This window comes from Bacteroidota bacterium (assembly GCA_020161395.1).
In the GTDB taxonomy this organism is placed as follows: Bacteria; Bacteroidota; Ignavibacteria; order Ignavibacteriales; family Ignavibacteriaceae; genus UTCHB3.
The window spans coordinates 403,701-519,043 of the sequence record JAIUOE010000001.1; the positions used below are offsets into that span (position 1 = coordinate 403,701).

The 115,343-nt window shown below is 43.8% G+C and carries 83 protein-coding genes (1 of these 83 only partly in view); 42 read left to right on the forward strand and 41 right to left on the reverse strand.

Features of this window, described 5'->3' with window-relative positions; all coding sequences use genetic code 11:
- On the reverse strand, window positions 1–2,935 hold the 5' portion of the coding sequence (locus tag LCH52_01635) for a PAS domain S-box protein (GenBank protein ID MCA0387175.1). 32 nt of this gene lie to the left of the window's left edge; 2,935 of the gene's 2,967 nt are visible here — the first part of the coding sequence; it begins with the start codon at window positions 2,933–2,935; its stop codon lies beyond the left edge, outside the window.
- A gap of 237 nt (window positions 2,936–3,172) precedes the next feature.
- A complete protein-coding gene (locus tag LCH52_01640) occupies window positions 3,173–5,035 on the reverse strand; it encodes a carboxypeptidase regulatory-like domain-containing protein (GenBank protein ID MCA0387176.1) in 1,863 nt (620 codons plus the stop codon).
- A gap of 338 nt (window positions 5,036–5,373) precedes the next feature.
- Here LCH52_01640 and LCH52_01645 point away from each other — a divergent pair, with 338 nt between their 5' ends.
- Genes LCH52_01645 through aat form a run of 3 tightly spaced genes read left to right on the forward strand, consistent with a single transcriptional unit; the run spans window position 5,374 to window position 7,244 of the window.
- Window positions 5,374–6,168: a YIP1 family protein gene (locus LCH52_01645; GenBank protein MCA0387177.1), complete on the forward strand. Its 795-nt coding sequence runs from the start codon at window positions 5,374–5,376 to the stop codon at window positions 6,166–6,168.
- Between the two features lie 10 nt (window positions 6,169–6,178).
- Window positions 6,179–6,649, forward strand: a complete 471-nt coding sequence (locus LCH52_01650; protein MCA0387178.1) for a DUF2721 domain-containing protein — start codon at window positions 6,179–6,181, stop codon at window positions 6,647–6,649.
- A 37-nt stretch (window positions 6,650–6,686) separates the two neighbouring features.
- A complete protein-coding gene (gene aat, locus LCH52_01655) occupies window positions 6,687–7,244 on the forward strand; it encodes a leucyl/phenylalanyl-tRNA--protein transferase (GenBank protein MCA0387179.1) in 558 nt (185 codons plus the stop codon).
- On the opposite strand, the gene LCH52_01660 is transcribed toward aat, so the two are convergent.
- Genes LCH52_01660 through LCH52_01670 form a run of 3 tightly spaced genes read right to left on the reverse strand, consistent with a single transcriptional unit; the run spans window position 7,241 to window position 8,680 of the window.
- A complete protein-coding gene (locus LCH52_01660; protein MCA0387180.1) occupies window positions 7,241–7,459 on the reverse strand; it encodes a hypothetical protein in 219 nt (72 codons plus the stop codon). The two genes, aat and LCH52_01660, sit on opposite strands and share 4 nt — an antisense overlap.
- Entirely contained in the window at window positions 7,456–7,782 is a 327-nt protein-coding gene (locus tag LCH52_01665; GenBank protein ID MCA0387181.1) for a hypothetical protein, read from the reverse strand. Before LCH52_01665 ends, LCH52_01660 begins: the two co-directional genes overlap by 4 nt.
- 52 nt (window positions 7,783–7,834) lie before the next feature.
- Window positions 7,835–8,680 carry a hypothetical protein gene (locus LCH52_01670; GenBank protein ID MCA0387182.1) on the reverse strand — a complete coding sequence of 282 codons (846 nt, stop codon included), beginning with the start codon at window positions 8,678–8,680 and terminating at the stop codon, window positions 7,835–7,837.
- A gap of 136 nt (window positions 8,681–8,816) precedes the next feature.
- Between LCH52_01670 and LCH52_01675 the strand changes: the two genes are divergently transcribed.
- Window positions 8,817–9,626 carry a hypothetical protein gene (locus tag LCH52_01675; protein ID MCA0387183.1) on the forward strand — a complete coding sequence of 270 codons (810 nt, stop codon included), beginning with the start codon at window positions 8,817–8,819 and terminating at the stop codon, window positions 9,624–9,626.
- A gap of 97 nt (window positions 9,627–9,723) precedes the next feature.
- Here LCH52_01675 and LCH52_01680 read toward each other — a convergent pair whose 3' ends face one another.
- The gene (locus LCH52_01680; protein ID MCA0387184.1) at window positions 9,724–10,557 is read right to left on the reverse strand and encodes a hypothetical protein; all 834 of its coding nucleotides are present in this window, start codon (window positions 10,555–10,557) and stop codon (window positions 9,724–9,726) included.
- 228 nt (window positions 10,558–10,785) lie between these two features.
- On the opposite strand from LCH52_01680, the gene LCH52_01685 reads away from it, so the two are divergent.
- Window positions 10,786–12,273, forward strand: a complete 1,488-nt coding sequence (locus tag LCH52_01685; GenBank protein MCA0387185.1) for an SLC13 family permease — start codon at window positions 10,786–10,788, stop codon at window positions 12,271–12,273.
- Between the two features lie 12 nt (window positions 12,274–12,285).
- Here LCH52_01685 and LCH52_01690 read toward each other — a convergent pair whose 3' ends face one another.
- The 4 genes from LCH52_01690 to ftcD are packed head-to-tail and all read right to left on the reverse strand — an operon-like array spanning window position 12,286 to window position 16,558.
- Complete coding sequence (locus LCH52_01690) at window positions 12,286–12,444, reverse strand: DUF5989 family protein (protein MCA0387186.1); 159 nt, start codon at window positions 12,442–12,444, stop codon at window positions 12,286–12,288.
- A gap of 8 nt (window positions 12,445–12,452) precedes the next feature.
- A complete protein-coding gene (locus LCH52_01695; protein MCA0387187.1) occupies window positions 12,453–12,881 on the reverse strand; it encodes an SxtJ family membrane protein in 429 nt (142 codons plus the stop codon).
- Window positions 12,868–14,685 carry a carbamoyltransferase gene (locus LCH52_01700; protein ID MCA0387188.1) on the reverse strand — a complete coding sequence of 606 codons (1,818 nt, stop codon included), beginning with the start codon at window positions 14,683–14,685 and terminating at the stop codon, window positions 12,868–12,870. The genes LCH52_01695 and LCH52_01700 overlap by 14 nt, the downstream gene beginning before the upstream one ends.
- A gap of 40 nt (window positions 14,686–14,725) precedes the next feature.
- Window positions 14,726–16,558 (reverse strand): glutamate formimidoyltransferase, encoded by a 1,833-nt coding sequence (gene ftcD / locus LCH52_01705; GenBank protein ID MCA0387189.1) that lies wholly within the window; start codon window positions 16,556–16,558, stop codon window positions 14,726–14,728.
- A 200-nt stretch (window positions 16,559–16,758) separates the two neighbouring features.
- Between ftcD and LCH52_01710 the strand changes: the two genes are divergently transcribed.
- Window positions 16,759–18,234 (forward strand): calcineurin-like phosphoesterase family protein, encoded by a 1,476-nt coding sequence (locus tag LCH52_01710; protein MCA0387190.1) that lies wholly within the window; start codon window positions 16,759–16,761, stop codon window positions 18,232–18,234.
- 112 nt (window positions 18,235–18,346) lie between these two features.
- Here the strand turns inward: LCH52_01710 and glnA are convergent, their stop codons facing one another.
- Window positions 18,347–19,729, reverse strand: coding sequence for a type I glutamate--ammonia ligase (gene glnA / locus LCH52_01715; protein MCA0387191.1), 1,383 nt, complete (start codon window positions 19,727–19,729; stop codon window positions 18,347–18,349).
- A 477-nt stretch (window positions 19,730–20,206) separates the two neighbouring features.
- Between glnA and msrB the strand changes: the two genes are divergently transcribed.
- The gene (gene msrB, locus LCH52_01720) at window positions 20,207–20,602 is read left to right on the forward strand and encodes a peptide-methionine (R)-S-oxide reductase MsrB (GenBank protein MCA0387192.1); all 396 of its coding nucleotides are present in this window, start codon (window positions 20,207–20,209) and stop codon (window positions 20,600–20,602) included.
- Window positions 20,603–20,666: 64 nt separating this feature from the next.
- Here msrB and LCH52_01725 read toward each other — a convergent pair whose 3' ends face one another.
- Window positions 20,667–21,836, reverse strand: a complete 1,170-nt coding sequence (locus LCH52_01725) for an acetylornithine/succinylornithine family transaminase (GenBank protein MCA0387193.1) — start codon at window positions 21,834–21,836, stop codon at window positions 20,667–20,669.
- A gap of 114 nt (window positions 21,837–21,950) precedes the next feature.
- On the opposite strand from LCH52_01725, the gene dapA reads away from it, so the two are divergent.
- The 7 genes from dapA to LCH52_01760 all read left to right on the forward strand — a co-directional run bounded on the left by dapA (window position 21,951) and on the right by LCH52_01760 (window position 30,842).
- Window positions 21,951–22,826 carry a 4-hydroxy-tetrahydrodipicolinate synthase gene (dapA, locus tag LCH52_01730; GenBank protein MCA0387194.1) on the forward strand — a complete coding sequence of 292 codons (876 nt, stop codon included), beginning with the start codon at window positions 21,951–21,953 and terminating at the stop codon, window positions 22,824–22,826.
- A gap of 2 nt (window positions 22,827–22,828) precedes the next feature.
- Window positions 22,829–23,479 (forward strand): 4-hydroxy-tetrahydrodipicolinate reductase, encoded by a 651-nt coding sequence (locus LCH52_01735; protein ID MCA0387195.1) that lies wholly within the window; start codon window positions 22,829–22,831, stop codon window positions 23,477–23,479.
- An 8-nt stretch (window positions 23,480–23,487) separates the two neighbouring features.
- Window positions 23,488–24,186 carry a 2,3,4,5-tetrahydropyridine-2,6-dicarboxylate N-acetyltransferase gene (gene dapD, locus LCH52_01740; GenBank protein ID MCA0387196.1) on the forward strand — a complete coding sequence of 233 codons (699 nt, stop codon included), beginning with the start codon at window positions 23,488–23,490 and terminating at the stop codon, window positions 24,184–24,186.
- A 2-nt stretch (window positions 24,187–24,188) separates the two neighbouring features.
- Complete coding sequence (locus LCH52_01745) at window positions 24,189–25,391, forward strand: aspartate kinase (GenBank protein ID MCA0387197.1); 1,203 nt, start codon at window positions 24,189–24,191, stop codon at window positions 25,389–25,391.
- A 6-nt stretch (window positions 25,392–25,397) separates the two neighbouring features.
- Window positions 25,398–26,492 (forward strand): amidohydrolase, encoded by a 1,095-nt coding sequence (locus LCH52_01750; GenBank protein MCA0387198.1) that lies wholly within the window; start codon window positions 25,398–25,400, stop codon window positions 26,490–26,492.
- A gap of 188 nt (window positions 26,493–26,680) precedes the next feature.
- Window positions 26,681–29,041 carry a T9SS type A sorting domain-containing protein gene (locus LCH52_01755; protein MCA0387199.1) on the forward strand — a complete coding sequence of 787 codons (2,361 nt, stop codon included), beginning with the start codon at window positions 26,681–26,683 and terminating at the stop codon, window positions 29,039–29,041.
- Window positions 29,042–29,123: 82 nt separating this feature from the next.
- Window positions 29,124–30,842, forward strand: coding sequence for an ATP-binding protein (locus LCH52_01760; GenBank protein ID MCA0387200.1), 1,719 nt, complete (start codon window positions 29,124–29,126; stop codon window positions 30,840–30,842).
- 149 nt (window positions 30,843–30,991) lie between these two features.
- On the opposite strand, the gene LCH52_01765 is transcribed toward LCH52_01760, so the two are convergent.
- The 3 genes from LCH52_01765 to LCH52_01775 all read right to left on the reverse strand — a co-directional run bounded on the left by LCH52_01765 (window position 30,992) and on the right by LCH52_01775 (window position 34,457).
- Entirely contained in the window at window positions 30,992–32,659 is a 1,668-nt protein-coding gene (locus LCH52_01765) for a hypothetical protein (protein ID MCA0387201.1), read from the reverse strand.
- Window positions 32,660–32,750: 91 nt separating this feature from the next.
- On the reverse strand, window positions 32,751–33,896 hold the full coding sequence (locus LCH52_01770; protein MCA0387202.1) for a hypothetical protein: 1,146 nt from the start codon (window positions 33,894–33,896) through the stop codon (window positions 32,751–32,753).
- Between the two features lie 3 nt (window positions 33,897–33,899).
- A complete protein-coding gene (locus LCH52_01775; GenBank protein MCA0387203.1) occupies window positions 33,900–34,457 on the reverse strand; it encodes a DUF4365 domain-containing protein in 558 nt (185 codons plus the stop codon).
- A 156-nt stretch (window positions 34,458–34,613) separates the two neighbouring features.
- On the opposite strand from LCH52_01775, the gene asd reads away from it, so the two are divergent.
- Window positions 34,614–35,651: an aspartate-semialdehyde dehydrogenase gene (gene asd / locus LCH52_01780; protein MCA0387204.1), complete on the forward strand. Its 1,038-nt coding sequence runs from the start codon at window positions 34,614–34,616 to the stop codon at window positions 35,649–35,651.
- A gap of 85 nt (window positions 35,652–35,736) precedes the next feature.
- Here asd and LCH52_01785 read toward each other — a convergent pair whose 3' ends face one another.
- Window positions 35,737–36,513, reverse strand: a complete 777-nt coding sequence (locus tag LCH52_01785) for a 3'-5' exonuclease (protein MCA0387205.1) — start codon at window positions 36,511–36,513, stop codon at window positions 35,737–35,739.
- A 124-nt stretch (window positions 36,514–36,637) separates the two neighbouring features.
- Here LCH52_01785 and LCH52_01790 point away from each other — a divergent pair, with 124 nt between their 5' ends.
- The 6 genes from LCH52_01790 to LCH52_01815 all read left to right on the forward strand — a co-directional run bounded on the left by LCH52_01790 (window position 36,638) and on the right by LCH52_01815 (window position 45,104).
- Window positions 36,638–37,069, forward strand: a complete 432-nt coding sequence (locus LCH52_01790) for a MarR family transcriptional regulator (protein MCA0387206.1) — start codon at window positions 36,638–36,640, stop codon at window positions 37,067–37,069.
- Between the two features lie 58 nt (window positions 37,070–37,127).
- Window positions 37,128–38,012 (forward strand): NmrA family NAD(P)-binding protein, encoded by an 885-nt coding sequence (locus LCH52_01795; GenBank protein ID MCA0387207.1) that lies wholly within the window; start codon window positions 37,128–37,130, stop codon window positions 38,010–38,012.
- A 226-nt stretch (window positions 38,013–38,238) separates the two neighbouring features.
- The gene (locus tag LCH52_01800) at window positions 38,239–40,470 is read left to right on the forward strand and encodes a T9SS type A sorting domain-containing protein (protein ID MCA0387208.1); all 2,232 of its coding nucleotides are present in this window, start codon (window positions 38,239–38,241) and stop codon (window positions 40,468–40,470) included.
- Window positions 40,471–40,779: 309 nt separating this feature from the next.
- On the forward strand, window positions 40,780–41,625 hold the full coding sequence (locus LCH52_01805; GenBank protein ID MCA0387209.1) for a T9SS type A sorting domain-containing protein: 846 nt from the start codon (window positions 40,780–40,782) through the stop codon (window positions 41,623–41,625).
- 219 nt (window positions 41,626–41,844) lie between these two features.
- A complete protein-coding gene (locus LCH52_01810; GenBank protein MCA0387210.1) occupies window positions 41,845–43,902 on the forward strand; it encodes a pullulanase in 2,058 nt (685 codons plus the stop codon).
- Window positions 43,903–44,105: 203 nt separating this feature from the next.
- On the forward strand, window positions 44,106–45,104 hold the full coding sequence (locus LCH52_01815; GenBank protein ID MCA0387211.1) for a site-specific DNA-methyltransferase: 999 nt from the start codon (window positions 44,106–44,108) through the stop codon (window positions 45,102–45,104).
- Window positions 45,105–45,151: 47 nt separating this feature from the next.
- Here the strand turns inward: LCH52_01815 and LCH52_01820 are convergent, their stop codons facing one another.
- From LCH52_01820 to LCH52_01830, 3 genes are all read right to left on the reverse strand, one after another.
- The gene (locus LCH52_01820) at window positions 45,152–47,725 is read right to left on the reverse strand and encodes an outer membrane protein assembly factor (GenBank protein MCA0387212.1); all 2,574 of its coding nucleotides are present in this window, start codon (window positions 47,723–47,725) and stop codon (window positions 45,152–45,154) included.
- A 103-nt stretch (window positions 47,726–47,828) separates the two neighbouring features.
- Window positions 47,829–50,447 carry an ATP-dependent chaperone ClpB gene (gene clpB, locus LCH52_01825; GenBank protein MCA0387213.1) on the reverse strand — a complete coding sequence of 873 codons (2,619 nt, stop codon included), beginning with the start codon at window positions 50,445–50,447 and terminating at the stop codon, window positions 47,829–47,831.
- Between the two features lie 160 nt (window positions 50,448–50,607).
- Window positions 50,608–52,860, reverse strand: coding sequence for a tetratricopeptide repeat protein (locus LCH52_01830; protein MCA0387214.1), 2,253 nt, complete (start codon window positions 52,858–52,860; stop codon window positions 50,608–50,610).
- A 378-nt stretch (window positions 52,861–53,238) separates the two neighbouring features.
- On the opposite strand from LCH52_01830, the gene LCH52_01835 reads away from it, so the two are divergent.
- Entirely contained in the window at window positions 53,239–53,397 is a 159-nt protein-coding gene (locus tag LCH52_01835) for a hypothetical protein (protein MCA0387215.1), read from the forward strand.
- 87 nt (window positions 53,398–53,484) lie between these two features.
- On the opposite strand, the gene LCH52_01840 is transcribed toward LCH52_01835, so the two are convergent.
- From LCH52_01840 to LCH52_01880, 9 genes are read right to left on the reverse strand one after another with little or no spacing between them, the layout of a single operon-like run.
- Window positions 53,485–55,500, reverse strand: a complete 2,016-nt coding sequence (locus tag LCH52_01840) for an agmatine deiminase family protein (GenBank protein MCA0387216.1) — start codon at window positions 55,498–55,500, stop codon at window positions 53,485–53,487.
- A gap of 7 nt (window positions 55,501–55,507) precedes the next feature.
- Window positions 55,508–56,689: a SpoIIE family protein phosphatase gene (locus tag LCH52_01845; protein MCA0387217.1), complete on the reverse strand. Its 1,182-nt coding sequence runs from the start codon at window positions 56,687–56,689 to the stop codon at window positions 55,508–55,510.
- On the reverse strand, window positions 56,689–57,705 hold the full coding sequence (locus tag LCH52_01850; protein ID MCA0387218.1) for a chemotaxis response regulator protein-glutamate methylesterase: 1,017 nt from the start codon (window positions 57,703–57,705) through the stop codon (window positions 56,689–56,691). The genes LCH52_01845 and LCH52_01850 overlap by 1 nt, the downstream gene beginning before the upstream one ends.
- The gene (locus LCH52_01855; protein MCA0387219.1) at window positions 57,702–60,401 is read right to left on the reverse strand and encodes a response regulator; all 2,700 of its coding nucleotides are present in this window, start codon (window positions 60,399–60,401) and stop codon (window positions 57,702–57,704) included. The genes LCH52_01850 and LCH52_01855 overlap by 4 nt, the downstream gene beginning before the upstream one ends.
- 2 nt (window positions 60,402–60,403) lie before the next feature.
- Window positions 60,404–61,075 carry a chemotaxis protein CheW gene (locus tag LCH52_01860; protein MCA0387220.1) on the reverse strand — a complete coding sequence of 224 codons (672 nt, stop codon included), beginning with the start codon at window positions 61,073–61,075 and terminating at the stop codon, window positions 60,404–60,406.
- Entirely contained in the window at window positions 61,072–62,337 is a 1,266-nt protein-coding gene (locus tag LCH52_01865) for a hypothetical protein (protein ID MCA0387221.1), read from the reverse strand. Before LCH52_01865 ends, LCH52_01860 begins: the two co-directional genes overlap by 4 nt.
- Window positions 62,330–62,788 carry a chemotaxis protein CheW gene (locus tag LCH52_01870; GenBank protein MCA0387222.1) on the reverse strand — a complete coding sequence of 153 codons (459 nt, stop codon included), beginning with the start codon at window positions 62,786–62,788 and terminating at the stop codon, window positions 62,330–62,332. The genes LCH52_01865 and LCH52_01870 overlap by 8 nt, the downstream gene beginning before the upstream one ends.
- A gap of 3 nt (window positions 62,789–62,791) precedes the next feature.
- Window positions 62,792–64,921: a methyl-accepting chemotaxis protein gene (locus LCH52_01875; protein ID MCA0387223.1), complete on the reverse strand. Its 2,130-nt coding sequence runs from the start codon at window positions 64,919–64,921 to the stop codon at window positions 62,792–62,794.
- A gap of 3 nt (window positions 64,922–64,924) precedes the next feature.
- A complete protein-coding gene (locus LCH52_01880; GenBank protein ID MCA0387224.1) occupies window positions 64,925–67,147 on the reverse strand; it encodes a methyl-accepting chemotaxis protein in 2,223 nt (740 codons plus the stop codon).
- A gap of 214 nt (window positions 67,148–67,361) precedes the next feature.
- Between LCH52_01880 and mutS the strand changes: the two genes are divergently transcribed.
- The gene (gene mutS, locus LCH52_01885) at window positions 67,362–69,974 is read left to right on the forward strand and encodes a DNA mismatch repair protein MutS (GenBank protein MCA0387225.1); all 2,613 of its coding nucleotides are present in this window, start codon (window positions 67,362–67,364) and stop codon (window positions 69,972–69,974) included.
- 9 nt (window positions 69,975–69,983) lie between these two features.
- On the opposite strand, the gene LCH52_01890 is transcribed toward mutS, so the two are convergent.
- Entirely contained in the window at window positions 69,984–70,781 is a 798-nt protein-coding gene (locus LCH52_01890; GenBank protein MCA0387226.1) for a formylglycine-generating enzyme family protein, read from the reverse strand.
- A 15-nt stretch (window positions 70,782–70,796) separates the two neighbouring features.
- Window positions 70,797–72,959: a PEGA domain-containing protein gene (locus tag LCH52_01895; protein ID MCA0387227.1), complete on the reverse strand. Its 2,163-nt coding sequence runs from the start codon at window positions 72,957–72,959 to the stop codon at window positions 70,797–70,799.
- A gap of 231 nt (window positions 72,960–73,190) precedes the next feature.
- Between LCH52_01895 and LCH52_01900 the strand changes: the two genes are divergently transcribed.
- From LCH52_01900 to tkt, 3 genes are all read left to right on the forward strand, one after another.
- Entirely contained in the window at window positions 73,191–73,463 is a 273-nt protein-coding gene (locus LCH52_01900) for a hypothetical protein (protein MCA0387228.1), read from the forward strand.
- Window positions 73,453–73,908 carry a hypothetical protein gene (locus tag LCH52_01905; GenBank protein ID MCA0387229.1) on the forward strand — a complete coding sequence of 152 codons (456 nt, stop codon included), beginning with the start codon at window positions 73,453–73,455 and terminating at the stop codon, window positions 73,906–73,908. Before LCH52_01900 ends, LCH52_01905 begins: the two co-directional genes overlap by 11 nt.
- A gap of 110 nt (window positions 73,909–74,018) precedes the next feature.
- Entirely contained in the window at window positions 74,019–75,998 is a 1,980-nt protein-coding gene (tkt, locus tag LCH52_01910) for a transketolase (GenBank protein MCA0387230.1), read from the forward strand.
- Between the two features lie 70 nt (window positions 75,999–76,068).
- Here tkt and LCH52_01915 read toward each other — a convergent pair whose 3' ends face one another.
- Window positions 76,069–77,007: a DUF4922 domain-containing protein gene (locus LCH52_01915; GenBank protein ID MCA0387231.1), complete on the reverse strand. Its 939-nt coding sequence runs from the start codon at window positions 77,005–77,007 to the stop codon at window positions 76,069–76,071.
- Between the two features lie 76 nt (window positions 77,008–77,083).
- Between LCH52_01915 and LCH52_01920 the strand changes: the two genes are divergently transcribed.
- A complete protein-coding gene (locus tag LCH52_01920; GenBank protein ID MCA0387232.1) occupies window positions 77,084–77,701 on the forward strand; it encodes an HAD family phosphatase in 618 nt (205 codons plus the stop codon).
- Window positions 77,702–77,786: 85 nt separating this feature from the next.
- Here the strand turns inward: LCH52_01920 and LCH52_01925 are convergent, their stop codons facing one another.
- The 3 genes from LCH52_01925 to LCH52_01935 are packed head-to-tail and all read right to left on the reverse strand — an operon-like array spanning window position 77,787 to window position 82,003.
- A complete protein-coding gene (locus LCH52_01925; GenBank protein ID MCA0387233.1) occupies window positions 77,787–78,749 on the reverse strand; it encodes a GDP-L-fucose synthase in 963 nt (320 codons plus the stop codon).
- 51 nt (window positions 78,750–78,800) lie between these two features.
- The gene (pdeM, locus tag LCH52_01930) at window positions 78,801–79,460 is read right to left on the reverse strand and encodes a ligase-associated DNA damage response endonuclease PdeM (GenBank protein MCA0387234.1); all 660 of its coding nucleotides are present in this window, start codon (window positions 79,458–79,460) and stop codon (window positions 78,801–78,803) included.
- Window positions 79,461–79,483: 23 nt separating this feature from the next.
- Window positions 79,484–82,003, reverse strand: coding sequence for a ligase-associated DNA damage response DEXH box helicase (locus tag LCH52_01935; protein ID MCA0387235.1), 2,520 nt, complete (start codon window positions 82,001–82,003; stop codon window positions 79,484–79,486).
- Between the two features lie 198 nt (window positions 82,004–82,201).
- Between LCH52_01935 and LCH52_01940 the strand changes: the two genes are divergently transcribed.
- The 6 genes from LCH52_01940 to LCH52_01965 all read left to right on the forward strand — a co-directional run bounded on the left by LCH52_01940 (window position 82,202) and on the right by LCH52_01965 (window position 90,962).
- Window positions 82,202–82,447 carry a DUF433 domain-containing protein gene (locus LCH52_01940; GenBank protein ID MCA0387236.1) on the forward strand — a complete coding sequence of 82 codons (246 nt, stop codon included), beginning with the start codon at window positions 82,202–82,204 and terminating at the stop codon, window positions 82,445–82,447.
- Complete coding sequence (locus LCH52_01945) at window positions 82,444–82,794, forward strand: DUF5615 family PIN-like protein (protein MCA0387237.1); 351 nt, start codon at window positions 82,444–82,446, stop codon at window positions 82,792–82,794. The genes LCH52_01940 and LCH52_01945 overlap by 4 nt, the downstream gene beginning before the upstream one ends.
- Window positions 82,795–82,938: 144 nt before the next feature.
- On the forward strand, window positions 82,939–84,045 hold the full coding sequence (locus tag LCH52_01950) for an alkene reductase (protein MCA0387238.1): 1,107 nt from the start codon (window positions 82,939–82,941) through the stop codon (window positions 84,043–84,045).
- Between the two features lie 222 nt (window positions 84,046–84,267).
- Window positions 84,268–87,648, forward strand: a complete 3,381-nt coding sequence (locus LCH52_01955) for a S8 family serine peptidase (GenBank protein MCA0387239.1) — start codon at window positions 84,268–84,270, stop codon at window positions 87,646–87,648.
- 378 nt (window positions 87,649–88,026) lie between these two features.
- A complete protein-coding gene (locus tag LCH52_01960) occupies window positions 88,027–89,205 on the forward strand; it encodes a hypothetical protein (GenBank protein MCA0387240.1) in 1,179 nt (392 codons plus the stop codon).
- Complete coding sequence (locus tag LCH52_01965; protein ID MCA0387241.1) at window positions 89,205–90,962, forward strand: hypothetical protein; 1,758 nt, start codon at window positions 89,205–89,207, stop codon at window positions 90,960–90,962. The genes LCH52_01960 and LCH52_01965 overlap by 1 nt, the downstream gene beginning before the upstream one ends.
- A 114-nt stretch (window positions 90,963–91,076) precedes the next feature.
- Here the strand turns inward: LCH52_01965 and LCH52_01970 are convergent, their stop codons facing one another.
- Together LCH52_01970 and LCH52_01975 are read right to left on the reverse strand one after the other, a co-directional pair.
- Complete coding sequence (locus tag LCH52_01970) at window positions 91,077–95,006, reverse strand: alpha-amylase (protein ID MCA0387242.1); 3,930 nt, start codon at window positions 95,004–95,006, stop codon at window positions 91,077–91,079.
- Window positions 95,007–95,111: 105 nt separating this feature from the next.
- Window positions 95,112–96,416, reverse strand: a complete 1,305-nt coding sequence (locus tag LCH52_01975; GenBank protein ID MCA0387243.1) for a thymidine phosphorylase — start codon at window positions 96,414–96,416, stop codon at window positions 95,112–95,114.
- 210 nt (window positions 96,417–96,626) lie between these two features.
- Between LCH52_01975 and LCH52_01980 the strand changes: the two genes are divergently transcribed.
- From LCH52_01980 to mfd, 8 genes are all read left to right on the forward strand, one after another.
- Window positions 96,627–97,607, forward strand: a complete 981-nt coding sequence (locus LCH52_01980; GenBank protein ID MCA0387244.1) for an acyl-ACP desaturase — start codon at window positions 96,627–96,629, stop codon at window positions 97,605–97,607.
- Between the two features lie 76 nt (window positions 97,608–97,683).
- Entirely contained in the window at window positions 97,684–99,039 is a 1,356-nt protein-coding gene (gene mnmE / locus LCH52_01985; protein ID MCA0387245.1) for a tRNA uridine-5-carboxymethylaminomethyl(34) synthesis GTPase MnmE, read from the forward strand.
- Complete coding sequence (locus tag LCH52_01990) at window positions 99,036–99,395, forward strand: endonuclease domain-containing protein (GenBank protein MCA0387246.1); 360 nt, start codon at window positions 99,036–99,038, stop codon at window positions 99,393–99,395. The genes mnmE and LCH52_01990 overlap by 4 nt, the downstream gene beginning before the upstream one ends.
- A gap of 818 nt (window positions 99,396–100,213) precedes the next feature.
- Window positions 100,214–102,091, forward strand: coding sequence for a tRNA uridine-5-carboxymethylaminomethyl(34) synthesis enzyme MnmG (gene mnmG, locus LCH52_01995; GenBank protein ID MCA0387247.1), 1,878 nt, complete (start codon window positions 100,214–100,216; stop codon window positions 102,089–102,091).
- A 23-nt stretch (window positions 102,092–102,114) separates the two neighbouring features.
- Complete coding sequence (gene rsmG, locus LCH52_02000) at window positions 102,115–102,795, forward strand: 16S rRNA (guanine(527)-N(7))-methyltransferase RsmG (GenBank protein ID MCA0387248.1); 681 nt, start codon at window positions 102,115–102,117, stop codon at window positions 102,793–102,795.
- Window positions 102,792–103,727 carry an N-acetylmuramic acid 6-phosphate etherase gene (murQ, locus tag LCH52_02005; GenBank protein MCA0387249.1) on the forward strand — a complete coding sequence of 312 codons (936 nt, stop codon included), beginning with the start codon at window positions 102,792–102,794 and terminating at the stop codon, window positions 103,725–103,727. The genes rsmG and murQ overlap by 4 nt, the downstream gene beginning before the upstream one ends.
- Window positions 103,720–104,475, forward strand: coding sequence for a phosphatase PAP2 family protein (locus LCH52_02010; GenBank protein MCA0387250.1), 756 nt, complete (start codon window positions 103,720–103,722; stop codon window positions 104,473–104,475). The genes murQ and LCH52_02010 overlap by 8 nt, the downstream gene beginning before the upstream one ends.
- Window positions 104,476–104,479: 4 nt before the next feature.
- Window positions 104,480–107,875: a transcription-repair coupling factor gene (gene mfd / locus LCH52_02015; GenBank protein MCA0387251.1), complete on the forward strand. Its 3,396-nt coding sequence runs from the start codon at window positions 104,480–104,482 to the stop codon at window positions 107,873–107,875.
- Between the two features lie 8 nt (window positions 107,876–107,883).
- On the opposite strand, the gene LCH52_02020 is transcribed toward mfd, so the two are convergent.
- On the reverse strand, window positions 107,884–108,093 hold the full coding sequence (locus LCH52_02020; protein MCA0387252.1) for a hypothetical protein: 210 nt from the start codon (window positions 108,091–108,093) through the stop codon (window positions 107,884–107,886).
- Between the two features lie 115 nt (window positions 108,094–108,208).
- On the opposite strand from LCH52_02020, the gene mscL reads away from it, so the two are divergent.
- Window positions 108,209–108,622, forward strand: coding sequence for a large-conductance mechanosensitive channel protein MscL (mscL, locus tag LCH52_02025; protein MCA0387253.1), 414 nt, complete (start codon window positions 108,209–108,211; stop codon window positions 108,620–108,622).
- A gap of 43 nt (window positions 108,623–108,665) precedes the next feature.
- On the opposite strand, the gene hslU is transcribed toward mscL, so the two are convergent.
- From hslU to yidC, 4 genes are all read right to left on the reverse strand, one after another.
- Window positions 108,666–110,033, reverse strand: coding sequence for an ATP-dependent protease ATPase subunit HslU (hslU, locus tag LCH52_02030; GenBank protein MCA0387254.1), 1,368 nt, complete (start codon window positions 110,031–110,033; stop codon window positions 108,666–108,668).
- A complete protein-coding gene (gene hslV, locus LCH52_02035) occupies window positions 110,030–110,587 on the reverse strand; it encodes an ATP-dependent protease subunit HslV (protein MCA0387255.1) in 558 nt (185 codons plus the stop codon). The genes hslU and hslV overlap by 4 nt, the downstream gene beginning before the upstream one ends.
- A 111-nt stretch (window positions 110,588–110,698) precedes the next feature.
- Window positions 110,699–113,431 (reverse strand): patatin-like phospholipase family protein, encoded by a 2,733-nt coding sequence (locus LCH52_02040; GenBank protein MCA0387256.1) that lies wholly within the window; start codon window positions 113,429–113,431, stop codon window positions 110,699–110,701.
- A 28-nt stretch (window positions 113,432–113,459) separates the two neighbouring features.
- Complete coding sequence (gene yidC, locus LCH52_02045; GenBank protein ID MCA0387257.1) at window positions 113,460–115,322, reverse strand: membrane protein insertase YidC; 1,863 nt, start codon at window positions 115,320–115,322, stop codon at window positions 113,460–113,462.
- Between the last annotated feature and the right edge of the window lie 21 nt (window positions 115,323–115,343).

Below are 115,343 nucleotides of genomic sequence, written 5' to 3' on the forward strand. Positions count from 1 at the left end.
CCGAATCGACAAACTCCTTTAGTTCTGCCTTGGAGAATGGCTTCGCGAGATAATGGGAAAACCCGTGTTTGATAAAGATGTCTTCCTGCCCCGACATGGCATAAGCAGTAATTGCCACTTTGGGGATTTTTGAATATTTGGGGTCGTCTTTTATTTTCTGAACGAAGTCGATCCCTGAGATTCCCCGTCCGAGATTGATATCCAGCAAAAACGCATCAAAATCCTTGTCTCCAAGCTGTTTAAGTGCCTTTTCAGCTGATCTATAAGTTTCGATATCATAGTCAGATTCGAGTACCTTGGTGGTAAACCAGATGGAGGCATCATCATCTTCAACGAAAAGAATTCTTTTCCTCCCTTCTGTGGTTGTTTTATTTTCGTTCTTGCCGGTATTTATTTCATCCACCTGCATAGTCTTTGATCTATTCTCAATCTCACACCATGGAAGGGTAATGGTGAAAACCGTTCCGAATCCAAGCCGGCTTTGTAATTCAATATTACCCCCAAGGAGATCAATATATTTTTTTACAATTGAGAGTCCTAAACCTGTCCCTTCAAACTGCCGGCCGTATCCTTCGCTCGCCTGACGAAACTCATCAAAAATCAGACTTTGTGCATCTTCCGGAATTCCGATACCGGTATCCGAAACTTTTATCAATGCCTTTTTGTCTCCATCAATCTCGAGAACCCCGGTTTCTATCTTCACTTCTCCCCGGTGAGTAAACTTGATTGCATTATTTACGAGGTTGTTTACTATACTGTCGAGCAGTCTTCTGTCCGCAATCACTCCGGCTTCCGGGTCTGAGTGTACAATCCTGAAAGCAAGCCCCTTCCCCTCCGCAAAAGCCCGGAAGGATTCGAAATCCTCTTCAACGACAGATGCGAGGCGCAATTTTTCCTCCTCGACCTCCTCCTTGCCTGATTCCACTCTAGCGAGGTCAAGAATAAGATTAAGGGTGCCCATCAATCTGACTCCGGATCGAAGTATCGACTCAACAACACTTAGAATTTCCTCATCCGTCACCATATCTTTGAGAACCTCTGTAAATCCCATCACCCCGTGGAGAGGAGTACGAAGTTCATGACTCATGTTCGCGAAGAAGCTCGATTTAGCCCTGTTTGCCTCTTCTGCCCTGTCTTTTGCTTCCATGAGTTCTTTTTCCAGATGGACACGGTCGGTGATGTCTCTTGTGATACTGATGAAATACTTCATTCCATTGAGTTCGATAACACTTGCCGACATCAAACCGTACTTTGTCCTACCATCTTTGTGCTTAAATTCAATCTGGATGTTCGTCGCACTGCCCTTCTGCATGATGTGCTCTGCGAGCCTGTTCCTGTATTCCGGTGTCGGTAGAAGCCTCAGATTTAACGCTGTATTACCCGTCACTTCCTCCTCAGCATGCCCGGTTATTTCAAGAAGACCCTGATTGTAGTCAACAATCCTGCTGGAGACCAGCTCTGTAATCATGATGGCATCTGGAGAGGTATAAAATGCCTTTGAAAATTTCTCTTCAGAAAGAGCGAGTTGTTTTTCCCGGTTTCTTATCTCGGTTCGGTCTTTGAAAACCAGAACCACACCTGTAACTTCGCCGGTTTCCAAATTATGAATTGGTGACGCACTGTGAGAGATGGGGATTTCCTCACCCGTTTTGGTGTTGAGCAGTGTATACTCAACCGATTTAACCACATCTCCTGTTTTTATTACTTCTTCAACGGGATTTTTGGCGTGATGACGGGTTGCATCATCCAAAATGTGAAAAACTGTTTCAATATTTTCTCCCCTGACTGAATCAAGACTCCACCCCGTCAACTGCTCTGCGTTTTGATTCATCTGTCTGATTTTACCGTCAGGGTCTGTCGTTATTACTCCATCTCCGATACTGTAAAAGATGGTTTTATACTCCTGACCAATTTTGTTAAGTTCCTGTTCCTTCTTTAGAATTGTGCTCAGGTACCGGCTGTTTTTTGATGAAAAATAGTAGCCAAGACTGATAAAAAGTGTCATCAGTGATAAACCAATTGTCGCAGAAAGGAGGATGGTGTCTTTTTCAATATTTGAAACAACTTCTTCTACATCCACTTTCGCTGTAAATATCCAGTTTGTCTCCCTGATTATTTTTATAACCGAAAGCACCTCTTTGCCCCGGTAATCTACCCCTTTAAAGCTGCCTTCAAAGCCTTTACTTCCTTTTACAACCGGACGATCCTCAATTTGATTACTGACTTTTAAATTTAATGGTGCATCCTCCATAAATTTTAAGGGACTTAGATAGGTCACTGAATCACCATGTGTGGTCGAAATTATGGATTCCCCGGTCGGAGAACTTACAGGCCATTTTGTGAGGATGGGGAAAAGGTGAATTGCCGGATTTGTCCTGAACACTAAAAACAATCTTTTGCTGTTCCCTCTTTTATCGAGAGGAACAATAAAATCAAAACGGTAATTTGAGTCCGAGCGGGATTTATAGATAGCTGTGAAGGAAATTATTTTGGAAGTATCAATATCCTTAATTTCATGTTGCAGTTCTGCTTCGCTGCTCCGGGATAAATCAGTCTTAACCATTATTTGACCGGATTCTTCAATTACAATAATGTCCTGATAACCAAAATTTGTTTTTACCCTGCCAAACCTCTCAACCAGTTTCGCCCTGATGGAGGAGTCCCCCGGAGTTTGCTGTAACTGATAGAGTTCGCTACCCATCAGAGGACTGCTCCTGAAGAACTTCGCATTATTCGTCCTCTCCTTCAACCAGGTCAAGATCATATCCATTTTGTAGTCGGTAATAGCCTGCAACTCTGAATATTTTCTCTTTATTACATCCTTTTTTTCATTGTTGTAGTGAAGAAACCCAAAAACAATGGAGATGCAAACAGCCACAGTTCCAAGGATAATTGCTATACGGTACTTCAACAATTTTTCTTTGAGAATATTCATATTAATGGTGTTCCGGTTTGGATGATTCAGCTTAAATCAGGTTTTGCATCCATCACAGCCGTCACGAAACAAATCACCGGTTGCGGATTGCAAATTTTACAAATGAAATATATGTAAAACTGTTCCAATTCGATTGCAATTTAGACGAAATACAGCTCCTGCACGATGAAACAGATAAAAAAAGGGCTGCTCTGAAAAACAAAGCAGCCCGGATAAGAGTTTTATTCCTGCAGATTTTTATTTGAGCAGGGTGAATTTCTTTGTTGCCTTAAAGCTGCCGGCTTCGATCTTGTAGAGATAAACACCGCTGGCGAGTTTTGAAGCATCGAATGAAACATTGTATGTTCCGCTCTGATGGAATCCGTTAACAATCGTTCCAACTTCTTTACCAAGTATGTTGTATACTTTTATCGAAACAACACCTGCTTCAGGAATTGTATAGCGAATGGTAGTTGTCGGGTTGAACGGGTTCGGGAAGTTTTGTGCAAGGTGGTAGCCAGTAACTGCAGAACCGTCGGTGACATCAGACGGAGTATCATTCATCAGTCTGACATTTACAAACGGATTGTAATTATTTGCACCAACTGTTGCAACTGCAGTAACAGCATTCATGAAATCAGGTCTGTCCGGTACGACAGTGTACTGACCCGGTAAAACGCCGTCGAGAACGAAGTTGCCGTTTTTATCGGTCATGGCGAAAGCCACAACTTCATTGTCGGAATCGATTGCATAAACAAACGATTCTGAAGCAGCTTCGGTCAATCCTGCCATCACCTTACCCGATATCCAAGCAAAACCACTGTCGGGTCTTGCACGAACCGTAAAGTTGATATTCGAAATGAGAGTTGTTTCGTCAACAACTACCGAATCAGCCTGACTTCTTCTGTAAGCCTGAGCTCCGTCATATCTGAAGTAGGTTGGTTTATAGTTGCCTTGTGGTTTTACAAAAAGAATATACTCACCGGGGACGAGATTTGCGAATGCATAACTACCGAGTGAATCGGTATGCACTGCATAATGCTTCTGTCCGAAGAGATTCCCTTCAACTCTGTAAGCGGAAACATATCCCGGTACAGGAGTACCGACTGTATCCACAACGGTTCCGCTGATGCCATTTGCATAGACAGGAAGAGGATCCATTACGAAATCGATGCCGGTAACATTTCCGCTGATTCCGATTTTATCCGCTTCAGTTATGACTCTTTTATTGTTGTAGAACTCGGGGAAATAGGCAAATCCGGGAGCCTTTGCATAAACAATAACGGTGTCATTTTCTTTAACAGGCACGGAGTAGTTGCCAAGACTGTCGGTGTGGGTTCTTTTCACCATGTAATGATAGTTGTTCAACCTCACTTTGTAAACATAAATCTCAGCCCTCTGAGCAGCACCCTGATCGTTGGTAACTGTACCGGTGAGGGTATATGTTGCCGGCGGAACGAAGGTTGCAAGATCAATGGCGAGATTAACGGAATCGCCCTCTGCCAGTACCACAGGTGTTGCATTTGCAAAAGAGGTAACATTGTCATAATATTCAGAGATATAGCCCGGCTTCGTGGTCTGTACAAAATATGTGCCGGTTAAGACGGTTAATGAGAATGTTCCATCTGTTTTGGTTTTTGCTGAACGCATGTAATTGGATGTTTGTGAAAACACCTTTACAAATGCATCTTTCAAAGGAGCACCTGTTGCATTAAGAACAGTTCCTGTGATTTTAGCATAAGCCGGTGGAGGTGGCGGTGGTGCCAGAGTGATTTCTACTGTGTTTGAAGGATCACTTGTTGCTGCATTTGTATAAGCCACAACGAAATACTGATATGTAGCTCCGGGGAGTACCCGTGTGTCACTAAACCTTTTATCCCAAAGGTTGGAAGCGATAACTACAAAATTAGTACTGTCCGCATGTTTCTTGAATACTTTAAAACGGACATAGTTGCCGGGTGTTGGGGGTGCATATTTCCAGACAAGACTTACGAACTTGCCATGATGACTTGCGCCACCCTCGGTTGCCTTTAAACTATCCGGTGGTGCCAGTTGCGAGAACACCGGAATTGTCGCGAACACAAATACTGCAAGCATGAAAGTTGCAAGTTTTTGACGCATAAGACTCCTTATAAGTTGGTTAAAAAAAATAAACTGCCAATCCTTAAACTTGGACATCTTAAACCGGACAAGGGTTTAAAAAATTATCAAACTTTTTTGGGGAGGTAAAATTACACATTTATTTCTTTTTTTGCCGTGATTCAGCAGAAAAACCTTTCTTAAATCTGCTTCAATCTCCCCTTTTTTCGATAAAATGCCCTTTTTTGTCGGTGAATTTACCATTATTATATTCACTTTTCCCGATCATACTGAAAATGCTGACTTCTAAAGGTTAATTTCATATTTTTGCCATTGGCTTTAGCCTTATTTTTTCTTTTTTTAATCAATCAGAGACTGAAATGGAAAACGAATTTGAACGGGAAGACGAATTTCAACCCGAAGAACTTTCTTTTGGCGACAAAATAACAGGCGTAATAACAAGCCCTGCTTCAACTTTTGAGTCGATCGCAAAATTTGAAATAAAAACATCCGACTGGCTTGTCCCCTTGTTAATCCTGCTCGCAGGAGCCGTACTCTTCACCATACTGAAATTTACTGATCCTCAGGTAAAGGCTGATCTGTGGGCGAAGCAGAAGGCACAAACTCTTGAACAACTTAAAAAAGAAAACAAGAGTGCGGATGAAATAAGGAAAATGGATGAACTCATGGAACAGCAAAAGAACATGATGAGCGGACCGCTTGGTTATGTCTTCATGGGAATACCGATTTTTATCGGTGGTTTCATTATGTTTTTTATTGCTGCCGCGATCTACCTGGCACTCGCAAAACTGATCCTTCATTCACCCATTAATTACAAAGGGATGATGGTGGCATACTCTCTGCCGGCTTTAATACCTCTTGCGGGAATGGTGATCACGACAATTCTTACACTCCTTCTCTCGACCATGTATGCAGATACCTCCCTTGCTACATTTCTCGGTATTGAGAAAGGACCCGAAAAAAGCTTCCTGGCGATACTCGATCCATTCAAGCTTTTCAGTTGCTATCTCACGGGAATTGGAATGGCAAAGCTCTCCAATTCGCAAGAGACAAACAAATATGTGATTTTTTCAATCGGGGTACTTGTTGCTTTCTATCTGATTCTTGGTTCATTAAGCATGGCTTTCCCAGGATTGCAAAGTTTCGGGTTGTGACATGGAACAGGTGGCTTCACTTATCCAGGCGATGCTGGCACCGGGAATCATGATTTCCGCCTGCGGTTTGCTTATCCTCGGTATGAACAACAAATATTCGCTCGTGGTCAACAGGATCAGAGCGCTAAATGAAGAAAAGAGGAGATACGCAAAAGCGGCAGACACGAAGGAATTCGAGTATTTTGATGAGATTCGACTGAAAAGCATTTCGGTGCAACTCAACTCACTCATTATCCGGCTATCACTCGTAAAAAATGCCGTGGTATGCTATTCAGTCGGAGTGGGTTGCTTTGTAATCACTTCGATCTGGATCGGAATCGGTATGGTTGTCACCAAAACAGAACTGCTGAATTTCGGTATTATCTCGATAGTTTTCTTTGTTCTCGGGATGACCATTGTGCTTGCTGGAATTACCTTCGCTGCCAGAGAATCGATTAAAGGATATGAAATAGTCAGTTTTGAATTGAAGGCGGACGAATAAACGGATGACAGAGGAAGAATACCTTTCCCCGGAGAATATGATCAGGCTTTATTCGATGGGGGCTTTTCCCATGGCAGAAAGCAAGGACTCTCCGGAGGTAAACTGGTATATTCCGAAATCGAGAGCGATAATTCCTCTGGATAACTTCAACATACCAAGATCGCTGAAAAAAACAGTTAGAACGGGAACATTTGAGATCAGGATCAACGATGATTTCGACCGGGTTATCGACGGCTGTGCCGACAGGGAAGAAACCTGGATAAACGCTCCGTTAAAAGACGCATACAGAAATCTTTTCGAGATGGGCTATCTCTATACTTACGAGGTGTTTCAGTCTGATGACCTGCTCGGAGGCCTTTACGGCATCTGCCTTGGGGGTGCTTTTTTTGGTGAGTCGATGTTTACAAAGAAAAGTCAGGGCTCGAAAATAGCCCTGACTTTTCTAATAAACCGTTTGATCAAAAGGGGTTTTGTTCTGCTGGATGTGCAACTGATGAATCCGCATCTGAAAATGTTCGGGGCTGTAGAGGTACCTGAAGATGACTATAACCACCTCCTTCACAAGGCACTCGCGACCCGTACCGGATTTCTTTAGTCTGCGGTTATCCTGCCGTGTTTTTTCATAATCCTTTCCCACTCCTCCACTTCAAGCACTTCCGACTCGTCAATCAGCATAACGGGGATGTCGTTCTCTATTCTGTACCTGCGACGGGTATTTTTATCGGTTGAAACCAGAAAGTCACCCTCGAGAACGAGGTCGGCTTTTGTTTCGGGACAGCACATAATACTTAACAGTTCTTCTGAAATCATTTTATTTCCTTGTATTCCTTTAATCTGCCTAACGATTCCGCCCAGTAAAAGAGTTCCGTTGCGGCTTCCCGTTCAAGTTTTGTAACTTCCGGATTTGTAAGAGCGGTTACAAGCTTCTCAATCATGAGTTTGTAATGCTCTCTGAAATTCTCCTTTAAAAACAGGCCGTCTTCAATTTTGTTTTGTGAATATGCAAAAGCAAAAGCTTCCGTGAAGGAATTGTAGTCCTTCACATCACCCGGACGGGTCTGTGGAACTGAAGCACATCCAGCTAAAAAGAGAATGAGTAAAACTGATATGACGGTTTGGTGTCGGCGGTTCATAACCTTAAATAATTAATATTCAAAATTAGAGAACCGCCGTCAATTATAAAAATCAGAAAATCCAGGTGAGAGTTACTCTGTATGCATCAGAGAAGAAGGGGGCTTCTGTATCGAAGGGCCAGTTCATCTTCTCTTGTCTGAGCTCATATGCACCGTATGAGAGTGCATTTTTCAAAAGAAAATAAACTATTGGGGTGGCTCCGGGAGAAGACTTGTGTATTCTTGCCACAAATTCATCAATCAAACCGTGTCCTATCTCTTCGATAATGGAACTGCCTGCCCAGTACCAGAACATGGTTCTCGGATAAACAATCGATCTCTGCCAGCCGGCTCCAAGCTCCAAAGTCTCGTTGACTCTAAACTTTAGACCGCCTTCAAATCTGTTCCCAAATCTTATAGCTTCATTATAGAGGTCCATTGTTTCCCGGGCTTTCCCGGTAATATTAAAAGTGTCGACTGTCATATACGACCACTGCATGCCGCGGGAGTTATATGGAATTATCTTAAGACTTCCCGCATCGTATGCAATTCCCGATGATGCATCAAATCCGAACTTCCAGGCGGTAGTCTGTATTTTGCTTCCATCTGTCGAGCTACCGATATTGTAGGCATGTTTTCCGAAAAATAATCCGGATTGTTTTTCAAAAGGGGCTCTCCATGGATTGGATGTAGTGCTTGAATAACCGAGCTTTGCCTCTATCGAGCCGGTATTTGCAATCGACCCGGGTAATCCGAAGTATGTGTTCTCTGCCATTCCGTATGACAGGGAGATGTATGGCTTTTTATGACTCCAGCCAAAATCAAATGTCCAGTCGTCAAATTCCCACCAGTCGTCATTTTGGGCAAAAGCCATGGAACTTGTTAAAACTGTAAAAAGAAGTACTAATCTGTATTTCATTGTTGTTATTCTCCAAATTTAAAATCTGCACTGCAAAATTATCAATATTAAGTGGTTAATTCGAAATATTGTGATGCCCGATTTTATTTTTTGACAAGCGGTAGTTATTATTGCCTGACATTTTTTGAGGAGTTTTATGAAGCATGTAAGTTTTCTTCTTTTGGCTGTTTTGGTGTTGCCGGCATACCCCCAGTCTGTTTTTCACCAGGTGATGAAAACAGAACTCGCCTTTTCCGCACTTAGTGTGAAATCCGGTATAAAAACATCATTTCTTGCATTTCTTTCCGATTCGTGCAAGATGTATGACGAAGATACGCTCGTTGATGGTAAACCCCTCTATGAAAAGAGAAGCGGTGAGGAGAAGAACACTCTGGTTTGGTATCCGGATCATATAATTGCCCCAGAAGACGGGGAGATTGCTTTTTCGACGGGTGTATATAACCTGAAAAGGAGAAGTGACAGTTCAGTCATTTCCAGCGGAAGGTTTTACACCGTCTGGAAAAAAGAAGGAACTGATTACAAGGCAATATTTGACGGAGGCAATGAGACCGATGATAAATTTCAACCGTTCGATGAAAAAAATGTAAGGCACATTGCAGTTTCGCAAAAGGAAAAATCAACTCCCGGTTTCGACGGCTTTTACAAAGACTTTATAAACCGCCTCTACGGAGGAAAACTCGATGGAAAAGATATTTCAGATGGTTTCGTTGGAATAATTAACGGGAAAAGTCATAAGGAAGCAGAAGGGCTGCTAAATGCACTTAAAGAGTTTCGAAATGTCTCCAAAGTCAAGGAATTGAAAGATTTTTCTTCAAAATCAGGAAATCTTGCCGTCAAAGTGGGGAGCTTTGTATCGGTCAAATTTGCCAGACCGGTAATGTTTCTTGCGGTTTTTACGCTTCAAAAAAACGAATGGAAGCTTGATACAATTTCAATATCTCTCTGATTTTTCCGTTTTTGAAACCCGCAATTTAATTGAAGGATGACAGGGCGGTATTCCCGTCATCCTTCAACCTTCTATTCAAACTGATTACCATGAAAGACTACAAAGTTTTTGAGGTTCCGAGTTTATTGTTTTTATAGTCAAATTCCGAACCCATGGCACTGTGAGGAATGTAATACATCGCCAGAAGTACGATCAAAGCTACAATTCCCAGCCAGTAACGGGGTTTTTTAATACTGAAAACCCACGCTCCCAGCCAGAACAGGAAGGAAAAGAGCAGTTTGTTGTCGGTCAAATCCCATCCAAAGGGGATTCCCGACCAAAAGACTCCGAATGCATATTTTTGCACAACAGGACCCAGTATCAGCCCGCCGATGAAGAGAACCATCGTGGTAATCAGGGCAAATTTTGTAAATGACGGGTGCTTCAGATAAGCATAAAATCCCGTTATATTCGACATGAACATCCCGGCAAACATAAAGAGAACATGAACCAGCACTATCCAAAGTGGCACATGCCCCTTGAAGCGGATTACAACTGTTTCATGCCCCGTGATATCCTGGGGTTCCTTCCCCTTTGTCTGCAGCACAATTGAATATTCAAGCTTTCCAGCAGGCGGTTGTTTAGGGAGGAATGCCAGAAGTGTCGTGTCTTTTCTTTCAAAATTTACTTCCTTGTACTCCTCATTCATATTGAATCTCCGGTAGAGAAGTTTCGCCGTGATTGAAGTATCGGAAACCGGGAGGATGACAGGGCAGTCGGTGTCATCTCCGTGAGAACGGGGAAGCTTTACCTTGTATTCCTGTCCCTCAAATGTGAAGGTAATTTTTTTATCGTAGGTTGGTCCCGTTACCCTTTGGTAGTAACCGGTAACCAGCATAAGAACTGCCGCAACCACCCACCAAATCCACAATTTTCTTTTTTTGTCTGTCATATTTCACAAATAGATAAAGTAAATATCAGTTTTGATTTTGATTTATACCTGTTCCTTAAAACCGGAACTGATTTCACTTGCAAAAATAAGCAATTAACGAGGTATAAGGGCTTTTTTGCGGCTTTTATTTTCAACAAATCGCGCCATACCATTCAAATCAGATGCGTAATCACACCATAATATCCAAATATTTTCATAATTTAAGCAACCACTTCAGAAAGAATAATTATGTCGACCGATAATGTTTCCAAATTCCTCGGCAACTACAAATTCAAGAGAGCTGGCCTCTTCCTCGGCATCATCGCTTTTTTATTGTTTGTTCTTTTTTCAGGATTGCCGCACAACGCCAGATTCTGTGCAGGTATTGCTATTCTTATGTCGATATGGTGGGTAACAGAAGCAGTTCCTCTGGCAGTCACTTCACTCGTCCCCCTTGTACTTTTCCCTCTTTCAGGTGTAATCAGTGGAAAGGATGCGGCAGCGGCATATACCAACTCGACAATCTTCCTCTTTCTGGGTGGATTCATCATTGCCCTTGCAATGGAGAAGTGGAACCTGCACAAAAGAATTGCTCTGGGACTGGTCTCCCGTTTCGGGAAAAGCCCTTCCACAATAGTTCTCTCATTCATGATCGCAGGCGGTTTCTTATCGATGTGGATCTCGAACACCGCCACTGCTGTGATGCTCCTTCCGATCGGTATGGCAATAGTCTCCAAAATGGAGGAGGAGCATGGAATTGGTGCCACTTCCAATTTTTCCAAATCGCTGATGCTCTCCATCGCTTATGCAGCATCCATTGGGGGAATCGGGACTTACATTGGCACACCACCGAATCTTGTTTTTCAAAGAATTTATACTCAGACATTTCCCGACAATCCCACCGTGGGATTTGGACAGTGGATCCTCTGGTTCTTCCCTCTTGCGATCATTTTAACTGTTTTTGTCTGGTGGCTGCTTACAAAAGTGATGTTCAAAAGTGATGACAAGTTCGAAATCGATCGCACAGTTATGAAAAAAGAGTATGCGGACCTGGGGAAAATGAAGTATGAAGAGAAGACAATCCTTACCCTGTTCGCGTCAACAGCGCTGCTTTGGATTTTCAGGGAAGACATCAAGGCAGGATTTGTAACCGTACCGGGATGGTCGAATCTTTTCCCGTCAGCCGGTTTTATCGATGACGGCACAGTCTCAATCTTTGCCGCGCTTCTTCTTTTTATTCTGCCATCAAAAAAGGAAGCCGAAGAGAAGGGAGCAATAATAGACGCCTGGATAATTCGTGATATTCCGTGGGATGTAATCCTTCTTTTTGGTGGCGGGTTTGCTCTTGCGGAGGGTTTTGTAAAAAGCGGACTTTCAGAACAAATAGGTAAAAGTTTCGATTTTGCCTCCGGAATGCCTGTAATCGTGATAATATTTGCAATTTCTTTGATTGTAACATTCCTCACCGAACTTACATCCAATACCGCCACAGCTCAAATTTTTCTGCCAATCCTCGCTGCCTTCGCGATAGAGTGGCATATAGATCCCCTGCTTCTTATGCTTCCGGCAACGATCTCCGCCTCCATGGCATTCATGATGCCTGTTGCCACTCCCCCAAATGCAATAGTCTTCGGCTCCCGTCGCCTCCAAATAGCCGATATGGCGAAGACCGGATTTATAATCAACATTTTCGGAGCGGTGGTGATTACGGCGTTAATCTACCTGGTAGTTGGGTAGAACCTCGGAACCTCAGAACAGAGTATAGATGAAAGGCGCTAGCGGGCTGCCTTTGGCGAAAACGAGGAGAAGACCGATAAATATTACAATGATGGCGATTGGCATCAGCCACCACTTTTTGTTTTCCTTCAGGAAGGAGAGGTACTGGGAAATTATTTTGATTTTGCTCATTTAAATTCCTAATGCATTTTTTCGTAATCGATTGTGTGATTTTGTTTTTTGATCCAGTAGGATTCCTTCTTTTTCCTGAAATCAAGATCGAGGAATTCCTTCCCGAAAAGTTTTGCAACAACTCCCACCGGAGCAACCACAAGATAGAAAATTATTGTGAAGATTATTTTTGAAACAAACCACCCGAGGGTGAATGCGAATGTCATCCACACTTTGTAGATATCCACTGTTTTCGAAGGAGCTGTGAAAGCTACCAGTGTGAGAAATGCTCCGAAAGCAGCTACAAGGATACCCGTTGTCTGGTATGAGGTAAAAGACTGAAGCAGAACACCCGCCAGCACCAGCGTAATCCCAAGTGTGGCACTCCCCTTTCTCAGGGCACGAGGGGATAAGTCCAGTTCATTTACTTCTTTTTTTATCTCTTTAATCAAGCTCATATACTTCCTGCCATTTTATATCATCGTGAAAAGCCGGTTGATTTTCTTTATATAGAATAAAGTTTTCGAGTACAAGTACATCTATTTCTGTACGCATAAAACATTTATATGCATCGAGTGGAGATTCGACAATCGGTTCCCCGCGCACATTGAAACTTGTGTTTACAATAACCGGACAGCCTGTTTTTCCATAAAACGAATTGATCAGGTCATAATATCTTTTGTTGTCATCGGGATGAACGGTCTGAATTCTTGCGGAATAATCCACATGAGTGACGGCAGGGATATCCGACCGTAAAATATTGAGAAGATCAATACCCCACAGTTTCGACTCTTCTTCTGTCATTTTTCTTTGCTTTTCCTTCACCACATCAGCAACCAGAAGCATGTAAGGACTTTCACAGTCGAGATCGAACCATTCATGAACCTTGTCATACATCACTGAAGGTGCAAACGGTCGAAAACTTTCCCTGTATTTGATTTTCAGATTCATTTTTTTCTGCATCTCTGGATTTCGTGCATCTCCAATTATGGAACGGTTGCCAAGTGCACGGGGACCATATTCCATTCTTCCATGGAACCAGCCGAGAATTTTTCCGTCTTTCATTAGATCGGTTGCTTTGTCCAGCAGTTCGTCATCATTCAGTTTTGTTGCAGGAAGATTGTATTTTTTCAGGAACTCTTCGATCTGCTCGTTTTTGTAAGCAGGTCCGAGTGAAGACCCCTTCTGAAGGTCTCTCTCCCCTTTTTTAGGGGCTGCATTTCCGAAGTGGTGGTAATGGGCAATCAGTGCTGCACCGAGGGCACCACCTGCATCACCGGCAGCGGGTTGAATCCATAGATTATCGAATATCTTTTCACTGAGAAGAATACCATTCGCCACACAGTTTAGTGCAACACCCCCCGCAAGGCAGAGATTCTTCTTCCCCGTCTCTTTTCTGATATGACGAGCCATCCTCAAAACAATCTCTTCCGTCACTTCCTGAACCGAACGGGCAAGATCCATCTCTCTTTGTGTAAGATTTGTTTCGGGCTCACGGGCTGGTCCGCCGAATAATTCAGAAAACCTGTCGTTGGTCATTTTCAGACCCGTATTGTAGTCGAAATAGTCCATGTTCATTTTGAATGAACCGTCTTCCTTCAGGTCAATCAGGTATTTGTAGATGTTTTCGACATACTTGGGTGTGCCATAAGGAGCAAGACCCATCACCTTGTACTCACCCGAATTCACTTTGAATCCTGTATGGTATGTGAATGCCGAATAGAGAAGTCCGAGGGAGTGGGGGAAATTGATCTCGCCAAGTATTTTAACAGAATTTCCCTTGCCAACTCCATATGAAGCAGTTGCATACTCACCCACACCGTCAATAGTAAGAAATGCTGCCTCATCAAATTTTGAAGGGAAAAATGCACTCGCTGCGTGTGATTCATGGTGCTCGGGATAGAGAATTTTGCCTGTGAATCCGGTCTCTTTTTCGATTATGTCGGGAATCCAAAGTTTTTGCTTGATCCACAAAGGAATAGCCATCATGAACGATTTCAATCCCCTCCCGGGATAGCTCAAATATGTTTCGAGCAGGCGGTTGAACTTCAAAAACGGTTTATCATAAAAGGCGATTGCATCAATCTTCGAAATATCAATCCCCGCTTCCCTCAGGCAGTATTTCACCGCATTGGAAGGGAAATTGTGATCGTGTTTCTTCCTTGTAAACCGCTCTTCCTGCGCAGCGGTTATTATCTCGCCGTCTTTGATTAAAGCAGCCGCTGAGTCATGGTAAAAAGCCGATATTCCAAGTATGTACATATTTTTTGTCTTCATAAAAGTTCATGGTTACACGGATTGCTCATGACAACCGGTCAATCACATCGCTCAATATTTTGTCTGCTAATGAGGTTGCATCCGATGTGAGGGCTTTACATTCGGTTTTCATGGCTGTTATATAATCCTGGTCTTTGATATCTTTGAGGTTAATCAGGACATTCAAGACTCCGCCCTGAACGCCGGTCAGTGCCATGCGTGCACCGACGGTGACATCGGTGATTGAGTTGGGATTTCCATGCTGTTTCACTACTTCGCAGATTTTTATCGCTTCATAGCTCAGTTTTGCAGTAGTCAAAGGAACCTGAACTGCTTTTTTCAATCCAGCTTGCATTGCAGCAAAGCGGGTATTTTTCTCTTCAGGAGTGTTTTGAGGAAGCCTCATTGCTTCCATATATTCATTGAATGCATTAGAGTCGTCATCTATGTTTTTTATCAGTTTGTCTTTGATTTCAATTGCCTTGACAGAAAGTTCATTCAGCATAATATCGATATCTCCTGCCCCTTTTTTGTAAGCAGTAAGGTTTACCACCATTGAAGCAAGGGAGGCGCCGATTGCTCCTGCCATTGCGGCAACCGAACCTCCACCGGGTGCGGGAGATTCTCTCGAAACTTCATCTGCAAATCCGGCTACAGTGAGAGAGGAGAGTGCTTTTTCATCAATTTTTGGGAGACCAAGTACCCGCTCTTCAATTTTGAACGGTGACACATCATTCAGTCCAAGAGATTGTGCTGCAGTTTTGAGGACATCCATCACCGGAATACCAGTTGGTCTCTCCTGTCTCCTGAGGTAGAAAATCCCGCTTTCATAAAGCGCCCTAAACGGAACCATCCCGACAATTTCACTACCTGTAACAGTTATACCGCGGGCTTCTGCGAGTTTCTTTGCCTCTTCATAAACGAGATGCATCGGTGTGGTTTTGTAGTCCGTCAGGTTGATTGAAATCTGTGCTCTGTCATACTCGGGTACCATCCAGCCGATTGCTTTGCAATTTTTGAATTTACCGGGAATCTTGACCGATTCCCCTTCCGGTTTTTGTGTATTAACTCCATTCAGTTCGAGCAGTTCAAAAAGGTCAAAACCATATTTTTCATTGCAATATGCGGCTGTTTCTTCAATGGTTTTGCCGGTGAAGTCATCCAGTCCCGAAGGATAGCTCCCCTCGCGATACTTCAAAATAGTCGGTCGTTTATAATAAAAAACTCCGCTTCCACCTGTTCTTGCAGATCTTCCCTTCTCTCTCAGTTCGAATGCGATATCAGTAGCCGCTTTTACTTCCCGGGTGTTCAGGTTGATGTTGTAAGCGATCAGAAACTCCCTTACACCCATCACGGTCGCACCTGCTTTGGCATTAAATTCAACAGGTCCATGGTCGGGCTTCCATTCCGGTTTTTTCATTTTTTCTTCGAGGGCTTCGTATTCACCCTGACGGATAATTGCAAGGTTTTTCCTTTTAGGATCGTTCTGTGAAAGTTCGTACATGTAGACAGGGATTCCGAGTTCTTTCCCGACCCGCTCAGCTACCCGGTGAGAAAGTTCGATTGCTTCCTCTGTAGTGATACCGCTGACAGGAATGAAAGGGCATACATCGGTGGCACCCATTCTTGGATGAGAACCTTTGTGTTTCGACATGTCTATCAGCTCGGACGCCTTTTTAATCGACCGAAATGCTGCTTCGGCAACAGCTTCGGGGTTCCCGATAAAAGTAACCACAGTTCTGTTCATCTCAAAACCGGGATCGACATTCAAAAGTTTTACACCTTCCACTGCCTCTATGACACCGGTGATTTGTTTTATAGTTTCAGGATTTTGTCCTTCAGAAAAGTTTGGTACGCATTCGATTATTCTGTCTTCCATGTAAGTATCCTCAAATTCAAAAAAAAGCAATTTTTAAATTTAACGAATTGCAGGGTATCTTGAGTCAGGAACGGTTTCCTTTAAGGAATCTCTTGAAATCTGTCCTTCATTTGTGAGATTTGATAATTAATTTACGATGCGGTTTTTCCCGAAGTGATTAGATTCAGGTTTGATTTTCCAAAAATTCCGACGAGAAAAAAATGACTGACAGAAGAAACTTCATCAAAAATTCACTCGGGATATCTGCCCTCTTTGTGGCAGAATCCGTCGCATCCCCGCTTCAAAACTTCATAGATCCTCCTAAAACTCAAGAAAAGGGTCTTCGAAAAATTTCCGGGAGGGTTACATCGGGCACCAAGCCATTAAAAGGAGTTGCTGTTTCCGATGGAGTTTCGGTTGTTACCACCTCGACAGATGGATATTTCGAACTGTCTGCCGGAAAAGATGAAAAATTCCTCTTTATCTCGAATCCCGCGGGTTACGCTGTAAACACAAATCCAACGGGTACGGCAAGGTTTTACGAAAAAATCACAGATAAAGCCGAGCAGGAGATAAATTTTGATCTGAAAACCACCGGGAACGACACCAGACATTCATTTTTCCTTCTCGCGGATCCCCAGCCGTTGGACATGGAGGATATCGGGCTCTTCAACGCCGAGACAATTCCTGATTTAATCGAAATGGCAAAAGGGAGAACCAGCCTTTTCGGTGTCGCATGCGGCGATATCGTCTTCAACGACCTGAAACTCTTCCCCGAGTACGAAAAGGCGATCAAAAAAACCGGGATTCCTTTTTTTCAGGTACTCGGAAACCACGATACCGATCATGGTGCCGGAACGGACGAACTTTCGGTTGCCACTTTCAACGAGTTTTTTGGACCCAGGTACTATTCCTTCAACAAAGGTGAAATTCACTATATAGTGCTTGATGACATCTTCTGGTTCGGAGATTACATCGGTTATCTCGACCAAAAGCAGCTCGACTGGATGGAGCAGGATCTTGCTCTTGTTCCAAAAGGAAGAACGGTTGTAGTCTTCTGTCACATCCCTCCATATAACACGGAACATATAAGATACAAATACGCAAAACCGAATAACAGTGTGGTAATAACCAACAGAAAAATGCTTTACAACCTCTTGAAACCTTATAAATCATTCGTACTTACGGGACACATGCATGAAAGCGAGTATATCGAAGAGGAAGGAATAGAGATTCATGTTTGTGGTGCTGTTTGTGGTGCCTGGTGGACTGCTCCCACATGTTTTGACGGTACTCCCAAGGGATATGGCATTTATGAAGTTGATGGAACTGAGATCAGATGGAAGTATAAATCGACAGGGAAGCCAATCGGTCACCAGATATCTCTCCACAAAATCACCGGGAAAGACGGGAAACCTCTTGAGGTCATGGCTAATGTCTGGTCATGGGACAAATATTGCAGGGTCAACTGGTATCAGGACGGAACCACCATGGGTGAAATGGAGAAAAGACGCGGCTCCGATCCCGAAACGGTACTTCTTTTCGAAGGTGACAAAAAACCAAAGAAACACACTTGGGTGGAGCCCGCAACCACTGATCATCTCTTTTATGCCAAGCCATCACCGGATGCAAAGGTTGTTGAAGTGGAGTATGTAAACAGATGGGGAGAAAAATTCAGAGATAAGATTACCCTGTAAGGATCATAAGGCGCAGAAATAAAAAAAGGCAGGACCCGTCTAAATGTTTCGAGGAGAAACTTTGGATCCTGCCTCTATTGATCTCCGCGGATATACCGGCGGATGGTAAAGGCTACAGGTTGAAATACATTTTGAATTCAAACGGATGAGGCATAGTGCCTATTGCAGATATCTCCTCGTGTTTGATTTTCATCCATTGTGCAATCAACTGATCAGTGAAAACACCACCTCTTTTGAGGAATTCGTTGTCCACCTCGAGAGCATCGAGTGCCTCATCAAGGTTTCTGGGGAGGAAGTGGAGCCTGTCCTTGCTTCTGTCGCTGAAATCAAGCTTTTCAGAAGGACCAAATCCTTCGGCTTCAGGATCGATTTTGTTGACCACTCCATCAATTCCTGCAAGAATGATTGCGCTTAAACAGAGGTATGGATTTGCAGTCGCATCAGGCGGACGGTATTCGAAACGGGTTTCATCGGGATTGTTAATATATTTTGGAATTCTGATGGCAGACGCCCTGTTTCCCTGACCATAAGTGAGCACCACGGGAGCTTCAAACCCGGGTACGAGTCTTTTATATGAGTTGGTCGAAGGATTTGTGAAAGCAGAAAGAGCCGGTCCGTGTTTCAGGATTCCGCCCATGAAATATCTTCCAAGATCGTTGATATTACCATATCTCCCCTTTTCATAAAAAGCGTTTTTACCGTTTTTCGTGAGATAAAGATGGAGGTGCATACCGTTACCCGCCTGCTGGTACATCGGTTTTGGCATGAAGGTAATGAACAGATTCTGCTGTCTTGCAAAATTCAAAAGAACATATTTTGAAGTGACGATATTGTCAGCGGTTGCAAGCAGATCGCTGAAATAAGTTTCGATTTCCTGCTGTCCTCTTTCACCAACTTCATGGTGGTGGTATTTTACATCAACACCCACCTGTTTGAGAAGGCTGCATGCCTTGTCCCTGAAATCATCATACACATCAAACGGATTTGCTGCGTGATATGCATTGCGATGAAATTCCTCTTCATGTTCAATTTCATAGTATGATGAGGCAGTTCTTGTATCGTATTTCACTTTTGAGAAGATGTAGAATTCGAATTCAGGTCCCCACATCGACTTGTCGGCTCCTGTATACTCCTTCAGTAGGGCTTCCACTCGCTTTGCCATGTGTCTTCCGTCCTGTGGGAACGGAGTTCTGTTTTCATCAGTGAGGTGAACAGTTGAATAGAAACTGAGAGTTGGGGCATCCCTGAACAGATCGACAACGGCAGTGGACAGATCCGGGATCTGAACCATGTCGCTGTTTTCCACTTTTGAAAACCCGTAACTCGATGCATCAAACCCGACACCCTCGGCGAGCAGTTTTTCGAGTATTCCACTTCTTACAGGGAGAGAGATATGGTGAAGTCTTCCGGTAAGATCTATGCTTTTAAGGTCTATCACTTCAATGGCATTCTCTTCAATGAGACGATTGCAGTGGTTTAATAAATTATTAATCATTTTTTGCTCTAATTTGTATGATCCGGTATGCAAAATTATAACATTTTTTATTCAGATAAAAACCGGTTCAGCCTTATTTATTAAGGTTTGTTACCGAATAACACTATTTCTCATCTCTTCCTGCCTAAATTTATAAAATATATAAGCATGTTCGCCTTATAATCTTAAATTATTAAGGTTTTGGAATAATTTTTTCAGGGCAGCTTTTTTTAGCTGTTATTGTCGTATTGAATTGTTAAATTGAACCGAATTAATTCAGTAATTTTACTGATTAATTTAAATTTTTGAACGCCGTGATATCTTCCTTTGTTAATTGAGGCATGAATGCTTAAACACATTTTATTTATCGGAATACTTATTCTTTTTGTAGCTGTTGCTGCAGCCGTGGCTATCAACAAACACAGCCAGTTGGAGCAGATGGAAAGCACAAAGAGGAGCATTCAGGATTCGACCGTAAATGATAAAAAAGGAAAAAATGTGAAAGACAAAGTTGTGAAAACCGAAGAGGAATGGAAAAGCCTGCTGACGGAGGAACAGTTCTTCGTTATGAGGCAGAAAGGGACAGAAAGACCCTTCACAGGTGAATACTGGGATCATAAAGCTGCGGGAGTTTATAAATGTGCGGGATGCGGAACCGTTCTTTTTGCTTCAGATACAAAATTTGATGCCCATTGCGGCTGGCCCAGTTTCTATGCCCCTAAAGACAGCAATATCATAGCGGAACATACCGACCGCTCCTATGGAATGGTGAGAACTGAAGTGACCTGCGACAAATGTGGTGCCCACCTTGGACATGTCTTTAATGACGGACCCAAACCGACGGGATTGAGATATTGCATCAACTCGGCAGCTCTGAAGTTCGAAAAACAGTAATAGATGAATTTAAAACATGCAGACCCGGAATATTCCATCCCGGGTCTGTTTCATTTTAAAGAAGTCAGGGAAGTTTTGCCATGGCAATTACTTCAGTGAATGCAGAAAAGAACTGATCAAGCTCCTCTTTTTCAATAATCAATGGAGGGAGAAGCCGGATAACCCGGTCGTTGGTACAGTTCACTAAAAATTTTCGTTTCAGCATCTCCTGAACTATTCCCGCTCCGGGAAATGTCAGTTCCACACCGGTCATTAGTCCCTTGCCCCGCACCTCCTTTATTTTTTCAGGAAATTGATTTTGAAGCTCTTTCAGTTTTTGGATCAGGTATTCTCCCTTTTCTTTGGCATTTTCCATCAGTCCTTTCTCGAAGACTTCCTTCATCACTACAATTCCTGCGGCACAACTTACAGGATTACCGCCAAATGTGGTTCCGTGTCTTCCCGGTGTAAGAATTTCGGAGTATTCCTTGCTTACGAGCAGGGCACCGAGCGGGAGTCCGCCTCCAATCGCTTTTGCCGTGAGTATCATATCGGGGATGAAATTAAAATGTTCGTGGGAGAATGGCTTGCCGGTTCTTCCGATGCCGCACTGGATACAGTCAGAAATGACGAGAAATCCGAATTTTTTTCTTAATTCTTCAAGTTTTGCGACAAATTCACCCGTAACAGAGTATATTCCTCCCTCTCCCTGAATGAATTCAAGAAAAACAGCGGCAGTGTTTTCATCAACTTTCTCAACCAGATCATCGATATCATTGTACCTGATCATTCCCGTTTTGGGGAGAAGCGGTCCAAATCCTTTTTGGTATTTCTCCTTGTGGGTAAGTGAAAGTCCGCCGTATGTCCTGCCGTGAAATCCGCCAGAGAGAGAATAAATCATTTTTTCACTCCCTTTTGCGGCACGGATCAGCTTAATTGCCGCTTCCACAGTTTCGGTTCCGCTGTTGGTGAAAAAGAGTTTCTCCATTCCGGAGTATTTTATCAGGAGTGACGCCATTTCAATCTGCACATCCGTCAGGAACATGTTTGACAAATGCCCAAATCTTCCGATTTGTTTGGAAACTGCCTCAACTACTCCGGGGTGAGCATATCCGAGAGCATTTACAGCGAGACCGCCGAACAGATCGAGATACTTCTCTCCGTCTTTTGTAATAAGGTATGACCCGCTGCCATGATCAATATCGATCTGCAGTCGGTTGTATGTATTCAGAAAATACGATTCAGCTAAATTCATGCAAAAAATCCTCTTTTTTAATTTCAAAATTGCTGATTTTGCCTTTTCCTGCCAAACTTAATAATTCATTATATTTATTATTAGGTTTTAATAATTTCTAAAGGACAGCAACGAATGTTCAAAGGAACAGGAACTGCCATAATAACACCGTTTCTTGAAGATGGTGGTGTGGACTACAATTCTTTAAAAAACTTTATCCGTTTCCAGATCGACAATGGTGTCGAAATGCTCATCGTCCTCGGAACCACCGGAGAAGCACCCGTAATCGAGGAAGATGAACGGGAAAAAATTATCGCTACTGTTGTGGAAGCGAACAACGGGAAGGCGAAAGTAATTGTCGGAACCGGCACAAACAGCACCTCCCATGTTGTAAAAAACAACACAGTAGCTGAAAAACTCGGAGCAGACGGACTCCTTATCGTGAATCCTTACTACAACAAAGGAACACAGGCAAGCGTTTATGAACATTACAAATATATCGCTGAAAAGACCGAACTCCCGATAATTTTGTATAATGTGCCGTCCCGTACTGCCATGAACATGCTTCCCGATACGATGCTCAGGATACACAGTGACTGCAAAAATGTTGTGGCGATAAAAGAAGCATCCGGCAACATTTCACAAATAGCAAAACTTCTCGCTGCGGCTCCCGAAACCCTCACCGTCCTCTCGGGAAATGACGACCAGACACTCCCGATTATGGCTCTTGGCGGCAAGGGTGTTATCTCCGTCTTTTCCAATGTTTTCCCGAGGGAAATGAGTGACCTGACCACTGCCATGCTCGAAGGAAGAAACGGGGATGCGTTAAAAATTCACAACAAATATCTCGATATGATGAACCTCCTGTTCATCGAAACCAGTCCCTCTCCCGTTAAAGCGGCCTGTTCTATTCTGGGACTCTGCAAAAACACACTTCGCATGCCTCTCGCTCCTGTTTCTGATAGAAGCTGTGAACTGATCAGATTGGCTATTAACAAACTGAAAGCTTAAAAATGAAATACGGACTGTTTGGCGCTTCCGGCAAAATGGGCAGGGAGCTGCAAAGCGTTTTTTCCGAATCGGGACACAAATGCGTTTTTACTCTCGATCTTGAAGGTGTACGACATGATGATGACCCCGAGGTGCTTATCGATTTCTCGCAACCCGAGGTTTTTGACACAGTGCTCCATCACATGACCAAATTTAAGTGTCCTCTCGTCTCGGGTACCACCGGGTTAAGTCAACTTCAACTCGATGCCTTGAAAGAGTTTTCCAAGGAGCTGCCGATCGTACAGAGCTACAACTATTCAAAAGGAGTCCAGATACTCCTGAAAGCAACTGCAATTCTGAACGAAAACCTTAAAGGCTGGGATGTGGAGATATCCGAAACCCACCACCGGTTCAAAAAAGACAAGCCATCGGGAACTGCAATAATGCTAAAAGAGGTTGTCGGGAAAGATGTGCCGGTTTCTTCTCTTCGTCTCGGAAATGTTCCGGGAGACCACACAATCTATTTTGCGGGTCTTGGCGAAGTGATTTCCATCTCCCATTCTGCGACTAACAGAAGAACTTTTGCCGAAGGAGTGCTCCTTGCGGCAGAGTTTGTGATGAGCAAAACCACCGGACTCTATTCATTTACAGATGTTGTATTTCATGACAAGTAACGGATAACATGGACTCTTACGAAATAATCGATTTTATAGCAAAAGCCACAAAAAAAACGCCGGTGAAGGCTTATCTTGCGGGTAATCTCGCGGGAATTGACTTCTCGGACCTGGAGTTTTACGGCGATCACAAATGGGGAGTGCTCTTCTGCGAGCACTCCGAACTTGTTGCCCTGCTCGAAACCCACAAGGAGAAATTTTCACACTACCGGATTGAAAACGACAGAAGACACTCGGCAGTACCACTTCTCGACCTTACCAAAGTGAATTCGAGAATAGAACCGGGTGCCATTATCCGGGACAAGGTTGATATCGGCAACAATTGCGTCATTATGATGGGAGCCGTGATCAATATAGGTGCTGTTATTGGTGACCGGACAATGATCGACATGAATGTGGTGGTAGGCGGTCGGGCAATAGTGGGAAAAGACTGTCACATTGGTGCCGGTACTGTTCTTGCAGGTGTGATCGAGCCCCCGAATGCGGAACCTGTAGTGGTTGGCGACAAGGTGGTTATCGGTGCAAATGCTGTCGTGCTTGAAGGAATAAAGATTGGCGAGGGCGCAGTGGTTGCCGCAGGTGCAATTGTTGTCTCCGATGTGGAGCCTTACACGGTTGTGGCGGGAGTTCCGGCTCGGGTAATCAAAAAAGTTGACGAAAAGACAAAGTCGAAAACCATAATAATGGATTCTCTTAGGAGTCTGTAGAGATGGGTACCACACTTGTCGTTCAGAAATTTGGAGGAAGCTCCGTTGCTGATGCACAAAAAATTCTGGGTGTTGCCGCCCGGATAGCAAAACGGGTGGATGCCGGATTTAAGTTGATTATTGTTGTCTCGGCAATGGGAAAAAGCACCGATGGTTTGATTAAACTCGCAAAAGAAGTGTCACCCGATCCCGATCCGAGAGAGTATGACATGCTGCTTAGCACCGGGGAACAGGTTTCAGTCTCTTTGGTCTCCATGGCTCTTAAAGATCTTGGAGTGAAGAGCAAATCCCTCAATGCTTTTCAAGCTGGGATAAAGACCACCAAAAGCCACACTCAGGCAAAAATCCTCCACTTCGATACAGATTACCTGAAAGAACAGTTAAAGGAATATGATGTTCTTGTGGTTACAGGTTTTCAGGGAGTTACTGAGGATTGGGAGATTACGACCCTGGGAAGAGGGGGGTCAGACACTTCAGCCGTTGCCCTCGCCTCTGCTCTTGGAGTCGATTGTGAAATTTACAGCGATGTGGCAGGAATCTACACAACCGACCCGAAGCTGCACCCGAATGCCAAAAAACTTAAGCAGGTCTCCTATGACGAGATGCTCGAAATGGCTTCGCTCGGTGCAAAAGTTCTTCACAGCCGCTCAGTGGAAATCGCCAAAAAATTCAATATTAACCTCTATTGTGGTTCAACTTTTTCAGACGAGGAAGGAAGTTATGTCGTGAACGAAGATATTTTGATTGAAGAACCCGTTGTCACCGGCTGCAGTGTGACCGAAAACGAAACCCAGGTAATTATAAAAAAACTCCCTGTTGACTACTCAATCGTGCAAAGCCTTTTCGAAAGGGTTGCTGCCGAGGGATTGAATGTCGATATGATTTCGATGATCAACACGGGAGACGAACTCGTCGTTTCCTTCACCGTCATTTCGGAGAAAATAAAAGACCTCGACGCTGCCATCACCCGCTCTCTCTCAGGTATCGATACTCATGTGGTTGAGTATCATTCAGACTATTTGAAACTCTCTGTAGTGGGAATCGGCATGAAGTCAGAGGGAGGTGTAGCTGCTACATTTTTCCGCGCCTTAAAAAACATTCCCGTGAAACTTGTTACCACTTCCGAGATAAAAATTTCCTGTCTGATCGACAAGCAATTCAAAGAGGAAGCAGTAAACAATATCGTTAATGCATTCAATTTATAATACATCATGCTAAAACCCGTCGAACTAAGGCACAAACTCCACAGCCTCCCCGAACTTATGTATCAGGAGTTTGAGACCACTAAAACCCTGGTTGAAAATATCTCGGAAATCCCCGGAATCGTGATCCATCGCCCCCTTGAAACAGGACTTGTGGTGGAATACACCGTGAACAATGGTGACTACCTCCTCTTCCGTGCCGATATTGATGCCCTGCCCATAGTTGAGGAGACGGGACTCCCTTTTGCATCGACGAACAATCTGATGCACGCCTGCGGACACGATGTGCACACCTCAATCCTCTACCGTTTTTTGCTTGAAGTGGTGAAAAAGAAGGGTGACCGCAATATCCTTTTCCTTTTTCAACCTGCCGAAGAGGGGGGTGGCGGAGCACTTAAAATGCTTGAATCGGGTGTTTTCGATCAATTCAACATTTCAAAAGCCTTTGCCCTGCATGTAACCGACGATTATGACAGAGGTACCATCGCTTCAACTCCGGGTGTACTCTTCGCCTCGGCAAATGAAATTGTTCTTGAGTTCCACGGCAGGCAGGCGCATGTCGCCTTCCCTGAAAACGGGATTCACGCTTTCGACGGGCTCATGGCTTATCTCTCCCGTGCAAAAAAACTGATTGAACCAAAAAAAGATACCATGCTCTTCGGATACGGAAAAATTCAGTCCGGTACCGCACGCAACATCATCCCGGCACATGCAGTAGCGGAATGTACCATAAGAGCTTTGAATATTGACGATTCCTGGTGGTTCATCGACCAACTCAAAACCCTCTCGAAAGAGGTTGAAAAAGAAACGGGAGTAAAAACCGAAGTCATCCATGGTGATCCCTATCTTGAAGTGGTTGTTGACAAAGCCTTATACCATAAATACACTCCGGTTCTCTCTAAAGATTTCATCGTCATCGACTGTGGCAGCAAAATGACAGGTGAAGACTTTGGCTTCATCTCGAAAAAATACCCCTCCTTCATGTTTTGGCTCGGTACCTCCACCGGCGAAAGACACGGACTCCATACCCCAAAATTCTTTCCCCCCGACGAAACAATAGAAGACGGCTTTAAAGCTTTTTGGAGGATTTTGGAGGGGGAGTGAGGGGATATTGAAATGTATGACTCTTCAGTTGACCTATAAACTTAATATTCAACAAGCCGTCAAATCTTAATCTAGTGATTTGCAGAAACAGAGACTGAGGCTAATTTTACTTTCGATTTCTCAGGGTTCTTTTATTTTTCCAAAACATTATCTATTTTTGTGGTATAATATTATTATCCGATGGAAAAATGAAAAAACTCATACTTCTTACAATTCTTTTACTTAACTCTTTTGCCATTGCGCAATGGCTTCCTCTCAATGTGAAACTTTCCGGTTTTCCTTTTTTTAACGGGGGTATGTACACTGACAGCAGAATTGCGTTTCTCTCTGGTGGTACGAATGTTTTCTTTAAATCTTTCGATCAAGGCAAGACCTGGACCTTCGAGGCACTTCCTGCCGGAGCACGACCCTTCAGTTTTGCCGTCTCCGCAGGTGGACATATGATGGGGGTTGAATCAAATATTTCCGGTTACTGGTTTTCCGATAATTTGGCAGGCTACTGGCGTTTTATTCAAGGTATGTCTGTAAGTGAGGCTGTTTCTGACATAGAAGGCAGCAGGCAAAATATCTTCTTTGTATCACTAGAAAAAAGCATTTACCGCAAAACTGGTGCTGCGAACTGGTTGACCAAATGCAATCTCCAGCTTGTTGGAACTGAGACGATCAAGAAGATTGAAGCATTCAAAGACACAGGAGAACTTTTTGCTGCCACTTCCGCCGGCAGGGTTTATAAAAGTAACGATGACGGACTGAGTTTTTTCGAATCCGTTAATATCAACGCCGATATCACTTTGATGGAAACATACGCTACAAATAATATCGCCTTCACAACAACAAGAAATTCTCAACAAATGCTCTACATCTCCTCCGACAGAGGACTAACCTGGGATTCGATTGCTCTTTCTGTTCCTCTTGCTGAATTCCAAATGAACTCCGTCTTAAAGGGTATCGCCAGATCCTCTTCAAACGATTTGTACCGCACGACAGATGGCATGCGCACCTGGATACTTTGCCCAGGATTAAAAGTTATAAAGATTGGTGTCACCAAAGACGAAAATGGAATAGCAATGACCCCCGACTATCTGATTTACACCACATCAAATGCTGGCGAAAATTGGGAAATTGGCTCGGAATTAAACACTTTTGGAATCAGAGGGATAGAGGTGCTTCCGGACAATTCCGCTTATGCCTTTACGGTCGAAGGGGCACTTTACAGGTCGGGCAACTATGGCATGACCTGGAACCGGATTCATGACTCGCTCCCTGCAACAATTACCCGACTTGACAGGGAGAGCGACACTACACTTCTCGCTTACTCAACAAGCGGTACGGTTCTTCGCTACAGTTCATTAACAGGATTGATCACAGACATCTCCAATCTGTTTCCGGTGTTCGATCAGCCTCTTTACAAGTACGGAAACACCCTTTTTGCTCTAAAAAACAAGCAAATGCTACACTTCTCAGAAAATAGCGGGCTTACCTGGACAAACCGCCCCATACCCGATTCTGCTGTTGTAAATTTTTTCTTCGCTGCAGATTCGTTTTTCTATATAGCTTCGAATGATGGTTCATTTTTTGAATCCTCCGACAAGGGAGTTACATGGAGCAAGAAAAGGCTAAGCTATGTCACTGGAGACAAAATTCTGTTTATATACAGAAACGGGCTCAGATTGTGGGCGTCCTCGACGCAAAGTAAAATGTACTTTTCTAAGGACGGAGGTGTCATTTGGACTCCGGTTGACTTTAAAAATACTTATCGGGCTTTTTATTGCCACAAAAACCTTTGGCTGATGCAAGTTAATTCAGGTGAAACCTATCAAACAAATGATGAAGGAAGAACCTGGCAGCGAACAGTACACTTTCCGGCCGAACTAACAATGGCTACGGTAAAAGTGAACACCCGGGGTTTCGGGCTTATGGTAGATGCAAATGGGAAAATGTACCGGATGCATAATGGCGGTCTTCCTGTGGAACTGACCTCCTTTAATGCTGAAGTGGTGTCTCAGGGTATAATCCTCACTTGGGAGACGGCTTCGGAAACAAACAACCATGGATTCTATTTACAACGACGAAACAGCGGAATTTGGAGCGATATCGCTTTCATTCCTGGTAAGGGAACATCGCTTGAACGCTCAAGCTACTTTTTCATGGACGAACTTAAGCCTCAAAAGGGGGACTCAAACTACTACCGACTGAAACAGGTCGATTTTTCAGGTGAGTTTTCGTTCAGCAATCAGGTGGCCGTTGGTTTTACACCCTATACTCTCGAACTCGACCAGAACTATCCGAATCCATTCAGTGTTGGGGGTGAAGACCATGACAGCAAGACACAGATACGATTCCGCCTTCCAGAAGATGGCAACACCTCACTCAAAGTTTTCGACGCCCGTGGAAGAGAAGTTGACGAACTTTTCACAGGTTACCTCCCTGCCGGTGAGCATGTTTACACTTTCCCCGCAAACGGCACCTCACACGCGAGCGGTGTCTATTTCTATGAACTACGATTCAACGGAAATGTAAAACGGGGGAAGATGATGCTTTTGCGATGAGACGGGGAGTGAACCTCGATATCCTGTTACGGACTAATTTATTTATATTAACTGTCCATTAATTAAAAATTCAGAACAGCCGATGAACAAGAGTCTCCCGTTGCTTACATCTCATTTTCCTTCGCTTATTGAGCGGAATGCCTGGTATGTTGACAAGACAATGTTCATTCCTCTTCTCGAAAAACAAAATTCTCCCGCGATATTTTTTCTCAGACCACGACGGTTTGGGAAATCTCTCTTCCTGTCCTTACTGGATCACTATTATGGTTTACAATACAAAGAAGATTTTGAAAGACTTTTCGGCAACCTGTTTGTAGGTAAACCGGAGAATGTAACTCCTCTTAGAAACGGATTCCTCATCCTGAAATTTGATTTTTCAGGAATTGATACGGGAGACAATGCACTTGTCAGAGAGTCATTTAATGCGAAAGTAAAGATCGGGTTCAACGATTTTAATTCTCATTATAACTTTCTCACAAAAGAGGAAATGGAGGAAATCAACCGGAGTGAATCTCCCGCAGTCAGAATCGGGAATTTCCTGTCCGAGGTGCAAAACAGATTAAAGGGCAACAAAATTTATCTACTGATTGATGAATATGACCATTTTGCCAACGAACTTTTCTCTTTTAACCGGGAATATTTCAAGGATATTGTTTCGGGAAACGGCTGGGTTCGAAAGTTTTATGAGGTAATCAAGCAGTTTATGGGTACGGGTCTTATTAACAGATTCTTTGCCACCGGTGTAACTCCGGTAACTTTGGACAGCATGACCAGTGGATTTAATATAGCCAAAAACATCTCATTAGCGGAAGAGTTTAATGAACTTTCCGGGTTTACCGAAAGAGAAATCAGGGAAATGGTTTTTTCGACAATTTACAGAGAAGGTGCTTTCAATTCTGAATCACTGATCGCTGATATGCGTGACTGGTATAACGGGAGCAGGTTCTCACTCAGAGCTCCGGAAAAATTGTATAATCCGCAGTTGGTTATTACTTTTCTCTCGGCATTTGCAAAGGAATTCAGATATCCCGATGAAATGACAGATCAAAATGTAACTTCCGACTTTAAGAAAATAGCCGCCATCCTTTCCCCCCTTTCTAAAAAGGTCAGAGATGAAATCGTGGAAGAAGTTCTCGTTTCCGGTAAGATTTCCGAGAGTCTGACACTCCAATACAATTTCGAAAAGGAGTTCTCAAAAGCTGATGCTGTATCGCTGTTATTTTATAACGGACTTTTAACCATTGAGGACCATTTTGCAGGATTGATTACTTTCAGGATTCCGAACTATGTCGTAAAGCAGTTGTACTGGGAATTTTTCAGAGATGTCAGAACTTCATCAAGCGAACTGCCATTTGACTCCGGTGAGATTGGAACTGCTTTAAAAGAAATGTCTGTAAACGGCAACATTCAACGCCTGGTTGAGTTCGCTCAAAAAGTAATCTCCTCCGCTTCATTTCGCGATTTGCAGAACTTTAGTGAAAAACATATAAAAATGATTTTTCTCTCTCTTCTTGCCGGTAACAACGCATATTTCGTTTCCAGTGAATTGGAGACTTCCACAGGTTATGTCGATCTTTATCTCAAAAGGACCCGCAACAATCCCGGAAACTGGGATCATCTGATTGAACTGAAATATGTAAAATCGTCTCAACAAAAAGATATCATGAGCATTTCGAAAAATGGCAAAATACAAGTTTTGGAATACCGTAATTCCCTCCCGGGTGTTGACCTCTCAAATCTTAAGACATGGTTGTTAATCTTTATTGGAAAAACTGAGTTGGAGATTGTTGAGGTGGGGTGATAAGTAACAACTCAATACTTTAAGCTCCAATAAACTCCTCCATTACATCAGGACTCTTGTCTTAAGGTGGAAAAACATGCCTGTTCTGAAAGCCAAAACAGGCTTAAACTAATTAACTGAATTTCGGATATAAGAGAAGACTAAATCGGTTAACTCAAATTATTGAATTCCGCCTTGATTCTGTTAACTTCCTTTAAAAAGCCAGCCACATCCTGAATGAATTTTTCTCCATTGTCATCCAAAGATGCAATAACAGCAAATTCCTGGAGTTTTCTTCCTTCGCCAGCCGAGATTTTGTTGCCATTAAATCTATCCATGAAAAATCTTCGCTTCATCATTTTTTTTCTTCCTCTGAAACCGCCACGATGAACAAGGTATCTTTTCCCATTTTCATCTTTGACAAATGCAGCTTGCATACTCAGATCACTTTTTAATGGAATGTTTAATTCCACCTCGGCTAAACTCCAGTGTTTATATTCACCGGTACCAAGAATATTCCAATATCTATCCTTACGCGTACCGGGCATATCCGTATGCAAATTGTACAAATACCAAACCTCTTCTCCATCGGTGACATCGAGTTGACAAACTGACCACTGATTAATCGGCAACTTACCGACTTGATCCGCTTCATCCGAGTTTTCAAGGAATTTATCTCTTAAGTCAGTTTGTAAAAGTTCAATTTCAATGGGATCATCAACAACCGCAAAGTGTTGGGAAGGAACGGAAACCAACTCTTCAACCTTACCTTTCTCAAGTAAAATTTCTTCTACTTTCGCTGTTGCCTTTTGAACAGACGGCAACTTTGAAGGAGCCAAATTATATCGGTTTATCAGGTAGTCTAACCAATCTTTGCCAGGATAACTCTCATTTTTAACGGCCAAATTAAACAAGTCCTCAAGATAGCAACCCTTAAAACGATCATCTGGAGCTATCTTTCCCCAGATATCAAATACTGAATCCCCGAGAGATTTAAGCTGTTGAGATATAATATCTTTGTTGATACTTTGATTTGCCCTGGGCGTTACCATAAGCAAAGAGACAACATCAGCTTTTTGCTCTTTCGCTTTTTCCATTTCTGAAGCAAGGATTTGAAGTTTTGTTATCTGCCTGAATGGCTCAAATGCAAGTTCATAAGGATCAATATTTTCGGGAAGGTTAAGGATTGAAAAAAATCGAAGATATTTTTCGATCTTTTCCTGTATTTCGGGTTTCATTATTCTTCCAAAGAATCCTGTGGACTCGACATATTTCCACTCACCTATTACGGTTTGAATTTTGCCATCGTTTCTTTTAAACCGAAAGTAGAAATCTGCATAGGCAGTGTGTGGTTGGGGTTTATCGTTGTAATAGATAGGATGGGATCGTAAATAATCCTTTTCACCACCCCATTCAAACCCTATGTAAATCGGTTTATGCTTGGTGATGCTTTTTCCATAGATATTCAGACTCATCACCTCTCTAACATCATATCCTATAGAGTTCAGTAATTGTTTAAGTTTCTCAGGATGATTGTTAAAGGCAAACCAAAAATTTAAGCAAGCTATTTCAGACCTGCAGAGGTTATTATCTACAACCAATTTTCTTTTGTATTTACCCTTGGGGTAATGCTGATCATTCCTTGAAAGAAAATCGATAACATCTGCTCTTATACTTGCTTCAATACTTTCCACTGAGTATTTTGAGTCTATCCGATGCCGTGTTTCTGCGCCGTGATAATAGCCCGCAACCCGGTGCCCATTGGGAAAAAGTTCCTTTCCTAATTCACTCTTTAAAAGTTCGGCATATCTTGCTTTCTCTATTTCATCGAAATACATTTGTTTTCCTCCATCCAATAATTTGGTTTAAGGATATTTCCAAGGGGTTTTACAGGACCTCAGACAGTAATAATTTGTTTTTACAATGACATTAGTCAGTTACCAATTTAAAATTCGTAATTTCCTTTACTGTGTTCTGTCTCTTTCCGGGAGAAAGGACACCATCTACTTTGATGTAACCCGATTTTTTTCCATGAGCTTTGTACGCAATTTCATACTCATCCGCATTCAAAATAACTTTTGCATTTACTATTTCGGAGTCAACTAACAAAGCAAGCGTTACCTCTCCCTCCCGTCTGCCGTCTTTCCCCTCGTTTCCATTCAAACTCTCTACGGTTCCAATAAATGTATCGGCCGAAGGAGTTTTTTCAGGATACAAGTGGCGTTTGAATTCGTCAATTTTTGCCTTGTACTCATAGTGGAATTTTACCGACGCAGGAAGAAAAGTTGATTGAATATTCTTCAATCTTTTATTAAAATTAGGGCTATACCTGAATCGCATTTCAAAAGGGATTTCCATTACTGAAGGGAAAAAACTGGAAAGAGCGTCACAAAGATTGTATGAAAGTTCAGGTGAGTTCGATTTTTGCTGTTTTTCCAGGAGTTCATCGAGTTTGTTGGATGCTATAGCATTTGTTAGTGAGTAGGATGTTGAGTTAATCAATTCAAAAACACTTCTTCCGAATGGCTTTGTTTCTTCTTCTCCAATACGATTTTCACTAGTGATTTCATCTGAACTCAAGGGATAGGAAATGTTAAGGATAAAACTGCCTTCCTCTGTATGGCGAAACCTCGCCTTTTTCAACAGTTCATTGGCTTCATTTCTATATAATCTTGGGTGAAATAATGCCGGATTGATTATTGAACTTCCTGCAGCCAATAGCATCTGCTTTGCTGCTTCGATTGAATCAACAGCATCTTGAAAAGAAATCGAATTTATTCGGTTGTCGTTGGAATAATATCTTAAACTGATCAGATCATCATTAAGGGTTCTGATCTCATTTATCACCCGGAATTGGGTTTTTTTGGTAAAACTGCACAATTTGTCGAGTACCAATGTTGCCTGACTCACAAAATCAGAATTTTCATTGTCTGTCGGAAAGACCAACTGCTTATAGTCATTATCGGGACTATTTAACACAAACAATCCGTCTTGAATTGCATCATCGATTAGTTTCCAACCAATTGATAATGCGTAATCTCTTATTTCAATTGGTTTTAAGTCCAGTTTTGCCATCAATTAGACCTCATATTTTGGTACATCATTTTTAGCTATTCTAGTACAAAGGGATATTAGATTTTCAGGTGTAAGCAAATTCTCTTTGGGTATTTTTATTGTTATCGTTGATTTGTTATCCGTTGCCGGAGCATTGTAAAGTGAAACCCAATAGGCTGCTTTTTTCAAGACAAGATCTTCCGGGGTGCATTTGAGCCAGTCATCAGAATTTTTAGGTAATAACAGGACAACAAGAATTCTGCGGGGGTGTCCGCTAAAATCTCTTAGTTTATCATAAAGCTCTACAGGATTCAGTTGAAATTTTATGTTGAAGTTGGCATCCAAAGAATAATTATAAGTCGACTTTAGTTGAATTCTCAAAGGAACATCGGTAATGTAGGTGCCGGGGATTTTATCAAAAAACTCAACTGTTGCATCAGTCCCATAGTCATCACTATGTCTGTTGTTAATGTAACAATTTAACCCTGCTTTCGAGGCAACAGCATGAAGGTAGGCATATCCGAGTTCAGATTCTATATTATTTTTTGAGAGAGGCATAAAATTAAACTTAATTTTGTACAATATTTTTCGAACTTCACAAATTTACTAATAATTTCTTCAAATCCTGCTTTTTTGTAAATATAGTTTTTTCAATTTTCTCATCGGCAACCATTCATTATCTTTGCAGTTTCAATATTTAACAATTAATCTCACTTTTTACTAACAAAATGAAATTACATGTCAAAAATCAAAACAGCAGTTCTCGGTGCCACGGGCAGTGTGGGGCAGAAATTTATTCAACTTCTTGAGGATCATCCTTTTTTTGAACTGTGTGAACTTGGAGCTTCCGACCGCTCGGCGGGGAAGAAATACAAGGATGCAGTAAACTGGTTTATGGCTTCCCCGATCCCGAAAGGAGTGGGAGACATTGTCGTTAAAAACTGCGAACCACCATTTGAGAGCAGGATTGTTTTTTCGGGACTTGATTCTTCCGTGGCGGGTGAAATTGAAGAGAATTTTGCCAAAGCGGGTTATATTGTCGTTTCCAACTCGAGGAATCACCGGTTTGATCCCGATGTGCCTCTTCTTGTTCCGGAGGTTAATGCAGATCACCTCCAGCTACTTTCGATCCAGAAGTACAACGGCGGTGCAATAGTTACCAATCCCAACTGCTCCACAATCGGAATGGTGATGGCACTTAAACCTCTTTTTGACAATTTTGGACTTGAAGCGGTGAATGTTGTCACGATGCAGGCTCTTTCGGGCGCAGGTTATCCCGGAGTTTCGGGACTTGATTCCACAGACAATGTCATTCCGTTTATCAGCGGTGAAGAGGAAAAACTTGAAACCGAGCCTCTAAAAATTCTCGGAGCTTTTAACGGGTCGGGGATTACCAATACTGACATCAAAATAAGTGCATCCACTAACAGGGTGCCGGTCCTTGACGGGCACACTGAATCGGTACAGGTTAAATTGAAAAACAAAGCTTCGAAGGCTGATATTTTGAAAGTTTGGGAGGAGTTCTCTGCAGAGCCGCAGGCTCTTCAACTCCCGTTTGCACCCCTAAAGCCGTTGCATTATTTCCATGAAGATAAATATCCTCAGCCGAGACTTCACAGAAACATCGACAAGGGAATGGCAACCTCGATCGGAAGGCTTCGTGACTGCAACCTGTTCGATTACAAGTTCACAGTTCTTTCCCACAATACCGTCAGGGGTGCTGCCGGTGGTGCAATACTTTGTGCCGAATTGATGTTGAAAAAAGGTTTGATATAATCATCACTCATTAAAAGCAAAAGTGCCGAAGGTTCTTCTCCGGCACTTTTTCATTTTAAACGCTTCAGATTGATTTGGGGCGGGGCTATTTTTTCAGAATTTCTCTCAGCACTCTTTTGGTGTCTTCCGGGAAGTCATTTTTTATCATCCACTCGGCGTACGCTCTTTCATCTTTCACCCGTTTACCGATATGTCTCCCAAAATTATAGACAACTTCCCCTTTCCCGTCATAAACCAGTTTCCCTGAAATGTCGGCATTTTTGCTTCTACCCACTCCCAGATATTGTGCAATCTCTTCGGGGGTATCTCCGATGTCGGTGTATTTTTCCAGTTGAGCGATAAACACCTCCATCGTGGCGGTGATGTCTGCCTCGGCAGAGTGTGCACCCGTCATTTTCCTGCCACAGTAAAAGCGGTACGCATCGACCAGTCGGCGGGTGTCGGCGGGGTTACCGGGATTCCTTGGTTCCTTCTTTGCATAGAGAAGATACGGATCGATTGCAACAGTGCCTTCCGCGGGGAATTCGATTCCACATCTTTTAAATTCCTGTCTGATGAGAGGAAGATCGTAATTTAAAAGATTGTATCCTGAAATGTCGCAGCCCTCGAAAATCTTTAGAAGTGAATTTGCGATTTCGGGAAATGTCTTTTCATTAGCAACCATCAAATCATAAATTCCATGAATTTTGCTCGCTTCGGCGGGGATGCTTCTCTCGGGATTCACCAGGACCGTCTTAATTTCCTGCCGGTTATCCGGATACAGTTTTAAGAGGGAAATCTCGACAATTCTGTCCTTTTCAACATCTATACCCGTGGTTTCCAGGTCGAAAAACACAATGGGCCGTTTTAATTTTAATCTCATTTTGCCTTTCGCAAATTATCATACAGGCAAAAATATCAAAGATTTTGCTCCCCCACGAAAAAATAATGTTGAGAGGGTGCTTTTTATTTGTATATACAATCATAATATATTATATTTGTGGTATATGGAAGAAAAAAGTTCTAAATTCTGCAAGTGCCTTTACTATTCGTCCAATACACTGGCGCGGATAGTCACAAAAATGGCTGATGAGGAGTTCGCCCGTACAGGGTTGACGACTTCATTTGCTTTTCTCGTTATGTCCGTTGTGGAGCAACCGGGCATTCAACCGATGGATTTGAGTAAAATCATGATGCTCAATCCTTCAACAATAACCCGTTTGATAGAGAAACTGGAACAAAAAGGTCTCGTTTCGAGAGAAACCGAGGGAAAGTTCACAAGAATTTATCCCACCGAAGCAGGCAGGGAGATGGAACCCGTCGTAAAAGAGTGCTGGATGAATTTTTACAAACGGTACACAAACACATTGGGAGAGACTCACGCCAATCTGCTGACGGTCTCGATCTATGATGCTGCCATGAAACTTGATAAAATCTGATTTTTTTAAAAATATATTTGTATGTAAAAACAACCATCAACAAAAATAAGGTATAGCCATGTTCGTAATAACCGGAGCAACCGGAAACACCGGCAAGATAATTGCAACAAAACTTCTTGAAGCAGGAAAAAAGGTAAAACTGATCGGCAGAGATCCTGAGAAAGCAAAAGAACTTATCTCCATGGGAGCAGAATTTGCACAGGGAACACTCGAAAATGTGGAATTTCTTACAACCGCCTTTCGCGGGGCAGAGGCAGTTTATGCCATGATTCCGCCTGCCTACACCGAACCGGATTTTTATGCATTTCAACAAAAAACAGCAGACAATCTCGCTGCCGCAATCAAAAACTCAGGGGTCAAATATGTGGTAACTCTAAGCAGCCTCGGTGCCCAACTCCCGGAGGACACAGGAGTTGTCTTCGGATTGCATTATATGGAAGAGGAATTCAATAAAATTGAGGGGCTGAATGTTCTACATCTCAGACCCACATTTTTTATGGAAAACCTTTTTGGTCAGATTCCCCTCATAAAGGAGAGTGGCATTATGGGTTCCCCCGTCCTTTCAAACCTTAAGATGCCGATGATTGCGACTGTCGATATCGGAAACTACGGTGCCAAAAGACTTCTTGCGCTCGATTTTTCCGGTAAGTCTGCACAGTATCTTCTCGGTGAAAGAGACCTGACCTATCCTGAGATTGCCTCCATCCTTGGGAAAGCCACAGGCAAACCCAATCTCACATATATTGAATTCCCGTTCGAAGGAATGATTGCCTCAATGGTACAGATGGGTGTGGGCGAGAGCATGGCAAACCGCATGGCTCTTTTCCTGCAGGTTGCCAACACCGGTAGAATTACAGAGGGTGTAATCAGAGATGACGAAAGCACAACCCCAACCAGTATAGAGGATTTCGCCAATACTTTTGCGTATGTTTATAACATGTAGCTAAAGCCCGTAAGCTGTTTCCCCAATTCAGAGGCTGTTCAAACCACATTTTGAACAGCCTCTTTTTGTTTCTCCCTGAACACCTTGAGCTGAGTCTCACAAAAAACATTACCCAATCCTGTAACTCAAATCACAACCCCCGTATTAATGAATATTTTTGCTTGTTATTTAAATTATTTTTACGATTTTAATACCCGTATTTAATAATATTTAATCGAGATATAAAATGAAGAAGACACTTTTACTCATTGCAATGCTTTGTCTTAGTCTGAACGCCCAGTTATGGAGAGGACAAACAATTAATCCACCCTACAGACTTAACGATGTTGATTTTCAAGCTGATCTTGGAATGGCAGTTGGAGAGGGTGGAGCCGTTTTTATAAAAATTGGAGCCTCACCGTGGCAAATATTCAGGACAGGAGCTCAAACAGAATGGCTTAACTCCGTGGATATTCACGGTTCCCAAGCCTGGGCGGTTGGCGAAAATGGAGTGGTGTTGAAATTTGAATTTAACTCACAAACCTGGTCTCAAATTCAGTTGAACACCAGCGAGAATCTCAAAAAGGTTTATTTTGCCGGTCCCGATATCGGCTACATCGTCGGATATGGAAGTACACTGTTCAAGACCACCAACGCCGGAGCAACCTGGACAAGGCAAAACTTCAATTCCAGTGATTACCAGTTGACATCCATTGCATACGGAACCGACATGTTCGGTGCCATGGGTTCGCTTGCCGCTTCTGCCACGGTAAGCAGATTGCTCGTTACTGAAAATGGAGGTGCCGGGTATCTTCCGCTTTCACTTCCTTATGTCGGTGGAATTTTTAATATTTCTGTTCCCAATGATCAGGTGATTTACGCTGCTGGCGAATTTGGACTGCTGAAATCGACCAACCGGGGACTTTCCTGGATCAACCTGACGCCCAACATTCCGGGTTACATCTACCCGGGTGACATGTTTTTTTATGACACCATGAGGGGTGTTATAGTTTTGAACAACGGTATTATTCATAAAACCACTGACGGTGGAGCAACCTGGTCGTTTGAAAATGTTTTCCCGTTTGCAAGTAATGTTGCTTTGGGCATTTATACACAGGATCTTGAAAACATTCATGTGGTTGGTTACGGACAGGAGCAGGCCTGGGAGAGGAGAACGCCTATTGAACTGTCGCTCGACAATGTGGCTCTTTTCTCCGGTGACACAGTTAAAATACCCCTAAGGATAAAGAATCCTAACAGTTATCCATTGTTCTCCGGACAGATTTATCTCAACAATTTTTCCCCGAAACTCAAGTTTATTGGAGTAAAACCGGATGTCGGCACTCTAATGAACACATCAGGATGGTCATTTTACACAAATCAGACTAACGAAAACCTTCGATTTATCTCTTATGGCTCCGATTATATCAACACCAACGGAATTTTGTGTTATCTCCAGTTCAAGGCAACTCCTGCAGATCCGACAAAAAGAGACTCCGTTTTCATAAGTTTCGACTCCGCCTATTTTAATACAAACAACTACCCGGTATTTACAAAACCGGGCAGAGTGTTAATAAAGACCCGCTTCCCCGGCGATGTCGATCTGAACGGGGTTGTTCAGGCATTTGATGCATCAATGGTGCTAAGGTACCTTGTGAATCAAATTACTTTGGACGAAGAACAGCTTGGAAATGCAGAAGTTACGAATAACACTACTATCACGGCGGCTGATGCCTCGACAATCGCACAATATGTTGCCGGACTGATTCCTTCGCTACCGTGGGGAAATTTCCCGCAGGCTGCCGGTACACCTCAGATTGTGGATGTTAACGCACCTTCGGGACAGATTATTGAAGTGCCGGTATTTTTAAACAATCCGGAAAACCTTTACACTCTCCAGGGAAATATTTCGTTCGATGCCGGTGCGTTTAACTTTGAAGGATTGCAGTTTGCCCCTCAATTTTCGGGTGCACTAAGAGAAGTACGAAACGAGGATGGAGTGGTTAAATTTGCCGTTGCCTCGCTTCAGGAAGTTCCATTAACACCCGGTGTTCCTGCTTTTAAACTCCGTCTTTCATATAACGGCAGCTTGAACAGCAGCCAAAGCAGTGTAAGTTTTACAAATTTCAGACTGAACGAGAATATTTTTATACCCGACGCCGGGCAGTCGATCATCCATATCATAACCGGAATCACCGGGGATGAAAATATCCCTCTCGAATTTGCGCTTAAACAGAATTATCCCAATCCGTTTAATCCATCAACAATGATCGCCTTTGCTCTGCCAAAAGCGAGCTTCGTGTCTCTGATTATCTACAACTCTTCAGGAGAAAAAGTGACTGAACTGATAAACAGGCATCTTGAAGCCGGCTACCATGAGATCGGATTCAGCGCTGCAGATTTGCCGAGCGGTATATATCTCTATAAACTGACCGCAGGGAATAACACTTCCACAAGAAAAATGATCCTGATGAAATAGAGACCCGAGTATCTGAGTACCTGAGTGACTTGAGTACTTGAGTACTTGAGTGAGTGAGATCCTGAGATTCCAACCTTCTTTGGTTTTCATCCACTCCGGTACTCCGGTACTCCGGTGCTCAAGTACTCATTTCATACCTGATTCATTCCGAAGACAATGTAATTATACCTTTCATTTATTAAATCTCCATATTATTATCATCGGATTATAGATTTGCGATATCTTTTTGACGAATTAATCGATTATTGTATTTTAATATATAGAATAATCAAAGTCAAAAATCTCATCATCAGGAGAACAGCAATGAAAATGATCGCATTATTTATACTATTGGCATCAACTCTGGCATTCAGTCAGATACCAAACGGTGATTTTGAAACATGGAACAGCGACGGTCCTTCGGGCTGGGCAACACCAAACGCCCCAATGTTGCCGCAGTTGGTTACTCAATCATCAAACGCAAAAACAGGCAGTTTTGCCGTACAAGGGGAAGTGGTTCAGTGGTCACCTGGCCTTGTCGTCGCTCCCTTTATTCAGTCGGGTGACGACGCATCAGGCTTTCCATACACCCAAAGGCCTGTCAAGTTTACCGGCAACTATATTCTAAATCCTTCGGGAGGCGACAGGCTTTCCGTATCAGTGCTGTTAATGAAAAACGGAGAACTGGTTGGAATCGCAGCCCGTACATATTCCTCCACAACACAGACCTATCTGCCGCTTGAAGTACCTTTCCAATACATGAACGATGACACACCGGACACCTGTGTGGTTACAATCAGCATTATCGGTCCGGTATCTGGAAGTGACTACCACCTTGGCACCACATTTCTTGTTGACGACCTGAAATTTTCCGATTCCCCGGTTGCGGTGGAAGATGAACTTAACAACCCGAAGGTTTTCAGTTTGATGCAAAACTATCCAAATCCTTTCAATCCGTCGACGGTTATCAGATTTAATCTGCAGGCAAGCGGAATGGTTGAACTGGGAATATTCAATGCAGCAGGTGAAAAAGTGGCGGAACTCGTGAACGGTCAGATGGATTCAGGCAATCACGAAGTCAGTTTTAACGCACAGAATCTGCCGAGTGGCACCTATTTTTATCGCCTTACATCAGGAAACATCACTGAAACCAGGAAAATGCTCCTGTTAAAGTAACATAACCCCTGACTGCCGGGTGCATAAAAACCGGTAATTCAAAACAGAAAAGGAATTGAAGACTTCTCTCCGGGGCTCAATTCCTTTTTTTATTTATTCCATACTCCGCTTTTGTTTCCCAATCAAAGTCAATCGCCTGCCACATTCCTGTTTAGTGCATAGTTCCCCCGATTTTCTTAAATTTAGAATTGTATTATTCTAAAAAACGGATTGACTATTATGATTTCAAAATATCGATTTTTCTCACTATTGGTTATACTGCTCATCATGTCGCATACGATTATCAAAGCACAGAAAGAAGATGAATTTCTAAACGCCTACTCCGACAAAAAACTTGGTTCGTTTGTCGAGAAAGGGAACACGGTTTTTCGGGTGTTTGCCCCCAGAGCGGTATCTGCAACACTAAAGACTTTCAAAAAGGTCGATGATGACTACGGTCAGGAACTGAAGATGCAGAAGGACAACGATGGTGTCTGGGAGGCAACCATTCAGGGAGAGCAATATGGTTTATACTATGGTTATATCATCATAAATCCCGAGGACAGCGTACTTGAAAAATCAAAAGTGGTGATTCTCGATCCCTACGCAAAGGCAGTTGCAACATTCAATACATATATGAATCCCAGACTGGGGATTGTCGTTAAAGATGGCGGATTCGACTGGGGAAAAGACAAATGGATTCAGAGAGACTGGAGAGACCTCATTGTTTACGAAATGCATCTAAGAGACCAGACTGCACACCCCTCCTCAGGTGCAAAAAATCCGGGTACCTACAAGGGACTCATCGAAAAAGGGAAAAAGGGAGGTATCGACTACATCAACTCACTGAATGTGAATACTGTGGAGCTCCTTCCGGCACAGGAATTCGGGAACATTGAAATACCGTACAGAGATGCTGAACACAACAGATTTAACACATGGAATCCTTATGAGAGAAATCACTGGGGCTACATGACCGCCGCGTTCTTTGCTCCAGAAGCATATTATGCTGAAAACTGGGCAAAATTGAGATGGAATCAGTGGATGGGTCACGAAGACAAAGCCCGGCATGATTTCAAACAGATGGTGAAAGCCTTTCACAAGGAAGATATCGCCGTAATGATGGATGTGGTCTACAATCATATTTCCGAATATGAACTGGGTAGCTTTAAAGAGATCGACAAAAAATACTACTTCAGACTGAATGATGACGGCAGTTTTAAGGCTGAGAGCGGTTGCGGAAATGACTTCAGAACAGAAGCTCCCATGGCGAGAAGGCTCATTATCGAAAGTTTGAAATACTGGATGACAGAATATCACATCGATGGTTTCCGATTCGATCTTGGAAAACTGATCGACTGGAAAACGATTGAAGAGATTATCAAAGAGCTGAGGAAAATAAATCCAAAGGTTGTTATCGTCTGTGAACCATGGGGTGGCGGTTACGATCCAAAAGGTTTCTCCGAAAGAGAATGGGGCTCGTGGAACGATCAGATCAGAAACGGTGTGAAGGGTGAAAATCCGAAGAACAACCTTGGATGGATCTTCCAGAAATGGTTCGGCGACAATTCACCTGCCAGACTGAAGAGTTATGTAAACGGCACACTGATCAGAGATGAAAAAGGGCTCTTTGTAAAAAAAGAACATTCTGTGAATTATCTTGAGTCTCACGATGGTTACACTCTTGGAGATTTTATCAGAATCGGACTTGGAGACCTTAAGGAAGGTGCAACGGTTCTCGACATAGATAAAAACGCCAAACTTACCACCGAACAGATGAAACTTAATAAACTCGGTGCTCTTTTCCTCTTCACCTCACAGGGTATGACCATGATACATGCGGGTCAGGAATTCGGGCGTTCGAAGGTGGTGCCTGCTGATGTTGATGTTAACGATCCGCTAAGAGGAAAGGTTGATCATAATACTTATGATAAAGACAACGAAGTAAACTACATCAACTACCGCCATGCCGAGATGAACAAAGAGCTGGTCGACTATTATGCCGGTCTGGCAAAGCTTCGCTCCTCGTTCAAGGCATTTAGAAGAGCTGGCTACGAAGAAGTGAAATTCATGGACTTGAAAGATGAATTCACCCTTGGGTATGAAATTAACCACAACAAAGAACATTTTGTGGTGCTCTTCAACGCAAACCGGGACAAAAAAGCTGAATTCTCACTTCCCAAGGGGGAATTCGAGGTGCTGGTTAATGACAAAAAAGCGGGCACAAAAAGTCTCGGGAAAGCAAAAGGGAAAATCACACTTCCTGCTTCCTCAGGTGTGGTTCTGAGAAAAAAATAAAAACTGACCCGGTAATCCGGAGGATGAAAGGAACCTGAGCCTGTCTCCCGTTCCTTTCATCCTTTTATTTTTTTATCCCGATCCGGTTGCTGTTTGAGCAAATTGCGATAAAACACTCATTAGGGAACAATTTGACTCAAATTTCCATTTTATATTAATAATAGTGTATATTGGTACAAAATTCTAATTTTTTAGGAGAAGACATGCCTGCACCAAAGGCAAAAAGAAACAAGACAATTTCACTGACAGAAGAGCAACTCGAGAATTATTCTGCGAAGTTAATCGATATCAACGAAACCGTTACCCTTGACAAGATACTTGATAAAACCATTAACCGTAATCTTTTTGATATTATCAAGTACCTTCCTGATGAGTTTGTTGATTTATTGATTATCGACCCGCCATACAATCTCGATCGTGATTTTGGTTCTGCAAAGTTCAGAAAACTTCCTGTGGAGGAGTACTCGATGTATCTCAGGAGCTGGCTCCCTCAGTTGCTAAAACTCCTGAAACCCGAAGCCACTATTTATATCTGTGGTGATTACCTGAGCTCTCTCTCCATATTTTCCGTGGCAAGCGAATACTTCAAATTGCGAAACAGAATCACCTGGCAGAGAGACAAAGGGCGCGGAGCGAGCAAAAACTGGAAGAATTCGATGGAAGATATCTGGTTTTTCACGATGGGAAATGACTATACCTTCAACCTCGATGCCGTAAAGGAGAAAAGAGCTGTTATCGCCCCCTACAAAGAAGACGGGGAACCGAAGGACTGGATGGACTCAGACGAGGGAAGATTTAGAATGAGTCACCCTTCAAACATTTGGACTGATATCACAATTCCATACTGGTCGATGGCCGAAAACACGGAGCATCCGACACAGAAGCCCGAAAAGCTGATGGCAAAACTGATTCTTGCATCCTCGAACGAGGGGGATGTGATTTTTGATCCTTTCCTGGGCTCCGGAACCACTTCGGTTGTTGCCAAAAAATTGAACAGGCACTTCGTCGGAATCGAGATTGACAGAAAATATGCAGCGACGGCTGAATACCGGCTCGAACTGGCTGAATCCGATGACACTATTCAGGGCTACTTCGAAGGTGTATTCTGGGAGAGAAACTCACTGAAGCATCAGAAAAAATCGAAGAAGAAAAGTGACGGCGAAGATAATGAGGAAGAAGGCGGTTTCTTCAACTTTATGTAAACTTTAAGCCAAGACCCGGAGAACAATCTTCGAGTCTTGGCTCCACATTAAAAATTCACTTTGGTGGAGAGAGACAGATTAACAGTCTCCTGCGAGAACGCAATTGAGGAGGCAATCACCAAAGCCCTGTCAAAGATATGCGACCAGATCCCCACTCCATTACTCACATGCCAGAGCGTCGAAGATTCTCCATTCCGGAAAACCCGTCCTGCTTCAGTAAAAAGGTATAACCCGATATTTGATGTTACCAGAGTTTTAAGCCGTCCCAAAGAAATTCGGAGTTCTGCACACCCGTACAACGAAGCATCCCCGGAAAATCGCTCGTTTCTGAATCCCCTGAGATTTTTCGACCCGCCGAGAAATGCAGACATAAAAAAGGGGAAATCGCCCAAAACCCTTTCACCCGTAACCCTTAGTGCCAGGGCAGAGTTCTTCAGGAACGGAACCGGTATGTATCCCCGGACATCGAAATTTCCTGAGTAGATCTCTCCTCTTTTGTAGAAGAATTTTGGAGTATAATAGCCTGATGCCTTAAAGTAGTAACCCTCGAGAGGAAGATCGGGATGATCCCTTTTATCAATCAACAACCCTGTACCGAAGGTAATGGTGGTAAGTACACCAAGTCCATATTGTCCCGCCGGAAGATTCACCAGAACACCCGGAAAATTTACTTCCGTATCATTCCGCGACAGCCTCACCTGGTAGAAATTATGTAATCCGGAAAAAAGATCATAGTCAAGAGAAACTTCTGCCGCATAGTGAACCCTGGAGATATTATACCCCCCTTTTGAAGAAAATTCCGGATCGTATGCAGTTTCATTCCCGTACCCGTAGTACCTGTTAAAATCGATGGATTTTCGGAATGCTTTGAAGCCTATTGTCGTCCCTTCGATAATGGAATTGAACCAGCCTTCGAATTCGGCATCATAGTCCTTTGGTTTTGTGGCATACGATACGACAAATGAAATTTTTGAGTCCCAGGGTTTCTTTCGAAAGTCATAATTAGTGAAAACGGGACCGCCCCCGAACTGGAGTCCGAGTGTGCTCGAAAGATCAAAAACCGGATTAAAACTCATCCCCCTGCCGTGCTGTGGAACCACGGGATCAAAAAAATCCTTAACTTCGTTTTCTGAAAATGGTTTCTGTACTCTAAAAACTGTTCCGGGACCATCAATCACCACAGTTGCGGGGTCATCGTCGAAGAAGATGTTTTTGTTCTCTGCCCTTCTGAACGGAAGAAAATTGAGGAACCAGCCCCCGACCTCGGAAGAGTCGATAAAACTGTCTTTCCCTTTACCTCCGTCGATTCTGATAAGGGGACCTGATTCTGCATATCCGGTGATCTTAACTTTGTCATCCCCGCCAACCAAATGAATTCTGATATCTTCCGTGATACGGCTGTCGAATTTCTTTTTGTAGTGCACGGTCGTCTTCCCCTCCTGACCCGACTCCTGATTTAAGAAAGCAATAACCGTTGAAGTGTCAGTTCTGATTATTTCAACTTTGTCATTAAAGTCTGTTGAAAAAATGTCAACCACCTTGTTGATATAATTATAGTAACCCGCTGAAAATTCCTTCAGATTACCTCTTCTTTCAACGAGTATATTTTTCAGATATGAAGCGGAACCGGGAAGTAACTCCTTAGGAAACCGGCTTAGAGCCGTGTCAAAAAGTTCATTTGTCAGTTTAGCCACTACGAAATCTGCAACAGAATCCCAGTCCTGACGGGAAATTTCGGAGAGGAACATTTTGTCGAGGAACCCGCCTGTTCGGGTTGCACGGTCGGGAGGCGGGAAGGAACCATCGAATGAGGTCCACTCGGGAATAACAAAGGAAGCCGCCTTTGGATAGAGTCCGTCGAATCGTGAGAATGCCTTGTCCCTGTTTTTTGGAAGAGGTTTCCAGAGGGGGTTGCCTGGTTCGCCCGGCTTCATCCATTCCCACTGATCAGGTCCTCTGTTCCAGTCATTCACAAACACATCGAACAACCTTTCCTTCAGAAATGCATTGCCGTCAACTTTTTCATTTTGTGCTGTAAGCAGTCTTTGAATCAGATTTTCTGTCGAAATTATGGTGGTGTCAATCGACTTTGAGTCAATTTCAAGGGTACCGGGCAAGTTCCTGAACCCGTCCCTGAAGTCGCCCAACCTGACATCATCCGGTATAAAACAGAGTAACGGGGTTGAATGGAGGATGCCAAGGGAATCCATCATTGGTGAGAGTATCAGGGTGACCGCCGGGGGAGCGGCAGCCGTCATTTCCTGAAAAAATTTTCCGGCAAATGTGTTCCGGAGATCGGGGTGAAGTGTAACCGTTGTAAACTTGTTTAGAGAGCGAAATTTCCAGATTTTGCCGCCACTTCCCTGCAGGAAAAGAGAGAGGGTTCCGGTGGAGTCTTCCTTTTTGAACGGTGTCAAACCACCATCGAACTGATTCAGATCGAGAACGGGAATTTTTGCGGGGGTTGTCCAGAGGTCACGCCATAAGTCTCCGTAGAGCATCCGGTGAATGCTTCCCGAGTTGTATTCGGCTCCGGCAGGAATTGTTACTGAATCAGGTTTCTGTGGTGATGCCGCAGAGATACACAAAAGGGAAAAAACCAGAACTTGGAATATTTTCAAAAGCGGTCTGAATAATTATTAAATGAAGAGCAAATATAAGTAATGGGAAATTATCAGAGGCTGCCTTAATGATGACAGCCTCTGCTCAAAACAAGACGGAAGGTTATGATTTTTTGAAGATGATTCTTCCTCTGTCGTCAACCTCTGCTGAAACGGTATCACCATCTGAGATGTTTCCTGTAATCAGTTCCTGTGCCAGAGGATTGATAACATATTTCTGAATGGTTCTTTTTAGCGGTCTGGCACCGAAGGTCAGGTCATAACCGAGGTCTGCAATCCAGTCTTCAGCCTCCTGCGAAATCGAGAAGGCAATCTCTTTTTTGGAGAGCATTTCCCTTACGGCCTCCAGTTGAATCTCCACAATCCTTCTGATCTCGGAATGTCTGAGAGGTTTGAAAAGAATTACATCATCTATTCTGTTGAGGAATTCGGGTCTGATAGTTTTCCTCAGAAGATCCGAGAGTTGCATTCTTAAAGTGCCCATCACCCTGTCGATATCGGTATCCTCCAGATTTGTGAGACTTTCCTGAATGATGTGTGAACCAAGATTCGAAGTCATAATTATGATTGTGTTCTTGAAATCAACTGTTCGTCCCTGATTGTCGGTGAGTCTTCCGTCATCAAGTACCTGAAGCAGGACATTGAAAACATCCGGGTGAGCCTTCTCAATTTCATCCAGGAGAATGACGGAGTAGGGTCTTCTCCTGACTGCTTCAGTCAGTTGTCCGCCTTCTTCGTAGCCGACATATCCGGGAGGTGCTCCGATAAGACGGGTAACGGAGAATTTCTCCATATACTCCGACATATCAATCCTTATCATTGCGTGTTCATCGTCAAAAAGGGCTTCAGCGAGGGCTTTAGCGAGTTCAGTTTTGCCGACACCGGTGGTACCAAGGAAAATAAAAGATCCCGTGGGTTTGTTGGCGTCCTGCAGTCCCGCTCTGGATCTTCTGACGGCATTCGAGACGGCATAAACCGCTTCCTCCTGCCCGACGACCCTTTTGTGGAGCTGGGTTTCGAGGTTGATTAACTTGGCTCTCTCACCCTCGAGCATTTTGGTAACCGGAATACCTGTCCAGCGTGAAACGATTTCTGCGACATCGTCGGCTTCCACTTCCTCTTTCAGAAGCCGTTTCTCCGATTGCACCTTGTTGAGGTTGCCGGTTTCCTCTTTCAGTTGTCTTTCGAGCTGGGGAAGTGTACCGTATCTGATTTCAGCCACTTTTGAGAGATTGCCCTCCCTTTCAAACATCTCAGAGTCGGCACGGAGTTTTTCGATCTGCGATTTTATTTCGCGGATATGCTGAATTTCCTCTTTTTCCTTCTCCCAGTGGAGTCTTATGCCGCTTCTTTCCTCGGTGAGTTCTGCGAGCTCCTCATTGAGGTCTTCGAGTCTTTTCACCGATGAATCGTCTTTTTCTCTTGAGAGAGCAACCTTTTCGATTTCGAGCTGCTTGATTTTTCTCTCGAGAATGTCGAGTTCCTCCGGCATCGAATCGATTTCAATTCGAAGCCGTGAAGCGGATTCATCGATCAGGTCAATTGCCTTGTCGGGCAGAAACCTGTCGCTGATGTATCTATTGGAGAGTTGAACAGCGGCAACGATGGCACCGTCTGTAATTCTGACACCGTGATGCACCTCATATCTTTCCTTCAATCCTCTCAGGATTGAGATTGAGTCTTCCTCATTCGGTTCGGACACGATAACGGGCTGAAACCGTCTTTCGAGGGCGGCGTCCTTTTCGATATACTTTTTGTACTCATCGAGAGTGGTTGCACCAATGCAGTGAAGCTCTCCACGAGCCAAAGCGGGTTTTAGTATGTTTGCTGCATCCATTGCCCCGTCGGTTTTTCCGGCACCGACAAGGGTGTGAAGTTCATCAATAAAAAGGACGATTTGTCCGTTGGAATTCTGAACTTCCTTGATAACTGCCTTAAGTCTCTCCTCGAACTGTCCTCTGTATTGCGTACCGGCAATAAGAGCTCCGATGTCGAGAGCAACAAGCTGTTTTGTCTTGATGGTTTCAGGAGCATCACCCGAAACAATTCGTTGTGCGATTCCTTCGGCGATGGCGGTCTTTCCAACTCCGGGTTCACCAATCAGCACAGGATTGTTTTTGGTTCTTCTTGAGAGCACCTGCATTACCCGTCTGATCTCGTCATTTCTGCCGATCACGGGATCGAGTTTACCAGCACGGGCGAGATCATTCAGGTTTCTGCCATATTTTTGAAGCGATGCGTATGTATCTTCTGCATTTTGGGATGTTACTCTGCTCCCTCCTCTGATTCCTTCAACTGCACTGGAGAGGTCCTCTTTCGATACGCCCGCATCTTTCAGGAGTCTTCCCGCCTCCCCTGAATCACCTGAGATGGCAAGGAGCAAATGCTCGGTTGAGACAAACTCATCTTTGAACTCACTTGCGAGTTTCATTGCATTTTCAAAAAGATTTGAGGAGTTTGGCGAGAGTTTGAGGTCGCTTGCAGCACTTCCGGAGACTTTTGGAAGTTTATCCATCTCCGCAGATACCTTGATTCGAAGGCGGTCGGTGTTTGCTCCCGTTTTTTGGATCAGGGAATCGGCAATCCCACCCCTCTCCTCGATGAGAGCTGCGAGAATGTGTACGGGTTCCACAATCTGGTTTCCGTAACTGCCGGCAATTTCAAGCCCCTTTTGGATGGCTTCCTGAGCTTTTACTGTAAATTTATTGATATTGAATGACATTTTTATTCCTCCAAACAAACCGCAGACAGAAAAAACAAGGCTGCGGAATTTGTTCTATTTTATGAGAGATTAATGAAAAATGATTTTTTTTGAGTTCAACAATCATTTCCATTAATTACAATCTGAAAATTAGACAAATTTCAGGATTAAAAAGTTCCTTTTAGACATCTGATTTTACGGGAAGCTGTAAAATAAACCGGGAACCGATACCGGATTCACTCTCGACATGGATTGTACCGCTGTTTTTTTCAGCAAATTCCTTACACAGACCAAGACCAAGGCCGGTACCCTTTTCGCCTCTGGTACCTTTTTGGGATTTGATAACATTGGCATTAAAAATGTTGGCTCTGGTTTCCTCATCCATTCCGATACCGTTATCTTTCACTTCAATAAAAATTCTGTTCCCCTCAAGTCTTGAATTCAACTCGATTCTGCCATTCTCGTCGGTATATTTCAGGGCATTGTTTACAAGATTCCGCATGACAATCTCGAGCATGGCACGGTCAGCAAAAGCTACAGCAGATTCCGGTATGTTGTTTGTCAATCTGACTTTCTTTTCAGATGCCTGAACATCGAAAAGTTTTACTATCCTGGCAGCCACTTCCCACACTGACACTTCCGATGGATTAAAATCGAGCTTTCCGATTCTTGAAGCCGAGAGGTAGAGAAGATTCTCGAGAAGATCGAATGATTTTTGTGCGGTATCGTGCAGAATGGTTATATATTGGATTTTCTGTTTGTCGGACAGATCGTAGTAATCTTCCTTCAATACCTCACTCAACCCGAGGAAACTCTGAAACGGACTTCTAAGATCATGTGCGATGATTGAAGAGAGTTTGTCCCTCGCCTCATTTAATTCGACCAATTCCCTGTTCTTTGCTGAAAGTTCATTCGATTGCCGCTCTATCATCTCCTTGTTTTTTTGCAGTTCAATATTGGTTTGTTCCTTCTTTTTATTCATCCTGTAGAGCAACCATGCTACTGCAACAAGAAGGAGGAGCAGGACACCAACACTCGAGATTATCAACCTTTGAGTTTCATTCTCAAAAGTTTTCCTCTGCAGGTCTGTCTCGTATTTCTGGAACTGGAATTTATTCTTCAAGCCGAAGAGTTTTCTGCTCATTTCCTCGTCCTGGATTTGTTGAGCAAAAAGAATATGCTTTTTAATGTATAAATAAGCAGAGTCTGTCTGCCCCGAGCGTTCATAGATTTCGCTAAGGAGTTTGAAAATATCCCTTAGCAGCACTTTATTGTTGATGGACTCGGCATCCTTAATACCCGATGAAAGATATTGTTCCGCAGCAACGATATCATTTTGCGCAAGCCTCACCTCTCCAAGACCTTTAAGCGCCTCTGCCTCTCTGAGCATTATTTTTTCTTTTTGAGCAAGCTGATACATCTGTGTAAAATGCCCCTCGGCTACTTCATAATTTTTCTGCTTGAGATAAAAATTACCTATCCCCTTTAGTGAGAGAATCTCCCCCGGTACATATTTTGCTTTTTTATAGGTCTCGAGAGAGAGTTTCAAATAGTAGATTGAAGAGTCGATATTGATTGGTTCGAATGCGTATCCAAGTCCCTGGTATGCATAACCGACGACCTGTGTATCCTTTGATTCGATAGCGTAGGGCAGACTTTCCCTGTAATACTGAATAGCTTCCTCGTGCTGGGATGTCTGGTCATATACCTGTCCAATATTTGACAGACTGATTGTGATTCCGTAATTATTGTCTATCTCTTTTTGCAAAGCAAGAGATTTCATATAGTATTCAAGAGCTTTATCGTAGATTGCCCAGTTGAAGTAAATTGTCCCCAGATTGTTCAGGGTCGAGGCATGGTGGTCGTTGTTGGAAAGTTTGCTTCTTACATCGAGAGCCTTATTGAAGAAGATAATGGCACTGTCGAAGTTCGATTCCTGCCAGTACATGAATCCCACATTATTCAGAGCCGACCCGACACCTGTTGAATCTCCTGAAACTTCGCATACAGCGGCAGCCTTTTTAAATGATGCTATGGCATTGTTGCGGTCCTTAAGTCTGAAAAAGGTCTTCCCCTGATTATCAAGTCCCTTTCCCAGTTGAAGACTCAAGCCGTGTTCCTCCGCAATTGCCACCAGTTTTTTATAGGAATTGAGTGCAGATTTATAATCACCCGTGACATAGTGATATTCTCCCGCAAATGACAGAGCCTCAACCTGCTCTTCGGGGCGGTCGCCTCTGTTCGACATATTTATCAGAGAATCGAGAAGTTTTGGATAGACGGGGTCGTCACCCGGAGTTTTTCTAATTTCCTCCTTTAGCGACCTGAATTCAGATGAAATGGAATGTACCTCACCCGTGTCACAACCGGTTGTGAAAAGCAGAACAAGAAATATGGTGAGAGCCGGTAAAAATACCGGAAATAGTCTGTGCACAAGATTCCTGCTGAATTGAGTAACCGGAAATAAACTAAAAATCTTTTCGGCGACCTGAAATTTACTAAAATTTTAGCAATGAACGGATACCAAAAACCCGGTAAAAGAAGGCAATATTTAAGCCTTTTGCAGAGTGTTGAATCTGTATTTTACCTGTTGAATTCTTAAACAGGGTTAATCCCTTGTTTTATAAGCAGTTAACTGGTTTCCTCATTTTGTGTGTTGAATATTTCCACATTTTTCCAAAACACTCATTTGGCTAAAAATCCGGTAACCTGTTGTTATTAAATGAGTTAGAGTCTTGTGAATTTTTTTGGCACGCTATTTGCATATATATAAGCAGGAATGTAAAACAAGTGCTCGGGAAGGAGACTCAAAATGGTAGTTATATTAGTATTATTGACATTTGCTGTATTGATTGTTTTAGACGGACGCAGAAGCCGTAAACAGGTTACAGCGCATGACATAGTCATGGATCACGGAGGCTTGGGTCTCACGATGGCTGATGGAAAGCCTGAAGAGAAGAAGAAACAATAAGTTTTAGAAAATAAACCTGCCTGATTAATTAATCGCACAGAAGCAGGGCGGTGGTCTCCGTCCTGCTTCAACTATTTTAAAGCGTGTCTATTTTGAGAGAATCATTTTCTTAACAGAGGTGAAGCCCGTTCCGCCTCCTGTTTCCATGACATTCAATCTGTAGAAGTAAACCCCTGCCGGCATGTTTAATGCGTTGAACTCCACCTTGTGAATCCCTTTTCCCGCCGGACCATCGTGAAGTTGCACCACTTTCTCACCGAGAGCGTTATAAACAGCGAGATTCGCTATTCCGTCCTCTTTCATGCTGTAGAATATAACAGTCGATGGATTAAACGGATTGGGGTAGTTCTGATAAAGTGTGAAATCAAACAGCTCGACTGATACATCGCCTCCGTTGTAAATCTTAAATGAACCGTCGTGATCAATTTGTCGAAGACGGTAACTGAAGACCCCTGTACCGGGGTTTCTGTCCGTGAAGGAATATTCTGTTGTTGAAGTGGTGGTCCCTTTTCCGGGAACACTTCCCGCTGTTATCCAGTCGCTTCCTCCCTTTACGGTTCTCTCAACAACAAACTCTCTGTTATTCAGTTCCGAAGCTGTTGCCCATTTAAGGACTACGACACCGTTTTGTGTGAAGAGATCGAACGAAACGAGTTCCACAGGGAGTGAGCCGTCAGCGGTAAAATTGAAGTTGTTTGCAGGAGCGGTAACGGGTTTTGTACTAGTCCTGTTTGCAGTGACAGCCTCGATGTAGTAATAAATTTTTGTTCCTGTCGGAACTTCCGGAATATAACCCGCAACTGTGTCACCTGATACGGTCTGCATCGGTACCTGGCTCCAGGCCGCGGTTGTGTCTAGGGTGTAATAAAGCTTTTTGGAGACAAGGGGCAACTTGCTTTTCATGTACGCTTTTATCTGATAACCGCTTCCCGGTTCAGCTTTTCTGAACGGAAGTCTGTCGTGAACGATGTGGATCTGATCAACAACTCCGATTTCCTTTGTAATGCAATGAATGGCACCACTCGCAGGGATGATGGAATTGCAGTTAATCCCCACCACATTATAACCGGGGAGCGCCTCTCTGTATATCCTCAAGGCTGTGGAGTCGTAACGCAGGTCATAAGTTGGGACAATTACAGTTTTATTCACAAAAACGGAGTTTGTGAAAGTTCTGTAGTCGCCACCCTGGCTGGGATACTGGTTACTGCCGTCCGGTGGCATGGGAATTCTGACAACCTTATAAGGTCTTCCGAAAGGTGTGAGGAAATTATTGAGAATATACTGGAGATTCAACTCGATCTGTGGACCATCGGAAATACCCTGAGGGTACTGCCCTACAAGAAGTGTCTCTTCGTCGAGCAGTTTCATGTGCATGTCTATATGATGAATACCGTCATAAGGGAGGACATCCATCTTTACATACCGGTTGATTCCCATGTAGTCAGCCATGATCGCATTGATTTGTGCATCGGTTTTGTTTGTGTTTTCATTTACAATAAGTTTTGATGAAAAAGCCGTCCCCAACCCGTCCGTCATAAAGTTACCGCCTGTTGCGACCAAACGATACGGTTCATTTATTGTCTGATACAAAGGCAAACCCGACCATGTCGAAAAGACCTGAGAAATGACATCATCACTCGGTCTCGGGCGGTTATAGACCCAGTCAACCAGCACCAGTGAATCGACACCACCGCCATAGACCGCCCATGGACCATAATCCCTGATCCATATTGAGTTGAAAGCTGCCTGAATAAACTTAAGATTCCTGATTGGAACTCCGCCCGAAGTAAGATAAGTCTTCACCGAGTTTGAATCGCTGCAGACAATAACAACGAGGCACTCCTCCTGGGCGTAATCAACTATCTGACGGAGAATCGACTGATAACTTGTCCAGGTGATCAAAATCGAACTCAAGGTTTCCCACTCTGCCATCGTCCTTACGGGGAATGGCGGGGGTGTAGTAAAAGCCTCGGTTGATGAAGGAAAGCGATAATTTTTCATCATCTCCTGTTCGGCAGGAGTCATCCCTTTTGGCAGGTCCTGCGAAACAACCTGAACTTGAAGGAGAAAAAAGGAGAGGAGCAGAATCTGTTTTAAATTCATATTTCTATCAGAAAGAAAGTTTTAGTATTGAGAAATCATCGGGCAGATTACTGTCGCGATTTAGCATTTTAATATGTGTGTAGAGCTTATCGAGTTCGGAATTGTCGACTGACTGTTCCTTTCCGATCAGATCCCTCATCTCCTCGAGCGTCCACATTTTTCCCGGCGTCACTTCCACTTCATATACACCATCAGAAAAGACATAGAATTTAGCACCTTCGGGAACATTCACCCGGGCAGATTTGTAGGGGAAATTAGGGAGATGCCCCACAATCAGATTCTTGGTTATAAGTTCTTTCACCTCACCATCGGGAACAAACAGGAGGGCAGGGGGATGTCCCGCACTTCCATAAACGAGTTCACGGGTTGTCCTGTTGAACACACCGTACCAGATGGTAAAATAGAGATTATTCTGTTTTTCCATCACAAATGTTTCGTTGAGTGTGTTGAGAACAGAAACGGGGTCTCTAAAATCGGTATTGGGAAGAGTCTGGCTTCTTAAAACATTCAGCGCGGAAACGGAGAGAAGTGCGGGTCCCACACCATGGTCGCAGACATCCAGAAGATATACGGCAAAATGATCATCATCAATCCAGTGATACCCAAAAGAGTCACCTCCGAGATCAGCCGAAGGGACAAATCTCCACTCCGAGAGGACGATCCCCTTTTTCAAAGGGTCGGGCAGGAGTGAAATCACATATTCCGCCGCACGGTTAAGTTCGTTTGCAAGCGCCTCTTTGCTTTCAAGGAGAGCCTGATACATTTCATTTCTCTCCATCAGGGCGATATAACCTTTGGAGTGATACCTGATTCTTGCGATAAGCTCGATCTTGTCGGGAAGCTTCACGAGATAGTCATTTGCCCCCACTTCGAATGCATCGGCTTTTGTTACAGCCTCCTCTTTTGAAGAGAGAACAATCAGGGGAACATCCTTCAGCCTCGGATGCCCCCTGAAGAATTTTACAAGTGTGAGGCCGTCAATATCAGGCATCACAAGGTCCTGTAAAATAACCGTTGGTTCTATCTCTTCCGCTTTGGAGAGTGCAAGGGCAGGCTCCTGACAGAAGTGGAACTCAATATCCTTTTCGGTGGAAAGCATCATTGAGACTGCACTACCGACTATTTGTTGATCATCAATCAGAAGGACTTTTATTTTATATTTTTTAAGTTCCTTGTTCTGCTGTATCATTATTTAAATTCCTTTCTTCCATAAAGAAGTGACAGTTCGAAAGCTATTTTAGCGGGATCAAGTATTTTTTTTGCTGCGTTAATGTCTGCCGCAGCTTTGGGCATTCCGTAAACTATTGAGGACGCCTCATCCTGAGCGATGGTCAGCCATCCACTTTCCTTTAACTTGAGCAAACCTTCGGCACCATCCTTCCCCATTCCGGTCAGAAGAACAGCGGTGTCTTTTGCTCCCCAGTTATCGCACAGTGAATGGTAAAAAGCATCCACCGAGGGGCGGTACGGATAATCTTTTGGTTCCGTAACATACGCAAACTTGCCGTGATTGTCCAGAATCAGATGGTCATTCGTTCCGGCGAGCAACACCTTCCCCGGTTCGGGTGCCTCTCCATGAACGGCAATGTTTACACTCAACTGAGTCTGCTTGTCCAGCCAGCTCGCAAGTTCCTCCGCAAACCGCTGGTCCACATGCTGAATAACAACGATGGCAGCGGAGAATTTTTCGGGAAGTGCAGAGAAAATGGTGGCAAGTGCTTTGGGACCCCCTGTGGAGGAACCAATGGCGACAAGAGGAAAGTCCATCTTTGCCGGTTTTGGCGGAATAACAGGCTTAAAGTAACTTTTCCCCTGGATCAGTCTTTTCAAAGAGTTTATTTTGTTGATCAGTTCCTGGGCACCAGTGGCGTTTCCCGAAAAATCGAAAACAGGTGTGGCAACAGCATCGAGGGCACCGTGCCCCATTGCTTCAAAAACCTTCGATGAGTTTGCGCCAACCGATGCTGTAACCACAAGGATTGCGCACGGTGATTTTTTCATAATTTCCGCGGTAGCCTGAACACCATCCATCTCGGGCATAATCAGATCCATCAGAATCAGATCAGGTCTGTCTTTTATTGCGAACTCAACCGCCTGTTTGCCGTTATAAGCAACCCAGGCAATTTCGAGGCCATCGATGGCTGAAACCACCCTCCTGAGCGCTTCGACAGCGAGGGAAAGATCATTAACAATTCCTATTCTCATTTTGCCTCTCCGATCAGATCGATCACCGCATTAACAAGTGATTCGTCATGAAACGAACTTTTGGTAAGATAATAGTTTGCTCCGGCATTCAAACCCCGGAGACGGTCTTCTTCCCTGTCTTTATATGACACAATCATGACAGGTATGGTTTTAAATTTAGGATCAGATTTTATTTTTTCAACGAGTTGAATTCCATTCATTCTTGGCATATCGACATCGGTGATCACGAGGTCGAAGTCTTCTCTTTGCAGCGAATTAAAGCCGTCGACTCCGTCAACAGCCGTTGTAACACTGTAACCGTTGTTTTCGAGAAGTTTTCGTTCCACTTCCCTGACCGTGAGAGAATCATCCACCACCAGTATTTTTCTGGTTTTACCTGATACCATAAAACTTGAGGTTACTTTGTCGAGCTTCGAACCGTGAATATATTTCTCGATGGAACGAACAAGATCGTCGGGATCTATTATCAGGGCAACAGATCCCTCCTCGAGAATTGCAGCAGCAGAAATATTTGGTATTTTGCCAAGTTTTCCATCCATGGCAGAGACAACGAGGTCTCTCTCTCCGAGGAAGGCATCGACAGCAACAGCATACTTTGCCGTTCTGTCACCAATAACAGCGAGATTGATAAAAGTCCCCTTTTCACTTTCGCCGGGGAGATTCATCAATCTTGCACAATTTACTATACCGAGGTTCTCATTATTCCATTTAATAAACTGTCTGTCTTCCACCGTCAGTATTTCCTCTTCCCTGATGCTGAGGAGTGTTTCAACCCTCGCGAGAGGGATGGCGTAAAGTTCCGAGTTAACCTTAAACAGCAGGGCTCTGATAACAGAGAGGGTAACGGGCAGTTGAAGTGTAAAGACACTCCCTTTTCCGGGTTCCGATTCGATCTTGGTTTTTCCACCTACCTGATGGATAAGGTTCATTACGATGTCGAGACCGACACCCCTTCCCGAAACCTTGGTCACTCCGGCTTTTGTGGAGAACCCTGGGAGAAACAGGAAGTCGAGGATCTCGGATTTACTGAGGCTTCCTGCCATTTCAGCGGTAACATACCCCTTCTCGACAATTTTTTTCCTCAACGATTCATCATCTATTCCCTTGCCGTCATCCGATACGGAGATTGTGAGGAATCCTGCTCTGTGACCTGCTTCGAGGAGGATTTTGCCCGTCTCTTTCTTTCCGGCTTCGATCCTCTCCTCGGGTGATTCGATTCCGTGGTCGGCGGCATTTGCAATCAGATGTGACAGAGGAGCCTCAATCTTATCCAGAATGTCCCTGTCGATCATCGTATCCTCTCCAACTATTTCCAGCCGGATTTTTTTACCCGAATCTTTTGCAAGGTCCCTTACCATTCGTGGAATTCCGTGCAAGCCGTCGGCAATTGGTCTCATTTTCGATTCAATCACCTGATTTCCGAGTGACTCGGAAAGCCTTTCGATGTTTCTTGAGAAGACATCAAACTTGTCGATCATGGTATTGATGTTCCACTCGAGTCTTTCGAGCACCTCCTGCGTACTGTCGAGTTCTGCCGCTACCTCCGGGAACACCCCAAGGTTTTCCATGGCTGCATTAAGTCCTTCCTGACTCCTCACCGCTTCCCTCAGAGTCTGCTTTGTTGCAAGCAGATACCCCTGAAAAGGTTTGGTAAACTTTGCCTGAATCTTTATTTCACCGGCGAGACCCAAAAGTCTGTTGAGGTTTTCTGCAAGAACCCTTACAAAGAGGGCGTCCTCCTTTTTCTCCTGACGCTGTGGCTGAGGAGATGGAAATGGAGGTGGAGCAGCCTGAGTTTGAACCGGCGATGGAGAATCAGATTGCTTATCCCCGCTTTCAGTTGTTGTTTTTGGTTTCTGCGCAGGTTGCGATGGTGCTGTTTCCCCTTTTGACGCTGCAGTTAGGGCAGAGGAGAGGGAGTTGATTTGATCGATATTATTGTCAATCTCCGAAAAAATCTCATCAACGGGGAGTGCTGCGATCATTTTAAATAAATCGTTTCCCTTAAGGAGCAGATCAATATGGCTTCCCGTGAGTCTGATTTCCCCTTTGAGGGAGTGACTGAGCAGGTCTTCCATTGCATGGGCAAGTCCCACCGCCTGATGGACGCCGACAATTCTGGCAGCTCCCTTGATCGAGTGGGCGGAACGCATAAGGGGTTCGAGTTTCTCATTTGAAGTTTCACCCTCGGCATCCACGAGTCCCTTTTCCAACACTTTGGTGTGCGATTCAAGTTCTATCTTAAAGAGATCGACGAGTACAGGATCATAATTGGGTTTTACTTCTTTTTTCTCTTTTTTCGGGGGTTCCTGTTGAACCGGTGCCAGGGGTTTGCTGAAATAACCGGCAAGATCCTGAATTACACTTCTCTTCTCTGAAAGAAATCCGGCAATATCTGCGGGTTCTTTGTTCCCGAACTCTCTGAATATTTCACCTGCAGTTACGAAGAAATTCTCGTGGAGCTCTGAAAGATTTCCGCCTGACTCAATTAACTGGTTAAGAAACGATTCCATCGACTTGCATAATTCTGCGACCGGATCGATACCAACAACTTTCGCAGCCGACCGGATTGCCTGAACGGTGGAAGCTATCACCTTCAGATCATCTCCTGTACCGGAGGAAACAGCAGACTCAAACTTCGGAAGGTTGTCCGTGATTACGCTGCGAAATATCTCTAAAAGGGCACTGTTTTGCATGCTTATTGAAATTTAATTGATGATCTGAACGATTCACAAATCTTATGCTCATCGAGCAGGGCTGCAGTAATCTCATCGAGTTCGAATATCCCTTTCGAGAATATTTCGCTCGATTTCTGAGCCGTTGAAGGAAGTTGCTTAATGGTTCCGGATATGATTCGCGATACACCAATCACTTCATCCACTTCGAACACAACTCTCTCACCCGCTCCTTTAACTGCGATCATTCTTTTATACACTGCCTTTTCTGTCTTAACCTCTTCCCCGGAACGGGAGATGCCGAGCAGAGTATCAAGATTGAAACAGAGCAACAATTCACCGTCTATATTAACCAGACCTCTGAAAGTACGGTTTGTTCTGAAAGGGACAAAATGTACAGGCTTCAACTCCACAGCTACAAGAAAGCTGTTTGTGTCAATGGCGAGAAACTCCGTTCCGAGTCTGAAAATTGTTACGGGGAGGTCGCCTCGCTCTTTGGTCTCTTTCTTTTTTGAGAGCGCCAGTGTCCATGAGTCAAGAAACTCGTGTGGAATCTCACGGTCGAAGAACTCCTTGGCGGAATTTGAATAAACCGGACAGTGTTTGCAGTGAAGGTATTCTGTGAGACTTTCACAAGATTTGTCTCCAAAAACACCGATTACCTTCCAGCATCTGTTCTCTTTTTTAATTTTCATCTCGACCTCTCCTGAAGCCGTTTTATTCTGTCTTTATAGATTGAAGCCTTATCCCTGTCCCCCTTTTTTTCGTAAAGGAGTGAAATATGTACGAGGGATTCAATATGATTTGGCTCGAGATACAATACTTTCAAAAAGTTGTTTTCGGCTTCATCCATCAGTCCCGTGGCAAGATCAATCTCTCCCATCAGACAGATAAGATCTTTGTTTGTGGGATCATTAAAGAGAAGCTGTTCGCACTTTTTCCGGGCGGGTGTCAGTTCCCCCCTGTTGGCAAGTTCCTTGATGTAGTCAAGATCGAATTGCTCCTCCTTGACGACGATTTCAACACGGCTTGAAGTAAAAAGGGTTGACCTCTGCTGCCTTGGTGGAAGGAAAGGAGAAACCGGTTTTGCTGTTTTGGGCTGGAGACCTTCCCTTGTCTGCCGAAATTCTGATTTGGGCTTCTGCTGACCAGCCTCAAAAGGAGAAAGGGCGAACGATTTTGCCCGGGGGATTGCCCTGAAACCTGAAGAGGAAAAGAACATTACTTCAGTATGTCCCGCAAAAAGGATGCCGTCTGGCTTCAAAAGTCTCCTTATGTTCGCGACAGAAGTCTCCCTGCTTTTCCCGTCGAGGTAAATAACCAGATTCCTGCAGAAGATTATATCATAACCCGATCTGTTTTTGAAGAATGACCCGGAAACAAGATTTTCATTATGAAATGTGACCATCGACCTGATTCTCCCCGCAATAATAAAAGCATCGTCTGACCTCACAAAATATTTTGCGATCATTGCCTCATCTTCACCCCGGAAAGATGATTTGCCATACACTCCTTTTTTTGCTTTTTCGATTGCATTCAGGCTGATATCAACCGCATCTATAATTAACAAGTCGGGAGGAAACCCAATATCAAGCAGAGCCATGGCGATTGAATAGGGTTCTTCACCTGTGGATGAAGGAACTGAAAGAATTTTTAAGGGACGGACCTGACCAGACATAAATTTGGATTGAACCTCTTCCTTAAGAAACACAAATGGCTCGATGTCCCTGAAAAACCAGGTTTCAGGAACCACGATCATTTCAACAAAAGCCTGTAACTCGCTGCTGCTGCTCCGGAGGAGGATGCCAAAAGCAGTGGTGTCGCTCAATTCAAGTTGTGACATTCTTCGTTTTACAGCAAGTTCAATGCTTTTAATACCTATTGTTGAATAGTCCAACCCTATTTTGTCGGCGAGCAGTTGCGTTATCTCCTGAAGACCCTGGTCAATACTAATCACTTGTGAGCTCCGTAAACAGGTTCTTTTTCACATAAGCAGGGAGCAGGTCGTTAATGGAGACGAGCTGGACGATACCGGTTTTAAGATTGATCAGCTTGCCGAGGTAGCTTGCCTCCTCTGTGATGTAACCCGGTGATTGAAGTTCATCGGGCTTTATCCTGATAATGTCCATTACCTTTTCACACAGAAGTCCAAGAAGATGAGACTCGCTTTCCACAAAATAATTTACGACTATTATTCGAGTGCTGAGAAGCCTTTTTGTTGAAAAACCCATGAGAAGGTCACGCAGGTCGATCACCGGAACGATGCTGCCGCGGTAGTTGAATCTTCCTGCAAAATATGCGGGTGCCTTTGGCATGGGAAAAAGGTTCACGGGCGGAATAATCTCCACCACTTCCTTTGCATCAACGGCATACCTGTTTTCACTTATCTCGAAAGTAAGGCAAAGCACCTGTCAACTCCCGAACTTGAATTTTGAAACCACCTCACGCAGCGACCTGACAGCTCCGTCGAGTCTGGATGTGATTTCACTGAATTCCGAAATTGATTCCCGGGTGTGCACCGCCACCGCATTCAACTCGCTCATTGCATCGCTGATCTGGGCAGCGCCATCTGTCTGCATGTGCATTTGTGAACTGACCACTTCGAAACTCGGCAACACATCCCTGGTATATTGAATAATCTCATTTATACTTTCGGCAATTCCGGAAATTCTGCCCGCACTTACCCTTGTGGTACCGGCGTAAGCCTCAACTCCCACGACACCTTCCTTAACCGCCTGTTGCATTTCGTGGATCATCTCCTCTATCTCCAGGGCTGCCATGGCGGTTTCCTCTGCCAGCCGTTTTATTTCGGCTGCGACGATCGAGAATCCCGCTCCATACTCTCCCGCTTTCTCGGCTTCAATCGATGCGTTAAGAGAAAGAAGATTGGTCTGTGTGGCAATTTTTGTAATGGCTGTGATAACATTTGAAATGTTGCCGGTCTTCTGATAGAGCATGGCAAGTTTTTCGGAGATATCTTTCGACCCCTCTTCGAGGGATGCCATCGAACCAGTAATCTCATTTAAACCGGCGACACCTGTATCCGCGAGCATCAATGTTTTTCCCGATTTATCCGCCACTTCCTCAACTGTTTTGGAGAGGTGGATGGAACTGCTGTGTATCTCTTTCCCGGTGGCATTCACTTCAGCGGTTGAAGCTGCCTGTTCATTTATGGCTGTGTTAAGCGCCTGAATCGATGAGGTTATCTGAGTCACTGAGGAAGTAACTGCGATGCCCGCTTTTCCGACTTCACCGAGCAGGATTTCAAGATCGAAGATGGTGCTTCTGACTGCACGGAAGAGGTTCCATATCTCATCCCTGTCTTTCGACTTTTCTTCACCCGAGATCAGGTAGGTGACTTCCATTTTGTGAATTTCTTCCTTCGCAGAGTTTATGTCTCCCTCTGCAAGGTTTTTGGTAATCGCGGCAACACCGTACACCGGTTTGATTATTCCACGAGCTGTAAAGTAAATGAAAATCAAAGCGAGAACAAACGACGCTCCTGCTATAAACAACCTGAAAAGAATGCTTAAGTAGAAAGTATAAATACGGGTATCGATCACCTTTTCAAGTTCATCAAGGGTGGCTGCCCAAAAAAGGAGGCTTTCATCCAGTTGTTCAGAGGTAAGAAGGGTAAGATCCTCGACACCGTATAACTTGTTGTTCCTGATGATGTTTTCATAGATTTCTATCAGAGAGCCGATCCCTGTTTTATATTTCTCGACCATCGGGGGAAGAACCTGGGAAAGGGATCCCGATTTCCCGTGGAATTCCGGATCCTGTTCGATTGCACTGTTTACGGAACCGGGAATATCATCAAATATAGCCGCCCTTAAGGTTCTGTTAAGATAGATAATCTCTGAAAGCCTGTCGAAACTGTAAACAGTGTCCTGCTCATCCTCGACTGCAAGATAAAACGAGTTGGAGAGCAGCTCCTGCACTTTCGGCATCCTTAAAACCGCCACATCCATCAGATAGTATGAGTCGCCTTCGGGGTCAAGAATAAGCTTTGACTTTATAGAGACCAGTTTCATCAGTTTGTAAAAGTCGTTTATCAGTTTGTCGTATTCCTGCTGGACCTGGGCAGTCTGTCCTGTTTTGCTGACGGTGAGGAGTTTCTCCCATTTTCCCTGCAGTGCCCTCGGTGAAAGGTCGTAGTCCTGTTTTTTTGAGAGCGTTTCCTGGTCAAGTTCTATATTCGCACCCTCTTTGTCCGCCGTTAAAATCAGTTTGTCAAACTCATCCTTTATTCTGGAATTAAGAGCTGCGATATGCGACTGAAAATCAGCTTTCGAGGAAGTGCCGGCGAATGTGAATGATTTGTGTTCGAGGATGTGAACCTTCAATGCGCTAAGGGGGCGGATAAAACTGATGCCGCTTTTCTCCTTTTCTGCAAACTCGACACCCTGCCAAAGGGAATTCAGATTTATTGCAAGAAGTATGGTCAAGGGAACTCCAAGCAGCAAACCGATAAAAACGAGTTTTTGCAACACCGTCAGGCGACGCAGAAGGATATTGAAAGTTAATTGAAGCTTTTCCATAACTTAGCTTGTCTTAAATCGTTGTAATTCGTCATTGAGAGTGGAAACTGCGCTGTTCAACTGGCTTGTTGCCGATTTGAATTCCTGCAGCGACTCTCTCGTCTGTTCGGCTGCAACAGAGAGTTGCTGCATCGACTCGCTTATCTGCTCCGCACCCTCTGTCTGGCGTCTCATTCCGTAGTTAAATTCCTCGAAATGGGGAGCAAGTTCGTTCACATTGTTGATTACATCGTTAAGTCTCTCGGAGATGGATGAAACAGTAATGCTGTCTCTCCTCACCTCTTCAGAGAATTTATCCATTTCCATTACACCGGAGGAAACTGACGACTGCATTTCCCTGACCATGTGTTCGATGTCGTGAGTTGCGATCGCTGTCTGGTCGGCAAGCCGGCTTATCTCTCTGGCAACCACAGAAAATCCTTTCCCGAACTCACCCGCTTTTTCCGCTTCTATGGCGGCATTTAGCGAGAGGAGGTTCGTCTGGTCGGATATTTTGTTGATTGTTGTTACGACAGAGGAGATTTTATTCGCTTTGGTGTTTATGATCGAAAGTTTGGCGGATATTGAACCCGTTGCATTAATCAACTGGTGGATAGCGGACTCGAGCGTCTGAAGATTGTTTCTTCCCTCAAGGGCAGTGGTGGCAGCGGTTGCGACACTGTTGCCAATGTTTTCCTCCAGCGTTTTTAAAAGACTGTTGGATGTCTGAAGTATCTCTTTTGCTGTGGCAGTGACTTCCTTTATTGATGCTGCCTGTTCAGCCACAGTGGCTTCCAGTTCCCTCGCTGATGCGGTAATCTGTGTAACTGACGAATTTACCTGAACTCCCGAAGAGCCTACCTGACTGAGAAGAGAGAAGAGGTTTTTAGCCATCTTCTTCACCGCAGCCACGAGTATCAGTGATTCATCGCTGTCTTCGATTTTGAACAGTTTTGCGAGGCTGAGAGATTTTTTATGTTGTGTTTCAAACTTCTCAAGGAAATCGTTCCCTGCTTTCAGGTCTCCAATCGCGATTTTCTCAACACTTCCAATCAGTTGAGTCACCGGTTCGGTTATCTTGTTGCTCAGATACCAGCCAACAAGAAGTGTGAGAGTCAGGATTCCGAATGTCCATAACAAAATATTCAGAGTGAATCCCTTGGTTATGGCATCTATTCCCTCCTTGGCGGAGTAATATTCATCCTCGTAGGTGGAGGCAACAATCACCCAGTCCCAGCTAAAGAAGTGAATTGCGACCGATATTTTCCTCCTTGGCGCGTTGCCACTTCCCGGTTCCGCCCACATATAAGAGTGGAAAACTGCATCTTCAGATTTAACAGCTTCATCAATCAATGTCTGTACATAATATTTTCCATCGACATCTTTGTTGTACCAGGCACTTTCACCCTCTTTTTTACCATCCTGGGTAATCAGGTATTTCCCTTTTCGTTCACCCGTTGCGCCATAAACGGTAACTTTACCTGTCTCACCAACCTTAACAGACTGGATGTTTTTTCTGAGCGAGGGAACTGCTTCTATCTGTTCTCCAACACTGAGAACCGCTATAATCTGTTTGTTGTCATCAAAGACGGGTTCGTATGAAGCGATGTACCAGGAGCTTCCAACGAGTGAGATTCCCTTGTAGCTCTGACCTTTCAGAATTGCTTCCACCACTTCGTTTTTTGTACCGTCAGGTTTTACGGCAGGGATAAATGTTCCGAGTGATCTTTGCTGCGAGTTGGTTGAAACATTGGTTGCCACTCTGATCAGGTCACCTTCGTTGTTCATTCTCTGAAAAACGCTTGAAACCACACCCATTGAGTTGTGAATTTCGTCGACAATCGGAACCGGTGTGGAGAACGAAGTGACCTGTCCGAGCCACTTCCCGCCGAGCATCAGTTTTGGGATGGTAACTTTGATGCTTTTTTTGGTATATTGATCAATAGCTATCCATTCAACCTTGTCACCGCTTAACTTTAGTCCGCCATCGGCTTCAAGTATCTGCCATGCAATTTTCTGGGCACGATCAACCTTTTCCTGGATGAGATCGTTGGAAGTGCTGCAGAGTGAGTACATATCCCAGACTATCTGCTTGAGCGCCTCTCTCCCGAGAGTATCAAGTTCGGCTTCCGTTCTCTCACTTATATTTCCTTTTATGCGGAAAACTGCGATTTGAGTGACAACAAGCGGTAAAAGTGCGGCGAACAGCACGAGTGCTATTACTTTACGCCTAAGAGTAAGCTTCACGGCTTCTCTCCTGAATTTTTAATGATTGATGATGTAACCGGAATACGAATTCTATTATAAAACAGAAACTTAATTTCTTAAATAATTGAATCATATACAAATATAAAAACCAACTAAATGATTATTTTTTATCATTATTTTTAAAAGTTTCTTCAAAAAGAACAATTTTGCATTTTTTCAACCTTTGAAGCGTCACGAAAGAATATAATTCCCTATGTCTCAAACCCCTTTAATGGCTCAGTATTTCAAGATAAAGCAGGCAAATCCCGATACAGTCCTCCTCTTCAGGATGGGAGATTTCTATGAGACATTCGAAGAAGATGCACGAATTGCATCAAAAGTACTAGGTATCACCCTCACCAAAAGAGCAAATGGTGCCGCAGGTGATGTGCCTCTCGCGGGGTTCCCCCACCACGCAGTGGAAAGCTACCTCCCGAAACTCGTGAGAGCGGGTTATCGTGTGGCAATCTGTGAGCAGGTGGAAGACCCGAAACTTGCAAAGGGAATAGTGAAAAGGGAAGTTATCGAAGTTGTTACACCCGGAGTGGTTTTCTCGGACAAAGTGCTCGATCTGAAGAAAAACAATTATCTGATGGCTGTGAATTTTGCAGATCCTGTTTCAGGGGTTGCGTTCTGCGACATTTCCACTGGCGATTTTTCCCTCTTCGAAGTGGAGACGGCTCACCTCACCGACCAGATCGGTGTGATTGCCCCGGCTGAAGTTCTCTCTCCGCGAAAATCGAAGGATGTTGTCACCGCCCTCCTCTCTTCCTCTGGCAGCGAAGCAAGAATAACCAAACTTGACGACTGGATTTTTAACCGTGAGTATGCAAAGGAAATTCTTCTGAAACACTTCGGAACGGTTAATCTGAAGGGATATGGAGCGAGTGAAATGGAGATCGCTCTGCCGGCTGCAGGTGCAGTGCTCCACTATCTGCAGGAGACACAAAAAGCGAACCTGACCCACCTGACCAAACTTTCGGTCTATAACCCTTTAGAGTATATGGTCCTCGACTGGTCAACCAAACGAAACCTTGAGATTACCTATTCGATGGCAGACGGTGGGAAAGACGGGACACTTTTTGCGGTACTAGATAAAACCGAAACCCCTATGGGTGGACGACTCCTTAAAAAATGGATATCCTCCCCCCTCACAAAACTTGAACCGGTACTTCAAAGACAGGAATCTGTTGAGGCTCTCTACAATGTGAAGAAGACGAGGGAGAAACTTAAAAAAAACCTGTCGAACATCGGGGATCTCGAGAGGTTGATCTCAAGAATCTGCACGGGGAGAGCCACCCCAAGGGAAATTGTCTCACTCAAGTATTCCCTGCTCGAAATCCCGGAGATTATCAAAATTTTATACGAGATCGACAATCCCGTTATGAACCGTCTGAGGGAGTCACTCGTACCTCTAAACGATGTAACTGCAAAAATTGATGAGGCAATCTCCGATAATCCTCCGCTTTCTCTCGCTGACGGAGGGGTAATCAAGCGTGGATACAGCATCGAACTCGATGAAATGAGGGAGATCCTCTATTCGGGGAAGGACTGGATCACCGACCTCCAGAAAGTGGAACGGGAAAGAACGGGAATATCATCTCTTAAGATAAGTTTCAACCGTGTATTCGGTTACTACATCGAAATCAGTAATGTTCACAGGGAAAAGGTACCCCCCGAGTACATAAGGAAGCAGACCCTCGTGAACGCCGAAAGATACATTACTCCCGATCTCAAGGTTTACGAAGAGAAGGTTTTGCATGCGGAAGATAATATCCGCTCTCTCGAAGCAGAGCTTTTTAACGATGTAAGGATGTACACTTCCTCCTTCACGGAAGTGGTGCAGAAAAATGCGAAATTGATAGCAATGCTCGACTGTCTAAACTCGTTTGCGGAAGCTGCGGTTGAGTACAACTATGTGAAACCTCTCGTTACCGAGTCAAAAAAGATAGAAATATACGATTCCCGTCACCCCGTGGTTGAGAGAATACTGCCTCCGGGAGAGAAGTTTACCTCAAACGATTACCTGCTCGACTGTGAAAAGGATCAGATAATTGTGCTCACAGGTCCCAACATGGCTGGAAAATCGGTTTATCTCCGTCAACTTGGTTTGCTTGTGCTGCTCGCACAAATCGGTTCCTTTGTCCCTGCAAAAAAAGCCGAAATCGGAATTGTTGATCGAATTTTCACCCGTGTAGGGGCAAGTGACAACATCACCGCCGGCGAGAGCACATTCCTCGTCGAGATGCAGGAGGCAGCAAACATCCTGAATAATGCAACCGGCAAAAGCCTCATCCTTCTCGATGAAATCGGGAGGGGCACCAGTACTTTTGACGGACTGTCAATCGCCTGGTCGATGACCGAGTACCTTCACGAAAATCCCCGTTGCGCTGCAAAAACCCTTTTTGCCACACACTATCACGAATTGAACGAGATGGCGGAGATATTCCCCCGAATCAAAAACTACAGGGTGCAGGTAAGGGAATACGATGACAAGGTTATCTTCCTTCACAAAGTCTCACCGGGAAGCGCAGACCACTCCTACGGTATTCAGGTCGCCATGATGGCGGGACTCCCTCTGGAAGTTACCTCGAGGGCAAAAGAGATTCTGGCAAACCTCGAAAGCAAGGAACTGACTCCGTATGAAGTAAAAAAGGCAAGAAAGATTAAAAAGGAACAGGAAGAACAGGGATTTTATCAACTGTCTCTTTTTGAGTTCACGGATGATGCCTTGAGGAAGGAGATTTCAGACATAAAAGTTGAGGAGCTTACTCCCGTTCAGGCATTGAACAAGCTCGATGAACTGAAGAAAAAGCTAAAGGACTGACGGAAAAACCTATCCGACTTTCTTCACAACTCTGAATCCAAAAGTGGCAGATCTCGAGTTGGGTGATGTGTAAAATCTGTTTGAGTTTCTTGCGGATTTGCTGTCATAATTCCAGCTTCCACCGCGGAGCACTTTTCCCGTTCCTTTATCAGGTCCCTTGGGATCAATAACCTGCTCACCCGAGTAGGGAGCATACCAGTCCCAGCACCACTCCCAAAGATTTCCCGACATGTCAAAAATTCCGAGTTCATTGGGGGATTTTTGCTTCGGCGGACGCATTTTTCCGTTCGAATTCTCTCTGTACCACCCCACCTGTAGAGGATCATCATTTCCGCTGAAAAGTTTCATTTTGCCCGACTTTCCACCCCGTGCAGCGTACTCCCATTCCGCTTCGGTCGGAAGCCTGTAGCCGTTCGCTTTGAAATTGCAGGTGACTTTCTGTCCGCGGATTGTGTAACAGGGATTCAGATTGTATTTGAGGCTCAGGTTGTTGCAAAACTTTACGGCATCGTACCAGCTTATGTTGTTTGCAGGAAGTGAAGGCTCACGCACTATGGAAATATTGTTTCCCATTACATCCTCCCACAATCCCTGGGTTATCTCGGTTGTCGAGATATAAAAAGCATAAACTGTAACATCCCTCATTTCCGATTCATCATCATCACACGGGATTCTGGGATCGAAACAACCCATGGCAAAACTTCCTCCCTCCACAAAAATCAGATCAAGCGGCTGAGCCCCTCTCTCTTCATTCACAAAGGAGAATGAGAACAGGGAAATAACCAGCGCTGTGAAGAGGAGTTTCATTCGTGTCGCAAGGGGTTAATTGCCTTTTCTGACGAGGCGAAGACCGGTGGTCGATTTTTTCTGACCCATACCCAACGAATCACGGGCGGCGACTCTCGATTTACCCTCTGTCGAGTTCCAGCTTCCGCCTCTTACAACGATTTTTCTTCCTGATTGCGGTCCTTTTGGATTTGCAATTTCGTTCGGATTGTATTTATCGTACCAGTCGTTACAGAATTCAGCGACATTTCCCGTCATATCGTATAAACCGTTGGAGTTTTTGGTTTTTTGCGCGACAGCATTGGTCTTTCTGCCGGAATTGGAATTTATCCATCCGGCAATTTCAGGTGAATTGCTACCGGAAAAACGGAACTGCTTCAGAGAGTCCGAACCTCTCGCGGCAAACTCCCATTCAGCCTCGGTCGGCAGTCTAAATCCGTTTGCATTAAAATCGCAGATGACGGAATCCCCGTCAATTTTATATGAGGGAGTAAGTCCTTCCTTCTCGCTCAATTTGTTGCAAAATGCCACAGCTTCGAGCCACGAAATATTTTCGACGGGGAGTTTTGCTTTGTCTCCGCCCGCAGCAAATATTGAGGGGTCGCTCCCGGTTATTTCCTCCCAAAGGGCACGCGAAACCTCGGTTGTTCCAATATAAAACTGATCTATTGCCACGAGACGGACAGGCTGTTCCATCCTTGCGCTCGAACCCTGTTCTTGCGTGGCACCCATGTAGAAATAGCCGCGGTCAATTTTGTTCAACACAAATCTGTTTTTCACCATTTCTGAAACCAGCATGTCATCGCTTCCCGGTTCAAGTTTCAGATCGAAGGCATACGACTTGTTTTCAAGAATTGTAATCTCTTTTCTCAATCCTTTATGTCCTTCGCAGGTTACAACAACCGTGTAATCCCCGATGGGCAGTTCTTCAATAATTTTTGTGCCGGTAAACTCAAATTTCTTCTCAAAATTTTGTATAAGTTTTACCTTGCTCGTAAAAGGAACCGAATTGAACAGGAAAGTCCCTTTTATTCTCTTAAGATCAATTTTCACATTTGTGGTTTTGTTTTTTGCCACGGAGATGTTTTGTGAAAAAGGGTACCATGATGAATCAATCTGTGCAGTCAGGAGGTGCTCGCCGGGGGAGAGTTCGACTCTGTTTACAGCGCCGTAATCAACACCATCAACATTTATCCGTACAATATCGGGTTTTCTTGTAACTGCCAAAACTCCCGCATTTTTCTTCAGGTTCACATTTAACCAGGATGTTTTCCCTTTTTGAATTGTAACTTCGGTGCTGTATGAATCATAAAGATCTGCGGAAAGTGAAACAAGATATTTTCCGGGTTCAAGTTCAAGGGTTTTGATGCTTTCGTAATTTGCCTTGCCAATCATAACGAGTGCGTTTGCGGGGGTTACATTAAGCTGTAAAACACCCGTCAGTTTCTCGATATTCGCCCTTATGGAAGTGGTTTTCCCCCGGGTTATGGTTACTTCTGTCCTGTATTCCGAATAATTCGTTCCGGTCACCCTGATCCGGTGAGTGCCGGCAACAAGTTCATACTGTTGTTGCTGTTCCACTATCTCACCGTCTATTTCGACAATCAGATTTTGTGCATTCGAGTTTATCTTTAGGAATCCGGTGTTTTTAACCAGTTTCAAGTCGAGGGTATAAAGTTTTGCAGGAGAAGTTCCGTCAATGGTCTGAACCACAGGAAGATATTTGTCCATCTCTACCCTCACGGTATATTTCTTTACAGGAAGGAGATATCCCGCATCGCTGGTTCCCTTTAATTCATCATCAATATAAACCGAGGCACCCTGGGGTGTGGTTTTTACGAGCAATCCCGTAATATTCTCAGGTTCCATTATAAAAATGAAGTGGCGGTTGTTCTCCGAAACAGTAAACCTGTTGTTATATGTTTTGTAACCCGCTTTTGTCAGTTCCACCGAGTATTCACCCACAGGAAGTTTTTTCACTTCCGCAGGCACCACGACCGTTCCGTTTATTTTGCATTGAGCGTCAAAAGGTGAAATCTGAATTGAAACGCTCTGCACAATGTCCCCGCCCTGAGTGAGAAGAGAATTTGAAAGAACCGGCATGGATAAGAGTATCACTGCCAAAAAAAGCGTTTTTACGAACATGGTTTGAAGTTTCATGGTACCGGAATTGTGTTTATAGTAAAGATTGATTATCAAACCTAAAATTTAACCATTTAGGGGGTATTTGCCAAATCCTGGAGGGGGAGGGGAAATATGCAAAAGAAGAAACAACAACTTTTGTGAAGTGTTTCATATTCATAAAAGATCAGAGGAAATGAGAACTACTGTTGTACCTAATGGCTCTAAAAATCATCTGTGATTTGTTGTACCTTACTCTAATTCAGATTAATTTATTATCTTGAACAACTCAAAAATTGGTATTTGTAAATGATTACACAAAAATCTCTTGATAAAGCAGTTTCTGTTTGCCGTGAATTTGGAGTAAAAGAATTAATCCTTTTTGGAAGTGCCGCCAAAAGCTTCACTGATGCGAATGATCTCGACATAGCTATAGATGGTCAGGCGAAAGGAGATATCCTTGATCTTGCTGTACGACTGGAAGAAGAACTCGATGTAAAAGTTGATCTTGTTAAGTTGTACGGTAATGACAGGTTTTCAGATTATATCCGGAAGACTGGAAGGCTGATTTATGTACAGTGATGAGCAGTTGGAGCCAATCCGTATTGAGATTGAGTCAATTGAAAAAATCTTAAATGAAATTACAGGTATTATCAGGGAATACTCTGACCATGAACCTGACATCAGAACCAAAGCTGCGTTGGCATCCTTTATTGCACAGTTCTACAACGGTGTTGAAAACATCATGAAGCGAATCATGAAGATCAGTGGCAGGCCACTTCCAAAAGGGGAAAACTGGCATGCTGATCTTTTCAATCTCTTTATTGAACCTGATGATCAAAAGACTCCGGTATTATTCCGAGGGTCAGAAGTGCTTATTTACAAAAAATTGCGCAAGTTCAGACACATAGTCTATCACGGTTACTCATTTCGGCTTGAGTATGAACTGATGAAGAGCAATGTTATGGGATTGGAAGATTCTTTTAAATCATTTGTCCAAAATTTAAAAATCAACAATCTGATCTAAACGAAGGGCTGCGACACCTCACCAATCGAAGAAATCACCAAGCCGGCATAACCTCCCCGTTTAGTATATTTGTTGTTCTGTTTTTATTATTTTCTTGATTTGGAGTCGTTTTGGATATTCACAATTTATCGATAAATACTGTTCGTACCCTCGCAATGGATGCTGTTCAGAGAGCAAATTCCGGGCATCCGGGTGCGCCGATGGGTCTTGCCCCGCTCGGGTACTTCCTTTTTAATGAAGTGATGAACTTTAATCCCAAGGAGCCGCACTGGATAAACAGAGACAGATTCGTTCTCTCCGGCGGACACGGGAGCATGCTACTCTATTCCCTTCTTCATCTTTCGGGGTTTGGTCTTTCGCTCGATGACATTAAAAATTTCAGACAATGGGAGAGTCTCACACCCGGTCACCCCGAAAGAGGTCACACAGCTGGTGTGGAGGCAACAACCGGTCCGTTGGGTCAGGGGGTTGCCAACGCTGTAGGAATGGCACTCGCTTATGAGTTTATGGCTGCGAAATTTAACAAACCGGGATTTGAAATATTCGATCATTTCGTTTATGCCATCTGCGGTGACGGTGACATGATGGAAGGGATTTCCCACGAAGCTGCATCATTTGCCGGGAACCAGAAACTCAGCCGCCTCATCCTTTTTTATGACGACAACGGAATCTCGATCGACGGAAAAACATCCCTTTCATTTACCGACGAGACTGAAAAGAGATTTTTAAGTTACGGCTGGAATGTTTATAATGTTTATGATGTGAATGAGCTGGACAGACTCAGGATGGTTCTTCACGAAACCAGAAGCAGCGACCGCCCCTGTCTCGTGATTACCAAAACGAATATCGGTTTCGGCAGTCCCAACAAACAGGATACAGCAAAAGCTCACGGTTCACCTCTCGGAGAGAAGGAAATAGAGCTGACCAAAAAGCATCTTGGATGGGAATACTCCGAACCTTTTACGGTACCCGATGAAGTGAGGACACACTTCGCCACAGCAGTTGAAGAGAAAATAAAAGCCTGGGTTTCCTGGAACAACATTTTTGTTGAATACAAAAAGCAGTATCCCGAAGAAGCGGCACTTCTTGATCTCGTTTTAGGTGACGGACTCAAAGGAGAATTTCCGGTTGACGAATCGATGTTCCCCGACCTTTCGGAAAAGCTTGCATCCAGAGCCTCATCGCAAAAAGTGATAAACACTCTGGATAAGGCATACCCGACATTGCTTGGCGGTTCTGCTGATTTAACCGAGTCGAATCTCACCGATTTTAAGGAATTGCCCTCATTTTCACCCGCCAACAGAAAAGGGAGGAATCTCCATTATGGCGTTCGCGAGCATGGAATGGGTGCAGTGATGAACGGTATGGCAATGTACGGCGGAATAATTCCTTTTGGCGGCACTTTCCTCGTTTTTTCCGACTATATGAGGCCCGCTGTCCGTCTTGCTGCAATGCAAAACCTTCAGGTAATTTATGTGTTCACTCATGACAGCATCGGACTTGGTGAGGACGGTCCGACCCACCAGCCTGTGGAACATATTCAAAGTCTTCGGATGATTCCGGGTCTGACAGTGATCAGACCGGCTGACAGTCACGAGACAGTTTATGCCTGGAAGGCAGCTCTTGAAAACACGACCGGTCCAACTGCACTTGTTCTTTCCCGTCAGGGTTTGCCCGTTATCAAGGAGAAAGCACAACCGGCTGAAAATCTCGCTAAAGGTGCTTATGTAGTGAGGGACTGCGAAGGAACTCCCGATGTAATCCTTATCGGAACTGGTTCGGAACTTGAACTTGCGGTAAAAGCAGGTGAAAAACTGACCGAAGCGGGCAAAAAGGTGAGCGTTGTAAGTTTCCCTTCGTGGGAACTGTTCGAACTCCAGAGTGACGAGTATAAACAAAGCATCTTCCCCGATAAAGTGAAGAATCGCGTTTCGGTTGAAGCCGGAACAGGTTTTGGCTGGGAAAGATATACAGGGAGCAGAGGAAAACAAATCTCCCTCGATCATTTTGGTGCTTCAGCCCCTGCCGGAATCCTCTATGACAAGTTCGGGATTACGGTTGAAAAAATCGTTGAGGCTGCGAACAAATAAGAATATAAATATATTTTTTCACGCCGTTACCCGATGGTTCTGATGCCTTCAAGTAACGGCGTTTTTTATTTTATTCCATTACTTTAATCAGAACTTCCCTGCTGACAAAGACCTCAGTCATAAGTTCAGTCAGGATTTCCTGTGTGATCCTGTTGAAATCGTCTTCCACGGGAATTACACCCACTCCGCCGATATCAACTGATGCGGGTGAAAGGAGGATTCTCTCTTCCCCTTCTGCGAAATAGCGACGGGGACGGTGCTTCTCCCTCAAAAAGACCACCACCTTAAACCCGTTTCCATCGTGCCATGCTATGATATTCAATAAGGGCTCTTCGTCGAGATGCATGGCAGCTTTATATTTTTCGTAAATTTTGTAAAACTCTGCGGAAACGGAGTCTGGCTCTTTTCCTTCGAGAAATATCATTTTCCGGATACCGTCATCAATCCCTGAAACGGTTACGCCTGAAACCGACCGGGAAGCTACCGTGTATTTTGCTTTTAGTGAATCAAAATCATTTTCAACGGTCATGAAATTTCTTGTTCCCGCCTGAAAATGGAAATGATCGGGAGCGGAGGCGCCGCATTTGGGTCCGTTGTAAAAAACCGTATAATCGCCGTCAAGATCTTCTGCAAGAGTGAGGAGCATTTCAAAATTGCCTGAAATCTGCTGTGGAAGATGTTCTTTGTTGGGTATTGTAAAATGTTCCGGAAAAATCGGGAAAGGATTTACCAGTATTCTGTATCCGTTTTTATACTCGAGTCTTTCCTGAGCGGGGGGGAGACTCTCCTCGCAAAGGAAACATTTCCTCTCTTTAATGCTTTTGGGGTCCACTTTAGCAGAAGTGGAGATCATTCTTCCGGGGTTGTACTGTACTTTCAGCGAAAATCCGTCATACTTGAATTCGTGTGTTATCACCGTGGCAAGACTTCCGTAACCGTTAACGCACCAGTCCCAGTCTTTTTTTTGCCTCTCTAAAAGTTCTTTTGCTTCTGTTGAATATTTTGACATTTTAATCCGGTTCCATAAAATTGAATCTGCAAAATTATGGATATCTTTGCAGATCAAAAAATTGACAGTGTGAAAAATGACAGAAATAAAGGCAGTGGTCTTCGACCTCGGGATGGTTTTAATCCCTTTTAATTACGATTTTGCCCTGAACAGACTGAATCTTTTAAAACCGGGCTCGGGTGACAAGGTAATGGAGTTTGTTAAGGAAAACTACCACCATTTCAGAGCGTTTGAAGCGGGAAAGATGAGTGAGGATGAATTTATTACGATGCTTATGAAAGCGGGTGAGGTTGAGGGGATTATCGACAGGGAGAAGTTTTGTTATATCTACTCGGAAATATTCTCGATCAATTATGATGTTGTGGAGCTGCTCGAACGACTGAAACAAAATTACCGGCTGTTCCTTCTCTCAAACACCAATTCTGTCCATAAAAAATACGGATATGAGAATTTTAAGTTCCTCCGTCACTTTGAGAAACTTTTCCTCTCGCATGAGATCGGACATGTGAAGCCCGAACCGGAAATCTACAGGGCAGTCGAAAAATATTCGGGATTGAAACCGGAAGAACATCTTTTTATCGACGACATAATGGATTACGCCGAGGGTGCCCGTAATTGCGGGTGGAAGGCAATCCGGTTTATTAATTACAATGATTTAATCGATAATCTCAAAAATCTGGGAATAATGATTTAAGTTACCCATACAAGACCCCATCCGGGGCCATTGATTCTGGGGGGTATTCATCTCTATCCATACAAAACCCCTGACGGGGTCATTGTTACATCTTGTGTTGCTTGTACCAGTCGTAAGTAAGTTTTATGCCTTCTTCGAGTGAGGTTTTATGCTTCCAGCCGAGGGCATTAATGCGCGACACATCCATTATTTTTCTTGGGGTACCGTCGGGTTTGGTTGAGTCATAAACCACTTCGCCTTTAAATCCTGTGACGGAGGCGATTATCGAGGCGAGCTCGGAGATCATAAGATCAACGCCTGTTCCGACATTCAGGTGTGTAATGCCATTGTCGTAAAGGTCGGAGGCATTAATGTTCTCGATCGCAAATCTGATTGCACCGGCGAGGTCGTCAACAAACATGAACTCTCTTTTTGGTGTGCCGGTCCCCCACAACTCAACCTTGTCACTTCCTTCCTTCACCGCGGTATCAAATTTTCTCATCAAAGCGGGGAGAACATGCGAGGTTTTCAGATCAAAATTGTCGTAGTAGCCGTAAAGGTTTGTCGGCATCATTGAGAAAAAGTTTGAGCCGTATTGTTTGTAATAGCTTTCACAAAGTTTTATGCCGGTTATCTTAGCGATGGCATACGGTTCGTTGGTATATTCGAGGTAGCCCGAAAGAAGTGATTCCTCTTTTAAGGGCTGGGGAGCAAGTTTAGGATAAATGCAGGAACTTCCGAGAAAAACCACTTTTGAACAGCCGTTTTGGTGTGCTGCGTGGATGAGGTTTGCCTCGATCATCAGGTTATTGTATAAAAATTCGGCACGGTAGGTATTGTTTGCGAGGATTCCTCCCACCTTTGCAGCGGCAATCACCATCACATCGGGTTTCTGTTTTGCCATGAAAGATTCGACGCTCTCCTGACGCATCAAATCGACCTCGTCTTTGTCGGCGAGAAGAAGATTTGTATATCCGTTGGATTGAAGATTGCGGGTGATGGCTGAACCAACCATACCCTTGTAGCCTGCGATGAATACTTTTTTGTTTTTGAAGTTCTCTTTTTGCATTTACCTTAAATTTCCATGTTTTGACATACAAATATACCAAAAAATGATGTTTTAGAACTTAACCGTGAACACTTCCCCGTCGTGAGCCATGAAAACTGTATCGCCTGCCTGAATTTCCGCTTTTGCATTACCCGTAAAGGAACCAAATGCCTGAAGCACCGCCATCTTTTTGCTGAAGAGGGAACAGCCGAGCCTGAGTCTTTCCCTTCCCCTCCCTTTAAGAGTAATGCCGGGATGGAGGTGACCACACAGCACATAATAACCCTCCCTTGGTTCGGGATAGTGCTTCAAAAGGAATTTGTCCCTGACAATCAGTTCCTGAAACACCTTTATTTGCGAAATTTCGGGTATTCCATCGGATGAAACATCATGATTCCCCATAAGAAGGGTAAACTCCACATCCCTTTTTGCGTTAAACCAGTCGCTTAGCAAAGCCAGCACTTCGGGGGTTTTTGAAGCTCTGTGGTGGATGAGGTCGCCGAGGAAAGTCACCTTTTTTGCCTGTGTCAGTTGAAGTGCATCCGTTAATCTTTTGAGGTCGTCCCTTGTGTTTCCCTCGGGAATGGGAATTCCCGTGGCTCTGAACGCTGCACTTTTTCCAAAATGTGTATCTGATACGAGCAGGGTCTCTTCCTCAAGCCAGTAAACAGCTCTCTGCGGGAGGGCAATAAACGATGAATCGAAAATTTTTATGGATGGAAAATTTAACATCAGGTGTGCAATTTACGAAATACTTACTTTTCGGCGGCAGTTTCGAGTCCCGCTACAAGTCTTGCTATTCTGTCGGCGAGCTTCTCACTCGTCAGCTTTTCCCTCAATCTGTTCACAAGAAGAGGAAAAGCCAAGGGCGAGATATACGGAATCTTTATGATCTTTATTCTGCTTTCAGCCATTTTTTTTATTGCTGAAATCATCCGTTTTTCTTCAAGTTGTGATTCAAGCACCTCCCTCGATGCCTGTTGTATCAAAAGATTGCCGGGATCATATTTCGTCAGCACCTCATACAAAAGGGAGCCAGAAGCCTGAATCTGTTTTGGTTTTTTACTGCTGCCGGGATATCCTTGAAAAATCAGACCTGCAATTCTCGCAATATCGCGGAACTTCCGCCGCGCCATTTCAGAAGTATTGGTCACCTCCAGCACATCCTCTACAATATTGTCTGTCGAAAGAAGGTACCCGAGAGCCTCCCCGTCGAGGTCATATTCATGGTTTGAGAGAATCTCGAAGCCGTAATCATTTGTGGAGATAGAGAAGGATGCCGCGGACATTTTCGACAGCCTGTGGGCAATGAGTGATGCAAGTCCCTCGTGCACCAGCTTCCCTTCAAACGGATAAAAAAAGATGTGGTACCCCTCGACCGTCTTTTTCGTTTCTATCAGCAGTTCATCTTCGACGGGAATCGCCGACCATTTTTTTTGAAGCTTAAGAAGTGGCGCAATCGCCGACATTTCGACGCTGTTTATTTCCCCCTCAAGCGCCTCTCTGAGTTTAATTCTTACTTCACTTGCGAGTTCTGTCGAAAGGGGCATCCTGCCTCCCATCCACTGGGGAATAGGACCTTTGTTTTTCTCCGAACTTTTCACATAGAGCACCATCTCTTTCATTTTCTGATATTCGAGAGTCCTTCCTGCGAAAATGAACGAGTCCCCTTTTTTCAGTTTTGCCGCAAAACTTTCCTCCAGGGTGCCAATTGTTCCACCATTCATAAACTTGACCACCACTTCCGATTCAGAAGTTATGGTACCTATCGACATTCTGTGCCTTCGTTTCAAGGCTTCATCCACAACTGTGAAAACTCCATCCCGTTTTATCAGTTTGGAATATTCCTTATATGCCCTGAGGGCTCTTCCTCCCTGAATTACAAACTCCATAGTCCAGTCCCACTCCTCTTCCGTGAGATTGCGGTAGAACCATGACCCCTTCACTTCGGCGAAGAGTTTTGCACTCTCAAATCCCGAACCTGCAGCTACTGTGACGATGTGCTGAGCGAGTACATCGAGAGGCTTTTCAATGGGAATGCGGGGCTCTATTTTGTTTTTTGCCATCCCGGCTCTTGCAGCAGCAAACTCAATCAGTTCAAAGGAGTTTGTGGGAACACAATAAATTCTGCTTTTTGCTCCGGGCTGATGCCCCGATCTCCCCGCCCGTTGCAGCAGGCGTGCTATCCCTTTGGGGGAGCCGACCTGTATTACCGTGTCAACGGGAGAAAAATCGACTCCGAGGTCGAGACTGGATGTGCAGACGACACATTTCATTTTCCCCTCGGCAAGGAGTTTCTCCACTGCATTTCTGCTCTCTTTATCCATGGATCCGTGGTGCAAGCCGAGCATCCCCGCCCACTCAGTTTTTTGATCGAGAATGTTGTGATACCAGATTTCCGCCTGTGACCGTGTGTTGGTAAAAAGAAGTGAAGAGCCCGATTTTTCAATTATTGAAATCACAGGTTCAAGCATTGTAATTCCAAGGTGCCCTGCCCGGGGGAACCTCTCGATCACTTCGGGCAAAACCGTTTCCATCTCCACTTCCTTTGCACTCCCCGACCCGATCACCACCTTTTCCCCTGTATGATCTCCGAGTAAAACTTCCAGCGAGGTGGCAGTATTTCCCAGAGTGGCGGATACACCCCATATTTTGACGGCGGGAGCTGCTGAACGGATTCTGCTTAGACCAAGTCCCGTCAAAACTCCCCGTTTTGACCCAAGCAGTTCGTGCCACTCGTCAATCACCACTGCTTTGAGTCCCGAAAATCTCTCCCCAAATCCGGGGTATGATATCATCAGCGAGAGGGATTCAGGAGTTGTAATGAAGATTGTTGGAAGCTTTTCAGATTGTCGTTTCCTCGTGGATTGGGAAGTGTCACCCGTCCTCATCCCGACACTGAAATGAGGGCAAAGTCCGGCAGTTGCAAGCTCGATCGACTTAAGAGTATCGTTAGCAAGGGCTCTTAGCGGAGTAATCCAAAGCAGTTTTATTGGCGGCGAGGAAGATAAAATCCGATCCTGCTTTTGTCCCTTTTTTTTCGGAGTTTCGTTTTTGGCGGCTTTTATTTTTTTGTTGAAGTCAGGGGAGTTCATCTCCTCGATTAATGGTCCGAGGAGAGCTGCGTATGTTTTCCCCGTACCCGTGGAGGTATGAATCAGTCCGCTTTTACCCTCACAGTATGCAGTCCATGCCTCCTCCTGAAAAGGGAAAGGTCTCCACTTCATGGTCTTGAACCACTTCTTTACTCGCTTGTGTCCGTAAGAATCGACTATCGGGTTTTCCTCACCGTGGAATAATTCTTGAATAATATTAAAATAACGGTTTTACTGCAATAGTTCAAATTTATTTTTGATGAATAAGGATTTTGTCAGGGCTAATGAATAGTGCGAGAAGGTATTGATTGGTTTGTGTTCAAATAATTTTGTATTTTCGGTGATAAAAAGTGTTAAACTTGTAAAAAGGAATTTACTATGAGTAACAAAGAAATTTTGGAAAGAATAGAGATAAACCCCGGTATCTGCCACGGTAAACCGGTAATTCGCAATACTCGAATTCCGGTTTCACTCATTCTTGGTTTTCTCGCAGCAGCACAATCATTCGAAGAAATTCTTAATGAATACCCGGGCTTGACAAGAGAAGATATTGTCGCTGCCATAGGTTATGGCAGTTATCTTGCCGGTTTCGAAACGCTTAACTACGAAAATCTCGCTTCATGAATGTTTTCGTTGATGAAAATATCCCCCTCAGCATAACTCAACTTCTGACATCAGCAGGATATACTGTCTGGGATTTGCGAAATACGGAACATCAAGGTTTGGAGGATGACAAAGTCTTTCAACTCGCTCAAGGAAAATCCGCCTTTTTTGTCACAACTGACAAGGACTTTTTCCATACTGTTCCATGGAATTTTTCCAGCCACTGTGGTGTAGCAATCCTGGCATTAAGGCAACCAAATACTCACACTCTTAGAAAGAAAATGGAATGGTTGCTCAATAATTTTCAATTATCCACTCTTCAGAACAAAGTTATCCCCCTTAAAGACAATACATATACAGTAATATAGTTAAAAACACCTGACCGATATCACAAGACATCAAAATTTAATCTTACCCCCCTCTCCAAACAATATTTCCCTGAATGGAACCAACCTTGAAAAATAGATGTTATAACACATATTGACATTCACAGTTTAAAATCAGGAAACAAAATGGAAAAGAATCTTTTATCAGAAGTAACGGTTGGCAGACTTAATCTTAAGAACAGAATGGTTATGGCACCGATGACAAGAAGTCGCGCTCCGCAAAATCTTGCCACGGAATTGATGGCAAAATACTACAGTCAGCGTGCTTCTGCCGGATTGATAATCACCGAGGGAACTCAAATATCGGAACAGGGTGTAGGCTATCCCTGGACACCGGGGATTCATACACCGGAGCAGGCAGAAGCCTGGAAAATGGTAACAGACGCAGTACATGAAGAGGGGGGCAGAATTTTCGCCCAGATCTGGCATGTAGGCAGAATCTCCCACCCCGTTTTCCACAATGGTAATTTACCCGTTGCCCCTTCGGCAATAGGAGCCACCGGTAAACATTTTACCCACAAGGGAATGCTCGATCTCGAGACTCCAAGGGCTCTGGAACTTCACGAAATCCCGATGGTAATCAACGATTATGCCAAGGCTGCACTTCTTGCCATGGAGGCGGGATTCGACGGTGTGGAAATTCATGGCGCAAACGGATATCTTGTCGACCAGTTTATCAACTCAAACAGCAACAAAAGAGACGATATTTATGGCGGAAGTGTAGAGAACAGGGGAAGATTCGCTCTTGAAGTGGTGGAAGCTGTAGTTAAAGCCGTTGGTGCAGAGAGAGTCGGGATAAGACTTTCCCCCGGTGGTGTAACAAGCGGAATGCTTGATGAGAATCCGGTTGAATCGTATGGTTTTGTAATAAAAAACCTGAACCGGTTCGGTCTCGCGTATCTGCATTTAATGGAACCCCTCGCTCCAATAGACGGACTTCCTCAATATCAGATATTTAAGCAGGGAGTTGCAAAAACATTCAGACCGCTGTATAACGGAACCATAATAATTAACGGCGGATACAACAAAGAGAAGGGAAATGCGGTAATTGAAGCGGGTGATGCCGATCTCGTCTCTTTCGGTGTACCTTTCCTCTCAAATCCCGACCTCCCCGAAAGGTTCAGACTCGATGCCCCGTTGAATGAGGTGATGGGTAAAGAGACTTTTTACGGCGGCGGCGAAAAAGGATATACGGATTATCCCTCTTTGATGGCTGAAGCTCTGAGGGCTTAAGGCTGAATTTTTGATGGCTGAGGTTCTGATAAAGTAGCGGAGTAGCGAAGTCACAGAGTGGCATACATTACCAATAGCCCCCAAAATCATTCGGGGGTCGGAAACGAAACTACAACTAAATTTTATGGCTGTCTCTTAACGGGCAGCCTTTTTTATGAAACAGCGACAACTTCCCTTTTTTTCATATCTTTGGGTTTTACTCTTAACTTATTTGGTGAAGTTGTGTTAAAATCTTTCTTTCTCTTCCTTGTCGTTTCCATTTCTCTTTTTACATCCGGTTATGCACAAAGAGGCGGTGACCTTGTTCCCGGTGAAATCATCATTCAGTTGAAACCTGCTGCGGAAGCATCGAATGTGGTTCCTGATTTCAAATCATTTGATCTGAAAACGGAGAGACTCCTCTCCCGAAGAATGAACATCTGGCTGATGAGTTACAATACCCAAAAAGCCAGCGGGGACGATGTTTTATTCTCTCTTAGAAACCACCCTTTGGTGAGCATTGTGCAGTATAACCACTATATGGATATAAGGGATGACCGAAATTACATGGAAAGAAACCCTGATGCTTCGGCACCAAAAGAGACAGACGAAAGAAGCACCCTCCCGAATGATCCGAGATTCAATGAACAGTATGCACTTAACAACACAGGCCAAAGCGGCGGAACTCCCGATGCTGATATAGATGCCCCGGAAGCCTGGGACTATGCCACAGGTGGGGTAACAGCGTTGGGAGATACCATAGTGGTAGCTGTGATTGACGGCGGGGCACAACTTAACCACCCCGACCTCGACTTTTGGGTGAACCGTTTTGAGATTCCAAACAACAGCATTGACGATGATCAGAACGGTTATGTTGACGATTATCTCGGTTGGAACGCCTACTCAAACAACGGCACCCCCGGCGGTGACAGTCACGGAACGCATGTCTCGGGAATTGTAGCCGCAAGAGGAAACAATGCCCTTGGGGTATCGGGTGTAAACTGGAAAACCAAGGTGATGATTATTGCCGGGTCATCGTCCTCAGAGGCAACCGTTGTTGCTGCGTATGCCTTTGCACTTGAACACAGAGCAACTTATAACGAAACAAACGGAGCAAAGGGAGCTTTCGTGGTTTCAACCAACTCCTCTTTCGGTGTGGATTATGGACAGCCTGTTAATTATCCTATCTGGTGCGCCATGTATGACTCTCTTGGTAAATACGGCATTCTAAGCTGCGGTGCCACCGCCAATCTCGGTATCAACATTGATCTTCAGGGAGACATCCCGACTGCATGCCCAAGCAACTGGCTTGTAAGCGTTACGAACACAACAAGAACTGACACCCGCAATTCAGGTGCAGGGTACGGTCTGACAACGATCGATCTCGGCGCACCCGGAACATCAGTTCTCTCGACTGACCAGACATCCACATACACAACCAAAACGGGAACCTCGATGGCAACCCCCACGGTTGCAGGTGCAATTGCACTTATGATATCTGCTGCAAATCCCGGACTTCTGCAGGCATACAGAACCAATCCGGGAGCAACGGCTCTCCTCTTCAAACAGTATCTTTTGGATGCGACCGACCCGATTCCTGCTCTTTTGGGTCAGACTGTAACGGGCGGGAGATTAAATGTTTATAACGCAGTTCTTGCAGTCGGAACTCCACCTGACACAGTGCCACCAACCCGGATTACAGATCTTGCAGTTTCAGAACCAACTTCGGGCAGTCTCAAACTGACATGGACAGCACCGGCAGATACCTCACGAAACGGTGTGGTCTCATATTTAATCAGAAGAGCAACTTCACCGATATTAACCCAGACAGATTTTGAGAATGCCACTCCTTTGGCTTTTCAGGGAAGTCCAAAACCTTCGGGTCAGCAGGAAGCTCTTGTTGCAGGAAATCTTCCTTTCTCGACCACTCAATATTTTGCCATTCGATCACAGGACAACTGGGGCAACACTTCCCTGATATCAAATTCCGCATCGGGGACAACACTTCAAGCCCCTTCGCTTCTGGTTTCGACGAGGAACCTGATCAGGACAATACAGTCGGGTACATCGGCAGTGGATTCGATAATTATCACCAATTCTTCGGCAAACCCTTCAACACTTTCATACAGTGTTGAAATGATAAACAACACATTCCCTCAGGGGAGTCTCTCCCTGTCATTATTGGGGGTCAATAAAGATGACTTTAGTCAGATAATTAAATTTGCTGATAAAAACAAGCCTGAATCAAGATTCGGGTATGCAATCGAGGGTGCCGGTGGACCCGATTCCGCCGGATACAAATGGACCGACAGCCGGGAACCAAACGGACCTGTATTCAACTGGGAGGATATCTCAACCACAGGAACGGAACTTACAAACTGGATTCAGACAGGTACCTACAACGCAAAAGATGAAGGCTACGCCGCCGTAAACCTGGGATTCAACTTTAAGTTTTACGGGCTGACCACCTCGACAGTTTATGCCGGCTCAAACGGTTTTGTGAGTTTTGAAGTACCGACCGTCAACTCTTTCACAAATGCGACAATTCCAAATTCTGCAAATCCGAACGGACTTATGGCTGCGTTTTGGGATGACCTGGATGGAACCGATGGCGGACAGGTTTTCTACAAAAACTCCCCTGACAAGACAATTATTCAGTATAAAAACTGGAAAAACTACGCGAGTGCAACATCAAGCCTGAACTTTCAGATTATTCTCTTTAATTCGGGGAAAATCGTTTATCAGTATCAAAACATGACAGGCACGCTTACCTCAAGTTCTGTCGGAATTGAAAATCAGACGGGGAGCACGGGACTTGGTGCCGCCTACAATTCATCTTTCATCCAGAACAACCTCGCTGTGCGGTTTCAGGCTCAACCCGAATGGATAACGGCAACAAATCTGGCGGGATTGTTATACAACGGGAACTCCTCAGCGGTCAGACTCGCAATGTCGGCAGTCGGCATCCCGCTCGGGACATACACAATGGATCTTCTTGTCAGATCGAATGATCCCGTAAAACCCATTGATACGGTAAAAGTAACGATGATTAACTCTTCGGAAATACCCGTTGAACTTGTTTCTTTCACCGGCAGCGTATCCAACGGACAGGTAAGACTGGACTGGACAACCGCAACTGAAACCAATAATTTTGGCTTTGAAATTGAAAGAAACAGCGGGAACGGAATTTGGGAGAAAGCGGGCTTTGTGAAGGGAAAGGGAACCACCACCACACGCAACGACTACTCATTTACAGATAACGGAATTGCTGCCGGGCAATATCAGTATCGCCTGAAACAAATGGACAATGACGGAACCGTCTCCTTTTCAGATATGGTAAATGTGGATCTTACACTCCCTGATAAATTCTCACTTGATCAGAACTATCCCAATCCGTTCAATCCATCCACCGTTATAAGATTCAGTTTACCTGTTTCAGTGCCCGTTACGCTTGTCGTATATAATTCGTCAGGTGAGAAAATCGAAACCCTGATAAACAAACAGATGGAAGCGGGATACCACTCGGTGAACTTCAATGCTTCCCGGTTCCCAAGCGGAATATATCTGTGTGAACTGCGGGCGGGCAGGTTTGTTTCTGTGAACAAGATGCTTTTAATGAAGTAGAACCCCGGAACCTCAGAACTTCGGAACTTCGGAGTTCTGAAGTTCTAAAAGGGGGCAGCCTTTTTTGTTGTCAGTTGTCAGCAGACCTGGAAGCCACAAGTCTCCACGAATATAAGACAGAACAAAGCTTTCCTGATTCAATTAAATAATTTATATTTGTACTATTGGTTATTAATAAATCAATGTTAATTTAATCGAAACGGTAATTTGTCTCTTTGGGACGGATGTTGTTTTCAGTTTAAGTATGCAAGTGGATTAATTTTCTTCGCTAAGATATGAATCAGCATTAAGACCATTCAGCCGGATTCTGTTTTCGGAACCTAAAGCAGGGTTCCGTGAATATTTTTGATGATCTATTAACGATACGCGGAGCAAATTATGAAGACCGTACAGTTGCAACTGTTTTTGTTGTTTCTGACATTAAATATATCAGGGCAAGCACCGGATTCAATTCTGACCGGTTCATACCTGAATTCCTCACCTAGTAAAAATTTCACCCTCTATGATTACTCAATCTTAAAACCTCTTGGATTCAATACGGTAATACAGCGCGCTGTAGTATCCATCCCGGAAATCAATCAAGTTTCCAATTTCGACAGCCTCAAGTATTTTCCTTATATTTTTGCGTTAAACGATTCTGTGATAGATACCGTATTCCATCCATCCAATGCTGACTGGGTATATTATTTTAGCAATGCCCTGTATTCCCGCTGGATCCCGGGTGAAAATATTATACCATATCTGAGCACTGAAATCGGTCTGAAGCAAAAATTCGGGATGACACTAAGCGATGGTGTGAGTACCGGAACCGATACAGTAAACATCAACACGATATTCATAGACGGACCAAACCACGGCCAATACAAAAATTATGTTTACACGAACAAGTATCTAACGAATGATTTGATTTATTATACCGCTGTGTTCAGGCTTAAGATGATTCAGAATACAGGACCGGGGGATGAGGTCTGTAAGGTACAGGCAATAGCAAAGCGCGGATCCGACTCAACGATTCTTGCAGAGAAAGTCGTAACCAAGAACATGCTCGGTAGTGAGTACACGGAGATCAGTCTCGACTACAATTACGGGTCACTTCAGTCAGACGCCATGGGAAGGGGTGATCTACAGCTTCCCCCAACCACATTATTACCAGGAATTGAAGTGGAAGACTCATATCTGAGTGAAGGAACAAGGATTCAGCTCAGGGTTGTCTGGCTCGGGAATGCCGAAATTGCTTTGAAAGATGTTGAAGTGTTCGACCAAAAACTCTGGGAACATTATTTTATTAACTACCCTTTGGAAAGGGATCTTCAACTGACTGCATACCTGGCTAAAATGCGCAAAATACAACCTGATATGAATGGTCTGATCACAATGTTAGAGCCCCGTTCAATCGACAGTTATCATTCGAGGATCACGCTCCTGGCCATTTTGAAGGGACTCGGGGCACCGTCGGAATTGATCGCCGGTTATTATCCTGTAAAGTACAGTCGCGGCGAGGTGAACACAGTTAAATATGATCTGACTGTCAGAACTTCGGGGAGAGTGGGAGAGTAATGACAAAGAGAGGAATAATCATATTTTTTGTTTTTATACTCGCAGTGGCGAATGTAAGTGCGGAGAAGCGATATGTAAGCAAAACCGGAAGCAGTACCCCACCATATACAAGTTGGGAGACGGCAGCAGACAGTATTATGAAAGCTATGCGAATCTCAAACTTCGGTGATACCATAGTGGCAGGGGATGGGATATTCAGAGAAGTTGTACGGTTCAACCCGGGGGTTGTGCTGCTGGGTTCGGGTTGGGATAATACATGGATACAAACTCCCCAGGATTCCACAGCCGGCGTCATAATGGAGAATATGTGTTTTCTTGGTAACCTAAAAATTGTCGGTTGGGGGATGATTAACAGTCAGAACTATGCCATTTTCTCGTACAGAAATGAAGGCCAAGCCAGAAGAATCAAAATCGATAATGTGAAGATTACTTTTTGTGGTGCGGCAATCAATATATTCGCATTTGACTACAGTGATATTGACACGGCTTGGGTATCCAATAGCGTGATTGACTCTTGCAGGGATGGCATACTTGTCGAGGTTCACAACATAGAAGTAAATAATAATGTTATCTCAACATATTCACACGCAATTTATCTTGCAATTCTTGCAAATGCTAATGTTTACGAGAACATACTCGTGGCTGCCCCATACAATCCTCTAAGCGACAATTTCAATATTACTTTCTATGCCTTCAACCGGCCCTCACGCATTCATAATAACCTGATCGTTAGTCTGTTCAAAAATGTAACAGAATACAGCATTGGTTCAGATCTTGGGCCCGATACAATAAGCAATAATGTGTATGTGGGTAATTTCGGCAAAGGGATTTATACATACAGTAACTCGAATTACCGTGATGCTTTCAACAACTATATTTCAGGTGCGAAATACTATGGTTTTGATGATCAAAGCCCCCTAAGGTTCAATAACTTCTGGAACAACGGGGTGAACTGGCGATCGACGGGTGGTCCACCGATCGACACCATCTCCAACATAACCCGGTTTCCGATGTTCGTTGACGAGACTAAAGATTATCATCTTCAGGCTTACTCTCCACTTATTGATTCGGGAGACACGCTCGTAAAAGACCCTGACGGAACCAGAAGTGACATAGGTTTGTACGGAGGACGCGAGGGTAAAACATACACTTATCTTGATCTTGCCCCTCTTGAACCGAGAGGTTTCTTCCCTCAAGTATCGGGTGACACAATATCATTAGCATGGAAAAAAAACCATGAGAGTGATTTCAGAGATTATCATCTCTACGGAGACACCCTCCCCGGATTTACACCCGATTCCACGAAACTGATATCAACCACAACAGACACAAGTTTTACGATGGTATTGCCGGGCTTCTCAGGGAGTTATTTCATAAAAGCAAAATCAAGAGACCATCAGGGGAACATCTCTGAATCAAGTGAGGAGATTCGAATAATTCCGGTTGGGATAAAAGGAGAGGGTCATCAGGTGGTGATGGATTATGAATTGTTCAACAACTATCCTAATCCATTTAATCCTTCAACCGTAATAGGATGCAGGTTGAAGTCACCCGGAAGAGTGATACTGACGGTTTACACAATAACGGGGGAGTTAGTCAGAGTGTTGCATGATGGAGTGTTGCAGGAAGGATATCATGAAACAGTTTTTAACGGAGATGAACTTCCGAGTGGAATATACCTTTACAAGATAGATATCAGATCATCAGAAGGGGTACCTGTTTACACCGGTGTGAAGAAGATGATGCTTGTAAAGTAGCGGAGCAACGCAGTTGCAGAGCCTCATAGCCTCAGAACTTCAGAGTTTCGGAACTTCGGAGACATATAGATACTGAAGTTCCGGGGTTCTGAAGTTCTGAGGTTCTTAAAAAAATCAGCTCTTCTTTTTACCTGAAGTTGATTTTTTGATCTTTGGTTGAGCCGGTTTCTTTGATTCCGGCTTTTCTGTTTTCTTCGCCTTTGTTAATGGCTTTGCTTCTGCTTTAACCTTTTTGGTCTTTGTCTTCACTGTTTTTGCCGGCTTGGCTGGCTTTACAGGTTCAGTTTTTGGCTGATAGATTGAATCGTGAAGCTTTGGAATCGCCTGAAGGAACGGCTCAAGTCTGTATCCTGAGTGGATGGCGAGATCTACGAGACCTTCCACATATTGTGACATCGTCTTAATGCTTTGAGTAAAATCTTTCGATTTGAAAAGTTTGAAGATGCTAACAGGGTCTTTCGTTTTTTCGGAATTTTTCCTGACTACCCGTTCTGCATGCCTTAATCCATTTAGTGTATAGATCCAGGTCATCAACTGAACAAACTGTTCTTTGCTGAAGTATTTTATTCCCTGGAATTCATTCACACCGATGAATGCCTTCACTTCCTTTGTCTGGAGAAGAGTTATTGTGGGCAACTGGTCATTCAGTGATTCCTGCTTCCCTTCGGGATTAAATATACCTTTTCGGGTATAAACATTCTCACTTGATTCAAGGATTCTTAGGAGGTCAAACTCGTATTTGGCTTCCTGATATTTGTCACCAAGTCTGATTATCGACTGCCACAATGGTTTTTCCAAAAGAAGCGAGTCATACAGTTCAACCGGTTTTTCACCTGTTGCCTCTTCGATGGTGATTAGGAGTCTTTTAACAACTGTGTATAGAATCAGAATATCGGTGTATATCTGGTGTTCCTCTTTTTTGTTCAGGAGCCAGAAATTATCGATTCTCGCAGAACCTTTTACACCGTCGCTCTGACTGTCGATGAAATTGGCGTATCCTTTAAGAACCAGCAACTCCTTTTTGAGAGATGACATTACAATATTGCCGTTGAACTGTACTTTTTTGTACTCCGCAATCCTGTTCAGAACAATCCCAAACCTCATTGTGAAAGTCGTGCTGAATTCGTTGATTGGCTGAGGATCAGGAACCAGACCGGCGAACTTCTTCATTTCAAGCAGCATTTCCTTGTTGAAGAATTCCATCACGGCATGATGAACATTGATCAGATTCAGCTCGAGCAGGGTGAGAGCGAGAGATGGTGTGCCCTGTCCGTGCAGGAACTGATTGAGACGCAACCAGCTTCCATCCGTGTCAAAGACTTCCCTGAAACCGACATAGACATGATATTCGTAACCGCTTAGTGTCATGCCAAAACCGTCATCGTCGATTTCCCTGCCCGACTTGATGTATTCAAGGCCCGTTATCATATCCTTAAAGGTGTAGTAATAACCGTCGTATCTTTTCAGTTGAAGTGCAGTTGAAAGAGACTTAAACTCAAGTTCGTTGGGAGAGACTTTCTGATCTTCAACATTTGAGGCTTCCCAGTTGTCTTCGGTTGCGGCGGAATCGAGATATTGTGGTTTTACCCTCTTGCCGGCGGAATTTTTAATCATCCCCGAAGTACGGAAGAATGAATTGTTGAAGAAGACGAGAGTTTTTTCCTCACCGAACCTGTTGGTGAACGCAAGAACATTTTCGTTTACATGGCGATAGTCGTCGTGGAAATCGAAGAGTTCAAAATTCTTTACCTGTGAGAAGAGGTAGCGCTTTTTGAGGAGAGGGAAAATTTCCTTCCGGTGTCTTTCAACGAGGTGGTCGTCAACAAACTCATTGTAATATGCCTTCCGGTATTCCATTCCGTATTTTTCGGTAAAGCCTTCTATCTGACCGTGAGCGAACATCGGAAGTCCGGGAAGTGTCGCCATCATGACGCAGATACCGAAATATTTGTCCCCTTTTCCAAACTGGTTTATAGCGGTTTCTTCGTCAGGGTTACTCATGAAGTTTACATACCGTTTCAGAATCTCGGGATCGAATTCAATCGTATTTCTGATGAGATTCCGGTATTTATCGTTTTCTTCCTTCATGAACATGTGCATGAAGGCTGAGTTGTAAACCCTGTGCATACCGAGGCTTCTTACAAAGTAACCCTCCATCAGCCAGAATGCTTCTGCGAGAAGGAGTGTATTTGGCATCTCCTCATTGAATCTGTCCACCACTTCACGCCAGAATTCCTTTGGCATCATTTTGTGGAAAGTCTGTTTCGATATTGCATAATCGGAACGGGAGGGGATAGCTCCACCGGCACCCGGAGCAGGGAACCACAGCCTTTGATAATGCTTTTTACTTAAAATCATTGCCGCATCGAAGCGAATAATCGAGAACTTCGATGCCACTTTCTGGATGGTTCTTATAAGTTCCTCACGAACGACGGGATCGAGAAGATTAAGCTGGGCGGTATCGTTCCACGGCATGTTTGTGCCGTCGTTTCCGTGATAGATGTAGCGGGTTTTCCCGTTTCTTCTGTCGATATGCTGGAATACAACTGCCGCATCCTGACGGGTGTAATAACGGTCTTCGATTCTGAGTTCTATGTCGGGATTGTCGGAGAGATTAGGACCCGAAAAAGTGTAGTTGGGATACGGGGGTTCCTGAGCCTGAATGAAATATTCGGGATGGTCGATTATCCACCTTGAGTAAATTCCTGTGTGGTTTGGCACCATGTCGCTGGCAAGTCTTATCCCGCGGGCAGCACATCTGTCACGAAGATTTTCGTAAGCCCGTTCGCCTCCGAGTTCGGTGGCGATGTCATAATCATAAAGTGAGTAGGCAGACGAAGCCGCTTCCGGATTTCCGCAAAACTGTTTTATTTTCGCCGAGGCAGTTGATCTTTCCCACACACCGATGAGCCACAGGGCATTGAAATTCCATTTTTGCAGTGCGTCGAGTTCCTCGTCCGGAATTTTGTCGAGAGTGTCTATTTTTCTCGCGTATTTTCTCGAAAGCTGATCGAGCCAGACAAGGGTGTTCTTGGCGATCATAACAACATTTGGCATCCACTCAATGTCTTCAGTGAACCGCTCTTCCTCGACCATAAAGCTGAGTTCAACATCATCAAAATCGATTGGTGCCGGTTGCCCTTTTTTGAGCGACTCTTTTAGTTTGGCTGCATATTCCTTGTTGAAATCGTATTTTGGTACCGGTGGGGTTCCTTTTCCGCCTCCGCCACCCTGAAAGAGTCTTGCGTCTTCCTTAAGGAGATCGGAACCGAGGAGAACGAGGTCTTCCAGGGGGAAATCGAGTCCGAGGGGCCAGAATGCCCTGAAGCTTTTTAACTGCTCAACTATTTCGTAGGGATTTGAGAGGATTACCGATTCCAGTGCATCTATGAGGGAGATGCCAAAAAACTCTGCCGGCTCCTCTTTTTGGAAAAATGTCTTCGCTTCTTTGATCAGGACTTTATATTTAGTCCCTTCCTCAAGAGGAGCGCTGTTGAACATTTCCTTAAGGGAGTCAAATGCGGGATTTAGATTTTCGAGGTGAAGAATGATCAATTCTTCAATTATGATCTCTTTGTTGGCTTTTTCGTCTGTGTAGCCGGCGAGGTATTCCTTTACTGTGGAGGTGCCTTTATAAACAGAAAGTGGCGGAAAAACCTCCACATACCTTTCGAGCACTTTTGCGAAGTCGTCGCCACCGAGCATTTCGGAAAGATGATTTACGGTACGGGAAAATACGCCCGGATTTTGAACCTGCTCATAGTTTCTGAGCACAAGGTGAATGAGTTCGTGCAACAAACCGAGAGCATTTATCTGCCCGGGTGTTACAAGCTTGTCAGTGAGTTTCTCCTCCGTTCTTTTACGGTTGATTCTCGCTGCAAGTCTCCTTGATGCTGCAAAATTGGCAACAATGAGAGTGCCTGTCTGTGAAAACAGTTCCTCTTCGAAAGCGTATTTACCTCTGGCTTCTTTAGAGACATGGAAATAGCGAACGGACTTGTCAAGATCACAACCCGGGTATATCTCCTTTAGCCTTAAAATCATCTTTAAACTCCAAATTTTCAACTTTTCAAAATAGAATGCGACACAGCCCGCAATTCTCCTAATATAGATTAGGACAAGTTGAAAATTAAGAAATTTTTCTGAATCTTAGTAGATTATTTCCTTAATCAGCTTCAGTTTCTCTGTCTTTTCTTCGCTGAATGAGATGGAGTTCAGTATCCTTTCCTTCACAGCTTCTATCTTTTCAGGGTCTTCGCCATCAAGATAGCCAATTTCCTGTCCTTTGTAATAATGCTCACCAACTTTTGCCTGAAGATGCAGCCCTGACTTGAAGTCGATATCATCTTCCTTTGCCATTCTTCCGGCTTTCAGATCGATAAGGGACATGCCAATCTCATAGCCGTTAATGGCTGATACATAACCCGTTGCAGGAGCATACAATTTTTCTCTGATGGATGATACGGGATATTTTTCGGGATTTACGACGAAACTGATGTCACCACCCTGAGCCTCCACGATTTCGAGGAATTTGTCGAACGCCTTGCCTGTACTTACCATTCTCCTGGATATTTCAATTCCTTCCTCTATTGTCTCCGCTTTTCCGCCAAGCATTATCATGGCACCCGAGAGAGCGAATGAGATTTCACACAAATCTTCGACATAAAATCCCTTCAGAACATCGGCGGATTCCTGAATTTCATTCCAGTTTCCTGTTTTGTATCCGAGTGGCTGGCTCATCTCGGTGATCATCGCGATACACTTCTTGTTAAAACTCTTCGCCACTCCCTGAAGACCTTCGGCGAGGTTTCTCGATTCTTCAAGGGTTTTCATAAATGCACCAGAACCCGTCTTTACATCAAGTACGAGACCGTCGGTACCCTCTGCCATTTTTTTGCTCATTATACTTGCGATGATAAGAGGAATTGTAGGCACGGCACCGGTGACATCTCTGAGTGCGTACAGCAGCTTGTCCGCAGGGGCAATCTCGGCTGTCTGACCAATGATAAGACCCCCCTGTTTTTTCATAATTTCACGGTATTGCTTGATGTCAATCCGGGTGTTTAATCCGGGAATTGCCTCCATCTTGTCAAGTGTACCACCTGTGTGGCCAAGACCTCTGCCCGAGATCTGTGGTGATTTGATGCCGGCTGCGACAACAATCGGAAGAATGATAAAAGTTGTTTTGTCTCCGACTCCCCCTGTAGAGTGCTTCCCGATTTTTTGACCCGGGATGTCTGAAAGATCGATTATGGTTCCGCTGTAAAGCATCGTCTTTGTAAGTGTGTTGGTTTCCCTTGCGGAAAATCCCCTGATAAATATTGCCATTAAAAGTGCTGCAGCCTGATAATCGGGAATTTTTCCCTGTGTATAGGCGTTTATAAAAAATTCAATCTCTTTGTCAGACAGTTCCAGACCGTCTCTTTTCTTTACTATAATTTCTACCGGATTCATCCATTTTTCCTAAATTTTAACCTGTAAACTTACTAAAATTTGATGTTAAATTTCATATTTGCAAAGTCTATAAAGGTTTATGCCCTCATTTAAAGAAAGGCTATGATTATATTAAAGTTTAATTTATCAAAAATTATTGTTTTTATTCTTTTTGAAAATAATTACCAACCGGTATAAATACCCGAAAGGTTGTAAAATATGGAAATAATCGTGAACTCCGCACCAAGTCTCGAGTCTGAGAGCAGAAGCAAGGCGGAGGTGTTGCAGACGCTTGAAACCGAAGTGGCTGCCATGATGGATGAACATCTTCAGAAAAGAAGATTGTGGTTCCCAAGTGATTTTCTTCCTGCTGATGAAAAGATGAGCGACGATGAACTTAAAAACATCCAATTGCTCCGCGAACGGGCAAGAGGAATGGATGATTCTGTAAGGGTGTCTGTGGCACTTGGACTTCTGACAGAAGAGGGTCTGCCCCACTTCCACAGACTTCTTTCCACCTACCTTGGTGATGAAAGTGTATGGAAGACCTGGAATTCCATCTGGACTGCTGAAGAGGACCGGCACGGTGGAATTCTGAGAGATTACGCACGCGACTCACGACTTTTCAATTTCAGGTGTGTCGAAATTATGCAGTACGCTTATCAGGAAGCCGGATTCAGACCAGACTGGGATAAAGACCCCTATCGCGTTTTTGCCTACACCTCACTCCAGGAAAGGGCAACTCAGGTAACCCACTCAAACACCGGAAAGGCTGCCGGGAAATATGAGCCAGTGCTGGAAGGAATTCTCTCTTCCATTGCTGCCGATGAAGCAAGACATTATGCTTTTTACCGAAAGGTTATGAAGTCTCTCTTTTCGATTGATACCAACAGGGCGCTTGAATCTGCTCTGAACATCCTGCCTTCAATCGAAATGCCCGGTTTAAGCATGCCCAATTTTAAGGAAATGGCTGATGTGGTAAGGAGATCGGGAATATACGGTCCGTGGGACTATAAAAAGATAGTTGAAGATGTTTTGAAGTTTTGGGAAGTGGAGGCTCTGACCGGATTGAATGAAGCCGGAAGAATTGCACAGGATAAACTGCTCGCCATCCCCAAACGGTTAAAACAGGTAGCTGAATATATCGACAGACGAGTGGACACAAAGTCCTTCTCATTTGACTTTATCTATCACAGAGTGTTCGCAATTTAATATTATTTATTTTATATAACTTGCCGCGTTTGGCTTTATTTTTCTTTGCGGTTTTATTTGTTTATTTTTGTAACTTATGAATTTCAAAGAAGATACAATCACGGCAATTGTCACTCCTCTTGGAGTCGGCGCCATTTCTGTCATCAGGATCAGCGGTGAAAATGCCATTTCCGCCGCTGACCGGATATTCCAGGGTAACCAGTCACTCATTAGCGCAGCTTCCCACTCCCTTAAATACGGGAAAATTATCTCTCCCGACGGCGAAATTGTCGATGATGTGGTCGTGTCAATATTTAAAGCACCCAATTCCTACACAGGCGAAAACTCAATAGAAATCTCCTGCCACGGGAATCCAACAATTACCAGACGGATAACGGAACTGCTGTACGATCTTGGAATCAGAAATGCTGAACCGGGCGAATTCACCAAAAGAGCTTTTCTGAACGGAAGAATCGACCTCTCACAAGCGGAAGCAGTGATGGAACTCATTTCAGCCCGTTCCGAAGCTTCACTTCGCGGAGCAAGAAATCAACTGGATGGACTCCTCTCTTCCAAAGTAAATGAACTTCGCTCCATGCTTGTTAACACCTCATCACTGGTTGAACTGGAACTCGATTTTGCCGAGGAGGATATCGAATTTGTTGACCGGCATGAACTCATAAAAAGAATCTCGAACATCATCTCCGAGATCGACCTGCTTCTCTCGTCTTATGCTTTTGGAAGGGTTATTAGAGATGGTGTGAATGTCGCCCTTGTCGGACAACCCAATGTGGGAAAATCCTCACTTTTAAACTACCTGCTCAAAGAGTACAGAGCTATCGTAAGCTCCATCCCTGGTACCACCAGAGATATCATTAGAGAGGAAGTGGTGATTGACGGAGTGCTGTATCGCCTCTTCGACACCGCCGGTATTCGACAGACGGATGATGAAATTGAAATTGAAGGAGTAAAGCGAAGCAGAGAGGCAGTAAAGAATGCAGACCTGGTACTCTTTATAAACGATGTTGTGCAAAACATCTCAGTTGATCTTTATGATGAAATTAAAGAATTAATAAGCGAAAACAAAATCATCGTAGTACTCAACAAAGTGGATATAAAGCATACCTCTCTCCTGAAAGCCGACATTTCGATATCAGCAAAAACGGGTGAAGGTATTTATGAACTTTTTGATCTCCTGAAAGAGAAAGCTCTCGGTTCCGAGTCATACAGCGAGAAAGGTGCGGTTGTGTCAAATATGCGACACTACAACTGCCTGAAGCAGGCAAAGCAAAATCTCGAAAATGCCCGGGAATCGTGTAACCTGAATCTAAGTGGAGAGTTCATATCGGTCGATCTGAGGAATGCCGAAAACTCACTCGCTGAAATTACCGGAGAGATTACAACCGATGATATCCTGAACAATATTTTTATGCACTTCTGCATCGGAAAATGACAAATCTTTATAACAGAAATTATCTTAAAGACAGAAGAAAAAACCTCCGGAACAACGCAACTTCCGCTGAACAAAAGTTGTGGGACGAACTAAAACACAAAAAGACCGGTTACAAATTCCGAAGACAATACAGCGTCAGCAACTACATTCTTGATTTTTATTGTGTTGAACTAAAACTCTGCATTGAACTTGACGGTGATTCCCACAACGGCGTAGACGCTGTTGACCACGACCTAGCCCGTGATAAATATCTAGAAAGTGTCGGAATTGAAACTTTAAGATTCTTTAACGAAGAAGTCTTTAATGATATTAACAAAGTTTTGGAGAGAGTAAGGATTTATTTTCCTCCTGGTTAGTTTCTGATATTGTGATTTTAGAAGGTTCCGACCGCCCCCCTGCCCCCCCTCCTTGTAAAGGTGGGGGGGAGCGTAGATTTTATTTTGGGGTGGTGGTCTGGGTTTTTCGGGCGATTTAGCTTTCTTTGATCGAAGTTTTAGGGGCCGAAACTTCACTTTTCCATCGACAAGTTTTGTGCACCTCTCCCCCCACCTTTATAAGGAGGGGGGAGCGTAGATTTTATTTGTCGATGGGGGTTTGGGTTTTTCGGTTGATTTAGGTTTTTGTTTTGATATTTATATCAGTCGAAACCTTACTTCTCCACCTACAAGTTTTATAGATCCCTCCCCCCACCTTTCTAAGGAGGGGGGTTGGGGGGGGCGGTACAGAGGGGTAATTTCCCTAAAGTTCTGTCGATTTTAATGATCTTTTTTCGAGCTTTTTTGGTTCTTTTTGGATTTGTTTTTTCGGTGGTGGTGAATGACTACCGCCCCCCCCTGCCCCCCTCCTTGTAAAGGTGGGGGGAGTGTTGCTTGAGGTTTGGTGACGGGGTGTTTAATTGTCGATTCGCCTTGGGTTTTGGAATTTTTGTTTTAGAAGTTTTTAGCTCCCGAAAGTCCAATTTTCCATCGACAAGTTCTAGCTACCTCTCCCCCCACCTTTATAAGGAGGGGGGTTGGGGGGCGGTACTGGAGCATTTAACTTGTTTTTTTGGGTTAGGCGGTACGGGGGCGGTACAAATGTTTCACATGAAACAAATTACACTTTTCATTTTTTAACATAATTGACAACAACACAACTATTAAAATGTTTCACATGAAACAAAACAAAAGATTAAATGCGTAAATATGATGTAATAGTAATTGGTGGCGGACATGCCGGAATAGAGGCATCTGTCGCTGCTGCAAGAATGGGATGTAAAACAGCCCTCGTTTCGATGGATAAGTATGCAACTGGAAGATTATCATGTAACCCCGCAGTAGGCGGAACGGCAAAGGGTCATCTGGTGCGTGAAATTGATGCTCTGGGTGGTGTTATGGGTGAGATTGCAGATCGTTCCGGGATACAGTTTAGAATGCTGAACAGAAGCAAAGGTCCCGCTGTCTGGTCACCAAGAAGCCAGAATGACAGAGATATTTATTCCCAAATTGCCCTTGAAGTTGTGGAACGGACACCGAACCTTGAAATAATCTCTGAATCCATTGTTGAGATTCTTATTGAAGGTGGTAAGGTTACGGGTGTGAAAACAGCTCATGGTGAGGAAATAGATGCCAGGGCAGTTGTTCTTTCCTCCGGTACCTTCCTGAATGGATTAATGCACACGGGATTACAGGCAACCCCTGGTGGAAGATTTGGAGAAAAACCTGCAACAGGAATCACCGAATCTTTGATAAAAGCAGGATTTGAAACAGGAAGACTAAAAACCGGAACTCCTCCAAGACTTCATAAAGATTCGATCGACTGGAGTGTTCTTGAGGAACAACCGGGCGATGAGTCTCCCCAGCCATTTTCTCACAGAACTGACAAATCGCTGTTCCCGTTTTTACCTCAGGTTTCTTGTCACCTCACTTATACCGATGACAGAGTGCATAAAATACTCGAGAAGGGGTTTTCCAGTTCACCAATGTTTACGGGAATCATACAGGGGACAGGTCCACGGTACTGCCCTTCGATTGAAGATAAAATCGTAAGGTTTTCTGATAAACCACGCCATCAGTTGTTTCTCGAGCCGGAAGGATTGAACTCTGAACTAATCTATGTGAATGGGTTTTCCACTTCGCTTCCTGCAGAGATTCAGCTTGAGGCTTTGAAACTGATAAAGGGACTCGAGAATATTGTCATGGTTCGTCCCGGCTACGCGGTTGAATACGATTTCTTCCCTCCCCATCAAATAGACCTGACAATGGAAACCAAACTGGTTAAGGGATTGTATTTTGCCGGTCAGATAAACGGTACTTCAGGATATGAGGAAGCTGCAGCACAGGGTCTTATGGCGGGTATCAATGCTGCGCTTAAGCTCAGGAATGAAAAGGAACTGGTTCTGAAAAGAAGTGAAGCTTACATTGGGGTTTTGGTTGATGATCTTGTAGGGAAATCAACCACAGAACCATACAGAATGTTTACTTCAAGAGCTGAACATCGGCTCCTTCTAAGACAGGATAATGCCGATACAAGGCTTTCTCATTACGGACACAGAATTGGAATGATCGATGATAATGAATTAAACAGCGTTCGCGAAAAGGAAAACAATATCTTCCGCGGCATTGAGCTTTCAAAATCTGTTAAAATCACCCCCGATATTCTGAATCCTTTCCTTCAGGAATTCTCCTCCTCGGAGGTACAATTCTCCGAAACGGTCGAGAAAATTATCAAGCGACCTGAGATTGACGCATATAAGCTGGGAAGCCTGCTTAATGGAACTGATTCATCTGAACTCAAGACAATCTTAAGCGACAAAGAGACTGCATTTCAGATAGAACTGACCCTGAAATATGAAGGCTACATAACCAGACAGCAGGACACTATCAACAAACTCGAAAAATATGAAGACCGCTCAATTCCCATAGACCTTGATTATAAACAGGTTCAATCGCTTTCCGCTGAAGGAAGAGAGAAACTTTCAAGAGTAAAACCACGAAATATCGGACAGGCTTCCCGCATTTCAGGTGTTACTCCTTCAGATATTTCTATCTTAATGGTATATTTGAATAAGTGATTTAAGATATTTCGGAGAAATTATTGATATCTGTTGATACTTATTTAAGACAACTAACCCACTTTTTTTGGGAAAACAACCAGAACCCTGACGAAAACACGCTGGGAAGACTTGCGTTTTTTGCCGGACTTCTTGCAGAAAAGAACGAAGTAATCAATCTTGTTTCGCGCAAGGATATAGCAAATGTTGTTGAAAATCATGTTTTCATTTCGGCATATATCTCCAAATTTTTACCTGAACGGGCGACCACATTCCTTGACATCGGCTCGGGTGGCGGGCTGCCGGGCATACCATTCGCAATCATGAGACCCGATCTTCAGGGTGTACTTGTCGATTCCATAACGAAAAAGACAAGCGCTGTCTCGGAGTTTGTGGATAAACTTATGCTAAGAAATGTGATTGTCGAAAATACAAGGGTGGAGGGTGTCGAGTTTGTTAAAAAATATGCGGGAAAATTCGACATAATCATCAGCAGAGCAACAGTTGATCTTTTATCTCTCGTCCAGTTCTCAGTCCCCCTGATAAAAGACAAGGCAGCAATGCTCATAATCAAGGGAGGCGATATCACCGCCGAGTTTGAGGAGGCGAAAGCCAAATATGGCTATATGTTCAAAAGATCAACGATCTATGAATTAAGATATAAACCAACAAATACCAAGAATGAAAAAGGTAAAAAACTTGTTTACCTGGAGTTATACAAATGATCCTGAACGGTACCGACCAGTCCCTTTTTAATGAAATTGCCAACCTGTCGACAGAACAGAGAAATCCCCGCTCAATGGAAATAGATGCTGCCTCCGTGGATGAAATTCTCCACATTATGAATGAGGAGGACAAGACCGTTCCGTTTGCCGTTGAGAAAGAGATTCCATATATCTCTAAAGCTGTTGATGCAATCGTAAAGGCACTTAAAAACGGAGGGAGACTGCTTTACTTCGGAGCCGGCACTTCAGGCAGACTGGGTGTAGTGGATGCCTCTGAATGCCCCCCTACATTTGGAACCCCTTTCGGCATGATCGAAGGATATATTGCAGGCGGAAAAGAGGCAATGTTCAGAGCACAGGAAGGTGCCGAAGACCACGAAATAAATGGTGAAAGGGATGTAATTGCCGCCGGTGTTACTGCAAACGATGTTGTGTGCGGAATCGCCGCAAGCAGAAGAACCCCTTATGTAATCGGTGCTGTAAAAAAAGCAAAGGAAATCGGGGCAACTACTGTTTATATAACCTGTACTCCAAGAGAAGCATTTAACATTGAATCGGTGGATATTCCAATCTGCCCCTATGTTGGACCGGAGGTGGTAATGGGCTCAACGAGAATGAAAAGCGGTACTGCACAGAAACTGGTTTTAAACATGCTTACCACCTGCTCCATGATCAGAATGGGCAAGGTTTATGAAAACATGATGATCGATCTCCAGATGACAAACAAGAAACTTGTGGAGAGAGCAAAAAGAGTTGTAATGACCATAACCGGTCTTGGCTATGATGAAGCCACAGAATATCTCACTGATGCAGGTGGACATGTGAAAACCGCACTCGTGATGATAAAGGCAAATGTCTCTGCTGAGGAAGCAAAAAGAAGACTCGATTTAACTGACGGCTTTGTAAGAAAAGCCATAGAATTTGTTGATTAACAATAGATTAAAACATACATTTATATTATTTGTTTTATTATTTTCTTCTGTAATTTCTCAGTCGTCAGACCTCGAGAAATTTGGAGATTACGGGGAGAGTATTTTAAAAACCTCTACCCGGTTCAATAATAACGATCTGCTCAACTACGGAATTACTGCCGGAAGCACTTTGCTGGCATATAATTTCGATGAAGATGTGAACAACTTCTTCAAAAAAAACAAAACTCCCCTTCTTAATCCACTTCGGGAATTCAATAAATATTCGGTTTATGCAGTCTTCGCATCAGCAGGCGCTCTTTATCTTCAGGGAAGTATTTACGATAACGCCAAAAATAAAGACCTGGGATTAAAGCTGGGCTCAGCCCTGATTTATTCCACTCTCGTCAATCAGGCTCTTAAGATGCTGACAGGCAGAGAGAGACCAACCATTTCAGATGACAATTCCAACTTCCACTTTTTCAGGACCTCCTGGGATGAAACTTCCTTCCCCTCGGGCCACTCGACTGCCGGATTTGCATTTGCCTCTGTGATGGCACTTTCCACCGATAATGATCTGGAAAAGGTTGTTTACTGGTCGATTGCCGGTTTGATGGCGTTTGAGCGGCTCTACAACCACCACCACTGGCTTTCTGATGTAGTGTTGGGTTCTGCCATTGGTTATTTCACAGGAAGCCTTATTGGCAGCAAAAACAGCAACAATCCGGCAACCATCACTGTTCCGGTATTCGTTATAAACTACCGGTTTTGATTGAATGGAAAATTTTGAGTTGATCTCCCTCTTTGGGAATTATAAGGAAATCCGAAATATTGTCAAAGCTGTCTCAGCGGAAAAAGGAAAACTTCACACTCTTTCCTACCTTCCTGGCAGTTCGAAAACCCTGATTGCTCTTCAGTTAAAGCTGAAGTTCGACAGAATAATGCTGCTCGTTCCTTCCGTGAAGGATGTTCTGGAAACTTCCACTGAAATCAAGCTAATGGGTGTAAAGTCTCCTGTAATTTCCATTTCTGAATTCAACTCAAAAAAGATTCAGGAGACGCTCAACAATCTTTCCTCTCTGAACGGCTACTTCCTGATCTCCACTTATGATATCCTTCTCGTAAAACTACCTTCCAAAAGGGATTTTTCGGAGAGCCTCTACAAATTTTCTACAGGTGATTCGATATCATACGACAAGTTTGTGGCGCTCCTTGCCGGATACAATTACAAGCGCGAGAAATATGTGGAGGAGAGCGGATTCTTCGCTCAAAGGGGAGCGATAATTGATTTTTGGTCTCACAGTGAATCGATGCCTGTCCGCGTTGAGTTCGATGGTGATTTCATCGAGTCAATAAGGTTTTTCGATCCGGAGAACCAAAGATCGGTACAGATGGTCGATTCGGCTACAATTTCCCCTGAACTGGAAGAGCTCTCGACTAACGATGAGAACACATTTGAGGATGACATTTTCGACTATGTCACTGATTCACTGATAATTGCGGACGATTACTATCTTCGAGAAGCTTCCTACAAGGAAGTGAAGATTTCTGCCCCCGATGATGAAGTAGAGATTGACTCTGTCAGCGAACCCGTCTACAACGAGGATGCATTCCTTGATGAGTTTCCGGAAGATGTTGAAGAGATTGATGAGACAAAAAAGTCTGCTAAAATCGCATTTTCTGAAATTATGAAAAAAGGGGGGAACACCTGGCTCGTCGAATCAGGACTTTCGATTGATAACTCGCTCAGTCTGGATATTGCCGCTGCTCCTTCAATAAACTCCAATTATGCACTTTTGTTCAAGACCCTAACTCAGTTTTCGGAAAACGGGTACAGCATTAATATTGCTGTAGAGAATGATATTCAATTCGACAGACTGAAGGATCTCATCTACAATGCAAAAGATGAATTCGGGTTGATGATCGAAGACGGTACCATCAAATTTACGATGCTTCCCCTGAAGGAGGGGTTCTTCCTTAAGTCCGAGAAAGTTCTGATTCTCTCCGACTATCAGATTTTCGGAAAACCTTTCAGAACAAAAATCGTCAACTACAAAAGAGCTGTCAAGTCGAGAAGAAACGAACTGGCATCGATTAAGCCCGGTGATTTTGTCGTCCACGAAGAGTATGGAATCGGTAGATACGCAGGTCTTCATTCAGTTAAAATCGGTGACATCGAACAGGAATCGATGAAGCTCCTGTTTGGCGAGGGTGGAGTGGTTTTTGTGAATCTTAACTACCTGCATCTCGTAAAAAAATATTCCTCAAAAGAGGGGGTCGAGCCACGCATCTCAATTCTGGGTACCAATACCTGGGAAAATGCAAAGACCAAGGCGAAGAAAAAAATCCGTGAAATTGCAAGGGATTTGATTGAATTGTATGCGCGAAGAAAATCGACAAAGGGGTTTTCGTTCGCCGGCGATACTGTCTGGCAAAAGGAACTTGAAGCCTCGTTTATTTATGAGGACACCCCCGATCAGATAAAAGTGACAAATGAAATAAAAGAGGATATGGAGAGCGTCAGCCCCATGGACAGACTGGTCTGCGGGGATGTTGGCTTCGGAAAAACAGAAGTGGCGGTCAGAGCGGCTTTTAAGGCTGTGCAGGACAACAAACAGGTTAGTGTCCTTGTTCCTACAACAATTCTCGCTGAACAGCACTACAACACCTTCCGCGACCGGTTGAATCAGTTCCCCGTCCGGGTGGAAGTGATGTCAAGATTCCAGTCGAAAGCACGCCAAAAAGAGATTGTGGAAAAACTGAAACAGGGAGAAGTGGATATTGTAATCGGTACCCACCGCCTCATTTCAAAAGATATCGAATTCAAAGATCTGGGCTTACTTATAATCGACGAGGAACACAGGTTTGGTGTGAAGGCGAAGGAGAAGCTCCGTTCGATGAGAGTTAATGTCGATACTCTTACCCTGACAGCGACACCAATACCAAGAACTCTCAATTTCTCACTTCACGGTGCACGCGACCTTTCCATAATGGCAACACCCCCCGCTAACAGACAGCCCGTTTATACAAAAGTCGATCTTTTCGACATCAGGAAAATTCGGGAGTGGCTGCTTTCCGAGTTTGCCCGAAACGGACAGGTTTATATTGTTCACGACAGAATAATGTCGATCCACAAACTTGGTGATTACATAAAACGGTTTGTACCCGAAGCAATAATCGGGGTCGCTCATGGAAGAATGACCCCTGACCAGCTCGAAGATGTGATCCACGGCTTTCTGCAAAGAAAATTTAATGTTCTTCTTTCCACAAAAATTATCGAGTCGGGTATCGATATTCCGAATGTAAACACAATTATCGTAAACAGAGCCGACCGTTTTGGCCTTGCCGAACTTCATCAGTTGAGAGGAAGAGTGGGACGGTCTGACAGACAGGCTTATGCTTTTTTCCTTGTCCCTTCCCTCACCGCACTAAAGAAGCAGACCTTGAAGCGTTTAAGGGCGATTGAGGAGTTTAACGAACTTGGTGCTGGATTTAATCTCGCCATGAGAGACCTTGAAATCCGTGGTGCAGGTAACCTCCTCGGCACGGAACAAAGCGGTTTTATAACAGATGTGGGTTTTGACATGTATATGAAACTTGTGGGCGAAGCCGTGGAGGAACTGAAGCATACCGAGTTTAAGGAAGTGTTCAAGCATCTCGGCAAATCCACTCAGAGAACTGATCCAAAAATCGATACATTCTTTGAAATAGGAATACCCGAACAGTTTATGCCGGATCAGACTGACAGGTTAAACTTCTACACCTCTCTCATCTCCGCCGGCACTCTGAAAGAAATTGATGATATAAAAGAGGAACTTGGTGACAGGTTCGGACTTCTGCCGGTAACAGCCAAAAGGCTCGTCCTGACAGCCCGGATGCGGTACTATGCATCATGGGCGATGTTCGACAGAGTAATCATTCAACGGAACCGCATAATGCTGGTGCTCCCCCACAAAGACAGGGAAGAGTTCTACGAATACAACTTTAAAGTCCTGCTGCATCTCGTAATGACAAAGTACAGGGATTCAATCAAATTTGATCAGCAGCGCGATTCCATGAAATTGATAATTGAGAAAACTTTCGAAACCCCGGAAAAAGTTATCGATTATCTTATGGATTTGTTTCAGCAGATTATGAGTCTTTATGGTGTGAAAAAAGAAGAAACAGAATAAGCCGGGTACTAATCCTGAGTTGTATCCTTTTCTGTCTTCTCTTTTTTAAATGAAAATGTCATCACAAAACCTGTGAATGCTCCGTACAGGGTGGTGTAGAGTGCGTTGCTCTGAATCGGACAACCGTTTTTGCACCCGATAAAGTAATAATATCCGTATCCTGCCAGTCCGCCAAGTAAAATCCCGGCGGTCATGATGATTATTTTTTTTCTGTTCATAATTCTCCATTTCATTTTTCTGTTGGATGCTTTAAATTCGTTAAGGTTTCAAAAGCGAAGAAATCACAAAAAAGTTTATTTTTACTCGTTAATTATTTAAAATAAGGAAAGCAGTATGAAAAATTTCATGTCGGAATTCAAAACTTTTGCCATGCGCGGCAATGTAATTGACCTGGCCGTCGGTGTGATCATCGGTGGAGCATTTGGTAAAATCGTTGCATCTTTTATTAATGATGTAGTGATGCCCCCGATAGGCTTGATCCTTGGTGGTGTCGACTTCAAAAATCTGAAAGTGTTGCTTAAGGCAGGATCGAAAGACGGCGACAAGGTAATCGACCCTGTTTATATCAGCTATGGTGCTTTTATAAATACAGCAATCGAATTTTTGATAATAGCTTTTGTAATCTTTCTGGCTGTAAAAGGTATTAACGCATTGAAGAAGAAGGAAGAAACCGCTCCCGCTGCTCCAAAACCGCCGGCAGAGGATATTGTTCTCCTTACTGAAATCAGAGATCTGCTAAAAAAGTAAAGTTTTAAAATGAAAAAGCGACCGGGGAAACCGGTCGCTTTTTTTATAATATGTATTTACTAAGATCGCGATCCGTGACTATTTTTTCAAGTTTTTGTCTCACCATCTCACCCGTAATCTCTATTAAATGATCCGGCATTATGTCGGGTACATTAAACAAAATCTCATCGAGAAGGGTTGTGAGAATTGTGTGAAGTCTTCTCGCTCCAATATTCTCAACCTGTTCGTTTGCCTTTTGTGCGAGTCGTGCAGTTTCTCTAATGCCATCCTCTTTGAACTCAACCCTGACTCCTTCCACTTCGAGAAGAGCTGCATACTGTTTCAACAGGGCATTTTGAGGAATGGTCAGAATTTTAATAAAATCATCTTCGGTCAGACTCTTAAGCTCAACCCTGATAGGAAAACGACCCTGCAATTCCGGAATTAAATCGGATGGTTTCGAAACATGAAAGGCACCTGATGCGATAAAGAGGACATGGTCGGTTTTAACAACTCCGTACTTTGTGTTCACATTGGAGCCCTCAACTATCGGAAGAAGATCTCTCTGCACTCCCTCTCTTGATACATCCGGTCCGTTCCCTTTGCCACCACCAGCTATCTTGTCAATCTCGTCGATGAATACTATCCCCGTGTTTTCCGCACGCATGATAGCTTCTTTATAAACGGAATCGAGATCAATCAGTTTTTGAGCTTCCTCCTCCGTCATCAAATCGCGGGCTTCTCTTATCGATGTTTTTCTTTTCTTCTTCTTCTTTGGCATCATGGATGACATGATTTCCTGAATATTGATTCCGAGATCATCGCCACCAAATGGACCCATAACCTGCATCCCCACTGCAGCCTGTTGAATGTCGTACTCAACCATTTTTTCATCGAGCTCGCCATTTCTGAGTTTTTCCCTCATCCACTCGCGGGTCTTCTGATTCTGATATGCATCACTCCCCTGCTCTTCTTCAGGATCACCCTGGAAGTTTTTCCTCACCGGTGGAATAAGGATATCAAGTATCCGTTCTTCTGCGAGAGCGACTGCTTTTGTTCTCACTTCGGCGGTCTTTTCCGATTTTACCATATTTACCGAAAACTCGACAAGGTCTCTAACAATAGACTCCACATCTCTGCCAACATATCCGACTTCTGTAAATTTGGAAGCTTCCACTTTCACAAAAGGAGCGTCAACCAGCTTTGCGAGTCTTCTGGCAATCTCTGTTTTACCAACGCCGGTAGGACCGATAAGAATGATGTTGTTTGGCATAATCTCATCTCTTATGGCTCCCTGGATTTGCTGCCGTCTCCATCTGTTTCTTAGTGCAATAGCCACAGCTCTTTTTGCATCATCCTGTCCGATGATGTATTTATTCAACTCCCCAACTATTTTTGTTGGTGTCAAGTCATTGTTACTATAGGGGTTCAATGCGTCTCCTCTTGGTTTTCTATCGTTTCGACGACAATATTTTTGTTTGTATAGATACAGATTTCCGAAGCTGTTTCCAGACTCTCTTTTACAATTTCCTTCGCAGTGAGTGTGCTGAATTTCTTGAGCATTTTAGCAGCAGCAAGAGCAAAGTTTCCACCCGAGCCAATGGCTACTATTTTATCCTGAGGCTCTATTACATCACCGTTTCCAGAGATTATAAGGGCTGTGTCGGCTGATACAACGGCAAGCAGAGCTTCAAGTTTGCGGAGGTATCTGTCAGTCCTCCACTCTTTGGCAAGCTCCACAGCGGCACGGTTTACATTACCCCTGTATTGCTCCAGTTTGTCTTCAAACCGTTCCATCAGGGTGAAGGCATCTGCTGATGCACCTGCAAACCCGCATAAAACTTTACCGCCCGATATCTTTCTGATTTTCATTGCATTGTGTTTCATGATAGTATTGCCAAGAGTGACCTGACCATCACCACCAATTGCTGCAACGCCGTTATGAATTATCCCGATAATCGTGGTAGATCTGATTTTAGCTTCCATCTTATTCCTGTTTCTGACTTTATGTCCAATTAAAAAATAATTAAAACCCGGATTTAATTTATGGATTCTGATCCTGTTTTTTTGTGACGCAATCTTTGCCCTTATCCAGGGTCAATAGTAGAACCCGATAGAGAAGTAGAAAACAACAGGTCCCCAGGATATTGGATTCAGACCTTCTGTTATGTTTTTCACAAAAAGAAAAGTTCTTCCTATGGCAAAATCCGCCGGACCAACCGGTGTATCGAAAGACAGTCCGATACCCAGAGCATGCCTTAAATCCCCAAGTTTAATTTTTTCTTCCTCTTCCCAGATGGATCCTATGTTATAACCTGCACTGACATAGGTGTCAAAAAAGATTTTAAATGGGAGTTTATATCTGTAATCAACTCCAAGTTTGAAGAGTTGCCGTCCCCTGAACTCATCCTGATACATACCGTAGAAAGACCGTAATCCACCCAGTGAAAACTGCTGCGAAAGGGGTAATGTTTTGTCAGCAAATGCTATTTCTGCGGAAGTCGAGAGAGTACTTCGTTCCGTTATTCCCAGATAGCCTTCGAACTTTGCTCCAAAGGATGTGTAGCCCGTGGTGGCTTTAATGAAATTAAAAGCTGTTTCATAGTATCCGTTAAACAATATTCCGTCTGTCGGGTACGGGTATTTATTCTTTGTATCTATCGTAGTCGAGAAGTTGAGGCTGAATACCGGGCTGTCGAAAACAAGCGGTTCGCTGGCAGTAATGTTTTCGATTCTGTTCAGCTCATATTTGGCTTTACCGATAAAATTTCCAAATCTTCCAACCTGCGTTCCCAGCCAAAGGGATACGCCGGCAAGAGATTGCCTGTACTCTCCGAACTGTGACCTTGTGTAGAATGAGGATGAACCTGCCGGATCGTCACGATAGGTAAAGATATCTCTTTGTGAGTAATGGAAACCAAGTTTATATGTCAGGTAGGTATCGAACAAGCGGTTGGCTCTTGATTCGAGTTCCGCAGAAAATTTCCTTGGACTGATGAAGAATATCAGACCAAGCTCTCCTCCTGTGGAAAAGATATTGGCATCCCGGATATCGATGTTTAATTGGGGAGCATTTTCATTGTCAACTTTAAACCCGAAACGGGCAATCTGTGATATCTTTTCATTAACCTGAATTTGAAGGATGTTTTTACCTTCTCTTTTAACGACATTCACAGTAAAATTTTCAAAGAGGTCGGTTGAATAGAGATTTTCCAACCCTCTTTTCAGTTTTTCCACATTAAGAAAGTCACCCGGTTCGATCGGTATCTCTCTCAGAATAACGGTGGGATTGGTGTTGATGTGTCCGTTTAATTCAACTTTAGCAATTCTTCCTCCGTCAAATCGAAGACTTAATTCACCTGTTTCATTGTTAAATTCAGCTCTGACAAGAGAAAACAAGGCATTCCCCTGATTTCTAAATCTTTTGATTATTTCCTTGATATAAGAAATTGTTTCAAGGGGCGAGAAATGCTTGCCGGCAAAAAGAGTGGAAGATGAGTCTGACAGCACAGAATCCTGGCCGTCTATCATAATACTGATTTTGGATATTTCAGGATAAAGAAATGGCTCTATTCTAAGGATGTTTTTTCCATCAGCGGTTCTGAATATGGATGCTTTCGTTTCTTCAAAGCCCGATCTCTTCTCTAAAAAAATGAGTTCCCGATAGATATCAGACAGTTTTGTTTTACCGTTTTTGGTCGCCCTCGAAATCAAACCCTCTGCATACCTGCATTCAGGATGGGGATATAAATTATCGAAGATTAAATCGTTGTTGGTAAAAGATGTATAGATTACAGAGTCAATTTTTTGTTGCAGTTGCTCAGCCGCAGTTATACCCGCTGCATATCCTGCTTTTATAAGCGAGTCAAACCCTGAAAAGTCGCCTGAATTTTTATCTCCTATCTCAGGAGTAACCAAAACATCTGCAAGGCGCAGCTCCTTTTCATTCAGTTTTTTCATGGGAATGCTCAAAAACTGATCAGCCAGTACCAGCGGGTTTTTAAGCCTGTCTTTAGGATTGAGAGGGCTTGTGGAGTTGACCGCAAGTATCAATCCGTTTGACATTCCTTTGGCAATGGAGACGGGAATATTGGCAACAAGTCCGCCATCAGCCAGAAGTACTGTATCGTATTCAACCGGGGACAGAAAAAATGAGACACTGGAACTCGCTCTTATGGCTTTCGATATCGATCCTGACTTTATAACATACGGGCTTCCCGATTCGAGGTCGGTGCAGACCGCTCTAAACTTGTACTCAAGGTCGTCGAAATTGTATCTGACCCCAATGGGTGATTGAAACGAGAGGAGGTTCAACTGGTTGAGAAGTTTCTGGCCGTCGTTGATAGAGTTCGGAATAAGGGGAGTAAGACCGTCGAGACGAAGGGAAAACACCGCTTTGTCCTCGGTAATTTTCTGATCAACAAAAAGATTGTTTCTGTTTTCCCGGTAGTTGAGTGATATGATTGAGTTCCAGTCAATGGTGCCGGCGAGAGAATCAAGATCATCCACCGAGTAACCGAGAGAATATAAACCTCCGACAATACTTCCTATGCTTGTGGCAACTACGGAGTTGGGATAGATTCCTTTTTCTTCAAGAGCCTTCAGCACACCAATCTGGGCAATGCCCCGGGCACCACCTCCGCTTAAGACATATGTAATCGGGGGGTAAAGAACAGGCTCCTTGTATTCAATTCCGAACGGGTGGGTAACTTTGCGGTAATCCAGTTTAAGCTTAAGTGTGTCACTATACTGTGAGTATAACGACACACTTAAAAGTAAAATAAAAAAGACTGTTTTTACCCTCAACGAGGGTATTCGAACGGATTTCATTAAAATGCATCTTTATGCTTGATGACCGTTATTTTTTCTTCTTTTTTTGTTGCTGTTGTGACTGGGCGCTCTTTTCAGCAGCTTCGGTTAATTTTGCCATGAAACCTTTTTTTCTCTTCTCAGCAGGTATGGGAACGAGTTCCTCATCTTTTCCATATTTGTTTATATACTGCTGTTGGAGGATGGAGAAAAGGTTAAACATAAAATAATAAAGGTTCAGACCTGACGGAAATGTCATAAACAGGATGGTCAGAACCACGGGCATAATGTAAACCAGCGCTTTCTGAGAGGGATCTTTCGTGGTCATCTTCTGTTGTATGAATGTTGTCACACCCATAAGAAGAGCCAGTCCGGAAATTTCCTGTACACCAAAAATTGGAATTGTAAAGGGAAGGCTAAAAAGAACATCTGGTCGTGAAAGATCGTGTATCCAAAAGATAAATCCTTCTCCCCTCAACTGAATGGCTGTCTGGAAAGTACCGAAAAGAGCAATGAATATAGGCATCTGGAGAATCATCGGGAGACAGCCACCGGCAGGATTTATGCCATATGTGGAATACAGTGCCATCGTTTCTTTTTGAACCTTTGTCGGATCGTCCTTGTATTTCTCTTTGATTTCAGCAATCTTTGGTTGAAGCATCTGCATCTTTTTCATCGACTGGAAAGTATTCTTTGTCAGAGGATAAAGGATGATTTTTATGATCAACGAGAAAATTATTATTACTATTCCGTAGTTGGGAATAAACGAATAGAGGAATATAAACAAAGGCAGCAGGAAATATTCTGCTATCGGTCTTACAAGAAATTTGATTCCAAAGAAACTTCCAAACTCAACTATCTCTGTGAGATTGTTTCCGTATCCCTTCAGGATATTATAATCTGCAGGACCCACATACAAAAGGAAGTTGTTGAGGGTATCTTTTTCCTTATATTCGAATCTTACTGTGGCATCATAAACTTTCCAGATGTGGTCGGGTTTCACCGGATAGTTTTTTGCGGACAATTCATAGCCCTGGGTAGCCTCATTTAAGGGAACGATAGTCGAAGTGAAATATTTGTTTTTAACAGATATCCATTTTACAATTCCTGATGATTTTTCTTCTTTCCCGCTTTCTGATGAAAATGTAACATGCTCATCACCATAGAAAACAGACGCGTTTGAGTAATTAAGCTCATCTTTGATGTATTGTTCCACATGGTTGAGACCGTTTCTCCACGATACCTGATACTGATTTCTTGAGATTACTTTGGAAAGATTATTCAGTCTAATGGCAAATCCAAGTCCGTAATCGTCACCTTTAATCACATAACGGAATCCAAAACCTGCACCGGTTGAATCCTTCTTTGACGAGAATTCCACAACGAGGGAATCTTTTCCCTTGAGAACGATTGAGTCTTTATCGAGATTAACTGAAAAATTGACTGTTCTTGAATCGACCCACTTGCCGGTGTTGTCCATGAACTCAAGACTTAATCCACTACCCCTCTCATAATCCATTATCTGAACAGATTTTTGTTTCAGGGATGCATTTGCAGGAAGTGTATCGTTAAACCAGTTTTTGTAATTCTTGAAGTAAATCTTTTTTAATGTGCCGCCTTTGGAAGAGAACTCCATAATGCCATGATCATTTTCAATGGTTATGGTTCTCGCTGCAACCGAATCGACCGAGAAATGCAGGGAAGAGGAACTCTCTTTCGTGGCTTTTGCGGTGGAATCCTTTTTGACAACAGCAAGGGAATCCACTTTTAATGCTTTTACAGAGTCAATTACCTTAACACTGTCTTTTTTATTTGTTTTGTTGTCTTTTGGTGCTTCCGGAGTACTCCAGTATAACCAAACCATCAATATCAAGCCAATCAAAATAAAGCCGATTGTTGCTTGTCTATCCATTAAATTTCCTGATTCTTGTTA

Coding starts and splice junctions, on each gene's coding strand:
- LCH52_01785 (MCA0387205.1), bottom strand. CDS start 36,513: ATGAGATTAAAATTAAAACGGCCCATTGTGTTTTTCGACCTGGAAACC.
- LCH52_01725 (MCA0387193.1), bottom strand. CDS start 21,836: ATGAATTTAGCTGAATCGTATTTTCTGAATACATACAACCGACTGCAG.
- yidC (MCA0387257.1), bottom strand. CDS start 115,322: ATGGATAGACAAGCAACAATCGGCTTTATTTTGATTGGCTTGATATTG.
- LCH52_01900 (MCA0387228.1), top strand. CDS start 73,191: ATGATTACACAAAAATCTCTTGATAAAGCAGTTTCTGTTTGCCGTGAA.
- mutS (MCA0387225.1), top strand. CDS start 67,362: ATGTCTCAAACCCCTTTAATGGCTCAGTATTTCAAGATAAAGCAGGCA.
- LCH52_01750 (MCA0387198.1), top strand. CDS start 25,398: ATGCTAAAACCCGTCGAACTAAGGCACAAACTCCACAGCCTCCCCGAA.
- mfd (MCA0387251.1), top strand. CDS start 104,480: ATGGAAAATTTTGAGTTGATCTCCCTCTTTGGGAATTATAAGGAAATC.
- LCH52_01975 (MCA0387243.1), bottom strand. CDS start 96,416: ATGAATCCGGTAGAAATTATAGTAAAGAAAAGAGACGGTCTGGAACTG.
- LCH52_01800 (MCA0387208.1), top strand. CDS start 38,239: ATGAAGAAGACACTTTTACTCATTGCAATGCTTTGTCTTAGTCTGAAC.
- LCH52_01845 (MCA0387217.1), bottom strand. CDS start 56,689: ATGATACAGCAGAACAAGGAACTTAAAAAATATAAAATAAAAGTCCTT.
- pdeM (MCA0387234.1), bottom strand. CDS start 79,460: ATGTTAAATTTTCCATCCATAAAAATTTTCGATTCATCGTTTATTGCC.
- mnmG (MCA0387247.1), top strand. CDS start 100,214: ATGCGTAAATATGATGTAATAGTAATTGGTGGCGGACATGCCGGAATA.
- dapA (MCA0387194.1), top strand. CDS start 21,951: ATGTTCAAAGGAACAGGAACTGCCATAATAACACCGTTTCTTGAAGAT.
- LCH52_01850 (MCA0387218.1), bottom strand. CDS start 57,705: ATGAGAATAGGAATTGTTAATGATCTTTCCCTCGCTGTCGAAGCGCTC.
- LCH52_02040 (MCA0387256.1), bottom strand. CDS start 113,431: ATGAAATCCGTTCGAATACCCTCGTTGAGGGTAAAAACAGTCTTTTTT.
- LCH52_01990 (MCA0387246.1), top strand. CDS start 99,036: ATGACAAATCTTTATAACAGAAATTATCTTAAAGACAGAAGAAAAAAC.
- aat (MCA0387179.1), top strand. CDS start 6,687: ATGATCAGGCTTTATTCGATGGGGGCTTTTCCCATGGCAGAAAGCAAG.
- ftcD (MCA0387189.1), bottom strand. CDS start 16,558: ATGGAAGACAGAATAATCGAATGCGTACCAAACTTTTCTGAAGGACAA.
- LCH52_01960 (MCA0387240.1), top strand. CDS start 88,027: ATGAAGACCGTACAGTTGCAACTGTTTTTGTTGTTTCTGACATTAAAT.
- LCH52_01760 (MCA0387200.1), top strand. CDS start 29,124: ATGAACAAGAGTCTCCCGTTGCTTACATCTCATTTTCCTTCGCTTATT.
- LCH52_01755 (MCA0387199.1), top strand. CDS start 26,681: ATGAAAAAACTCATACTTCTTACAATTCTTTTACTTAACTCTTTTGCC.
- dapD (MCA0387196.1), top strand. CDS start 23,488: ATGGACTCTTACGAAATAATCGATTTTATAGCAAAAGCCACAAAAAAA.
- LCH52_01745 (MCA0387197.1), top strand. CDS start 24,189: ATGGGTACCACACTTGTCGTTCAGAAATTTGGAGGAAGCTCCGTTGCT.
- LCH52_01795 (MCA0387207.1), top strand. CDS start 37,128: ATGTTCGTAATAACCGGAGCAACCGGAAACACCGGCAAGATAATTGCA.
- LCH52_01695 (MCA0387187.1), bottom strand. CDS start 12,881: ATGAGCTTGATTAAAGAGATAAAAAAAGAAGTAAATGAACTGGACTTA.
- LCH52_01840 (MCA0387216.1), bottom strand. CDS start 55,500: ATGAATTTAAAACAGATTCTGCTCCTCTCCTTTTTTCTCCTTCAAGTT.
- LCH52_01810 (MCA0387210.1), top strand. CDS start 41,845: ATGATTTCAAAATATCGATTTTTCTCACTATTGGTTATACTGCTCATC.
- LCH52_01815 (MCA0387211.1), top strand. CDS start 44,106: ATGCCTGCACCAAAGGCAAAAAGAAACAAGACAATTTCACTGACAGAA.
- LCH52_01690 (MCA0387186.1), bottom strand. CDS start 12,444: ATGAGCAAAATCAAAATAATTTCCCAGTACCTCTCCTTCCTGAAGGAA.
- LCH52_01855 (MCA0387219.1), bottom strand. CDS start 60,401: ATGCAAAACAGTGCCCTTTTAGAGATATTTCGCAGCGTAATCACGGAC.
- LCH52_01665 (MCA0387181.1), bottom strand. CDS start 7,782: ATGAACCGCCGACACCAAACCGTCATATCAGTTTTACTCATTCTCTTT.
- LCH52_01660 (MCA0387180.1), bottom strand. CDS start 7,459: ATGATTTCAGAAGAACTGTTAAGTATTATGTGCTGTCCCGAAACAAAA.
- LCH52_01905 (MCA0387229.1), top strand. CDS start 73,453: ATGTACAGTGATGAGCAGTTGGAGCCAATCCGTATTGAGATTGAGTCA.
- LCH52_01890 (MCA0387226.1), bottom strand. CDS start 70,781: ATGAAACTCCTCTTCACAGCGCTGGTTATTTCCCTGTTCTCATTCTCC.
- LCH52_01680 (MCA0387184.1), bottom strand. CDS start 10,557: ATGACAGACAAAAAAAGAAAATTGTGGATTTGGTGGGTGGTTGCGGCA.
- hslV (MCA0387255.1), bottom strand. CDS start 110,587: ATGGAAGCTAAAATCAGATCTACCACGATTATCGGGATAATTCATAAC.
- LCH52_01670 (MCA0387182.1), bottom strand. CDS start 8,680: ATGAAATACAGATTAGTACTTCTTTTTACAGTTTTAACAAGTTCCATG.
- LCH52_01920 (MCA0387232.1), top strand. CDS start 77,084: ATGACAGAAATAAAGGCAGTGGTCTTCGACCTCGGGATGGTTTTAATC.
- LCH52_01765 (MCA0387201.1), bottom strand. CDS start 32,659: ATGTATTTCGATGAAATAGAGAAAGCAAGATATGCCGAACTTTTAAAG.
- LCH52_01860 (MCA0387220.1), bottom strand. CDS start 61,075: ATGAAAATTAAAAAAGAGAACAGATGCTGGAAGGTAATCGGTGTTTTT.
- LCH52_01700 (MCA0387188.1), bottom strand. CDS start 14,685: ATGTACATACTTGGAATATCGGCTTTTTACCATGACTCAGCGGCTGCT.
- LCH52_01965 (MCA0387241.1), top strand. CDS start 89,205: ATGACAAAGAGAGGAATAATCATATTTTTTGTTTTTATACTCGCAGTG.
- glnA (MCA0387191.1), bottom strand. CDS start 19,729: ATGATTAATAATTTATTAAACCACTGCAATCGTCTCATTGAAGAGAAT.
- LCH52_01640 (MCA0387176.1), bottom strand. CDS start 5,035: ATGCGTCAAAAACTTGCAACTTTCATGCTTGCAGTATTTGTGTTCGCG.
- LCH52_01770 (MCA0387202.1), bottom strand. CDS start 33,896: ATGGCAAAACTGGACTTAAAACCAATTGAAATAAGAGATTACGCATTA.
- LCH52_01685 (MCA0387185.1), top strand. CDS start 10,786: ATGTCGACCGATAATGTTTCCAAATTCCTCGGCAACTACAAATTCAAG.
- LCH52_01805 (MCA0387209.1), top strand. CDS start 40,780: ATGATCGCATTATTTATACTATTGGCATCAACTCTGGCATTCAGTCAG.
- LCH52_01925 (MCA0387233.1), bottom strand. CDS start 78,749: ATGCAAAAAGAGAACTTCAAAAACAAAAAAGTATTCATCGCAGGCTAC.
- LCH52_01915 (MCA0387231.1), bottom strand. CDS start 77,007: ATGTCAAAATATTCAACAGAAGCAAAAGAACTTTTAGAGAGGCAAAAA.
- LCH52_01735 (MCA0387195.1), top strand. CDS start 22,829: ATGAAATACGGACTGTTTGGCGCTTCCGGCAAAATGGGCAGGGAGCTG.
- clpB (MCA0387213.1), bottom strand. CDS start 50,447: ATGTCATTCAATATCAATAAATTTACAGTAAAAGCTCAGGAAGCCATC.
- LCH52_01645 (MCA0387177.1), top strand. CDS start 5,374: ATGGAAAACGAATTTGAACGGGAAGACGAATTTCAACCCGAAGAACTT.
- LCH52_01945 (MCA0387237.1), top strand. CDS start 82,444: ATGAATGTTTTCGTTGATGAAAATATCCCCCTCAGCATAACTCAACTT.
- LCH52_01940 (MCA0387236.1), top strand. CDS start 82,202: ATGAGTAACAAAGAAATTTTGGAAAGAATAGAGATAAACCCCGGTATC.
- LCH52_01875 (MCA0387223.1), bottom strand. CDS start 64,921: ATGGAAAAGCTTCAATTAACTTTCAATATCCTTCTGCGTCGCCTGACG.
- LCH52_01950 (MCA0387238.1), top strand. CDS start 82,939: ATGGAAAAGAATCTTTTATCAGAAGTAACGGTTGGCAGACTTAATCTT.
- mscL (MCA0387253.1), top strand. CDS start 108,209: ATGAAAAATTTCATGTCGGAATTCAAAACTTTTGCCATGCGCGGCAAT.
- LCH52_01970 (MCA0387242.1), bottom strand. CDS start 95,006: ATGATTTTAAGGCTAAAGGAGATATACCCGGGTTGTGATCTTGACAAG.
- LCH52_01835 (MCA0387215.1), top strand. CDS start 53,239: ATGGTAGTTATATTAGTATTATTGACATTTGCTGTATTGATTGTTTTA.
- murQ (MCA0387249.1), top strand. CDS start 102,792: ATGATCCTGAACGGTACCGACCAGTCCCTTTTTAATGAAATTGCCAAC.
- asd (MCA0387204.1), top strand. CDS start 34,614: ATGTCAAAAATCAAAACAGCAGTTCTCGGTGCCACGGGCAGTGTGGGG.
- LCH52_01675 (MCA0387183.1), top strand. CDS start 8,817: ATGAAGCATGTAAGTTTTCTTCTTTTGGCTGTTTTGGTGTTGCCGGCA.
- LCH52_02020 (MCA0387252.1), bottom strand. CDS start 108,093: ATGAACAGAAAAAAAATAATCATCATGACCGCCGGGATTTTACTTGGC.
- LCH52_01790 (MCA0387206.1), top strand. CDS start 36,638: ATGGAAGAAAAAAGTTCTAAATTCTGCAAGTGCCTTTACTATTCGTCC.
- mnmE (MCA0387245.1), top strand. CDS start 97,684: ATGAATTTCAAAGAAGATACAATCACGGCAATTGTCACTCCTCTTGGA.
- LCH52_01710 (MCA0387190.1), top strand. CDS start 16,759: ATGACTGACAGAAGAAACTTCATCAAAAATTCACTCGGGATATCTGCC.